126 protein-coding genes and 2 pseudogenes (2 of these 128 only partly in view) are annotated in these 108,592 nt (G+C 68.9%); 34 read left to right on the plus strand and 94 right to left on the minus strand.

Annotated features, from left to right (window positions below; translation table 11 throughout):
• Window positions 1-959, plus strand: the 3' portion of a protein-coding gene (locus ACFVDO_RS15730; RefSeq protein WP_378859200.1) for an AMP-binding protein. It extends 619 nt beyond the left edge of the window; only the last 959 of its 1,578 coding nucleotides appear in the window; its start codon lies beyond the left edge, outside the window; its stop codon occupies window positions 957-959.
• Window positions 960-1,022: 63 nt separating this feature from the next.
• Here the strand turns inward: ACFVDO_RS15730 and rplQ are convergent, their stop codons facing one another.
• The 51 genes and pseudogenes from rplQ to ACFVDO_RS15985 all read right to left on the minus strand — a co-directional run bounded on the left by rplQ (window position 1,023) and on the right by ACFVDO_RS15985 (window position 38,576).
• Window positions 1,023-1,532, minus strand: a complete 510-nt coding sequence (gene rplQ, locus ACFVDO_RS15735; RefSeq protein WP_378860119.1) for a 50S ribosomal protein L17 — start codon at window positions 1,530-1,532, stop codon at window positions 1,023-1,025.
• Window positions 1,533-1,561: 29 nt separating this feature from the next.
• Window positions 1,562-2,551 carry a DNA-directed RNA polymerase subunit alpha gene (locus ACFVDO_RS15740; RefSeq protein ID WP_378860120.1) on the minus strand — a complete coding sequence of 330 codons (990 nt, stop codon included), beginning with the start codon at window positions 2,549-2,551 and terminating at the stop codon, window positions 1,562-1,564.
• 122 nt (window positions 2,552-2,673) lie between these two features.
• Window positions 2,674-3,072 carry a 30S ribosomal protein S11 gene (rpsK, locus tag ACFVDO_RS15745; RefSeq protein ID WP_071644012.1) on the minus strand — a complete coding sequence of 133 codons (399 nt, stop codon included), beginning with the start codon at window positions 3,070-3,072 and terminating at the stop codon, window positions 2,674-2,676.
• 27 nt (window positions 3,073-3,099) lie between these two features.
• Window positions 3,100-3,474, minus strand: a complete 375-nt coding sequence (rpsM, locus tag ACFVDO_RS15750) for a 30S ribosomal protein S13 (protein WP_194582671.1) — start codon at window positions 3,472-3,474, stop codon at window positions 3,100-3,102.
• Window positions 3,475-3,647: 173 nt separating this feature from the next.
• A complete protein-coding gene (gene rpmJ, locus ACFVDO_RS15755; protein WP_071644008.1) occupies window positions 3,648-3,764 on the minus strand; it encodes a 50S ribosomal protein L36 in 117 nt (38 codons plus the stop codon).
• Between the two features lie 65 nt (window positions 3,765-3,829).
• Window positions 3,830-4,051 (minus strand): translation initiation factor IF-1, encoded by a 222-nt coding sequence (infA, locus tag ACFVDO_RS15760; RefSeq protein ID WP_017201569.1) that lies wholly within the window; start codon window positions 4,049-4,051, stop codon window positions 3,830-3,832.
• A 173-nt stretch (window positions 4,052-4,224) separates the two neighbouring features.
• Complete coding sequence (locus ACFVDO_RS15765; protein ID WP_378860121.1) at window positions 4,225-5,619, minus strand: choice-of-anchor A family protein; 1,395 nt, start codon at window positions 5,617-5,619, stop codon at window positions 4,225-4,227.
• Window positions 5,620-5,773: 154 nt separating this feature from the next.
• Window positions 5,774-6,442, minus strand: a complete 669-nt coding sequence (locus ACFVDO_RS15770; RefSeq protein ID WP_378856444.1) for a DsbA family protein — start codon at window positions 6,440-6,442, stop codon at window positions 5,774-5,776.
• A 181-nt stretch (window positions 6,443-6,623) separates the two neighbouring features.
• Window positions 6,624-7,577, minus strand: a complete 954-nt coding sequence (locus ACFVDO_RS15775) for a hypothetical protein (protein WP_378856446.1) — start codon at window positions 7,575-7,577, stop codon at window positions 6,624-6,626.
• 486 nt (window positions 7,578-8,063) lie between these two features.
• Entirely contained in the window at window positions 8,064-8,891 is an 828-nt protein-coding gene (map, locus tag ACFVDO_RS15780; RefSeq protein WP_378856448.1) for a type I methionyl aminopeptidase, read from the minus strand.
• A gap of 1 nt (window position 8,892) precedes the next feature.
• The gene (locus tag ACFVDO_RS15785; RefSeq protein ID WP_378856450.1) at window positions 8,893-9,501 is read right to left on the minus strand and encodes an adenylate kinase; all 609 of its coding nucleotides are present in this window, start codon (window positions 9,499-9,501) and stop codon (window positions 8,893-8,895) included.
• Window positions 9,498-10,820: a preprotein translocase subunit SecY gene (gene secY / locus ACFVDO_RS15790; protein WP_378856452.1), complete on the minus strand. Its 1,323-nt coding sequence runs from the start codon at window positions 10,818-10,820 to the stop codon at window positions 9,498-9,500. The genes ACFVDO_RS15785 and secY overlap by 4 nt, the downstream gene beginning before the upstream one ends.
• A gap of 114 nt (window positions 10,821-10,934) precedes the next feature.
• Window positions 10,935-11,489 carry a 50S ribosomal protein L15 gene (rplO, locus tag ACFVDO_RS15795; RefSeq protein ID WP_378856454.1) on the minus strand — a complete coding sequence of 185 codons (555 nt, stop codon included), beginning with the start codon at window positions 11,487-11,489 and terminating at the stop codon, window positions 10,935-10,937.
• Window positions 11,489-11,674 (minus strand): 50S ribosomal protein L30, encoded by a 186-nt coding sequence (gene rpmD, locus ACFVDO_RS15800; protein WP_157310497.1) that lies wholly within the window; start codon window positions 11,672-11,674, stop codon window positions 11,489-11,491. The genes rplO and rpmD overlap by 1 nt, the downstream gene beginning before the upstream one ends.
• Window positions 11,674-12,366: a 30S ribosomal protein S5 gene (gene rpsE / locus ACFVDO_RS15805; protein WP_116241755.1), complete on the minus strand. Its 693-nt coding sequence runs from the start codon at window positions 12,364-12,366 to the stop codon at window positions 11,674-11,676. The genes rpmD and rpsE overlap by 1 nt, the downstream gene beginning before the upstream one ends.
• Window positions 12,363-12,722: a 50S ribosomal protein L18 gene (gene rplR / locus ACFVDO_RS15810; RefSeq protein WP_378856456.1), complete on the minus strand. Its 360-nt coding sequence runs from the start codon at window positions 12,720-12,722 to the stop codon at window positions 12,363-12,365. Before rplR ends, rpsE begins: the two co-directional genes overlap by 4 nt.
• 2 nt (window positions 12,723-12,724) lie before the next feature.
• The gene (gene rplF, locus ACFVDO_RS15815) at window positions 12,725-13,261 is read right to left on the minus strand and encodes a 50S ribosomal protein L6 (protein ID WP_378856458.1); all 537 of its coding nucleotides are present in this window, start codon (window positions 13,259-13,261) and stop codon (window positions 12,725-12,727) included.
• Between the two features lie 6 nt (window positions 13,262-13,267).
• On the minus strand, window positions 13,268-13,666 hold the full coding sequence (gene rpsH, locus ACFVDO_RS15820; protein WP_378856460.1) for a 30S ribosomal protein S8: 399 nt from the start codon (window positions 13,664-13,666) through the stop codon (window positions 13,268-13,270).
• A gap of 132 nt (window positions 13,667-13,798) precedes the next feature.
• Window positions 13,799-14,389 carry a 50S ribosomal protein L5 gene (gene rplE, locus ACFVDO_RS15825; protein WP_378856462.1) on the minus strand — a complete coding sequence of 197 codons (591 nt, stop codon included), beginning with the start codon at window positions 14,387-14,389 and terminating at the stop codon, window positions 13,799-13,801.
• The gene (gene rplX, locus ACFVDO_RS15830) at window positions 14,389-14,748 is read right to left on the minus strand and encodes a 50S ribosomal protein L24 (protein ID WP_116241750.1); all 360 of its coding nucleotides are present in this window, start codon (window positions 14,746-14,748) and stop codon (window positions 14,389-14,391) included. Before rplX ends, rplE begins: the two co-directional genes overlap by 1 nt.
• 2 nt (window positions 14,749-14,750) lie before the next feature.
• Window positions 14,751-15,119 carry a 50S ribosomal protein L14 gene (gene rplN / locus ACFVDO_RS15835; RefSeq protein WP_116241749.1) on the minus strand — a complete coding sequence of 123 codons (369 nt, stop codon included), beginning with the start codon at window positions 15,117-15,119 and terminating at the stop codon, window positions 14,751-14,753.
• The gene (gene rpsQ / locus ACFVDO_RS15840; RefSeq protein WP_378856464.1) at window positions 15,116-15,415 is read right to left on the minus strand and encodes a 30S ribosomal protein S17; all 300 of its coding nucleotides are present in this window, start codon (window positions 15,413-15,415) and stop codon (window positions 15,116-15,118) included. The genes rplN and rpsQ overlap by 4 nt, the downstream gene beginning before the upstream one ends.
• Window positions 15,415-15,729 (minus strand): 50S ribosomal protein L29, encoded by a 315-nt coding sequence (gene rpmC / locus ACFVDO_RS15845; RefSeq protein ID WP_378856466.1) that lies wholly within the window; start codon window positions 15,727-15,729, stop codon window positions 15,415-15,417. The genes rpsQ and rpmC overlap by 1 nt, the downstream gene beginning before the upstream one ends.
• Window positions 15,729-16,148 (minus strand): 50S ribosomal protein L16, encoded by a 420-nt coding sequence (gene rplP, locus ACFVDO_RS15850; RefSeq protein ID WP_157310494.1) that lies wholly within the window; start codon window positions 16,146-16,148, stop codon window positions 15,729-15,731. Before rplP ends, rpmC begins: the two co-directional genes overlap by 1 nt.
• Window positions 16,148-16,912, minus strand: coding sequence for a 30S ribosomal protein S3 (gene rpsC / locus ACFVDO_RS15855; protein WP_116241745.1), 765 nt, complete (start codon window positions 16,910-16,912; stop codon window positions 16,148-16,150). The genes rplP and rpsC overlap by 1 nt, the downstream gene beginning before the upstream one ends.
• Window positions 16,912-17,310: a 50S ribosomal protein L22 gene (gene rplV, locus ACFVDO_RS15860; RefSeq protein ID WP_116241744.1), complete on the minus strand. Its 399-nt coding sequence runs from the start codon at window positions 17,308-17,310 to the stop codon at window positions 16,912-16,914. Before rplV ends, rpsC begins: the two co-directional genes overlap by 1 nt.
• A 34-nt stretch (window positions 17,311-17,344) precedes the next feature.
• The gene (gene rpsS, locus ACFVDO_RS15865; protein ID WP_116241743.1) at window positions 17,345-17,626 is read right to left on the minus strand and encodes a 30S ribosomal protein S19; all 282 of its coding nucleotides are present in this window, start codon (window positions 17,624-17,626) and stop codon (window positions 17,345-17,347) included.
• A 12-nt stretch (window positions 17,627-17,638) separates the two neighbouring features.
• Window positions 17,639-18,478 carry a 50S ribosomal protein L2 gene (gene rplB, locus ACFVDO_RS15870; RefSeq protein WP_378856468.1) on the minus strand — a complete coding sequence of 280 codons (840 nt, stop codon included), beginning with the start codon at window positions 18,476-18,478 and terminating at the stop codon, window positions 17,639-17,641.
• A gap of 20 nt (window positions 18,479-18,498) precedes the next feature.
• Window positions 18,499-18,822, minus strand: coding sequence for a 50S ribosomal protein L23 (rplW, locus tag ACFVDO_RS15875; protein WP_378856470.1), 324 nt, complete (start codon window positions 18,820-18,822; stop codon window positions 18,499-18,501).
• Window positions 18,819-19,481 (minus strand): 50S ribosomal protein L4, encoded by a 663-nt coding sequence (gene rplD / locus ACFVDO_RS15880; protein ID WP_378856472.1) that lies wholly within the window; start codon window positions 19,479-19,481, stop codon window positions 18,819-18,821. The genes rplW and rplD overlap by 4 nt, the downstream gene beginning before the upstream one ends.
• 2 nt (window positions 19,482-19,483) lie before the next feature.
• A complete protein-coding gene (gene rplC, locus ACFVDO_RS15885; protein WP_378856474.1) occupies window positions 19,484-20,143 on the minus strand; it encodes a 50S ribosomal protein L3 in 660 nt (219 codons plus the stop codon).
• Between the two features lie 8 nt (window positions 20,144-20,151).
• Window positions 20,152-20,460: a 30S ribosomal protein S10 gene (gene rpsJ, locus ACFVDO_RS15890; RefSeq protein WP_018171443.1), complete on the minus strand. Its 309-nt coding sequence runs from the start codon at window positions 20,458-20,460 to the stop codon at window positions 20,152-20,154.
• 385 nt (window positions 20,461-20,845) lie between these two features.
• Window positions 20,846-21,346 carry a hypothetical protein gene (locus ACFVDO_RS15895; RefSeq protein ID WP_378856476.1) on the minus strand — a complete coding sequence of 167 codons (501 nt, stop codon included), beginning with the start codon at window positions 21,344-21,346 and terminating at the stop codon, window positions 20,846-20,848.
• A gap of 64 nt (window positions 21,347-21,410) precedes the next feature.
• Window positions 21,411-21,704, minus strand: a complete 294-nt coding sequence (locus ACFVDO_RS15900; RefSeq protein ID WP_378856478.1) for a hypothetical protein — start codon at window positions 21,702-21,704, stop codon at window positions 21,411-21,413.
• Window positions 21,705-21,852: 148 nt separating this feature from the next.
• Complete coding sequence (gene tuf / locus ACFVDO_RS15905) at window positions 21,853-23,046, minus strand: elongation factor Tu (RefSeq protein ID WP_332837053.1); 1,194 nt, start codon at window positions 23,044-23,046, stop codon at window positions 21,853-21,855.
• 152 nt (window positions 23,047-23,198) lie between these two features.
• Window positions 23,199-25,313 carry an elongation factor G gene (gene fusA, locus ACFVDO_RS15910; RefSeq protein ID WP_378856480.1) on the minus strand — a complete coding sequence of 705 codons (2,115 nt, stop codon included), beginning with the start codon at window positions 25,311-25,313 and terminating at the stop codon, window positions 23,199-23,201.
• 87 nt (window positions 25,314-25,400) lie between these two features.
• Entirely contained in the window at window positions 25,401-25,871 is a 471-nt protein-coding gene (gene rpsG, locus ACFVDO_RS15915) for a 30S ribosomal protein S7 (RefSeq protein ID WP_116241736.1), read from the minus strand.
• Between the two features lie 5 nt (window positions 25,872-25,876).
• On the minus strand, window positions 25,877-26,245 hold the full coding sequence (gene rpsL / locus ACFVDO_RS15920; RefSeq protein ID WP_116241735.1) for a 30S ribosomal protein S12: 369 nt from the start codon (window positions 26,243-26,245) through the stop codon (window positions 25,877-25,879).
• A 218-nt stretch (window positions 26,246-26,463) separates the two neighbouring features.
• Window positions 26,464-30,354: an SCO7613 C-terminal domain-containing membrane protein gene (locus tag ACFVDO_RS15925; protein ID WP_378856482.1), complete on the minus strand. Its 3,891-nt coding sequence runs from the start codon at window positions 30,352-30,354 to the stop codon at window positions 26,464-26,466.
• Window positions 30,354-30,566, minus strand: a complete 213-nt coding sequence (locus tag ACFVDO_RS15930; RefSeq protein ID WP_378856484.1) for a helix-turn-helix domain-containing protein — start codon at window positions 30,564-30,566, stop codon at window positions 30,354-30,356. The genes ACFVDO_RS15925 and ACFVDO_RS15930 overlap by 1 nt, the downstream gene beginning before the upstream one ends.
• Entirely contained in the window at window positions 30,566-31,042 is a 477-nt protein-coding gene (locus tag ACFVDO_RS15935; protein WP_378856486.1) for a DUF2975 domain-containing protein, read from the minus strand. The genes ACFVDO_RS15930 and ACFVDO_RS15935 overlap by 1 nt, the downstream gene beginning before the upstream one ends.
• Window positions 31,043-31,129: 87 nt before the next feature.
• A complete protein-coding gene (locus ACFVDO_RS15940) occupies window positions 31,130-31,777 on the minus strand; it encodes a spermidine/putrescine ABC transporter substrate-binding protein (RefSeq protein ID WP_378856488.1) in 648 nt (215 codons plus the stop codon).
• Between the two features lie 59 nt (window positions 31,778-31,836).
• Window positions 31,837-32,268: a DUF6121 family protein gene (locus tag ACFVDO_RS15945; RefSeq protein WP_378856490.1), complete on the minus strand. Its 432-nt coding sequence runs from the start codon at window positions 32,266-32,268 to the stop codon at window positions 31,837-31,839.
• Between the two features lie 65 nt (window positions 32,269-32,333).
• A complete protein-coding gene (locus ACFVDO_RS15950; protein WP_378856492.1) occupies window positions 32,334-33,341 on the minus strand; it encodes an ABC transporter in 1,008 nt (335 codons plus the stop codon).
• Between the two features lie 77 nt (window positions 33,342-33,418).
• Window positions 33,419-33,574, minus strand: coding sequence for a hypothetical protein (locus ACFVDO_RS15955; protein ID WP_378856494.1), 156 nt, complete (start codon window positions 33,572-33,574; stop codon window positions 33,419-33,421).
• Window positions 33,575-33,690: 116 nt separating this feature from the next.
• A complete protein-coding gene (locus ACFVDO_RS15960) occupies window positions 33,691-34,113 on the minus strand; it encodes a hypothetical protein (RefSeq protein WP_378856786.1) in 423 nt (140 codons plus the stop codon).
• 25 nt (window positions 34,114-34,138) lie between these two features.
• A pseudogene (locus ACFVDO_RS15965) lies at window positions 34,139-34,303 on the minus strand (HAAS signaling domain-containing protein); the annotation flags it as partial.
• Complete coding sequence (locus ACFVDO_RS15970) at window positions 34,300-34,632, minus strand: PadR family transcriptional regulator (protein WP_378856496.1); 333 nt, start codon at window positions 34,630-34,632, stop codon at window positions 34,300-34,302. The pseudogene ACFVDO_RS15965 and the gene ACFVDO_RS15970, both read right to left, overlap by 4 nt.
• A gap of 140 nt (window positions 34,633-34,772) precedes the next feature.
• Entirely contained in the window at window positions 34,773-35,654 is an 882-nt protein-coding gene (locus ACFVDO_RS15975; protein ID WP_378856498.1) for a sugar ABC transporter permease, read from the minus strand.
• A gap of 1 nt (window position 35,655) precedes the next feature.
• Window positions 35,656-37,275, minus strand: coding sequence for a maltose ABC transporter permease MalF (gene malF / locus ACFVDO_RS15980; protein ID WP_378856501.1), 1,620 nt, complete (start codon window positions 37,273-37,275; stop codon window positions 35,656-35,658).
• Window positions 37,276-37,343: 68 nt separating this feature from the next.
• Entirely contained in the window at window positions 37,344-38,576 is a 1,233-nt protein-coding gene (locus ACFVDO_RS15985; protein ID WP_378856503.1) for an extracellular solute-binding protein, read from the minus strand.
• 189 nt (window positions 38,577-38,765) lie between these two features.
• On the opposite strand from ACFVDO_RS15985, the gene ACFVDO_RS15990 reads away from it, so the two are divergent.
• Window positions 38,766-39,254: a YajQ family cyclic di-GMP-binding protein gene (locus tag ACFVDO_RS15990; RefSeq protein WP_378856505.1), complete on the plus strand. Its 489-nt coding sequence runs from the start codon at window positions 38,766-38,768 to the stop codon at window positions 39,252-39,254.
• 377 nt (window positions 39,255-39,631) lie between these two features.
• On the opposite strand, the gene ACFVDO_RS15995 is transcribed toward ACFVDO_RS15990, so the two are convergent.
• From ACFVDO_RS15995 to ACFVDO_RS16005, 3 genes are all read right to left on the minus strand, one after another.
• Entirely contained in the window at window positions 39,632-40,057 is a 426-nt protein-coding gene (locus tag ACFVDO_RS15995) for a hypothetical protein (RefSeq protein WP_378856507.1), read from the minus strand.
• 129 nt (window positions 40,058-40,186) lie between these two features.
• Complete coding sequence (locus ACFVDO_RS16000; RefSeq protein ID WP_378856509.1) at window positions 40,187-41,455, minus strand: hypothetical protein; 1,269 nt, start codon at window positions 41,453-41,455, stop codon at window positions 40,187-40,189.
• A 143-nt stretch (window positions 41,456-41,598) separates the two neighbouring features.
• Window positions 41,599-41,760, minus strand: coding sequence for a hypothetical protein (locus ACFVDO_RS16005; RefSeq protein ID WP_378856511.1), 162 nt, complete (start codon window positions 41,758-41,760; stop codon window positions 41,599-41,601).
• A 124-nt stretch (window positions 41,761-41,884) separates the two neighbouring features.
• Between ACFVDO_RS16005 and ACFVDO_RS16010 the strand changes: the two genes are divergently transcribed.
• Entirely contained in the window at window positions 41,885-42,157 is a 273-nt protein-coding gene (locus ACFVDO_RS16010) for a hypothetical protein (RefSeq protein ID WP_378856513.1), read from the plus strand.
• A gap of 3 nt (window positions 42,158-42,160) precedes the next feature.
• Here ACFVDO_RS16010 and ACFVDO_RS16015 read toward each other — a convergent pair whose 3' ends face one another.
• From ACFVDO_RS16015 to ACFVDO_RS16030, 4 genes are all read right to left on the minus strand, one after another.
• Window positions 42,161-43,204: an alpha/beta hydrolase gene (locus ACFVDO_RS16015; RefSeq protein WP_378856515.1), complete on the minus strand. Its 1,044-nt coding sequence runs from the start codon at window positions 43,202-43,204 to the stop codon at window positions 42,161-42,163.
• Between the two features lie 118 nt (window positions 43,205-43,322).
• Window positions 43,323-44,693 carry an FAD-dependent oxidoreductase gene (locus tag ACFVDO_RS16020; protein ID WP_378856517.1) on the minus strand — a complete coding sequence of 457 codons (1,371 nt, stop codon included), beginning with the start codon at window positions 44,691-44,693 and terminating at the stop codon, window positions 43,323-43,325.
• Between the two features lie 48 nt (window positions 44,694-44,741).
• Window positions 44,742-45,794, minus strand: coding sequence for a polyprenyl synthetase family protein (locus ACFVDO_RS16025; protein WP_378856519.1), 1,053 nt, complete (start codon window positions 45,792-45,794; stop codon window positions 44,742-44,744).
• A gap of 20 nt (window positions 45,795-45,814) precedes the next feature.
• On the minus strand, window positions 45,815-46,534 hold the full coding sequence (locus ACFVDO_RS16030) for a class I SAM-dependent methyltransferase (RefSeq protein WP_378856521.1): 720 nt from the start codon (window positions 46,532-46,534) through the stop codon (window positions 45,815-45,817).
• 39 nt (window positions 46,535-46,573) lie between these two features.
• On the opposite strand from ACFVDO_RS16030, the gene ACFVDO_RS16035 reads away from it, so the two are divergent.
• Together ACFVDO_RS16035 and ACFVDO_RS16040 are read left to right on the plus strand one after the other, a co-directional pair.
• Window positions 46,574-47,140, plus strand: coding sequence for a DUF402 domain-containing protein (locus ACFVDO_RS16035; protein ID WP_378856523.1), 567 nt, complete (start codon window positions 46,574-46,576; stop codon window positions 47,138-47,140).
• 96 nt (window positions 47,141-47,236) lie between these two features.
• Window positions 47,237-48,514 (plus strand): isochorismate synthase MenF, encoded by a 1,278-nt coding sequence (locus ACFVDO_RS16040; RefSeq protein ID WP_378856525.1) that lies wholly within the window; start codon window positions 47,237-47,239, stop codon window positions 48,512-48,514.
• Between the two features lie 108 nt (window positions 48,515-48,622).
• Here ACFVDO_RS16040 and ACFVDO_RS16045 read toward each other — a convergent pair whose 3' ends face one another.
• The 4 genes from ACFVDO_RS16045 to ACFVDO_RS16060 form a co-directional block, all read right to left on the minus strand.
• The gene (locus ACFVDO_RS16045; RefSeq protein WP_378856527.1) at window positions 48,623-49,477 is read right to left on the minus strand and encodes a polyphosphate kinase 2 family protein; all 855 of its coding nucleotides are present in this window, start codon (window positions 49,475-49,477) and stop codon (window positions 48,623-48,625) included.
• Window positions 49,478-49,671: 194 nt separating this feature from the next.
• Entirely contained in the window at window positions 49,672-50,139 is a 468-nt protein-coding gene (locus ACFVDO_RS16050; protein WP_378856529.1) for a hemerythrin domain-containing protein, read from the minus strand.
• A 10-nt stretch (window positions 50,140-50,149) separates the two neighbouring features.
• Window positions 50,150-51,991 carry a thiamine pyrophosphate-binding protein gene (locus tag ACFVDO_RS16055; protein ID WP_378856531.1) on the minus strand — a complete coding sequence of 614 codons (1,842 nt, stop codon included), beginning with the start codon at window positions 51,989-51,991 and terminating at the stop codon, window positions 50,150-50,152.
• Window positions 51,988-52,329: a PLD nuclease N-terminal domain-containing protein gene (locus ACFVDO_RS16060; RefSeq protein ID WP_378856533.1), complete on the minus strand. Its 342-nt coding sequence runs from the start codon at window positions 52,327-52,329 to the stop codon at window positions 51,988-51,990. The genes ACFVDO_RS16055 and ACFVDO_RS16060 overlap by 4 nt, the downstream gene beginning before the upstream one ends.
• Window positions 52,330-52,395: 66 nt before the next feature.
• Here ACFVDO_RS16060 and ACFVDO_RS16065 point away from each other — a divergent pair, with 66 nt between their 5' ends.
• Complete coding sequence (locus ACFVDO_RS16065; protein WP_378856535.1) at window positions 52,396-52,692, plus strand: DUF4229 domain-containing protein; 297 nt, start codon at window positions 52,396-52,398, stop codon at window positions 52,690-52,692.
• Window positions 52,693-52,737: 45 nt separating this feature from the next.
• On the opposite strand, the gene ACFVDO_RS16070 is transcribed toward ACFVDO_RS16065, so the two are convergent.
• From ACFVDO_RS16070 to ACFVDO_RS16080, 3 genes are read right to left on the minus strand one after another with little or no spacing between them, the layout of a single operon-like run.
• Window positions 52,738-53,382 (minus strand): dihydrofolate reductase family protein, encoded by a 645-nt coding sequence (locus ACFVDO_RS16070; protein WP_378856537.1) that lies wholly within the window; start codon window positions 53,380-53,382, stop codon window positions 52,738-52,740.
• A gap of 11 nt (window positions 53,383-53,393) precedes the next feature.
• The gene (locus ACFVDO_RS16075; protein WP_378856539.1) at window positions 53,394-53,687 is read right to left on the minus strand and encodes a DUF4287 domain-containing protein; all 294 of its coding nucleotides are present in this window, start codon (window positions 53,685-53,687) and stop codon (window positions 53,394-53,396) included.
• Between the two features lie 11 nt (window positions 53,688-53,698).
• Window positions 53,699-54,052 (minus strand): cupin domain-containing protein, encoded by a 354-nt coding sequence (locus tag ACFVDO_RS16080; RefSeq protein ID WP_378856541.1) that lies wholly within the window; start codon window positions 54,050-54,052, stop codon window positions 53,699-53,701.
• Window positions 54,053-54,120: 68 nt separating this feature from the next.
• Here ACFVDO_RS16080 and ACFVDO_RS16085 point away from each other — a divergent pair, with 68 nt between their 5' ends.
• A complete protein-coding gene (locus ACFVDO_RS16085; protein WP_378856543.1) occupies window positions 54,121-55,146 on the plus strand; it encodes a DUF5937 family protein in 1,026 nt (341 codons plus the stop codon).
• Between the two features lie 4 nt (window positions 55,147-55,150).
• Here the strand turns inward: ACFVDO_RS16085 and ACFVDO_RS16090 are convergent, their stop codons facing one another.
• The 3 genes from ACFVDO_RS16090 to ACFVDO_RS16100 form a co-directional block, all read right to left on the minus strand.
• Window positions 55,151-55,957 (minus strand): hypothetical protein, encoded by an 807-nt coding sequence (locus tag ACFVDO_RS16090; RefSeq protein ID WP_378856545.1) that lies wholly within the window; start codon window positions 55,955-55,957, stop codon window positions 55,151-55,153.
• Window positions 55,957-56,913, minus strand: coding sequence for a 1,4-dihydroxy-2-naphthoate polyprenyltransferase (locus ACFVDO_RS16095; protein WP_378856547.1), 957 nt, complete (start codon window positions 56,911-56,913; stop codon window positions 55,957-55,959). Before ACFVDO_RS16095 ends, ACFVDO_RS16090 begins: the two co-directional genes overlap by 1 nt.
• 79 nt (window positions 56,914-56,992) lie before the next feature.
• Window positions 56,993-57,757, minus strand: coding sequence for a histidine phosphatase family protein (locus ACFVDO_RS16100; RefSeq protein WP_378856549.1), 765 nt, complete (start codon window positions 57,755-57,757; stop codon window positions 56,993-56,995).
• Between the two features lie 125 nt (window positions 57,758-57,882).
• On the opposite strand from ACFVDO_RS16100, the gene ACFVDO_RS16105 reads away from it, so the two are divergent.
• Window positions 57,883-58,623 (plus strand): YggS family pyridoxal phosphate-dependent enzyme, encoded by a 741-nt coding sequence (locus ACFVDO_RS16105; RefSeq protein WP_378856551.1) that lies wholly within the window; start codon window positions 57,883-57,885, stop codon window positions 58,621-58,623.
• Between the two features lie 111 nt (window positions 58,624-58,734).
• Here the strand turns inward: ACFVDO_RS16105 and ACFVDO_RS16110 are convergent, their stop codons facing one another.
• Window positions 58,735-59,187 carry an Lrp/AsnC family transcriptional regulator gene (locus ACFVDO_RS16110; RefSeq protein ID WP_378856553.1) on the minus strand — a complete coding sequence of 151 codons (453 nt, stop codon included), beginning with the start codon at window positions 59,185-59,187 and terminating at the stop codon, window positions 58,735-58,737.
• A gap of 71 nt (window positions 59,188-59,258) precedes the next feature.
• Here ACFVDO_RS16110 and ACFVDO_RS16115 point away from each other — a divergent pair, with 71 nt between their 5' ends.
• The gene (locus tag ACFVDO_RS16115; protein WP_378856555.1) at window positions 59,259-60,725 is read left to right on the plus strand and encodes a DUF6421 family protein; all 1,467 of its coding nucleotides are present in this window, start codon (window positions 59,259-59,261) and stop codon (window positions 60,723-60,725) included.
• Window positions 60,726-60,832: 107 nt separating this feature from the next.
• Entirely contained in the window at window positions 60,833-61,486 is a 654-nt protein-coding gene (locus ACFVDO_RS16120) for an SDR family NAD(P)-dependent oxidoreductase (protein ID WP_378856557.1), read from the plus strand.
• Here ACFVDO_RS16120 and ACFVDO_RS16125 read toward each other — a convergent pair.
• Window positions 61,449-62,090, minus strand: a complete 642-nt coding sequence (locus ACFVDO_RS16125) for a TMEM175 family protein (RefSeq protein ID WP_378856559.1) — start codon at window positions 62,088-62,090, stop codon at window positions 61,449-61,451. The two genes, ACFVDO_RS16120 and ACFVDO_RS16125, sit on opposite strands and share 38 nt — an antisense overlap.
• 188 nt (window positions 62,091-62,278) lie before the next feature.
• On the opposite strand from ACFVDO_RS16125, the gene ACFVDO_RS16130 reads away from it, so the two are divergent.
• Window positions 62,279-62,716 carry a hypothetical protein gene (locus ACFVDO_RS16130; RefSeq protein WP_378856561.1) on the plus strand — a complete coding sequence of 146 codons (438 nt, stop codon included), beginning with the start codon at window positions 62,279-62,281 and terminating at the stop codon, window positions 62,714-62,716.
• A gap of 27 nt (window positions 62,717-62,743) precedes the next feature.
• Window positions 62,744-64,300 carry an SLC13 family permease gene (locus ACFVDO_RS16135; protein ID WP_378856563.1) on the plus strand — a complete coding sequence of 519 codons (1,557 nt, stop codon included), beginning with the start codon at window positions 62,744-62,746 and terminating at the stop codon, window positions 64,298-64,300.
• Window positions 64,301-64,367: 67 nt separating this feature from the next.
• Here ACFVDO_RS16135 and ACFVDO_RS16140 read toward each other — a convergent pair whose 3' ends face one another.
• On the minus strand, window positions 64,368-65,792 hold the full coding sequence (locus ACFVDO_RS16140; RefSeq protein WP_378856565.1) for an MFS transporter: 1,425 nt from the start codon (window positions 65,790-65,792) through the stop codon (window positions 64,368-64,370).
• Between the two features lie 105 nt (window positions 65,793-65,897).
• On the opposite strand from ACFVDO_RS16140, the gene ACFVDO_RS16145 reads away from it, so the two are divergent.
• A complete protein-coding gene (locus ACFVDO_RS16145) occupies window positions 65,898-68,435 on the plus strand; it encodes a cellulase family glycosylhydrolase (protein ID WP_378856567.1) in 2,538 nt (845 codons plus the stop codon).
• Window positions 68,436-68,451: 16 nt separating this feature from the next.
• Complete coding sequence (locus ACFVDO_RS16150) at window positions 68,452-69,519, plus strand: threonine aldolase family protein (RefSeq protein WP_378856569.1); 1,068 nt, start codon at window positions 68,452-68,454, stop codon at window positions 69,517-69,519.
• A 96-nt stretch (window positions 69,520-69,615) separates the two neighbouring features.
• Here ACFVDO_RS16150 and ACFVDO_RS16155 read toward each other — a convergent pair whose 3' ends face one another.
• Window positions 69,616-70,197: a TetR/AcrR family transcriptional regulator gene (locus tag ACFVDO_RS16155; protein WP_378856571.1), complete on the minus strand. Its 582-nt coding sequence runs from the start codon at window positions 70,195-70,197 to the stop codon at window positions 69,616-69,618.
• Window positions 70,198-70,278: 81 nt separating this feature from the next.
• Here ACFVDO_RS16155 and ACFVDO_RS16160 point away from each other — a divergent pair, with 81 nt between their 5' ends.
• The gene (locus ACFVDO_RS16160) at window positions 70,279-70,839 is read left to right on the plus strand and encodes a hypothetical protein (RefSeq protein WP_378856573.1); all 561 of its coding nucleotides are present in this window, start codon (window positions 70,279-70,281) and stop codon (window positions 70,837-70,839) included.
• A 130-nt stretch (window positions 70,840-70,969) separates the two neighbouring features.
• Window positions 70,970-71,740: an SDR family NAD(P)-dependent oxidoreductase gene (locus ACFVDO_RS16165; protein ID WP_378856575.1), complete on the plus strand. Its 771-nt coding sequence runs from the start codon at window positions 70,970-70,972 to the stop codon at window positions 71,738-71,740.
• Between the two features lie 15 nt (window positions 71,741-71,755).
• Here ACFVDO_RS16165 and ACFVDO_RS16170 read toward each other — a convergent pair whose 3' ends face one another.
• On the minus strand, window positions 71,756-73,663 hold the full coding sequence (locus ACFVDO_RS16170; protein WP_378856577.1) for a M3 family metallopeptidase: 1,908 nt from the start codon (window positions 73,661-73,663) through the stop codon (window positions 71,756-71,758).
• Window positions 73,664-73,695: 32 nt separating this feature from the next.
• Entirely contained in the window at window positions 73,696-74,283 is a 588-nt protein-coding gene (locus tag ACFVDO_RS16175; protein WP_378856579.1) for an NUDIX hydrolase family protein, read from the minus strand.
• Between the two features lie 71 nt (window positions 74,284-74,354).
• Between ACFVDO_RS16175 and ACFVDO_RS16180 the strand changes: the two genes are divergently transcribed.
• The gene (locus ACFVDO_RS16180; protein WP_378856581.1) at window positions 74,355-75,029 is read left to right on the plus strand and encodes an alpha/beta hydrolase; all 675 of its coding nucleotides are present in this window, start codon (window positions 74,355-74,357) and stop codon (window positions 75,027-75,029) included.
• Here the strand turns inward: ACFVDO_RS16180 and ACFVDO_RS16185 are convergent.
• On the minus strand, window positions 74,996-75,244 hold the full coding sequence (locus ACFVDO_RS16185) for a hypothetical protein (RefSeq protein ID WP_378856583.1): 249 nt from the start codon (window positions 75,242-75,244) through the stop codon (window positions 74,996-74,998). The two genes, ACFVDO_RS16180 and ACFVDO_RS16185, sit on opposite strands and share 34 nt — an antisense overlap.
• A 237-nt stretch (window positions 75,245-75,481) precedes the next feature.
• On the opposite strand from ACFVDO_RS16185, the gene ACFVDO_RS16190 reads away from it, so the two are divergent.
• A complete protein-coding gene (locus ACFVDO_RS16190) occupies window positions 75,482-77,110 on the plus strand; it encodes an ABC-F family ATP-binding cassette domain-containing protein (RefSeq protein ID WP_378856585.1) in 1,629 nt (542 codons plus the stop codon).
• Window positions 77,111-77,141: 31 nt separating this feature from the next.
• Window positions 77,142-77,324, plus strand: a complete 183-nt coding sequence (locus ACFVDO_RS16195; protein ID WP_378856587.1) for a PspC domain-containing protein — start codon at window positions 77,142-77,144, stop codon at window positions 77,322-77,324.
• A 3-nt stretch (window positions 77,325-77,327) separates the two neighbouring features.
• On the opposite strand, the gene ACFVDO_RS16200 is transcribed toward ACFVDO_RS16195, so the two are convergent.
• Complete coding sequence (locus ACFVDO_RS16200) at window positions 77,328-77,732, minus strand: DUF6157 family protein (RefSeq protein WP_378856589.1); 405 nt, start codon at window positions 77,730-77,732, stop codon at window positions 77,328-77,330.
• Between the two features lie 37 nt (window positions 77,733-77,769).
• Window positions 77,770-78,381, minus strand: a complete 612-nt coding sequence (locus ACFVDO_RS16205; protein WP_378856591.1) for a hypothetical protein — start codon at window positions 78,379-78,381, stop codon at window positions 77,770-77,772.
• Between the two features lie 52 nt (window positions 78,382-78,433).
• Here ACFVDO_RS16205 and ACFVDO_RS16210 point away from each other — a divergent pair, with 52 nt between their 5' ends.
• A complete protein-coding gene (locus ACFVDO_RS16210; RefSeq protein ID WP_378856593.1) occupies window positions 78,434-83,035 on the plus strand; it encodes an ATP-dependent helicase in 4,602 nt (1,533 codons plus the stop codon).
• Window positions 83,036-83,041: 6 nt separating this feature from the next.
• Window positions 83,042-83,590, plus strand: a complete 549-nt coding sequence (locus ACFVDO_RS16215) for an AAA family ATPase (RefSeq protein WP_378856595.1) — start codon at window positions 83,042-83,044, stop codon at window positions 83,588-83,590.
• Window positions 83,591-83,609: 19 nt separating this feature from the next.
• Here the strand turns inward: ACFVDO_RS16215 and ACFVDO_RS16220 are convergent, their stop codons facing one another.
• Window positions 83,610-84,071 (minus strand): HIT family protein, encoded by a 462-nt coding sequence (locus tag ACFVDO_RS16220; protein WP_378856597.1) that lies wholly within the window; start codon window positions 84,069-84,071, stop codon window positions 83,610-83,612.
• A gap of 97 nt (window positions 84,072-84,168) precedes the next feature.
• On the opposite strand from ACFVDO_RS16220, the gene ACFVDO_RS16225 reads away from it, so the two are divergent.
• The 5 genes and pseudogenes from ACFVDO_RS16225 (at window position 84,169) to ACFVDO_RS16245 (ending at window position 87,746) form a co-directional block, all read left to right on the plus strand.
• The gene (locus ACFVDO_RS16225) at window positions 84,169-84,351 is read left to right on the plus strand and encodes a hypothetical protein (protein WP_378856599.1); all 183 of its coding nucleotides are present in this window, start codon (window positions 84,169-84,171) and stop codon (window positions 84,349-84,351) included.
• Window positions 84,352-84,562: 211 nt separating this feature from the next.
• Window positions 84,563-85,728: pseudogene (gene tyrS / locus ACFVDO_RS16230) on the plus strand (tyrosine--tRNA ligase).
• A gap of 33 nt (window positions 85,729-85,761) precedes the next feature.
• Window positions 85,762-86,505, plus strand: a complete 744-nt coding sequence (locus tag ACFVDO_RS16235) for an EI24 domain-containing protein (protein WP_378856601.1) — start codon at window positions 85,762-85,764, stop codon at window positions 86,503-86,505.
• Window positions 86,498-87,271, plus strand: coding sequence for a DNA-formamidopyrimidine glycosylase family protein (locus ACFVDO_RS16240; protein ID WP_378856603.1), 774 nt, complete (start codon window positions 86,498-86,500; stop codon window positions 87,269-87,271). The genes ACFVDO_RS16235 and ACFVDO_RS16240 overlap by 8 nt, the downstream gene beginning before the upstream one ends.
• A 67-nt stretch (window positions 87,272-87,338) precedes the next feature.
• On the plus strand, window positions 87,339-87,746 hold the full coding sequence (locus tag ACFVDO_RS16245; protein WP_378856605.1) for a DapH/DapD/GlmU-related protein: 408 nt from the start codon (window positions 87,339-87,341) through the stop codon (window positions 87,744-87,746).
• Window positions 87,747-87,793: 47 nt separating this feature from the next.
• Here ACFVDO_RS16245 and ACFVDO_RS16250 read toward each other — a convergent pair whose 3' ends face one another.
• From ACFVDO_RS16250 to ACFVDO_RS16260, 3 genes are all read right to left on the minus strand, one after another.
• Window positions 87,794-88,450, minus strand: a complete 657-nt coding sequence (locus tag ACFVDO_RS16250; protein ID WP_378856607.1) for a LuxR C-terminal-related transcriptional regulator — start codon at window positions 88,448-88,450, stop codon at window positions 87,794-87,796.
• Window positions 88,447-88,593, minus strand: coding sequence for a hypothetical protein (locus ACFVDO_RS16255; protein WP_378856609.1), 147 nt, complete (start codon window positions 88,591-88,593; stop codon window positions 88,447-88,449). The genes ACFVDO_RS16250 and ACFVDO_RS16255 overlap by 4 nt, the downstream gene beginning before the upstream one ends.
• Window positions 88,594-88,687: 94 nt before the next feature.
• A complete protein-coding gene (locus ACFVDO_RS16260; RefSeq protein WP_378856611.1) occupies window positions 88,688-89,881 on the minus strand; it encodes a PspC domain-containing protein in 1,194 nt (397 codons plus the stop codon).
• Between the two features lie 114 nt (window positions 89,882-89,995).
• Between ACFVDO_RS16260 and ACFVDO_RS16265 the strand changes: the two genes are divergently transcribed.
• The 4 genes from ACFVDO_RS16265 (at window position 89,996) to ACFVDO_RS16280 (ending at window position 93,522) form a co-directional block, all read left to right on the plus strand.
• The gene (locus ACFVDO_RS16265) at window positions 89,996-91,573 is read left to right on the plus strand and encodes a PspC domain-containing protein (protein WP_378856613.1); all 1,578 of its coding nucleotides are present in this window, start codon (window positions 89,996-89,998) and stop codon (window positions 91,571-91,573) included.
• Window positions 91,570-91,905, plus strand: coding sequence for a hypothetical protein (locus tag ACFVDO_RS16270; protein WP_378856615.1), 336 nt, complete (start codon window positions 91,570-91,572; stop codon window positions 91,903-91,905). The genes ACFVDO_RS16265 and ACFVDO_RS16270 overlap by 4 nt, the downstream gene beginning before the upstream one ends.
• 47 nt (window positions 91,906-91,952) lie before the next feature.
• A complete protein-coding gene (locus tag ACFVDO_RS16275) occupies window positions 91,953-92,627 on the plus strand; it encodes a helix-turn-helix transcriptional regulator (RefSeq protein ID WP_378856617.1) in 675 nt (224 codons plus the stop codon).
• A 154-nt stretch (window positions 92,628-92,781) separates the two neighbouring features.
• On the plus strand, window positions 92,782-93,522 hold the full coding sequence (locus tag ACFVDO_RS16280; RefSeq protein ID WP_378856619.1) for a LysR substrate-binding domain-containing protein: 741 nt from the start codon (window positions 92,782-92,784) through the stop codon (window positions 93,520-93,522).
• Window positions 93,523-93,617: 95 nt separating this feature from the next.
• On the opposite strand, the gene ACFVDO_RS16285 is transcribed toward ACFVDO_RS16280, so the two are convergent.
• The gene (locus ACFVDO_RS16285; RefSeq protein ID WP_378856621.1) at window positions 93,618-93,929 is read right to left on the minus strand and encodes a hypothetical protein; all 312 of its coding nucleotides are present in this window, start codon (window positions 93,927-93,929) and stop codon (window positions 93,618-93,620) included.
• Window positions 93,930-94,075: 146 nt separating this feature from the next.
• A complete protein-coding gene (locus tag ACFVDO_RS16290) occupies window positions 94,076-96,610 on the minus strand; it encodes an ATP-dependent Clp protease ATP-binding subunit (protein WP_378856623.1) in 2,535 nt (844 codons plus the stop codon).
• A 99-nt stretch (window positions 96,611-96,709) separates the two neighbouring features.
• Here ACFVDO_RS16290 and ACFVDO_RS16295 point away from each other — a divergent pair, with 99 nt between their 5' ends.
• Window positions 96,710-97,426 (plus strand): GMP synthase, encoded by a 717-nt coding sequence (locus ACFVDO_RS16295; protein ID WP_378856625.1) that lies wholly within the window; start codon window positions 96,710-96,712, stop codon window positions 97,424-97,426.
• A 127-nt stretch (window positions 97,427-97,553) separates the two neighbouring features.
• Here ACFVDO_RS16295 and ACFVDO_RS16300 read toward each other — a convergent pair whose 3' ends face one another.
• On the minus strand, window positions 97,554-98,000 hold the full coding sequence (locus tag ACFVDO_RS16300) for a glutaminase (RefSeq protein ID WP_378856627.1): 447 nt from the start codon (window positions 97,998-98,000) through the stop codon (window positions 97,554-97,556).
• Entirely contained in the window at window positions 97,997-99,196 is a 1,200-nt protein-coding gene (locus ACFVDO_RS16305) for a cation:proton antiporter (RefSeq protein WP_378856629.1), read from the minus strand. Before ACFVDO_RS16305 ends, ACFVDO_RS16300 begins: the two co-directional genes overlap by 4 nt.
• 69 nt (window positions 99,197-99,265) lie before the next feature.
• Between ACFVDO_RS16305 and purU the strand changes: the two genes are divergently transcribed.
• Window positions 99,266-100,117, plus strand: a complete 852-nt coding sequence (purU, locus tag ACFVDO_RS16310; RefSeq protein ID WP_378856631.1) for a formyltetrahydrofolate deformylase — start codon at window positions 99,266-99,268, stop codon at window positions 100,115-100,117.
• 70 nt (window positions 100,118-100,187) lie between these two features.
• On the opposite strand, the gene ACFVDO_RS16315 is transcribed toward purU, so the two are convergent.
• From ACFVDO_RS16315 to ACFVDO_RS16325, 3 genes are all read right to left on the minus strand, one after another.
• Window positions 100,188-100,391, minus strand: a complete 204-nt coding sequence (locus tag ACFVDO_RS16315; protein ID WP_378856633.1) for a hypothetical protein — start codon at window positions 100,389-100,391, stop codon at window positions 100,188-100,190.
• Window positions 100,392-100,539: 148 nt separating this feature from the next.
• Complete coding sequence (locus tag ACFVDO_RS16320) at window positions 100,540-100,890, minus strand: hypothetical protein (protein WP_378856635.1); 351 nt, start codon at window positions 100,888-100,890, stop codon at window positions 100,540-100,542.
• A 149-nt stretch (window positions 100,891-101,039) separates the two neighbouring features.
• Window positions 101,040-101,696, minus strand: coding sequence for a response regulator (locus tag ACFVDO_RS16325; protein ID WP_378856637.1), 657 nt, complete (start codon window positions 101,694-101,696; stop codon window positions 101,040-101,042).
• Window positions 101,697-101,787: 91 nt separating this feature from the next.
• On the opposite strand from ACFVDO_RS16325, the gene ACFVDO_RS16330 reads away from it, so the two are divergent.
• Window positions 101,788-102,951 (plus strand): sensor histidine kinase, encoded by a 1,164-nt coding sequence (locus ACFVDO_RS16330; RefSeq protein WP_378856639.1) that lies wholly within the window; start codon window positions 101,788-101,790, stop codon window positions 102,949-102,951.
• A gap of 29 nt (window positions 102,952-102,980) precedes the next feature.
• Here ACFVDO_RS16330 and ACFVDO_RS16335 read toward each other — a convergent pair whose 3' ends face one another.
• Window positions 102,981-104,021 carry an NAD(P)H-dependent flavin oxidoreductase gene (locus ACFVDO_RS16335; RefSeq protein WP_378856642.1) on the minus strand — a complete coding sequence of 347 codons (1,041 nt, stop codon included), beginning with the start codon at window positions 104,019-104,021 and terminating at the stop codon, window positions 102,981-102,983.
• A gap of 156 nt (window positions 104,022-104,177) precedes the next feature.
• Between ACFVDO_RS16335 and ACFVDO_RS16340 the strand changes: the two genes are divergently transcribed.
• Entirely contained in the window at window positions 104,178-104,627 is a 450-nt protein-coding gene (locus tag ACFVDO_RS16340; protein WP_378856644.1) for an FHA domain-containing protein, read from the plus strand.
• A 9-nt stretch (window positions 104,628-104,636) separates the two neighbouring features.
• Here the strand turns inward: ACFVDO_RS16340 and ACFVDO_RS16345 are convergent, their stop codons facing one another.
• The 5 genes from ACFVDO_RS16345 to ACFVDO_RS16365 all read right to left on the minus strand — a co-directional run.
• Window positions 104,637-104,840 carry a hypothetical protein gene (locus ACFVDO_RS16345; RefSeq protein WP_378856646.1) on the minus strand — a complete coding sequence of 68 codons (204 nt, stop codon included), beginning with the start codon at window positions 104,838-104,840 and terminating at the stop codon, window positions 104,637-104,639.
• Window positions 104,841-104,909: 69 nt separating this feature from the next.
• Window positions 104,910-105,995: an alcohol dehydrogenase catalytic domain-containing protein gene (locus tag ACFVDO_RS16350; protein ID WP_378856648.1), complete on the minus strand. Its 1,086-nt coding sequence runs from the start codon at window positions 105,993-105,995 to the stop codon at window positions 104,910-104,912.
• Between the two features lie 132 nt (window positions 105,996-106,127).
• On the minus strand, window positions 106,128-106,832 hold the full coding sequence (locus tag ACFVDO_RS16355; protein WP_378856650.1) for a phosphonatase-like hydrolase: 705 nt from the start codon (window positions 106,830-106,832) through the stop codon (window positions 106,128-106,130).
• Window positions 106,829-107,974 carry a TIGR03364 family FAD-dependent oxidoreductase gene (locus ACFVDO_RS16360; RefSeq protein ID WP_378856652.1) on the minus strand — a complete coding sequence of 382 codons (1,146 nt, stop codon included), beginning with the start codon at window positions 107,972-107,974 and terminating at the stop codon, window positions 106,829-106,831. Before ACFVDO_RS16360 ends, ACFVDO_RS16355 begins: the two co-directional genes overlap by 4 nt.
• Window positions 107,971-108,592, minus strand: the end of a protein-coding gene (locus ACFVDO_RS16365) for a PhnE/PtxC family ABC transporter permease (RefSeq protein ID WP_378856654.1). The gene runs 1,112 nt beyond the window's last position; only the last 622 of its 1,734 coding nucleotides appear in the window; the start codon falls outside the window, past its right edge; the stop codon is at window positions 107,971-107,973. Before ACFVDO_RS16365 ends, ACFVDO_RS16360 begins: the two co-directional genes overlap by 4 nt.

Raw genomic sequence — 108,592 nt, forward strand, 5'->3', positions numbered from 1 at the left:
CCGTCACCGACATCGGCGTGAACGACCGGCTGCTCGCCGTGCTGCCGTTCTTCCACATCTACGGCATGACCGTGCTGCTGGACTTCGCGCTCAAGCAGCGCGCGGGCCTCGTGACGATGCCGAAGTTCGACCTGCTCGAGTTCCTGCGCATCATCCAGGAGCACCGTACGACCTGGGTGTTCGTCGCTCCCCCGATCGCGGTCGCCCTGGCCAAGCATCCGGTGGTGGACCAGTACGACCTCTCCGCGGTGAAGGTCGTCTTCTCGGGCGCGGCCCCGCTGGACGGCGCCCTCGCCGGAGCGGTCGCGACCCGCCTGGGATGCGTCGTGGTCCAGGGCTACGGCATGACCGAGACGAGCCCCGCGGCGAACATCATCCCGGTCGACCGCACCGACATCGACCGCTCGATGATCGGCCCCCTGGTGCCCAACACCGAGGCACGCCTGGTCGATCCCGAGACCGGGACCGACGTCGAGCCCCCGGCCGAGGGCGCGAGCGAACCGGGCGAGCTGTGGCTGCGCGGCCCGCAAATCATGGCAGGGTACCTGAACCGCCCTGATGCCACCGCCGAGATGCTGGATGCCGACGGCTGGCTGCACACCGGAGACGTCGCCACGGTCACCGCCGACGGCATCTTCCGCATCGTCGACCGTCTGAAGGAACTCATCAAGTACAAGGGGTACCAGGTGGCGCCCGCCGTGCTCGAGGCGCTGCTGCTGGAGCATCCCCAGATCGCGGATGCCGCGGTGATCGGCGCGAACGACGCCGACGGCCAGGAGGTGCCGAAGGCGTTCGTCGTGCTGCAGCAGGACGCCGAGCTGAGTGCGGAGGACGTGATGGCGTTCGTCGCCGGCCGCGTCGCCCCGCACGAGAAGGTGCGCATGGTGGAGTTCATCGACGTCATTCCGAAGTCCTCGGCCGGCAAGATCCTGCGCAAGGACCTGCGCGCCCGGGTCTGACGCCGAACACGAAGAAGCCCGCCGTCCCCGAGGGGACGGCGGGCTTCTTGCGTCAGACGAGTCTTACTCGGCCTTCTCCTCGGCGGGAGCCTCGGCAGCGGCCTCCTCGGCCGGAGCCTCGACGGTCTCCTCGACGACCTCCTCAGCAGGAGCCTCCACGACCTTCTCAGCCTTGGGGGCAGCCTTCTTGGCGGCCTTCTTCTTCGGGGCGACGGGCTCGAGGACGAGCTCGATCACGGCCATGGGCGCGTTGTCGCCCTTGCGGTTGCCGATCTTCGTGATGCGGGTGTAGCCGCCCTCACGGTCGGCGACCAGCGGCGCGATCTCGGTGAACAGCGCGTGCGCGGCGTCCTTGTTGCTGCGCAGCACGGTCATCGCACGACGGCGGGCGTGCAGGTCGCCGCGCTTGGCCAGCGTGACGAGGCGCTCGGCCAGCGGACGCAGGCGCTTGGCCTTGGTCTCGGTGGTCGTGATCGAGCGGTGCTCGAACAGCTGTGCAGCCAGGTTCGCGAGAAGCAGGCGCTCGTGAGCGGGGCCGCCTCCGAGGCGGGGACCCTTGGTGGGCTTAGGCATATTGGTTTACTCCAGGGAAAAAGGGGGGATCAGAAGGACTCGTCTTCGGAGCCGCCGTAGAAGTGGGCGCCGTCGAAACCGGGCACCGAGTCCTTCAGCGACAGACCGAGCGAGATGAGCTTGTCGCGCACCTCGTCGACCGACTTCTGCCCGAAGTTGCGGATGTTCATCAGCTGGGTCTCGGAGAGAGCGACCAGCTCCGCGACGGTGTTGATGCCCTCACGCTTGAGGCAGTTGTAGGAACGGACCGACAGGTCGAGGTCCTCGATCGGCATGGACAGCTCGCTGGAGAGCACTGCCTCCACCGGCGCCGGGCCGATCTCGATGCCCTCGGCCTCGACGTTCAGCTCGCGAGCGAGGCCGAACAGCTCGGTCAGGGTCTTCGCGGCCGAGGCGACGGCGTCGCGCGGGCTGATCGCGGACTTGGTCTCGACATCAAGCACGAGCTTGTCGAAGTCGGTGCGCTCACCGGCACGGGTGGCGTCGACGCGGTAGCTCACCTTCAGGACCGGCGAGTAGATCGAGTCGACCGGGATCTGACCGGCCTCTGCGTACTCGTTGCGGTTCTGCGAGGCGGAGACGTAGCCACGACCGCGCTCGATCGTCAGCTCCAGCTCGAACTTCGCGGTGTCGTTCAGGGTCGCGATCACCAGGTCGGGGTTGTGCACCTCGACTCCGGCAGGAGCGGAGATGTCCGCAGCGGTGACCTCGCCGGCGCCGGTCTTGCGCAGGTAGGCGGTGATCGGCTCGTCGCGCTCGGAGGAGACGACCAGCTGCTTGATGTTGAGGATGATCTCGGTGACATCCTCCTTCACGCCCGGGATGGTGCTGAACTCGTGCAGCACGCCGTCGATGCGGATCGTGGTGACCGCGGCGCCGGGGATCGACGAGAGGAGGCTGCGACGCAGCGCGTTGCCGATGGTGTAGCCGAAACCGGGCTCGAGCGGCTCGATCACGAAGCGGCTGCGGTTGTCGGCGAGCTTTTCCTCGTTCAGGGTGGGACGCTGTGCGATGAGCACTATGTGTTCCTTTCGATCACATGCCCGCTATATGACATGTGTTGGGTGAGGTGTTGAGTTGTCGAGAGTCGGCGGAAGGGATGCCGGCCCCGACGGTTCGGTTCCGGCATCCCTGTCCGAGATCAGACGCGGCGGCGCTTCGGCGGGCGGCAGCCGTTGTGCGCCTGCGGGGTGACGTCCTGGATGGACCCCACCTCGAGGCCGGCGGCCTGCAGCGAGCGGATCGCGGTCTCGCGGCCGGAGCCCGGACCCTTCACGAAGACGTCGACCTTCTTCACACCGTGCTCGGCGGCCTGACGGGCGGCCGACTCGGCGGCCATGCCGGCCGCGTACGGGGTGGACTTGCGCGAGCCCTTGAAGCCCACGCCACCCGACGATGCCCAGCTGATGACAGCGCCGGACGGGTCGGTGATCGAGACGATGGTGTTGTTGAACGTCGACTTGATGTGGGCCTGGCCCAGCGCGATGTTCTTCTTCTCCTTGCGGCGCGGCTTGCGCGCGGCGGCCTTAGGTGCAGCCATGAAAGTGTTCTCCTATTCCCTGGCCGCTTAGCGGGCCTTCTTCTTACCGGCGACGGTGCGCTTCGGGCCCTTGCGGGTACGGGCGTTGGTCTTGGTGCGCTGACCGCGGACCGGGAGGCCACGACGGTGGCGGATGCCCTCGTAGGAGCCGATCTCGACCTTGCGGCGGATGTCTGCGGCAACCTCGCGGCGAAGGTCACCCTCCACCTTGTAGTTGCCCTCGATGTGGTCGCGGAGTGCGACGAGCTGGTCGTCGGAGAGGTCCTTGACGCGGATCGACTCGTCGATCTCGGTGGCCTTGAGGATCTCGACCGAACGGGTACGGCCGATGCCGTAGATGTACGTGAGGGCGATCACCACGCGCTTGTCGCGCGGGATGTCGACGCCGGCAAGACGTGCCATGCGGTAACTCCTGGAGTGTTGTGGAGGTGTGGAGCAGAATCCTTTCCCGGGCCTCCTACCCGGGGTGTCCCCCGCTTTCGCGGGATCCGACCTGCCTGTTCAGATATTGAGTTGTATCCCCGTCTCGTGTCGCGGCTCCTGAGCGAGGAGCGCCGCAACGAGACGAAGGACGCTCAGCCCTGGCGCTGCTTGTGACGCGGGTTCGACTTGCAGATCACCATGACGCGACCGTGACGACGGATCACGCGGCAGTGGTCGCAGATGGGCTTGACGCTGGGGTTGACCTTCATGTTTCTTCCTGTTCGCTGTCCTCACCGGGCAGGCGTGACCGCCTGGGGTGTTACTTCTCGACCGATCAGCGGTAGCGGTAGACGATGCGGCCGCGGGTCAGGTCGTAGGGCGAGAGCTCCACGACCACGCGGTCCTCGGGGATGATGCGGATGTAGTTCTGCCGCATCTTGCCGGAGATCGTTGCAAGGACCTTGTGTCCGTTGCTCAATTCAACGCGGAACATCGCGTTGGGGAGAGCCTCGGAGATCACGCCCTCGATTTCGATGACACCGTCTTTCTTAGCCATAGCCTCGCTGACGCTTCTGCAGATCGGTCGATCTGCGGTGGATGGTTGGGTGGTGCCGGGACACGCCGGAACAAGGCGCAAGGCACCAAAGATCTATGATAGTCCGCTCAGGAGCATCCGGCAAATGCGGAACCGCCCCGCGCCTGAGGCGCGGGGCGGCATACTCGTCAGGGTCATTCCGCAGAGCTGCGCCGGCGGCGTGCAGCTGTGATGATCAGCACGCCTCCGCCCGCGAGCAGAGCGGCCCCTGCGCCGATCATCCAGGGCCGCAGGACCCCGCCGGTCTGCGCGAGCTCGCCGTTCTGTGCGGCCGCCTGCGGCGCCGCATCCTGATCCTGCTGCTCCGGTGCTGCGGGCCGCTCCGAGTCCGCCGGCTGCTCGGGCGCTGCCGGCTCGTCGGTGCCACCGGGCACCTCGGCGGGAGTCTCCGGGGTGATCCCCGTGCCGGGACCCGCAGGCTGCTCGGGGTGAGCCGGCTCCACGGGCGTGGTCGGTTTCGGCGTGCACGAGAAGAGCTCGTTCTGGAACGGGTAGTTGTGGATCTCGTTGCCCTCCCCGTCCATCGTGATCGAGCCGTTCACGTAGACCCGGCCGTTCAGGCTGGCGGAGAAGGACAGCGCAGAGCCGGACGTCGGGATCAGGATCGACCCCAGCACCTGCGAGGAGCCGCCGATGTGCACGTCGGAGGCATCGGCGAAGTTCCACAGCGTTCGCGAGGAGACCTTGCCGAACCCGTTCGTCCCGCCGGTGGGATCGTCGACGCGCACGGATCCGTCGGCGAAGTGATTCGGCGACCAGTTCACGATGCCGCCGGTGACGTTGACGACCACCGTCGCCCCCTCGGCGATGCCGGTGAAGAGGATCTCGGAGGCACCGGACAGTGCGGAGGCGTCGATGCGGAAGATCTCCTGCCCGGCTCCCGTTCCCGCGAACGTGGCCTGCGCGCCGGACTTGGTCACCGTGCCGGTCGAGGCGAGAGCCGCGTAGGTGGCGGAGGTCTGCGAGATGACAGCGCCGAAGTGCGCGTATTCGGCCGTGGTGTCAGCGCCGAGACCGGCCTTGAACGAACCGCCGTCCGTGTCATAGCGGCCGGAGTCGTAGTCGGGACGCGCCTCGCCGCCGACCCGGACGGCGCCGCCGCCCGCGAAGCCGCTCGTGGGCGCACCCACGATGAGGCGGCTCAGGCCGTCGCCCAGTGACAGGTCACCGCCCACGGCCAGCATGACCGAACCCGGCTCAGGGGTGACACCCGAACCGACGCCCACCGTGCCGATGTTGAACACGCCGGCCACCCGCTCGAAGCGCGCGTCGCCACGCACGACCAGGAGCCCCTCGGACTCGGCGCTGCTGCCCGTCGCGACGAAGTCCTCGCCGGCGTACACGGCGATGTTGCCGTCTGCGATACTCGGGTTGCTGTTCCCCGGGCTGGGGATCTCGTCTTCTGCACAGAGCAGCGCACCTGCGGCCTGCGCTGGCACGAACGCACCGAACGCACCCAGAATCCCGGCCGCGAACACCGCTGCCGTCCCCACTCCGGCGCGCAGCGCGCGCACACTCCCAGCCGTCATCCATGGCCTCCCAGCTCATGCGTACGTGTCCAACCCCCAGAGTTTGTTATATGCACTAACAAACAGGTCCTCGGTCACTCTGGCACAGGCCGGGAGGAAATGCGAAACGCGGGTGCGGAGCCGAAGCTCCGCACCCGCGTTTCCGTGAAATCGATCAGCCGACCAGGTCGGTGAGCTTCTTGAAGTCCTTGTCGTCCTGCAGGTTGAGCTCCTTGCCGTTGAGCTTCACCGTCGGAGTTCCCTTGATGCCGTTCTCCGACGCCTGCGAGGCGCCGAACTTCTTGTACGTCTCGTCCATGATGCAGGACTCGACCTTGTCCGCCCCAGCCTCCTTCGCGATCGACGCGATCTGCTCGTTCGTCAGACCGGGAGTGTTCTCCTGGGGCTGGGCCGCGAAGAGCGCCTTGGAGAACGCGAGGTACTTGTCGGGCTGCGTGGATGCGACGCACACCGCGGCGCCCGCCGAACGCGACGAGTACTCGGTGCCCTGTGAGAACCGGTCGAGGATGGCGATCGGGTGGTACGTGAGGGTGATCTTGCCGTCGTCCGCAGCCTTCTCGAGCGCGGGGCCGAAGCTCTCCTCGAAGCTCTTGCAGGCGGGGCACTGGAAGTCCACGAACACGTCGACCTTCTCCTTGCCGTCGCCGAACGAGATGCCGCCGGTCTTGGCGTCGAACGACGAATTGCTGGTGGGCGCCGTGCCGGGGCCGGTGGCCTGGTTGTTCAAGAACACCACGAATCCGCCGAGGGCGACGAGCACCACCACGACGGCGATGGACACTCCGATGGCGAACCAGTTGGTCTTGCGCTGCGCGTTGGCCATTGCTTTCCGTTCTGTCTGCAGGGGGCGTCCGCACGCCCGCATCCCCGCAATTGTCCCATCAGATCACTATGCGCTCCATGTGAACGCATAGAGCCCGCCGCCACGCGGTGTGCCTCCCTCGCCGCCGAGATCCCCGCGAGACCCCGAGTTCCGCGCGAGACCCATGTCCGGCACAGGGGTCTCACGCAGCTTTCGGGGTTTCGCGGGGCACTCGCGGCACCTCTCGCGGGCTCGAGCGCAGTGTGGCCAGCATCGCAGGCTGTGGCGGGTGCAACTGGGGCACTCCGGCATCCATCAACGCCGCGCACAACGGCTTCACCTTCATCGCCTCGCCGAGATCCCAGCGAGCGAATGGATGCCCGTTGCGGCGGAGCCTGTCCTCGCGACGCTTCTCATCGGCAAGCTTCTGGGCGGCCCGCGCCGGATCACCCAGCGCATACTTCTGCCATCCGTCGGATTCGCCTATGACTCTGCCCGAGCGGAAGTGGAAGTCGGCACGATCCTCGTACCCCTCGTAGTGGAACTCGCGCTGCAGTTCGGGCTCTTCGAACCCGCTCCACAGGATCACAGCGCGACTGATGCTCTCACCCGGCGACTCGGCCAGGCCGTCGGCATGAGCGCAGACCCAACGGGCACGTGCGAGGCCGCGCTTGTTCGGCTGTGCGTCGAGCAGGTCGCAGACATCGTCGATCGAGACCGTACCGCCCTGCGCCGGCGAAATCGCACTGTCGGCAAGGCTGAGAGCCTTCGCGATCGGCAGTACCCGGCACAGATCGGCTACCGTGTCCGACTCCGAAGTGACCAGCGCGCCTCCGACACGTTCGACGCTTCGCGCGACCTCGCTGGTATGCACCCAGACATCACCAACATGGCGCGCCTTCTCATAGCCATCCCCGAGCACATGGATGTCACGCGTCTCACCGAACAGCGGAAAGCCGTGGAGCGCCGCAGCGCTCTCGAGGCAGAGCACGGCATCGGGGTGCGCACGCACGAAGGCGTGCACCCGCACTGCGTATCGCTTCCACGGCTGCAGCTTCTCGTAGGCAGCACGATCGACGTACACGCCACGACGGATTCGGCGCCACGTCTTCGGAAGGAGGCGGACACCAAGCATCCGCGCGTCCTGAGCGGTCATCAGGGGCAGCGGCGAGACGAGGTCGGCGCGTTCAGAGAGAAGGAGCGACATGCCGGCATCCTGACGCCTCCACCGGCCGATCAGTCGCCGCGTTCCGCTCATCCGCCCTCGACGTGCACAACCAGGTGCGGCCCCCTCGCTGTGGAGGACGAGAGCCACGTAGTCGAGTCCCCGAGTTCCGCACGAGACCCAGGTTGCAGACGTGGGTCTCACGCAGAACTCAAGGTCTCGGATTGATGTTGTGCGGAACTCGACGGCTCACCGCAGCGCCAGGACCCGCTCAGCCTGACCGAGCAGCACGCCGCGCGCACAGCGCGGAGCGCGGCCGGATGACGAAACCCCGAGCCGTGCGTGAGACCCCTGTTCCAGACGCGGGTCTCACGCGGTGCTCGGGGTCTCACGCGAAAGTCGCGCGGGACTCGAGGTCTCGCGGGAGGGACCTGCGGTGGAGAGCGCGCCGGCGGAGATCGCGCCGACGGGAACGCGCTACGGGATCGGGACGGGCGTCACGCCGAAGGGAGCGAGGCCCGCGGCACCGCCGTCGGCGGCGGTGAGCACCCAGATGCCGGCCTCGTGGCGGGCGATGCTGTGCTCCCAGTGCGAGCCGTCCGACCCGTCGACGGTCGTGACCGTCCAGTCATCGTCCTCGACGAACGTCGCCTCTCCCCCGGCGGTGACCATCGGCTCGATGGCCAGCACGAGACCCGGACGGATCTCGGCACCGGCATCCGGCGTGCGGTAGTTGAAGACGCTCGGCGCCTCGTGCATCTTGCGGCCGATGCCGTGCCCGACGTACTCGCGCAGGATGCCGTACTCGCCCTGCGCCTCGATGTACGTCTGGATGGCGTCGCCGAGCTGGCCGATGTGCGTGGCTGTCGCCATGGCGGCGATCCCCGCCCACATCGACCCCTCGGTCACCCGGGACAGCTCCTCACGGCGCGCGACGAGCTCGGGCTGAGCGGCGTCCGGCACGACGATCGTGATCGCGCTGTCGCCGTTCCAGCCCTGGTACTGCGCACCGCAGTCGATCGACACGATGTCGCCGGGCTGCAGCACCCGCTCACCGGGGATGCCATGCACGACCTGGTCGCCTACCGAGATGCAGGTCGTGTGGTGGTAGCCCCGGACGAGCTTGAAGTTCGACTCGGCACCGCGCCCGGTGATCACACGGGATGCCGCGGCATCCAGCTCGCCGGTCGTGATGCCGGGGCGCACCAGGGTGCGCACCTCGTCGAGGGCCGCGGCCGTGATCAGGCCGGGCTCGACCATCGACCGCAGCTGCGCGGGCGACTTGTAGATCGAGCGTCGGAACACGTCAGACCAGCACGCGCAGGCCGCGGGCGTCCAGCGCTGCGACGATGCGCTCGGCGATGTCGTCGAGCGAGCCGACGCCGTCGATGCGATCGACGATGCCGCGCGCCTCGTACACCGAGATGATCGGAGCCGTCTCGTGCTCGTAGATGTCCAGGCGGTGCGCGATGGCCTCGTCGGTGTCGTCGGAGCGGCCCTGCTCGGTCGCGCGCAGGCGCAGACGGGTCAGGCTCTCCTCGCGCGGCACGTCCAACAGGATGACAGCGTCGAGCGCCTGGCCGTGCTCCTGCAGGAACTCGTCCAGGTGCTCGACCTGATGCGTGTTGCGCGGGTAGCCGTCGAGGAGGAAGCCCTTCGCGGCATCCTCCTGCGACAGGCGGTCGCGCACGATCTCGCTGGTCAGCTCGTCGGGCACCAGGTCGCCGGCATCGAGGATGGCGGTGACCTTCTGCCCCAGCTCGGTGCCGGCCTTGATGTTCGCGCGGAAGATGTCGCCGGTGGAGACCACAGGGATCCCGTATGCGGCGGCGATGCGCACGCCCTGCGTGCCCTTGCCGGAGCCCTGCGGGCCCACGATCAGAAGGCGAGCGGTGGACTGTGCGGATGCCGTCATCGGAGGAGCCCTTCGTAATGGCGCTGCTGCAGCTGCGCGTCGATCTGCTTCACGGTCTCGAGCCCGACACCCACGATGATGAGGATCGAGGCGCCGCCGAACGGGAAGTTCTGGTTGGCCTGCACGGTCGACAGTGCGATCAGCGGGATCAGCGCGATCAGACCGATGTAGATCGAGCCGGGGAACGTGATGCGCGTCAGCACGTAGTCGAGGTACTCGGCGGTCGGCCGGCCGGCACGGATGCCGGGGATGAAGCCGCCGTACTTCTTCATGTTGTCCGCGACCTCGACCGGGTTGAACGTGATCGCCACGTAGAAGTACGTGAAGCCGATGATCAGCAGGAAGTAGACCAGCATGTACAGCGGGCTGTCGCCGGTGGTGAAGTTCTGCGAGATCCAGGTGACCCACGCCGGCGGCGCGCTGCCGTCGGTGGGGGTATTGAACTGCGCGATCAGCATCGGGATGTACAGCAGCGACGAGGCGAAGATGATCGGGATCACACCCGCCATGTTCACCTTCAGCGGGATGTACGTGTTCGTGCCGCCGTAGGTGCGGCGTCCGACCATGCGCTTCGCGTACTGCACCGGGATGCGGCGCTGCGACTGCTCGACGAACACCACGAGGGCCATCACGATGATTCCGACGATGAGGACCATGAGGAAGACCTCGAAGCCCTTCGCCTCCCAGATCGCCCACATGGCGGCGGGGAAGGTGGCGGCGATCGACGTGAAGATCAGCAGGGACATGCCATTGCCGATGCCGCGCTCGGTGACGAGCTCGGCGAACCACATGATGAGGCCGGTTCCGGCCGTCAGGGCGAAGATCATGAGCAGCTGCGCCCACCACACGTCATTGGTGAGGAACGCCTGGCAGGACGGATCACTCGCGGACCCGAACAGCTGACCGCTGCGCGCGACGGTGACCAGCGTGGTCGACTGCAGCAGCGCGAGCGCGATGGTCAGGTAGCGGGTGTACTGCGTGAGCTTCGCCTGACCCGCCTGACCCTCCTTGTGTAGCGACTCGAAGTGCGGGATGACGACGCGCAGCAGCTGCACGATGATCGTCGCGGTGATGTACGGCATGACGCCGAGCGCGAAGATCGACAGCTTGAGCAGGGCGCCGCCGGAGAACAGGTTGACGAGCCCCAGGAGACCCTCGGTGCCGGCACTGGCAGCGAGACAGGTCTCCACGTTGGGGAAGTCCACGAACGGAGCGGGAACGTTGGAACCCAGGCGGTAGAGGGCGATGATCGCCAGGGTGAAGCCGATCTTCCGCCGCAGGTCGGGCGTGCGGATGATCCGCGCGATAGCGCTGAACAAGAGTTTTCCTCCTGAGTGGGGATGCCGGCCTAGATCTCGCGGCCGAAAGTCCAGGGTAACGCACAGGAGGGGCCGGAGAATCTCCGACCCCTCCTGGTGCTGGTCACCAGCCGGTCACTTGATGGAACCGCCGGCGGCGACGATCTTCTGCTCGGCGCTGCCCGAGACCTTGTCGACCGAGACCGTGAGCTTGACGGAGATCTCTCCGTCGCCCAGGACCTTGACCTTCTCGTTCTTGCGAACGGCACCCTTGGCGACCAGGTCGCTGACGGTGACGTCGCCACCGGTCGGGTACAGCTCGGCGAGCTTGTTCAGGTTCACGACCTGGTACTCGACGCGGAACGGGTTCTTGAAGCCACGCAGCTTCGGGGTGCGCATGTGCAGCGGCATCTGCCCACCCTCGAATCCGACGCGAACGGTGTTGCGAGCCTTGGTGCCCTTGGTACCGCGACCCGCGGTCTTGCCCTTGGAGCCCTCACCGCGACCGACACGGGTCTTCGCGGTGTTGGCGCCGGGGACCGGACGCAGGTGGTGGACCTTCAGAACGCCGGGACGCGACGCCGGAGCATCCTTCGTCTCAGCCTTCTTCGCGGGCGCCTTCTTGGCGGCAGTCTTGGGAGCGGCCTTCTTGGGGGCCTTCTCCTCGACTGCTTCGTTCTTCTCAGCCATTAGTCGATCTCCTCAACCTTGACGAGGTGAGCGACGGTCCGGACGTAGCCGCGCGTCTGCGCGTCATCGGGACGGACGACCGAGTCGCCGATCTTCTTGAGACCGAGCGAACGCAGCGTGTCGCGCTGGTTCTGCTTCTCGCTCACCTTGGACTTGACCTGGGTCACCTTCAGACGAGCGGCCATCAGGCACCCACCTTCTGTGCGGCGGCGGCCGCAGCGGCCTTCGCCTCGTTGCGGATGATGATCTCCGGCACGACGGCGTCGTAGTCGAGGCCACGACGTGCGGCCACGGCGCGGGGCTCCTCGAGAGCCTTCAGCGCGGTCACGGTCGCGTGCACGATGTTGATCGTGTTCGACGAACCGAGCGACTTCGACAGGACGTCGTGGATGCCGGCGCACTCGAGCACGGCGCGGACCGGACCACCGGCGATGACACCGGTACCGGCAGCGGCCGGACGCAGCAGCACCACACCGGCGGCGGACTCGCCCTGCACCGGGTGCGGGATGGTCGAGCCGACGCGCGGGACGCGGAAGAAGTTGCGCTTGGCCTCTTCGACACCCTTCGAGATCGCCAGGGGGACCTCGCGGGCCTTGCCGTAGCCGACGCCCACCAGACCGTTGCCGTCACCGACGACCACGAGAGCGGTGAAGCTGAAGCGACGACCACCCTTCACGACCTTCGAGACGCGGTTGATGGTGACGACGCGCTCCAGGAACTGGTTGTCGCCACGGTCGCGCGAGTTGCGGTCGCGACCCTGGTTGCGGTCACCGCGGCCACCGCGACGGTTGTCGCGCTGCTCGCGAGCCGGCTCAGTCGCCTGAGCCTCGGCAGCGGGCTGCTGCTCGGTCACTTCGTTCTCCTTGTTGTCACTCACAGTGCCAGCCCTCCTTCGCGGGCGCCGTCGGCGATCGCCGCGACGCGACCCGCGTAGCGGTTGCCACCACGGTCGAAGACGACCTCGGAGACGCCGACGGCCTTCGCACGCTCGGCGACGAGCTCGCCGACCTTGCGGGCCTTGGCGGTCTTGTCACCGTCGAAGGTGCGCAGGTCGGTCTCGAGAGTCGATGCGGATGCCACGGTGTGGCCCTTGCTGTCATCCACGATCTGCACGAAGACGTGACGAGCGGAGCGGGTGACGACCAGGCGCGGACGCGCCTCGGTGCCGACGACCTTCTTGCGAAGACGGGCGTGACGACGCGCGCGGGCGTCGGACTTTGACTTCAGAGCCATGGTTACTTACCACTCTTTCCGGCCTTGCGACGCACGATCTCGCCGGCGTAGCGGACACCCTTGCCCTTGTACGGCTCGGGCTTGCGGATCTTGCGGATGTTCGCAGCCGCCTCACCGACGGCCTGCTTGTCGATTCCGCTGACGGTCACCTTGTTGGTGCCCTCCACCACGAAGGAGATGCCCTCCGGCGGGTCCACCAGCACGGGGTGCGAGAAGCCGAGGGCGAACTCGATCGAGCTGCCCTTCTGCTGCACGCGGTAACCGGTGCCGACGACCTCGAGGCCCTTGGTGTAGCCCTGGGTGACGCCGATGATGTTGTTGTTGATGAGCGTGCGGGTCAGGCCGTGAAGCGACCGCGACGCGCGCTCGTCGTCGGGACGGGAGACCAGAACCTGGTTCTCCTCGACCGCGACCTCGATGGGGCTGGCCACCTGCAGGGTGAGCTCACCCTTGGGGCCCTTCACCGCGACCTCACGACCGGCGACCGAAACGGTCACGCCCGCGGGGATCTCGATGGGAAGTCGTCCAATACGCGACATTTCAGGTCACCACACGTAGGCGAGAACTTCTCCGCCCACGCCCTTCTTCTCAGCCTGACGGTCCGTGAGGAGACCGGAGGACGTGGACAGGATGGCGACGCCGAGGCCACCGAGGACCTTGGGAAGCTCCGTGGACTTGGCGTACACGCGCAGGCCGGGCTTCGACACGCGCTTGATGCCGGCGATGGAGCGCTCACGGTTGGGACCGTACTTGAGCGACATGGTGAGGGTCTTGCCCACGCGGGCGTCGGTCACCTCGAAGCCGGCGATGTAGCCCTCCTTCTGGAGGATCTCGGCGATGTGCGTCTTCAGCTTGCTCGACGGAAGCGACACGCTGTCGTGGTGCGCCGAGTTCGCGTTGCGCAGACGGGTCAGCATGTCTGCGACCGGGTCTGTCATTGTCATTGTGATTTTCCTTCGTTCATTGAGGTTCCGGCTGCCGTTACACGACAGACGGCCTGCGATGAGCACGCAATCTTCAATTGTACGTGCAATCGGGTGGGCCCGATGACCAGGTCATCGAGCCCACCCGAGGACTCACGCCGCGGCGTCGGCGGCCTTGAACGGGAAGCCGAGGTGGCGCAGCAGCGCACGACCCTCGTCATCCGTCTTGGCCGACGTCACCACGGTGATGTCGAATCCGCGGACGCGGTCGATCTTGTCCTGATCGATCTCGTGGAACACGCTCTGCTCCGTGAGACCGAAGGTGTAGTTGCCGTTGCCGTCGAACTGCTGGCCCGACAGACCGCGGAAGTCGCGGATGCGGGGCAGTGCGAGGTTCACCAGGCGGTCCAGGAACTCCCAGGCGCGGTCACCGCGGAGGGTGACGTGCGCGCCGATGGCCTGGCCCTCGCGCAGCTTGAACTGCGCGATCGACTTGCGTGCCTTGGTGACGATCGGCTTCTGACCGGTGATCTTGGTGAGGTCGTCGACCGCACCATCGATCACCTTGGAGTCACGAGCCGCCTCGCCGACGCCGGTGTTGACGACAACCTTGACCAGTCCGGGGATCTGCATGACGTTGACGTAGCCGAACTCGTCCTGCAGGGCCTTCTTGATCTCGGTGTTGTACTTCTGCTTGAGGCGGGGCTGGATCTTGCCAGCCTCCACGGCAGTGGTGTCGCTCATCAGATGTCCTTACCCGACTTCTTCGCGTAGCGCACGCGGACCGTGCGCTTCACGCCGTCCTTCGTCTGCTCCTCGACGCGGTGACCGACGCGGGTCGGCTTCTTGGTCGAGGGGTCGACGAGTGCGACGTTGGAAATGTGGATGGGCGCCTCGACGGTCTCGATGCCACCGGTCTTGGTGCCACGCTGCGTCTGGCCGACACGCGTGTGCTTGGTGACGTAATTCACGCCCTCCACGACCACGCGGTTCTGCTCGACGAGGACCTCGAGGACCTTGCCCTGCTTGCCGCGGTCGCCGCCCTTGTCCTGCTTGCGGCCGGTGATGACCTCGACGAGGTCGCCCTTCTTGATGTTCGCCATGATCAGATGACCTCCGGGGCGAGCGAGACGATCTTCATGAACTTCTTGTCACGAAGCTCACGACCGACCGGTCCGAAGATGCGGGTGCCGCGGGGCTCCCCGTCAGCCTTCAGGATCACGGCGGCGTTCTCGTCGAACTTGATGTACGAGCCGTCTGCACGACGCGTCTGCTTCTTGGTGCGGACGATGACGGCCTTGACCACATCGCCCTTCTTGACGTTGCCGCCCGGGATCGCGTCCTTGACGGTCGCGACGATCGTGTCACCGAGACCGGCGTAACGGCGGCGCGAGCCACCGAGAACGCGGATGGTGAGCAGCTCCTTCGCGCCGGTGTTGTCGGCGACCTTGAGGCGGGACTCCTGCTGGATCACTTGGCCTTCTCCAGAATCTCCACCAGACGCCAGCGCTTGGTGGCGCTCAGCGGCCGGGTCTCGTTGATGAGGACGAGGTCGCCGATGCCGGCGGTGTTGTTCTCGTCGTGCGCCTTGACCTTCGAGGTGCGGCGGATGACCTTGCCGTACAGCGGGTGCTTCACGCGGTCCTCGACCTCGACGACGATGGTCTTGTCCATCTTGTCGCTGACGACGTAGCCGCGGCGCGCCTTGCGGTAGCCACGAACCTCGGCCTCGACGGCCGGGGCGGCTTCAGCAGCCTTCTTCTCAGCCATTACTCGGCCTCCTCCTTCGGCGCCTCAGCCTCTGCGGCCTTCTTCGCCTTCGCCTTGGACGCCTTCTTCTCCGGCGCCGCAACGGGAGCCGGCGTCGCACGGATGCCGAGCTCGCGCTCACGGATGACGGTGTAGAGGCGCGCGATGTCGCGCTTCACGGTGCGGATGCGGCCGTGGCTCTCCAGCTGGCCGGTGGCCGACTGGAAACGGAGGTTGAACAGCTCCTCCTTGGCCTTGCGCAGCTCCTCGACGAGGCGCTGGTCTTCGAACGTGTCGAGCTCTGCCGGAGCGAGCTCCTTGGTGCCGATCGCCATTACGCGTCGCCCTCCTCGCGCTTGATGATGCGTGCCTTGAGAGGCAGCTTGTGGATTGCTCGGGTGAGGGCCTCGCGTGCGAGCTCCTCATTCACGCCCGCGACCTCGAAGAGGACGCGACCCGGCTTGACGTTGGCGACCCACCACTCGGGGGAACCCTTACCGGAACCCATGCGGGTCTCAGCAGGCTTCTTGGTGAGCGGACGGTCGGGGTAGATGTTGATCCACACCTTTCCACCACGCTTGATGTGACGGGTCATCGCGATACGAGCTGCCTCGATCTGACGGTTGGTCACGTAAGCGGGGGTGAGAGCCTGGATACCGAACTCGCCGAAGGAGACCTTCGTTCCGCCGGTGGCCTGGCCCGTGCGCTTCGGGTGGTGCTGCTTGCGGTACTTGACCTTACGAGGGATAAGCATCAGGCAGACGCTCCTTCTGCGACGGGAGCCTCGTTGCGACGGTCACCGCGGTCGCCACGGGGGCCACGACGGTCGCCACGCTCGCGCGAAGGCTTCTGGTTGGCCTGCTCACGAGCAAGCTCCTTGTTGGTGAGGTCGCCCTTGTAGATCCAGACCTTCACGCCGATGCGGCCGAAGGTGGTCTTGGCCTCGTAGAAGCCGTAGTCGATGTTCGCGCGCAGCGTGTGCAGCGGCACACGACCCTCGCGGTAGAACTCGGAGCGGCTCATCTCCGCGCCGCCGAGGCGGCCGGAGACCTGGATGCGGATGCCCTTGGCGCCGGCGCGCTGAGCGCCCTGCAGACCCTTGCGCATCGCGCGACGGAACGCCACGCGAGCCGAGAGCTGCTCGGCGATGCCCTGGGCGACCAGCTGAGCGTCGGCCTCGGGGTTCTTGACCTCGAGGATGTTCAGCTGGATCTGCTTGCCGGTGAGCTTCTCGAGGTCGGCGCGGATGCGCTCGGCCTCGGCGCCGCGGCGGCCGATGACGATACCCGGACGAGCGGTGTGGATGTCCACACGCACGCGGTCACGGGTGCGCTCGATCTCGATGCCGGACACGCCGGCACGGTCGAGCTGCGTCTGCAGCAGCTTGCGGATCTTGATGTCCTCGGCGACGTAGTCAGCGTAACGCTGGCCCGGCTTCGTCGAATCCGAGAACCAACGCGACACGTGGTCGGTCGTGATGCCGAGGCGGAAGCCGTACGGGTTGACCTTCTGGCCCATTACTTGCTCGCCTTCTTCGTCTCGGCGGCCGGAGCCGCCTCAGCGACCTCGGGGGTCGCCAGCACGACCGTGATGTGGCTCGTGCGCTTCTTGATCTGGAAAGCACGACCCTGGGCGCGGGGCTGGAAACGCTTGAGCGTCGTGCCCTCGTCGACGTACGCGTTCTTCACGTACAGGTCCTGCTCGTCGAGGTACTCGCCGTCACGATCAGCCTTCACCTGCGCGTTGGCCATGGCCGACGCGACAAGCTTGTAGATCGGCTCGCTGGCGCTCTGCGGAGCGAACTTCAGGATGGCCAGGGCCTCCTGAGCCTGCTTGCCCTTGATGAGCGCGACGACACGACGAGCCTTCTGAGGGGTCACGCGGATGTGTCGCACGCGTGCGATGGACTCCACCATTTCTCTCTCCTCTGTCTCTCAGACAGTCGCCGCGTCAGCGGCGACGGCCCTTCTTGTCGTCCTTCTCGTGGCCGCGGAAGGTGCGGGTGGGCGCGAACTCGCCCAGCTTGTGGCCGACCATGGTCTCGGTCACGAACACGGGGATGTGCTTGCGACCGTCGTGGACGGCGATGGTGTGTCCCAGCATGGCGGGGATGATCATCGACCGGCGCGACCAGGTCTTGATGACGTTCTTCGTACCGGCTTCGTTCTGACCGATCACCTTGCGAAGCAGGTGCTCGTCGACGAAGGGGCCCTTCTTCAGACTGCGTGGCATCTTCCTCTACTCCTACTTGCGCTTCTTGCCAGCGGTACGGCGACGCACGATGTACTTGTCGCTTTCCTTGTTGGCGTGACGGGTGCGGCCCTCGGCCTGGCCCCACGGGGAGACGGGGTGACGTCCACCGGAGGTCTTGCCCTCACCACCACCGTGCGGGTGGTCGACCGGGTTCATGGCGACACCGCGGACGGTCGGGCGGATGCCCTTCCAGCGGTTGCGGCCGGCCTTGCCCCAGTTGATGTTCGACTGCTCGGCGTTGCCGACCTCGCCGATCGTCGCACGGCAGCGCGCGTCGACGTTGCGGATCTCGCCCGAGGGCAGACGCAGCTGAGCGTAGGGGCCGTCCTTCGCGACCAGACGCACGGAGGCGCCGGCCGAACGGGCCATCTTCGCACCGCCGCCGGGACGCAGCTCGATCGCGTGGATCACGGTACCGGTGGGGATGTTCTTCAGCGGCAGGTTGTTGCCCGGCTTGATGTCGGCCGAGGGACCCGACTCGACGATGTCGCCCTGCTTCAGCTTGTTCGGCGCGATGATGTAGCGCTTCTCGCCGTCGAAGTAGTGCAGCAGCGCGATGCGCGCGGTGCGGTTGGGGTCGTACTCGATGTGAGCGACCTTGGCGTCGATGCCGTCCTTGTCATTGCGACGGAAGTCGATGACGCGATACTGACGCTTGTGGCCACCACCGATGTGGCGGGTGGTGATGCGGCCCTGGTTGTTACGGCCACCGGTCTTGCTCAGCGGACGCAGCAGCGACTTCTCCGGCGTCGATCGGGTGATCTCGGCGAAGTCGGCCACAGACGAACCGCGGCGACCGGGGGTCGTGGGCTTGTACTTGCGAATAGCCATTATTAGTCCTTATCCCCCGGTCAGCCGACTGCCGTGAAGATGTCGATGGTGCCGGACTTCAGCGTGACGATGGCGCGCTTGGTGTCCTTGCGCTTGCCGGTGCCGAAGCGGGTGCGGCGGGCCTTGCCGACGCGGTTGAGAGTGTTCACGCCAGCGACCTTGACGCCGAAGATCTTCTCGATGGCGAGCTTGATCTCGGTCTTCGAGGCGCGGGTGTCCACGTAGAACGTGTACTTGCCCTCGTCGATCAGGCCGTAGCTCTTCTCGGAGACCACCGGGCCCAGGATGATGTCGCGCGGGTCCTTGTTGAAGGCCGCGGAGAGGGCGGATGCCTGCTCGGTCATGCCGAGACCTCCTCGGTTGCGCCGGTCTTCGAGGCGATGAAGCCCTCCAGAGCGGCCTGGGTGAAGACGATGTCGTCGGCGACGAGCACGTCGTAGGCGTTCAGCTGGTCGAACGTCAGCACGTGCACCTCGGAGAGGTTGCGCACGCTGAGCAGCGTCAGGTCGTCGCCGCGCTCGGTGACGATCAGGACGTTCTTCGACGGCGAGACCTGCGCGATCAGCGCGGCCGCGGCCTTGGTCGAGGGCGTGCCCTCGATGCCGAAGTTCTCGACGGCGTGCAGACGCTCACCGCGGAAGCGGTCGCTCAGCGCACCCAGCAGGGCGGCGGCGATCATCTTCTTGGGGGTGCGCTGCGAGTAGTCGCGCGGCTTCGGGCCGTGCACGATGCCACCACCGGTCATGTGCGGCGCGCGGATCGAACCCTGACGGGCGTTACCCGTGCCCTTCTGCTTGAAGGGCTTGCGGCCGGCACCGGAGACCTCACCGCGACGCTTGGTCGAGTGGGTGCCCTGGCGAGCCGCCGCGAGCTGCGCGACGACGACCTGGTGGATGAGCGGGATGTTCGTCTTGACGTCGAACAGGTCGGCGGGCAGCTCGATCGAGCCGGCCTTCTTGCCGTCTGCCTTCAGGACGTCGAGCGCGAGAGTCGAGTCAGCCATGTTCAGGCACCCTTCACTGCGTTGCGGACGTAGACGATGCGGCCGCGAGCACCGGGGACGGCGCCCTTGACGAGCATGAGTCCCTTCTCGGCGTCGATGGCGTGCACCTTCAGGTTGAGGACGGTGACGCGCTCGCCACCCATGCGACCGGCCATGCGCATGCCCTTGAACACGCGGCTCGGGGTTGCCGAGGCGCCGATCGAACCGGGCTTGCGGTGGTTGCGGTGCGAACCATGCGAGGCGGAGACGCCCTTGAAGTTGTGGCGCTTCATGACACCGGCGAAGCCCTTGCCCTTGCTCGTGCCGACGACGTCGACGAGCTGGCCGGCCTCGAAGGTGCCGTCAACCGTGAGCTCCTGACCGAGTGAGTAGTCAGCAGCATCCGCGGTGCGGATCTCGGTGACGTGGCGGCGCGGCGTGACGCCGGCTGCCTCGAAGTGCTTCGCGAGCGGCTGGGTGACCTTGCGGGGGTCGATCTGGCCGTAGGCGATCTGAACGGCGTTGTAGCCGTCCTTCTCGGGCGTGCGGACCTGCGTGACGACGTTCGGTGCGATCTCGATCACGGTGACGGGAACGAGCTTGCCGTTCTCATCCCAGACCTGAGTCATGCCGAGCTTGGTGCCGAGCAGGGCCTTGGAAACCTTGTTGTTGATGTCAACCATGTCGAACCTCAGAGCTTGATCTCGATGTTGACATCGGCCGGCAGGTCGAGACGCATCAGCGAGTCGACGGCCTTGGGCGTCGGGTCGATGATGTCGATCAGACGCTTGTGGGTGCGCATCTCGAAGTGCTCGCGGCTGTCCTTGTACTTGTGCGGCGAACGGATCACAGCGATCACGTTCTTCTCCGTCGGAAGGGGCACGGGGCCCACGACGGTCGCGCCCGCACGGGTCACGGTGTCGACGATCTTGCGTGCCGACGAGTCGATCACCTCGTGGTCATACGACTTCAGGCGAATGCGGATCTTCTGTCCCGCCATTTGTCTGCTCACTCTCTTTAAGGCGTCTTACCACTCCGGGCCGGGTGACCCGGGGGCATTGGACGCACGTCGGCGCTGTTGCGCCTGGCGCTTGCGCACCCTGTTCTCTTTTCACACGGAAGACGCCGGCACCCTGGTGCCCGCGTCTTCGAGTAGGAGATGCACTTCGTCTCGGGCTTCGCCCTCGCTCAGTACAAGTTCTGCTGCCCGCGGCCTAGATCCCTGCACGCCGAATCGCGAAGATCGGATGCCGTCTATGCACTGCCTGGCAGTGATCCCGCGCAGAGCGCAGGAATGTGGAACCTGTCTATTCTGCCATGCCGGATTCGACTACTGCAAACCCGGGCGTGTCGCGCGTCGTTCCGCGGTTCTCAGCCGTGCCCGCTCAGGCTTTGATCGCCGTGAACGTGAACGGCTGCGCAGTGATCACGAACCCGTCGCAGCCGGGGACCGAGACGCTGACCGTCCCGGTCACGTCCCGCTCATTGCCGTCGCCGTTGTTGAAACTCACCGCGAAGTCCATGAAGGTCGCGTCCGCATCGCCGGTCACCGTGAGAATGCCGGTCGCCGGATCATATGAGGAGACGCAGTTGTGCGAATCGGTCGTGGTCTTCACGTCGTCCGGGTTGTCGAACGCCACGATCACGACCGCTCCGTTCACCGAGACCGGATCGCCGCAGTGGGCGAGCGTGACAGTGTCCTTGTACTGCCACGCACCCGTCTCCTTCTCGAGGGACTGCGTGAGCGCGTAGCCCTCGCAGTCGACGCATCCGCTGGCCGCGTGAGCAGGCACCGCCACCGCCGCGGCGACCACCGGCACTGACCAGGCCGCACCTTTGAGCACGTTGCGCCGGCGGATGCCTCGTCCGTCGCCGTCCTGTGCCATGCTCCGAGTCTATCGAGGACGCACGGAACGGCGGGATGCCGCAGCATCCCGCCGTTCCGGAAGATCACTCGTTGCCGACGGCCTTGTCGAGGTTGCCTCGCACCTCGTCCACCTTGCCGGCCTGGTCCTCGGGAAGGATCTTCTTCGCGAGACCCGCGAGGGTGTCGAGCACGTTGTCGCTGACGCCCTCCGCCTGCTCGCTCTTCAGAGCCTGGTCGACCTTGTCCTTGTTCTCCTCGTAGAACGTCTTGGCCTTGGCGAGCGCGTCGTCCGCTGCCCCGCCGAGCTTGTCCGCGTTCTGCTCGAAGAACTCCTTCACCTTGTTCACCGCATCGGCGGCCTGGTTCTCGTCTGCCATGTCGGGCTCCCCTCCGGGTCGGTTCGCCGGCGGACGCCGGCAAGGCCATTCTGCCTGCGGCATCCCCTCAGCGGAAGAGCGCGACCTCACCCGGACATGACAAAGGGGCCGGACCCGCAGGTCCGACCCCTCCGATCTCAGAGAGAGATTACTTCACGATCTTCGTGACCGTGCCGGCGCCGACGGTGCGGCCACCCTCACGGATCGCGAAGCCGAGGCCCTCCTCCATGGCGATCGGCTGGATCAGCTCGACCGACATGTCGGTGGTGTCACCGGGCATGACCATCTCGGTGCCCTCGGGCAGCGAGATGACGCCGGTGACGTCGGTGGTGCGGAAGTAGAACTGCGGGCGGTAGTTCGTGTAGAAGGGGTTGTGGCGGCCACCCTCGTTCTTGTTGAGGATGTACGCGGTGCCCTCGAACTCCGTGTGCGGGGTGATCGAACCCGGCTTCACGACGACCTGGCCGCGCTCGACGTCCTCGCGCTTGGTGCCGCGGAGGAGCAGACCGCAGTTCTCGCCGGCCCAGGCCTCGTCGAGCTGCTTGTGGAACATCTCGATACCGGTGACCGTGGTCTTCTGCGTCGGGCGCAGGCCCACGATCTCGACCTCGGAGTTGATCGCCAGGGTGCCACGCTCGGCGCGGCCGGTGACGACGGTGCCACGACCGGTGATCGTGAAGACGTCCTCGATCGGCATCAGGAACGGCTTGTCGCGGTCACGCACCGGGTCCGGAACGTGCTCGTCGACGGCGTTCATCAGCTCGACGATCGACTCGACCCACTTCTCGTCGCCCTCGAGAGCCTTCAGGCCCGAGACGCGGACGACAGGAGCGTTGTCGCCGTCGAAGTCGTTCTTGGAGAGCTCCTCGCGGACCTCCATCTCGACGAGCTCGAGGATCTCCTCGTCGTCGACCATGTCGGACTTGTTCAGCGCGACCAGCAGGTAGGGGACGCCGACCTGCTTGGCGAGCAGGATGTGCTCCTTGGTCTGCGCCATCATGCCGTCGGTGGCGGCGACCACGAGGATCGCGCCGTCCATCTGAGCGGCACCGGTGATCATGTTCTTGATGTAGTCGGCGTGACCCGGGGCGTCGACGTGAGCGTAGTGACGCTTGGGGGTCTCGTACTCGACGTGCGAGATGTTGATCGTGATACCGCGCTGACGCTCCTCCGGAGCGGAGTCGATGGTCGAGAAGTCACGAACGACGTTGACGTCGGACGGGTACTTGTCGGCGAGCACCTTCGAGATCGCAGCAGTGAGCGTGGTCTTGCCGTGGTCGACGTGACCGATCGTTCCGATGTTGACGTGCGGCTTGGTCCGCTCGAACTTGGCCTTGGCCACTTGGTCCTCCTCAGGACGTTCGTGTAGAGATCGCCGGGCACTGGATTGTGACCGGCTCCCTACAGATTTCGGTTTCTCAGTTTAGTAGAGACGCAATGTGAAGTTGTGGAGAGTCCGGGATGCCGCCGCGAAGCGGCATCCCGGACAAGGGCTTACTCGCCCTTGGTCTTCTGGACGATCTCGTCCGCCACGGCGCGGGGCACCTCGGCGTAGGAGTCGAACTCCATCGAGTAGACCGCACGGCCCGAGGTCTTCGAGCGCAGGTCGCCGATGTAGCCGAACATCTCGGACAGCGGCACCGACGCGCGGATGACCTTGACGCCCTGGGCGTCCTCCATGGACTGGATCTGGCCACGACGCGAGTTCAGGTCGCCGATGACGTCGCCCATGTACTCCTCCGGAGTACGGACCTCGACGGCCATCAGCGGCTCGAGCAGCACCGGGTTCGCGCGCTTGATGGCCTCCTTGAAGCCCATCGAGCCCGCGATCTTGAACGCCATCTCCGAGGAGTCGACGTCGTGCGAGGCACCGTCGAGCAGGATCGCCTTGACGCCCACCATCGGGTAGCCCGCCAGCGCACCGGTCGCCATGGCGTCCTGGAAGCCCTGGTTCGTCGGCTCGATGTACTCGCGCGGGATGCGGCCACCGGTGACCTTGTTCTCGAACTCGTACGTCTTGTCGGCCGTGACCTCAAGAGGCTCGATCGTGAACTGGATCTTCGCGAACTGACCCGATCCACCGGTCTGCTTCTTGTGGGTGTAGTCGTGCTTCTCGACGGCCTTCTTGATCGTCTCGCGGTACGCCACCTGCGGCTTGCCGACGTTCGCCTCGACCTTGAACTCGCGCTTCATGCGGTCCACGAGGATGTCGAGGTGCAGCTCGCCCATGCCCTTGATGGTCGTCTGACCGGTCTCGGGGTTGAGCTCGGTGCGGAAGGTCGGGTCCTCCTCAGCGAGCTTCTGGATGGCGACACCCAGCTTCTCCTGGTCGGCCTTGGTCTTCGGCTCGATGGCGACCTCGATCACCGGCTCCGGGAACGTCATCGACTCGAGGACGACCGGCTGCGCGATGTCGGCCAGGGTGTCACCGGTGGTGGTGTCCTTCAGGCCGATGACGGCGTAGATGTTGCCGGCGGTCAGCTTGTCGACCGGGTTCTCCTTGTTGGCGTGCATCTGGAAGATCTTCCCGATGCGCTCCTTCTTGCCCTTGGTCGAGTTGATGACCTGCGAGCCCGACTCGAGCTCACCCGAGTACACGCGGACGTAGGTCAGACGACCGAAGAACGGGTGCACGGCGACCTTGAAGGCCAGCGCCGCGAAGGGGTCCTTCGCGTCGGGGTGGCGGATGATGATCTTCTCTTCGTCCTTCGGGTCGTGCGCCTCGATGGCGGGCACGTCCAGCGGGGACGGCAGGAAGTCGACGACCGCGTCCAGCATCGGCTGCACACCGCGGTTCTTGAACGCCGAGCCGCACAGCACCGGGTAGATCTCGTCGGCGACCACGAGCTTGCGGATCGCGCCCTTGATCTCGGCGATGGTCAGCTCCTCGCCGCCGAAGAACTTCTCCAGAAGCTCCTCGTCGGTCTCGGCGACGGTCTCCAGCAGCTGCTGGCGGTACTCCTCGGCCTTGGCCTGGAGGTCGGCGGGGATCTCCTGGATCTCGTAGGAGGCACCCATCGTCACATCACCCTTGGCGTCGCCCGGCCAGACCAGGGCGCGCATCTCGATGAGGTCGACGACGCCGACGAAGTCGTTCTCAGCACCGATCGGCAGCTGCAGCACGAGCGGCTTGGCGCCAAGGCGGCTGATGATGGTGTCGACGGTGTAGTAGAAGTCCGCACCGAGCTTGTCCATCTTGTTGACGAAGCAGATGCGCGGAACGCCGTACTTGTCGGCCTGACGCCACACGGTCTCGGACTGGGGCTCGACGCCCTCCTTGCCGTCGAAGACGGCGACGGCACCGTCGAGCACGCGGAGCGAGCGCTCCACCTCGACGGTGAAGTCGACGTGACCCGGGGTGTCGATGATGTTGATCTGGTTCTTGTTCCAGAAGCTGGTCACGGCGGCAGACGTGATCGTGATGCCGCGCTCCTTCTCCTGCTCCATCCAGTCGGTCGTCGACGCGCCGTCGTGGGTCTCGCCCAGCTTGTGGTTGACACCCGTGTAGAACAGGATGCGCTCGGTCGTCGTGGTCTTGCCGGCATCGATGTGCGCCATGATGCCGATGTTGCGGACCTTGCTCAGGTCGGTGAGCACTTCTTGTGCCACAGGAGTGTCCTTATCTGTCTAGCAGTGGTACTGCGAAGAATGGATGCCGGTCCCCGGCGGATGGCCGGGGACCGGCGAAGCCGCCTGTTACCAGCGGTAGTGCGCGAAGGCGCGGTTCGACTCGGCCATCTTGTGGGTGTCCTCGCGGCGCTTGACCGCGGCACCGAGGCCGTTCGAGGCGTCGAGGATCTCGTTCTGCAGACGCTCGGTCATCGTCTTCTCGCGACGACCCTTCGCGTAGCTGACGAGCCAGCGCAGCGCGAGGGTGTTCGCGCGGTGCGGCTTGACCTCGACCGGAACCTGGTAGGTCGAGCCGCCGACGCGGCGGCTGCGGACCTCGAGGGTGGGGCGCACGTTGTCGAGCGCCTTCTTGAGCGTTGCGACCGCGTCCTCACCGTTCTTGGCGTGGACGCCCTCGAGCGCGCCGTACACGATCGACTCGGCGAGCGACTTCTTGCCGTCGACGAGGATCTTGTTCACGAGCGAGGTGACGATCGGAGCGCCGTAGACCGGGTCGTTGACGACGGGGCGCTTGGGGGCGGGACCCTTACGAGGCATCTAACTCAACCCTTCTTCGCGCCGTAGCGGGAACGAGCCTGCTTACGGTTCTTGACTGCCTGGGTGTCGAGCGCACCACGGACGATCTTGTAGCGGACACCGGGGAGGTCCTTCACACGACCGCCGCGGACGAGCACCAGCGAGTGCTCCTGAAGGTTGTGGCCCTCACCGGGGATGTAGGCCGTGACCTCGGTGCCGTTGCGCAGCTTCACACGGGCGACCTTGCGCATCGCCGAGTTCGGCTTCTTCGGGGTGGTGGTGTACACACGGGTGCACACGCCGGCCTGCTGCGGGTTCGACTTCAGAGCGGGCGCCTTGGTCTTGTTGACCTTCGGCGAACGTCCCTTGCGAACCAACTGCTGAATGGTTGGCACGTTCTCTCCTAATAGTGCTGCACGGTGACAGCATGATGGGTTTCACATCATGACCCACCGGCGTGACGGAACCGCCGCGCTTTTGGTGTGATGGGTATGCCGTGGGGGCGGATCGGCGAATGCCGACGCCCTGGCGTGAGCGCACAGCAGTGCGCACACTCGACCAAGTGTAATCCGGCGTAACGTCCCCGGTCAAATGATCGCGGAGGCCACGCCGATCAGCGCAGATCGCGCATCCTGGCGACCACTCCCCGGCCCGTGCCCTCGCGCCGTTCGCCGGCCACGGCGATGATCAGCAGCACCGCGCCGATCGTGGCCAGGGTGATCCACCACGGCATGGATTCTATGCCGCGGCCGAGCTGCACGGCGAAGACGAACACGTTCTCGACGGGAAGCACGATGAGCCCGAGGATGAACGGGGCCGACAGTCGGCGCGCGGCGCCGATCAGGATCGCCGCCAGGGCGAGCACCATCACCAGGATCGCCCGCCAGGTGAGCGGGTCGGTGAACGTCGAGACGATGGATGCCGACCACAGGACGATCAGGCCAGGGGCGAGCAGCGGCCACGAGCCCTGCCAGCCGCGCGGCCAGTCGACGAGGCGGGCATCCGCGCCCGGCGCACCGCGCAGACCGTGCGCGCCCGCGGCGAGCAGGAACGCGCCGAGCGGCAGCGAGAACCACTCCACGCGGAGATCGCGCGGACTCCATGCGACGACTGCGGTGACGAAGGCGATGCCGAACAGGAACCAGACCGGCGGCAGCATCCCGCCACGATCGGACGCCGCGAAGACCATCAGCGCGAGCACTGCCACCATCAGCGCCCACATCGCCCAGATCACCGACCAGTCCCGCTCGATCGCCGGCCACACGCCGACCATGAACGCCAGCGCGGTCGGCGCGTAGAGCCACCTGGACGCCGTGAATCGCGTGAGCGCGGGTCCGGACGCCGCATCCCGCAGCATCCGCGCGGCGATGACGATTCCGAGTGCTGCCAACGCGCTGAGGCCCGCGCACGCCAGCAGCACGCCGATCGCCGAGGGCTCCGCCGGCGCGGCATCCCGTCCCGTTCCCCAGCGCACGGCCTGGATCGTGCCTGCGAGCATGGCGACCACGGCGACGCCGAGCGCGGGTGCGCGCAGGACGCGCAGCCGGCGCAGGCGCGGAGCGCCGCTGCGGGCGACCAGCGCGGTCGCAGCGAGCAGCACCCAGCCGGCGGCGAGCAGGCCGGACGACCGCCAGGGGACGTCGTCCGAGGCGGCCGCGCCCGCGACGAGCATGTCGAGGGGCACGACCGCCACGGCCATCCCCGCGGCGAACAGCCCGACGGCCGGGCGTCCGCGCATCGTGAGGAGGATGCCCACCGCTGCGGCGCCGAGCGCGGGCGGCAGCAGGTACGCCTCGGGCAGCTCCACCCCGGCCAGCGCCCACGCCGACCACAGGGCTCCGGTGAACGCCGCGGCCGAGACCCACCATCCGTACCTGCGCCCGGCGACGACGGCCGCGAGAGCGGCGCCCAGGCCCAGCACGATCAGCACCAGGCACGCAGTGCCCAGCCCGGCAGCCTCGCGCGAGAGCGCGAGGAACACGGCGATCCCGCCGGTCAGCAGCGCGGATGCCTCGATCGCGATGCGCGCCGCGTCGGCGGTCTGCTCGTCGCGACCGCGCGCGACGAGCAGATCGGCGACGAGCGGACCGGATGCCAGTGCGACGGCGACCAGCACGGCGATGATCGGCAGCGCCACCGGCGACCCGCTCTGCACGAGCAGCTGGGCGCACAGGCACACGACGACCACGGCGAGCGTCGGCACCAGCAGCCCGGCGGCGACGATCCGCACCGGCTCGGTGAGGCCGGGCCTTCGGGTCAGCAGCAGCACGAGGGCGAGCGCGAACATGGTCCCGGTCGACAGCGCCGTCCAGCCGCTGCGCTCGATGAGCACCTGCACGACCCCGATCGCGAAGGGCGCCGTCGCAACGCCGAGCACGGCGTACCAGTTGCGAGCGCCGATCCTCGTCAGGAATGTCGCGACGATCGCTCCGAGCAGGCCGACGGATGTCGTCAGTGAGAACTGCACGATACCCGTGATCCCGGCCAGCGACAGCGCCGTGGCCACCAGCGCGAGTGCGTAGCCGTACCCCGCTCCGACGTGCAGGAACCGCACCTCCGCGGGGAGCGAGCGGGCGATCACCGCGAGAGCGATCAGGATCGCGGCTCCGGCCGGGGGCACCAGCGTCCTGTCCTGCCACGACAGCAGCACGGCGACGAGCAGCGCGACGTGCACGGCCACGATGAGCAGTACGCGCACGGCTTCCGAGCGGCGGCCGGGCCCGGTGAGCAGCGCGGCGCCGACCACCGCGGCCGCGACGACCACCACGCCGACACTCCAGGCCAGAGGGAGCGCCCCGGAACAGGCGAGCGTGAACACGGCACCGGTCGCATACAGCACGGCGACGATATGCGCGGGGAGGCGCAGTCGCTCCGTCCCGCGCTCGGGGCGCGCGCAGCTGGCGAAGGCGACGAAGCCCAGGGCGACGACGGCGAGGCCGATCACGGCCGGCAGCGTGCCCGCGCCGAGCACCGGTTCCGCGTCGAGGAACGGGTTCACTTCTGCGGGCGGCTGACCGCTCATGTCCTGCAGCAGCGACCGTCCGATGAAGAGTCCGGTGACCACCGCGGGAAGGCTCGTGACTCCGAGCGCGAGTGCGGCGCCGCCGGCCAGAGAGGAGCGCGAGGTGCGACTCGGCAGCGGCACCAGCGCGGTGAGGAGAAGCACGATCGCCGCGCCGGCCGGGACGACTGCGACGATCCACTCGCCTCGCTCATACGGGCTGAGCTCGGTGAGCAGGCTTCCGGCGAGAGCGGCCCCCGCTGCTGCGGCCAGAGCACCGCCGAGCAGACTCCAGAACTGTGCCAGAGTCTGCCTCGCGGCCAGCACGCCGTGCAGCGCGAGCACGGCGAGCACCAGCGCGGCGGCGAAGCCGGACCCGCCGCCGAAGACGATGCGCGCGATCGCGAGCAGGGTCACGATCAGCTGCAGCGTCGTGAGCGACGCCGCTTCGAAGGCGAGCGGGCGTCGCGGCTCGGCCTCCGGTTCGCCCTCGGATGCCGGGACTGCCGCATCCGGCGCCTCGACCTGCTTCGCCGGGAAGCGTGCCGCGAAGCGCGGCAGCAGAGCACACAGCCCCGTCGCCGCGAAGCCCGAGACGGCGATCAGAAGCGCGGCGGCCAGAGCATCGCTCGCGGCGAAGCCGAGCATGACCGGCACGACGGCGAGGCCGAGCAGCGAGGCCCACAACCAGATCCGGATGCGAGCGCGCAGCGCCGCCGCGAGCATCAGACCGCCGGCGACGGCGGTCGCGATCGCACCGGAGATCCACGCTCCGGCGTCGGTGTGCGCGATGCCGGTCACGGCCTGCACGTCGAGCCCGACGAACACGAGCCCGAGGCCGCCGACAGCCTCCGCAGAGGACTGCAGCGTGCGGCGCGCGAGCAGCCAGGCGCCGCCGAGGAACACCAGGGTGACCAGCCCGATGATCAGGCTGCGCACCGTGCGATCCGCAAGGTCAGGGTTGAAGAAGGTGAACACGATCGCAGCGATCGCGAAGAGCCCGGCGCCGGCGGTGGCGAGCACCGACTGCAGGCTGGCACCGGGGCTCACTGCGGGCGACTCGCCCGCCAGCATCTGCGGGATCTGCGGCATCTGCGGGGCTGGCGGCGCCGCGGGTGGCGCCTGTCCTGCGACGGCGACCGGCGCCGCCGCGGTGGCCGTCGGGGGCGCGGCCGCGGAGTCCGACTCGGACACCGCCAGCGAGGCGGCCCCGACCGGTCCTGCACCGGGCTGCATCAGCCGGGCAGGCGTCCGAATCGCTGAACGCCTGCTGGTGAGCAGCACGCGGCGCTGCAGGTTCGCGCGGTTTCGAAGCACACGAGCGGCTTCCACGGACGCCGCCCAGAGGTCGGCTCCGGCCTGCCCGGTGAGGTCGACCGCGCAGTTCGGACAGACGCCGTCGATCAGCTGCGCGCTCGCGCAGACCGGGCAGTTGTTCACATCGAGCAGGTGCGCTGCGGCCTGCTCGCTCCAGTCGATGCCGCGTTCACTCGTGGCGCTCATCACTCCCCCTCCGGCACCCAGCGCAGGATGTCGCCCGGCTGGCAGTCCAGCACGCGGCAGATCGCGTCGAGGGTGGTGAACCGCACGGCCTTGGCCCGTCCGTTCTTCAGCACGGCGACGTTGGCAGGCGTGATGCCGATGGCGTCGGCGAAGTCCTGCACACTCATCTTGCGGCGGGCGAGCATGACGTCGATGTCGATCGCGATGGGCATCAGACCACCTCGGACAGATCCTGCTCGAGCTGCAGCGCCTTGTGCAGCAGTCCGCGCATGACACGCACCAGAAGGGCCAGCGCAATGCTGACCGTGACGCCGAGCAGCGCGAGGATCGTGAGGCCGGGGTTCGCCGCGCGCGCGGCGAACACCACGACGTAGCTGACCGCGACCAGCACAGCGGATGCCAGCATCGTGGCGCCGATGACGTCGACGTAGCGGAACGCGTCGGAGCTGAAGATGCGGTCGGACCGCACCAGGCCGAGCAGCTGGAACACGCACACCAGGACGACCTCGATCAGCGCGAGGAAGAGCACGGCGCCGATGATGCCCGGGATCTCGAGGAAAGCCACCTCGGGGTTGCGCTCCGCGGTACTGGCAGCGACCCCGGGAATCATGAAGACCTGCGCCACGAGCAGCAGCGCGAGCATGACGACGATCATCGCCTTGAGGGCGAGAGTGGCACGAGGCTGCATGACGTTCCTATCGACAGACGACGTATATCTATCGAAAAACGATAGCTGCAGCGATGGTGCCAGCGCAATCGCCCGGCGATGTGGCGGTCAGAGGGTGTCGGGGTCGAACGGCGAGTCCAGCGCCTCGCTCAGCTCGGCCAGCATCGCCTCGATCTGCGGCTCGACGTACTGCGAGATGGCCGCCTGCACCGCGAGCCGGTGCCGCAGAAGGATGCCGCAGATCTCGCGCCCGACCATGTTCGCGTACTCGTCGGCCAGCGAGACCTCCTGCCGCAGCGCAGCCTTCGCCTCCTCGCTCAGCGGCGGCAGCGGAGGAAGATCGGCGGCGGCGTCATCCGCCATCCCTGCGACGGTGAACAGGAACGGGGCGCCGGGCACGGGATCGGGATCCAGCGGCATCCCGTCGTACTCCGGCTCGAGGTCCTCCCCCGGACGATAACTGCGGGACCTGTTGCGGTCGGCCTGCTGGTCGAGCTCACGCTGCAGCATCGGCAGGTTGCGGGCGGTGTACTCGGCGACCGAGCGATCGACGATCGTCTTGATGCGCGTGGACAGCCCGTGCTGCACACCGTGCGGCACGTTGCCGCCGATCCCAACGGCGGAGAGCACGGGCGACCCGAGGCAGCGGCGGCACGGCGCGACGCGACCGCGGTGGGTGGCCGGCTCCCAGCGCGGCACCCAGCGCAACCAGGCCTCGACGGCCTGGTCCACCTGCGTCTCCAGCGAGCGCTCCACGGGACAAGCGTAAGCGGAGGATGCCGGACGGGCACGGAACCGCGCGGAATCAGGTCCGCTCAGCCCTCTTCGTCCTCCCAGGGCCAGTGCGGCCTCTGTGAACGGGTGCGGCGCAGGGCGACACCGATCCAGGCCGCCACCAGAGCCGCGAGCGCCACCACCAGGGATGCCCCGCCGACGACCAGCTGCATGACGGCAGCCGTCGCCGCCGCCACTCCTGCACCACCCGACAGAGCCGCCACCCAGACGCCCGCCAGGTGGGTGAGTGCGGTCGCCAGCCCGACCAGGACGGATGCCGGGTACGCCGGTCTCCGCTGACGCAGCGACGGTGCCAGGATCGCGACGAACACGATGATGGCCACGACCATGCCGACGACGCCAGGGTACTGGCCCAGATCGGGAACGCTGAGGATGTCGGAATCGGTGAAGTAGCTCAGCATCCCGAGCCCGAGGATGCCGAGCCCGAAGAACAGGACGGTGGCGAGGACCATCGCCAGGACGGCCGAGACCCCCGCGGCCTGTGGCTCGCGGGGGTCTGACGGTGTCGTGGACGTGGTTACCTCGACAGGCTCGGGCCGGCCTCGAGGGTGCGCTCGTACTCGCGCTGCGCCTCGATGTTCAGCTCGGTCTTGCGTGCGCCCGCGCGCGCGGCCCACGCACCGAACCAGATCGTCAGCTCGCGGCCGATGATGAAGGCGGCGATCGCCAGCGGGGCGAACAGCTGCTCCTGCACCAGGTCGACGCCCTGCTGCGCGGAGAGCATCCAGAACGGCGCCTCGAAGAGCTGGCCGAGCAGGTGGCCGGCCCACGCGGCGACGCCGACCAGCAGGCCCCAGATCACCCAGTGGCCCCAGCGGCCGCGGTTGATGATCGCGCCGAGCAGCCAGAAGGCGATGAAGAAGACCACGACGGGAGTCCAGAACCCCCAGGTGGTCAGCGGTGCGAGTGCCTTGTCGCCGATGTTCTCACCGGTGACCTTGCCGCCTGCGGCGCCGATTGCGAGCGTCACGCCCAGCAGCAGGACCGCGAAGCAGAGCGTGGCGAGCAGGCCGATCGCGCCGGCCGTGCCGCGGTTGCCCAGCGGGCGGGGCGGCTCCGGCGCCTGCACGAAGATCGGCTGCGGCTGGGGCGGCGGCGCGTCGACCACCGGCTCGGCGGGCACGACCTGCGTCTCGGCGGCGGCTGCGGCTGCAGCGGCCGCCGAGGCACCGTATGCGGCGGTGGCGACGTCGTCGGTCGAGGAGTACGCGATCGCCGTCGGGGGCTCGTGGTCGTCGGCGACATCCGACGCGTCTGCGGCGGCGGCCGAGCTGAAGGTGCCGGGGAACGACTTCTCCGCCTCTTCGAAGGCGGCGGCATCGGGGTCGATGGCCGCGACGTCCGCAGCGGTCTCGTCGGCGGTCGCCGCGTCCTCCGCGGCTGCGGTAGCGGCATCCAGCGCGTCGCCCCTCGGCTCCGCGCCTGCGGCAGCGGCCTCGGCGTCTGCGAGTCCGGCCTTGGCGCTGTCCACGACGTCGTCGACGTCGCCGGGCTTCTCGGGCTGGGGAACCTCGGGGTCGCTCATGGTGCCGCCTCTCATCGATGGGTTCGGTGCGAGATTAGCGCGCGCGGAACGCTGACCCTGGCAGGCGTGCCGCTGTGTCAGGGCATCGAGTTGCGCAGCCCGTCGCCGATCAGCTGCACCAGAGCCGGGCCGGCCGGCTGCGCGAGCCACAGCAGCACGGCGACCACGCACGCGCAGAAGAAGCCGGCGATCCAGGCGATCGCCCGATTCCGCCCTCCCACCCGAGCGCTCATGCCGCCACCGTACGCCTGCCCCCGCCGCATTCGCGCCCTCGACACGCCCGCCGGCACCCCTCCTCCATCGCGTCACGGAGCGAGGACGCCGAAAGGTCCGGCGGCGACCGACGGAGTCAGGATGCCACCGGCACGCTGCGCCCGCGCAGGCGCCAGAGCAGCCAGAGACCGGATGCCGGGACCAGGACGAACACCAGGATGAAGGTCAGGTGCCAGGCGCTGACGCCCATCGGCGTCGGCATCAACGGGTTCACGGGCTCCTCCCCAGAGCTCTCGACCGCGGCGACGGGGAGCGCGGTCGCCAGCGTGAACCCGATCAACATGACCGGCACCACGGCGAGGGCGACGATCTTCTCCCAAGTGCGCCACAGCCCGGACATCAGCACGAGCACTGCGCCGACGAACCAGCCGGCGAGCGGGATCACGAAGCCGCCGAACGACAGCACGAGCGCCGCGACGATCGAGAAGCCCTTCGTCGCCGTCACCGGAGGCTTGACCGGAGTCGCCGTGGACAGGACTGCGAGAGGGCTCCGCGCCACCGGCATCCAACGCCTCGCGCGCGATCGTCTCGGGATCGCCGAGCTGCGCGATGCGCGCGGTCGCAGCATCCTCGTCGAGACCGGCGAGCTCCTCCGCGATGCCGGCACGGATGTCCGAGGCGATCCCGTGCGGCACGTCGCGCAGCGCTGCGTCGAGCCTGGCGAGGTAGTCGGCGGTGCCTGTGGTCATGGTCGGTCCTCCCCGATGAGACCCGTCACGGTGCTCGCGAAGGGCATCCAGTGCGTGCGGAACTGTGCGAGCTGCGCAGTGCCGGCATCCGTGAGCCGGTAGTACTTGCGCATAGGGCCGGACTCGCCGGGCATCTCGAACGTCGACACCCAGCCGTTGTCGCGCAGACGCGCGAGCAGCGGATAGAGGGTGCCGATGCTCGCGATGAGCCCGGACTCGGTCAGCGCCTCGGACAGCTGCCAGCCGTACATCGGCTCGCGCGCGAGCAGACCGAGCACGCAGTACTCGACGACGCCCTTGCGCATCTGCGCACCGATGTCGACTGTCATGCGTCACAAGCTAGCATGCAACGCAAGACACCGCGTTCTCCCTCGTGAGAAACGCCTCAGCGCATGAGACCGACCTGCGGGAGGTGTGTCTCACGCGCTGAGGCGTTTGTCGACGGGGGCAGGGACTGGTGCCGGGGCGGTCAGCCCTTCGTGGCGCCGGCTGTCAGGCCTCCGACGATGTACTTCTGCAGGAAGAGGAACAGCACCATCACGGGGACCGCGGCCATCACGGCGCCGGCGGAGAAGGCCGACCAGTCCGCATAGCGCGGGTTCGACACCAGCTTGGTCAGGCCCACCACCAGCGTCTGCTTGTCGGGGTCGATCAGCATGACGCTCGCGATCACGTACTCGTTCACCGTACCGATGAACGACAGCAGCGCGACCACGGCGAGGATCGGCGCCACCAGCGGCAGGATCATCGTGAAGAAGATGCGCGCGTGGCCGGCGCCGTCGATGCGGGCCGCCTCGTCGAGCTCCATCGGCAGCGTGTTGAAGAACCCGTACATCAGGTAGGTGTTCACGCCGAGCGCGCCGCCGAGGTAGACCAGGATCAGGCCGGTGTGCGTGTTCAGCCCGATCGCCGGGAACCAGTCCCCGATCGTCGACATCAGCAGGAAGATCGCGACCACGGCGAGCAGCTGCGGGAACATCTGCACCACGACGATGGTCACCAGGCCCACGCGGCGGCCGCTGAACCGCATGCGCGAGAAGGCATATGCCGCGAGCGCCCCGAGGAACACCGTCACGAACCCGGTGACCGTGGCGATCACCAGCGTGTTCCAGAACCACAGCGGGTACGGGTTCTTCGGGTCGGTGAGGATGCGCACGTAGCTGTCGAAGCCGATCGCCGAGAACAGCTGGTTCGAGCCCGTCAGCGTGCCCTTCGGGTTCAGCGAGGCCGACACCACGTACAGCAGCGGGAAGATCGCGAAGGCGCTCACCACGATGGCGACCACGTGCCGCCATCCGGTGTCGGAGAACCACTTGCCGAACGAGCGGCGGGAAGAGACTGCGGTGCTCATGTCAGTTCAGCTCCTCGAGGGCCTTGGTCTTGCGGAAGCTCACGATCGAGATCACCGCGACGACGATGAAGATCAGGATGGTGAACGCGGAGGCCAGGCCGTAGTCGCGGGTCTGCCCGGTGAACGCCACCTTGTAGACCATCGAGATCAGGATGTCGGTGTGCCCGACCGGGATCGACACGTCGTCGAAGCGCGGACCACCGCCGGTGAGCATGTAGATCAGGTTGAAGTTGTTGAAGTTGAAGGCGAACGACGAGATCAGCAGCGGCGCCACCGTCACCAGCAGCAGTGGCAGCTTGATCCGCCGGAAGATCTGCCACGGGTTCGCGCCGTCCATCGCCGCGGCCTCGTTCACGTCGTCCGGGATGCCCTGCAGAGCGCCCATGCAGACCAGGAACATGTACGGGAAGCCCAGCCACAGGTTCACGATCAGCACCGACACCTTCGCGAGCGTCGGGTCGGTGAGCCATGGAATGGACGCCCCGCCGAAGATCACCTGGTTGATGAAGCCGAAGCTCTCGTTCATCATGCCCGCCCACACCAGCGCGGACAGGAACGCCGGGAAGGCGTAGGGCAGGATCAGCAGGATGCGGTAGCCGTTGCGGAACCGCATCCGGGTGTTGTTGAACACCAGCGCCAGCAGGAGCCCCAGGAAGAACGTGGAAGCCACGGAGATGAGGGCGAACACGAACGTCCAGATGGTCACCGAGATCAGTGGGCCTCGGATCGAAGCATCCGTGATGGCTCGGACGAAGTTGTCGAAGCCGACCGTGATCTGCCAGCCCGGCATCAGCTGGTCGCCGTTCTCGGCCGTGAACGCGCCGACACCGGTGTCGCTGTAGACCGCACCGGTGCGGGTGTCGGTCATGGTGTCCGCATCCGCGTCGTAGACGAGGGTGGAGACGTAGAGATAGCCGTTCTGCCCGTCGGGGGTGCGGATCGCCCCGTCGTTGGGATCGTCGCTGAACGGCACCGAGAGCTTCTCGATCTCGCTCGAGCGCTGGATGACCTGCGCGAAGGACAGCGTGGTCCAGCCGTCGACCGCGACGGCTTTGCCGCCCTCGACGGTCGCGTCCGGAGCATCCTGCAGCGGCTGCTCGTCGGTGCCGACGCTCGCCTCGCCGTCCTCGGGGTCGGTGACCAGCAGGCCCAGCGTGCCGAGCCGCTCGACGACGGTGACGGGGAACGTGGGTGAGTCCTCGACGCGCTCCTGTGCGGAGGCCATCAGCGACGAGATCGCCTGATCCTTGCTGCCGTTGTGCCCGGTGCCGTAGTTGGTGAAGCCGATGTAGCCCGTGTACAGGAGTGTGAACACCTGGAACAGGATGAGGAAGATCACGCCCGGCGTGAGGTACTTCGCCGCGATGCGCTTGCGGCTGAAGTAGATCCAGTTGACCAGCACCGCAACGACGACCACGACGCCGAGCACCACCCATTCCCGGTGCGAGACCAGGACGAATGCCGCATAGAGCGCGATCGCGTCGACGATCGCCAGTAGCAGGATCTTCAGCAGCATCCAGCGGACGCTGCCGGATGCCGCTTCGGCGATCCGCGCGGCCTGGCGCTGCTTCTTCGTGGGGGGCGCCTGCGGCGCCTCCTGCTCAGTCGTGGTCTGGCTCATCCCTCACCCCGTCGTGCACAGCTGCCGGGGCGGAGCGGATGCCCCGCCCCGGCAGAGGTGGACTCGAATTACTTGATCGCGGCCGTCACGTCGTCGACGAGCTTCTGCCACGTCGTCTTCGGGTCGGCGCCGTTGATGATGGCGGCCTCGGCGATGCCCCAGTACTGCCACACGGAGCCCATAGCGGGGATCGCGGGCATCGGCACGGCGTCCGCACCGACCTTCTGGAAGCCCGCGATGATCGGGTCGGATGCCGCGGTGTCGGCTGCAGCGGTCAGTGCGGGCAGGATGTTGCCGGCCTTGAACAGCTCGAGCTGCACGTCCTCGGTGCCGATGTAGTTGACGAGGAAGTCGTTCGCGGCGACCTTGTTCTTCGACTCGGCGCTGACGAAGAAGCCCTTCACGCCGGCGAACGGCGAGGCGACCTCGGAGGTCGGGCTGGGGATCTGGTCGATCGCCAGGTTGATGCCTGCGTCCTTCGCGGCGCCGACGTTCCACGGACCGGTCAGCCAGAAGGCGGCCTTGCCGTCGATGAACTGCTGCTTGGCGATCTCACCGTCGATGTCGGTGTTCAGCGTTCCGGCCTTGCCCTGGGCGGACAGCCAGTTCGCGAACTCGAAGCCGCCGGCGCTGCCGAGCTGCAGATCGGTGGGGTCGTAGGAGCCCTTGTCGTCGGTGCCGAAGACCGGGGCGCCGAAGGCGGTCTGGAACGGGTACAGGTGGTAGGGGTTGCCCTCCTTGCCCTGCTCGACGACGAACGGCTGGGCGAGACCGGCGGCCTTGCCCTTGGCGATCATGTCGTCGAAGCTGGTCGCCGGCTCCTTGATGAGGTCGGCGTTGCGGAGCACGGCGATGTTCTCGACCGCGTAGGGGAGCATGTAGGTGGTGCCCTCGTAGGTCGACGCCTGGAGCGCGACCGGGAGGTAGTCCTTCGAGGAGTCGCCCAGCTCGATCGGCGCGACGACACCGTTCGTGGAGAGTTCGCCGAGCCAGTCGTGCGCACCCATGGTGATGTCCGGGCCCTTGCCGGTCGGCACCTGCTGGATGAAGTCGTCCTTGATGGTGTCGACGTCCTTGCCGACGATGTCGACCTCGACGCCGGTCTTCTTCTCGTAGGCCTTGGCGGCGCCGGTGAGGGCGTCGACGCGCTCGGCGTCGACCCAGACCGTGAGCTTGCCGCTCTTCGCTTCCGCGTCCGAGCCCTTGTCGTCTGTGGAACCGCTGCTGCAGCCGGCGAGCGCCAGCGAGGTCAGAACGGTGATCGCGCCGAAGGCCGCGATGCTCCTCTTGTTCACCTTCATTGGTGGTGTGCCTCTCTCGATGCGTGGCCTGCAAAACTGCAAGCGCTTACAGTATGCATGGAAGGAGACGCTCCGCGCAATGCTCGGATGCGGTGATACAGAGCTGTGACCTTACAGTCGCCAGGTTCCTCTTCGTGGAAGCGCTTCCAGATCGGGTGCTGCAGAGCAGCACTCGTTACACTTGGCGGCATGGCTGACTCTTCATTCGACATCGTCTCCAAGGTGGATCACCAGGAGGCCGAAAACGCCGTGAACCAGGCCCGCAAGGAGATCGAGCAGCGCTACGACTTCAAGGGCACCGACGCCTCTGTCGCGTGGAGCGGCGAGCAGATCCTGATCAAGGCGAACTCCGAGGAGCGCGCCAAGGCCGTCCTCGACGTGCTGCAGTCCAAGCTCATCAAGCGCGGCATCTCGCTGAAGAGCCTCGACTCCGGCGAGCCCTTCGCCAGCGGCAAGGAGTACCGCATCGCCTCGTCGCTCAAGGACGGCATCTCGAGCGAGAACGCGAAGAAGATCGGCAAGATCATCCGCGACGAGGGCCCCAAGGGTGTGAAGAGCCAGATCCAGGGCGACGAGCTGCGCGTGCAGTCCAAGAGCCGCGACGACCTGCAGGCGGTCATCGCACTGCTCAAGGGCAGCGACCTCGACATCGACCTGCAGTTCATCAACTACCGATAGAGCTACCCGCTGGCCAGGGGTTTTCCTGTTTCAGTCCGCACAGAGTCCGCAGGAGCGGCGATTTCGGCCATGAACGACGCCGTCGCCCCCCTCGTGCGGTCCTCTGCGAACGGCCACAGGTGCGCGTAGACATTCAGCGTGATCGACGGCTGCGCATGCCCGAGCGCGCGCTGTACAGGAACTGTGGCGGGCTCGCCGCGACGAAGCGACCCTGCTTCCGGCGACCCGCTCCACGGGCAACGACCGATTCTGCCGCCGCCCGATCACCCCGCTCATCTGGCCACCAGCGCCATAAATAGCGCCCCCGCTTCTCTTCCGAGAAGCGGGGCGTTTCGTCGTCGTTGAACAGGCTCCGGTTCCGCGCCTGAGGTGGTGGGCTACGAGCGTGGAGCGAAGATGAACCCCGGGATGTCCGTCACATCGGCAGCCGCTCCGACGAGCGCCGGGTGGTAGACCGTTGGCGTCATGCACACCGAGATGCTCCTGGCAGCGATCGTAGATGCCGCGCACACGCCCGCTGACGCGTTCTCAGTCAGCACCTGGTTGACGCTTGCAGTGGTGCCTGAAGAAGCCCGATTCCGGACGATCGTTGCCGCCTGGACGTAGTTCCCGCTGCGCACAACGCAGGTCTGCGCGCTGAGCCTCGGACCACTCGTCGTCGTGCCGCAGTGCCAGTTGCTCGGGATCGTGAACGAGCCTCCCTTCGGAGCCCAGCTGCCCGTAGCCGCGCTCGCGGGCTGGGCGATGAACAGTGCGGCGATCATCAGCCCGATGGCAGCGATCGCGGTGTAACCCTTTTTCATGGACCCTCCTTGGTCGTGAACCCGACTGTGGATTCAAGTCCAGATCGTAGCGTGAGGATGTCGATCGTCCGCCCCGCCCCCTTCAGAGGGCGGGGCGGATCTTGGCTTGCCTGGACTGCAGAGCGGATCTTAGAAGTGCGCTCCTGGTGCCCACTTCTTCAGGCCGGTGAACTGCGAGCAGAAGTAGCTCGTTCCACCGTAAGCGCTGACAGTACCTGCGACGGTGACTCCGCCGTTGCCGTCGGCGTAGTAGCACGGCCCTCCGGAGTCCCCGCCCCTGAAGCCGTTTGTGTCGTATGCCGAGCCGGCGTTGCTGTCGTGGCGCATCAGGGTCAGGTGACCAGTGGTCACGACCTGTGTGCCGTCATTGATATTGGCCGTGACATTAGTGAGGCGCACAAAGTAGCGGCAGATCTGGCCGGTTGTTGAGCCTGACGTACATAGCTGACTTCCTGCTGACCGCGTCCCCCAGTTGATGCCTGAGATAGGGAGCCACGACGACGAGGAGAGGGAACCACTGAATACTCGATTCGCATACGTTGAGCTCCGCAGCAGCTTCCAGTCGCCATATATGTCAGCGTTCGCGGACCACGTGGTGGTGTGCATCGTCCCGGCGCTGGCCCCGTTGCCGGGGTGGACAAAACTCGTTCCGGGGCAGTGGCCGGCCGTGACCGCCATTCGTGAGCCGTTGATTGTCACCGGAACGCCGAGCGAGCAGCGCATCCCAGCGGACGTGATGGCCGTGCTCATGTTCCACGGAGCGACGTCATCCCAACGTGTGGTTGCCGTCTGGGGTCGGTCGCTCGACACGACCGTTCGAATCGGGATGGATGCCTCGCCCGAAGCCTTGCGGGCCTCCACGCCGAGGTCCTTGTCGGCACGGAGCTTGGACTCAGCAGCCTTGGAAGCGACCTGAACATAGACGCCGCTGTTAAAAATGTCTGGCGCGAACGCTGTAACGCCGGTGTCCTCGGACACCGTCGACGACAGTTGCGAAATCGTCTTCTGGGCTGTGGCGAGTGAGATCGTGCTCTTTTGAACGTAGATCTCCTCGCCCTTCGCGAGGAGCTTCTTCGCGCCACGAACCGCCTTGTCGATGGCCTTGTCTGTTCCGGTGGTGAACAGCACAAGACCGCTGTAGTCGCTGCAGAAGCTGCTCCCGAGAACGGTCTCTGGATATTTCTCGTCCAGTTGAGAAATCAGGACGTCTGCAGCGTTCAGCTCGTCGCTCGCCTGTCCGGAAAAGACGGGGAGACCGTCCTCTCCGTATTGCAGACATGACGCTTGGGATGCCGCTGCCGCAGGCGACCCGACTCCGCTGGATGCCTGGACGCCGCCGAGGACAGAACCCCCGACGAGGATCAGAGCACTCAGGGCACCAATTGCTTGTCTCTTCACAAACTCCCCCTCCATTGCGATAGTGCCGCCACCGTAGCAGCGCCCTGGTTCCGCCGTCCATATTCCGATAAGAAGCACCTCGAGGCCCCGCGCAGAAGCCCCAGTCCTCCTGCTGAGGCCTGGGGCTTAGCAGGCTGCAGTCGCTACTTGCCGAACCCGCCCCGCAGCTTGTCAATCGACTCGTCAACGTAGCGATCTGTCGCCTTCGCGACTGCCTCGTCGATCAGCCGCTGCTCTTCCTCTGGCGTCGCGCCCTCCGGAATCATGACTTTCGGCTCCACTTGCTTCTCAGAACCATGGGCCATTCTGTGCTCCTCCCTTTCCCGACCCCACGCTCCTGCGCGCGGGGGCCTTTCAGCGTAGGGGCGTACTTCGACGTTCGTTGAAGCATCTCTGGTGCTTTCGCGCGTGCGCCGGTAGCGTCCGGCCATGGACGAGTCACCCATTCCCCGCGTCGGCCGCGGTCTTCGTGTCGGCGCCTGGCTCCTCGCGCTGGTGGTCGGCGCGGGTGCCGGCCTCGGCTTCGGGTTCGTGTTTCAGGATGCCTGGGCGGGAGTCATCATCGGCGTGGCATCCGCCGTGCTGATCGTGCTGGCCATCGTGCTCGGTGCGCGCCGCTCCGGCACCGGCACGATCGAGGGCGCCCCACCGTGGACCGGCGATGCCGGCGTGCGGAACGGGCAGAGCACCGGTTCGCGCTGAGTCTCAGATCCCGGTGCTCGCGGCTGCCCAGCCGCTGACCCAGTGCGCGAGGCGCGCGTAGGCCTCTTCCCGAGCTCCATGGCGCGAGAGGAACACGTCGTGGAGCGCACCGTCGATGCGCTCCACCGTCACCGACGGTCCGAGCTTCAGCGCCGCCCTGGCGATGTCGTCGACCACGAGCACTGTGTCGGCGCGGGTCAGGTCCTCGGACCAGACCCTCGGCAGAGCAGTACGCGCCGAGAGCAGCACGCACACCGGTGCGTCGATGTGCAGCCCCGCAGCGACCTTCGCGTGCCCCGCGAGGATGGCGTTCAGCCATCCCGCATGCACAGCCATGGTCTGCTCGGGTCGCCAGTCCAGGTTCACCTCGACCGGATCATCCGGATCAGCCACCTCGTTCTGCGCCCGGGTGTAGAAGCCGAAGTCGACCTGCGGCGCACGATCCAGCGGTCGCCAGCGTGCCTGCAGATCGACGAGAGGCGTGATCGTCTCACGGGCCAGTCTCGGCGCCTGGAACTCGAGCCACGGGCTGTTCAGCACCACGGCCTGCGCGACACCGGGGTGGCGATCCGCCCACAGACTGAGGATCAGCCCGCCGGTGGAATGCCCGAGCAGCACGAGCCGACGATCCGCGGCATCCGCTCGGATGACGTCGAGAGCCGCGCCGATGTCCTCGTCGTAGGTCGTCAGGTCGGTGATGTACCCCGGTGTCTGGCCAGGCCGCAGGCTGCGGCCGTACTTGCGCAGGTCGAGGGCGAAGAAGCGCGCGCCGCGCCCGGTCCAGAACCGGGCCAGCCGCTTCTGGAAGAAGTAGTCCGACCAGCCGTGCACATACAGCACGTCGACGTCGGCCAGCGGGAGCGCCGGCTCCGGCGCAGGACGGATGCCGCGCAGCCGCTGCCAGAACGTCGGCTCGGGCGCCGGCCGCGGCGCATCCGGAAGCGCGCGCACCAGCGTCGCGACGACCTCGCCCTCGTCATCATGACCGAGTGGCAGGGGCTGCGCGGCGAACTCGTCGCCCAACACATCCGGAGTCCAGTCCCCCATGCGCTCACCTTATCCGTGCACGCCGGACGCCTCTCCGTGAGAAACCACTTCCGGCCTGAGAAACCCGCTGGCGCATGGTTTCTCAGGCCGGTGATGGTTTCTCGCGGCGGGACGGACCTCAGTCGCGCGAGACTCGCACCATCTCGTCCCGGGGGACGACCTTGATGCGGGCGCGGCCCTCGGGCTCGCCGAGGGCGATCTCGTGGGCGTCGAGGCGGTGCCAGCCGTCCAGGTCGGTCCACAGCACGCCGCGCTCCTGCAGCAGCGCCGGGATCGCGTCCTCGCCCGGGACCTCGGGCTGCCACCACGACCCCTGGTCGTTGATGAGATGCCGCACGGTCTCCATCGCGTCGGACTTGGTGTGCCCGATCAGACCGACCGGACCGCGCTTGATCCAGCCGGTGGCGTAGATACCGGGCACGCGCTGGTTGGACTTGTTCTCCAGCACCTGACCCTCGCGGTTCGGGATGACGCCGTGCTTCTTGTCGAAGGGAACCTCCGGCAGCGGCGACCCGAAATAGCCGATCGCGCGGTACAGCGCCTGCATCGGCACCTCGCGCATCTCGCCGGTGCCCACCGCCCCCCCCGCGCCGTCCGACTTGGTGCGCTCGTAGACCAGCGCCGCGACGCGGCCCTCGTCGTCCTTGCGCACCTCGACAGGCCTGGCCCAGAAGTGCAGGTGCAGCCGGCGCGATGCCGTGCCGCCCGCGTTGTTCACCGAGTCGAGCTTGCGCCAGGACTGCAGGATGCGGTCGATCACCATGACCTGCTTGTTGCTGGCGACGGCGTCCTTCGAGGCCTCGTCGTAGTCGAAGTCCTCGTCGTAGACGACCATGTCGACATCGCGCAGCTCACCCAGTTCACGCAGCTCGAGCGGCGTGAACTTCACCTGCGCCGGCCCACGGCGGCCGAACACGTGCACGTCGGTGACGGCGCTGTCCTTCATGCCCTCGTAGACGTTGCGCGGCACCTCGGTGACCAGCAGGTCCTCGGCGTGCTTGGCGAGCATGCGAGACACGTCGAGAGCGACGTTGCCGTTGCCGATCACACCGACGGATGCGGCATCCAGCGGCCACTCCCGCGGAACGTCGGGGTGCCCGTCGAACCAGCTCACGTAATCGGCGGCGCCGTACGAGCCGAGGGCGTCGATGCCGGGGATGTCGAGCGAGGTGTCGCGCACGGCGCCGGTGGCGAAGATCACCGCGTTGTAGTGCCGCTTCAGGTCGTCGAGCGTGATGTCCTCACCGAAGCGCACGTTGCCGAACAGACGGATGTCGCCGCGGTCGAGCACATCGCGCAGGGCGTTGATGATCCCCTTGATGCGCGGGTGGTCGGGGGCGACACCGTAGCGCACCAGGCCGTACGGCGCCGGGAGCTGCTCGAACAGGTCGATCGACACGTCGAACTTGCGCTCCGCCTTCAGCAGGAGGTCGGCGGCGTAGATGCCTGCCGGGCCTGCGCCGACGATAGCCAGCCTGAGCTTGGTCATGAGGATCCTTCCGTGAGGTCGGTTCAGAGTCGAAGGGCCGGATGCCGCTCAGCGCGAGCGTTCCTCGAGGCTCTCCGCGAATCGGGTGAGTGCGTCCCGGACGGACCCCTTCGGCAGCACGCCGAGGGAGGCGATCGCCTCCTTCGTCCAGGAGTGCGCGAGCTCTCTCGTGCGCTGCGTGGCCGAATGGTCGCGGAGCTCGGCGAGCGGGCCGTCCAGCAGCGCGGCATCCTCGCCCTCGGCGATGCGGGCGACGCCCTCGTCGATGCGGTGCGCGAGATCGCCGGAGTCCTCCTGCTGCAGCAGGAGGAGCGGCATGGTCGGCACGCCGGCGCGCAGATCGGTGCCAGGCACCTTGCCGGTGTCGGCGGGGTTCGCGGACAGGTCGATCACGTCGTCGAGCAGCTGGAACGCGACGCCGATCTTCTCGCCGAAGACGCGCATCGGCTCTTCGTACTCGGCCGGGGCGTTCGAGAAGACCACGCCGCCCTGCGTGGCTGCGGCGATCAGCGAACCGGTCTTGTCGGAGAGCACCTGGATGTAGAACTCGATCGGGTCGTCGCCCGGCTGCGGGCCCACGGTCTCATGCAGCTGCCCGAGCACGAGCCGCTCGAAGGTGTCGGCCTGCAGCCGGATCGCGCGGTCGCCGTGGTGCGACATGAGCTGGCTGGCGCGGGAGAACAGGATGTCGCCGGTGAGGATGGCGACGTTGTTGCCCCACACCTCGTGCGCGGACGGAACACCGCGGCGCTTGTCCGCGCCGTCCATGACGTCGTCGTGGTACAGCGAGCCGAGGTGGGTGAGCTCCAGCGCCTTGGCGATGTCGATCACGGCCGGGATGTTGCCGTCGCCGAGCTGCGCGGTCAGCACCGTGAGGATCGGCCTGATGCGCTTGCCGCCCGCTTCGTACAGATAGCGGCTCGCCGCGTCGGCGACCGAGTCGGTGGCCTTGAGGTCTTCGGCGAGGCCGGACTCGACGAGCTCGAGGCCCGCCTCGACCTCACGCGACAGACGGCGCGCTGAAGGCCCGAGGAACAGGCGGTCGCTGAAGCCCAGCAGGCTCGCAAGGCGCGTGCCCGGGGCGTCGGGGCTCGAAGTCACGCAGACCAGCCTACCTGCGATCAGGCGACCGGCTTGCGAGCCCGGTGCAGCGCCACGATGCCGAAGGAGAGGTTGCGCCAGGCGACATCGATCCAGCCCGCCTCGCGCAGCCAGGCGGCGAGGGTCTTCTGGTCGGGCCACTCCTGGATCGACTCGTTCAGGTAGTCGTAGGCCTCGCCGTTGGTGCCGGCCACCCGGGCGACGCGGGGCAGCACCTGCGAGTTGTAGAAGCCGAAGAACGCGCGGAAGAGCGGGGACGGCGGCGTGGAGAACTCGTTGATCACCAGGCGCCCACCGGGCTTGGTCACCCGGAACAGCTCAGCGATCGCCTTCTTCGGGTCCTGCACGTTGCGCAGGCTGTACGACATGGTCACCGCATCGAACTCGGCATCGCCGAAGGGCAGGTCGGTGGCGTTCGCCTCGACGAAGCTGAGGTTCGGCAGGTCACCGTGCCGGCGCTCGCCCTCGGCCAGCATCCCTGGCGAGAAGTCGGCCGCGACGACGTCGGCGCCGCTCGCGGCGAGCGACGCCGAGGAGGATGCCGTGCCCGCACCGAGGTCGAGGATCCGCTCGCCCTTGCGGGGCGCGACGGCCCTCGTGGTCGCTGCGCGCCAGAGCGCGTCGTTGCCGACGGTCATCACCGTGTTGGTGCGGTCGTAGCCGGCGGCGACCTGGTCGAACATCCCGCTGACGCGGGCCGGGTCCTTGCCGAGGTCGGCGCGGTTGGGCTCTGCGGTCATCCCTCGATACTACTTTCCTGTCCCAATAGACTCGGCCGGGTGAGTGCGCAGCGTCCTGAACCCGGCCAGACGATGATCTTCCAGTGGCGCAAGTGGGACGGCTCACCGCACTGGGCCGGCGAGGGCGTGTACCTCGGCACCGACCGGTGGGGCGACTGGATCGGGCAGCCGGTCGGCTGGACCAGCTCCCGCCCCGGCAGGTCGTTCGTGGCCGAGAGCCCGAACGTCACGCTCGTGCCGGCGGATGCCGCCGACTACGCGCTCACCGTGCACCGCGGACATCCCCGCGGGATGCGCATCTACATCGACCTCGCCTGGGACGTGCGATGGTCGGACGACGACCCGCTGCTCGCCACCGCGATCGACATGGACCTCGACGTCGTGCGGCACCTCGACGAGCGCGGCACCCGCACGGTGGATCAGGACGAGTGGGAGGAGCACAGCGCGCAGTTCGGCTACCCCGCCGACATCATGGACCGCCTCGAGTCCCGCGCCGCCGAGCTCGAGACACAGGTGCGCGCGCAGGAGCCGCCGTTCGACGACGCCACGGCGGATGCCTGGCTCGACCGGCTGGTGGCCCTGGGGCTGGACCGGCCGCTGCCCTGACCTCCGCTGTCGAATCGCGCAACTGGCAGCTTTCCGGCGTGACAGCGGCAAGTCGAGCGATTCGAAAGGGTGTGGGGACGGAAATAGACTGATCGCGTGACTACCCGACTGGTCGTGGAGACCCGTGAGATCGACCCGGTCGAGGATCTGCTGGTGTACGCGGACCCCGACAGGCCCGTCGCCTGGCTGCGGCGCGGCGAGGGCATGGTCGCCGCCGGCGACCGGCATCAGGTCGTGATCCGCGTACCCGCGGGGGCGGGTTCGAGCCGCGCCGCGCTGATCGCCGACGCATGGCGCGACCTCGCGTCCGCCGCGGAGATCGACGACGAGGTGAATCTGCCCGGCACAGGCCTGGTCGGCTTCAGCACCCTCACCTTCGACGAGGACTCGGCACGCGATGCCGTGCTGATCGTGCCCGAGACGATCATCGGCCGTCGCGACGGCCGCGGCTGGATCACCCGCATCCGCGGTGTGGAAGACGCCGCGCCGATCGAGGTCGCGCCGCGCGAATACGGCCCGCACTGGGCGGGCACCCTCGGCCCCGGCGCGCAGACGCCGGAGAGCTATCAGGACTCCGTGCGCCGCGCCGTCGCCGAGATCACCGCGGGCGACTACGAGAAGGTCGTGCTGGCCCGCGACCTCACCGGCACCGTTCCCGTGGGCTCCGATCTGCGCCGACTCGTTCGCGCTCTCGCGACCGGCTACCCCGACACCTGGACCTACTCCGTGGACAGGTTCATCGGCGCCTGCCCCGAGACGCTCGTCACCGTGCAGGGCGGCACCGTCACCGCACGGGTGCTCGCGGGCACGATCGGCCGCGGCGCCGACGCGGACGCCGACACCGCGGCATCCGCCTATCTCGCCTCGAGCACGAAAGACCTCGACGAGCACGAGTACGCGGTGCAGAGTCTGGTCGCCTCGCTGCGCCCGCACGTGCGAGCCCTCGCCGCCGCCGAGGAGCCGTTCATCCTGAAGCTGCCCAACCTGTTCCACCTCGCGACCGACGTCGAGGCGGAGCTGTCGAACGGTGCCTCCGCTCTCGACCTGGTCGGGGTGCTGCATCCGACCGCCGCGGTCGGCGGCACGCCGACTGATGTCGCCATGCAGGCGATCCGGCGTCTGGAGCCCTTCGACCGCGGCCGCTACGCCGGCCCGGTGGGTTGGGTGGATGCCGCGGGCAACGGCGAGTGGGCGGTCGCGCTGCGCTGCGCGCAGTTCGGCAGCGGCGAGATCCCGCACCGGCACTCGACCTACGCCGACACGATCCCCGTCACCGCATACGCGGGCGCGGGCATCGTCGCGGGCAGTGATCCCGAGACCGAGCTGCTCGAGACCAGGGTGAAGTTCCGCCCGGTCGTCGACGCGCTGGCCTGATCAGCTCTCCGCGAGGCGGTCTTTCTCGACCTCTCACGGATGGAGAACGCCGCCCCGCAGACGCGCACAGCGGCGAATTCCATCCGCGGCTCGACGCGCTGGGTTGAGTCAGCTCGCAGCGAGGCGCTTCTTCTCCGTCGGCACATCGAAGTCGGCCGCGGGCCACTGCGGGTCGATGTCCTCGAGCGCCGCGATGAGCAGCTCCTGCACGGCCAGCCGCGCATACCACTTGTGGTTCGCGGGAACGACGTGCCACGGGACATCCGCCGTCGAGGTGCGGTCGAAGACGGTCTGGTACGCATCCATGTAGTCGCCCCAGAGCATCCGCTCGTCGACGTCGCCGGGGTTGTACTTCCAGTGCTTGTCCGGACGGTCGAGCCGCTCCATCAGCCGGGCCTTCTGCTCGTCGGGCGAGATGTGCAGCATGACCTTCACGATGCGGGTCCCGGATGCCGCCACCTGCCGCTCGAACTCGCGGATCGCGCCGTACCGGCGCTCGATCTCGGTGCCGGGGGCGAGGGAGCGCACCCGCCCGATCAGCACGTCCTCGTAGTGCGAACGGTCGAAGACGCCGATGAACCCGCGCTGCGGCAGCCGCTTCTCCACGCGCCAGAGGAAGTCGTGCGCGCGCTCCTCCGCTGTGGGCGCCTTGAACGCGGCGAGCTCGACGCCCTGCGGATCGACGCCGCCGACCACATGCCGAACGATGCCGCCCTTCCCGGCGGAGTCCATGGCCTGGAGCACCAGCAGCACAGCATCCGTGTCGCTGCCGACCCTGCTGGCGGCGAAGAGCCGCTCCTGCAGATCGCCGAGAGACTCGCGACGTTTCTCGAGCTCCTTCTCGCCGTGCGACTTCCCATGCGGGAAGCCCGGCGTCGAGTCCGGATCGACGTCCGCGAGGCGGAACCCCTCTCCCACCCGCAGGATCTCAGTCGGGTGCTCGTGCCACAGCTGCTTCGCCATGGGAACATCCTGCCGTACGCGACGCCTCCGCTGCGCTCCGGTCTCACTCGTTGCGCGTGCCGGTTCGTTCACACCCACAACCGTTGGGACCGGAACCGGGGAAGGCGCGCGCCGGAGGTCTCCGGTCTCGCTCGTTGCGGGTGCCGGCCGGAACGAACCCGCAACCGTTGGAACCGGAACTGGGGAAAGGCGTGTCAGAGCGTGCCGAGCGCGTCGTGCGGCGCGGCATCCTCGGCGAGGGTCTCCAGCACCGTGAGCAGCTGCCGCTCCTCGTACCGGAAGTGGCTCTCCATGATCGCGCCGAGACCGTCCAGGTGACGGGACAGGTCGGCCGGCGCGGCACCCGAGTCGACGGCCGACTGCAGGCCGCCGATCAGGTGCGCCATCATCGAGTGGTCCTGCTCGAGTTTGCGCAGCACCGGCGCCAGGTCGGGATGCTCCCGCTCGATCGCGGGGAACAGCGATCGGTCCTCGCCCCGGTGGTGCGCGTCGAGCGCGCTGCAGAATCCGCGGCAGAACAGCAGCAGGTCGCGGGTCGACGGTGCCGCCTGCTCACCCGCGGCGAGCGCCTCGCCCGTCACCTGCAGCGCCTCGCGCAGGCGGGCATGCACTCGGCGGAGCTCGTCACTCCAGGCGGAGAATCGCGCGGTGTCCTGATCCATCCGGACGAGCCTAGCGGTCGAGCGGCACCTCGATGAGCTGCGGACCGGTCACCGGCGAGGTGAGCGCCTGGTCGAGGGCCGAGCGGGTGGACACCCGCTGGTACTCCCACCCGTAGGCCGCCGCGAGGTCGGCGAAGCGCGCCGCGTGCGGCGTGTAGAACGCGCGGTCCAGATCGTCCTGAGGGGCGGATGCCGCGACCTCGAGCCCGTCGAAGATCGTGCCGCCGCCATCGTTGCCGATCACGACCTGGATGCGTGGCGCCGTCTCTCCGGCGGGCAGCAGCAGGGCCCCGACGTCGTGCAGCGCGGCGAGGTCGCCGAGCAGCACGCGGGTCACGCCCGGTGCACCGCCGTCCTGACTGGCGAGGGCGATGCCGATCGCCGTGGCGATGGTGCCGTCGATGCCGGCCAGCCCGCGGTTGGCGTGCACCGGCACCTTCTTGCCGCCGAGGATCTGGTCGGCCACGCGCACCAGCCGCGAGGATCCGAAGACGAGGCGGTCGTGCGGCCAGGTCGCCCGCCACACGGCGTCGGCGAGCAGCGCGCGATCGACAGGACGGCGCACGGCGTCGAGCTCGGCCCTCACGGCACCGAGCCGTGCGGCGTGGTCGTCTGAGTACAGACCTTCCTGATCGGGGGCGGCCTCGGAGAGGTCAACGGCCGCCGCCTGCGACACGGTCGTCCAGGCGCCCAGCCACTGCCGGTCGGTCGCGCCTGGCTCCACGGCCACCGTGGACGCCGCAGTCGTGCGCCCGTTGAGATCGAGGGGCTCTCCCCCACGGTGCACCGCGACGACGTCGACGTCGTCGCGCGCGAGCAGCGCGGTCACCTCACGGCTGAGGGTCGGATGCCCGAGGACGACGGCCCGCTCGACGCGACCGCCGAGGCTCTCGTCGCGGAGCAGCCCGCGGTAGTCGTGCACGACCAGTCGCCCGTAGCGCGCCCCGCTGACGATCTCGGCGATCAGCGGCCAGCCGCCGGCATACGCGATCTCCTCCGCGTCGGCGCCCGCGTCGGCACCGGCGATGACGACGGTGCGCGGACCGCGCGAGAGCATGAGGGTCTCGGATGCCGGGAGCTGCGGTGCGGGTCCGGGATCGGCGGTCACCTCGATGGCCGCGGAGAGCGGCTCGCGGGCCGGGAGGTTCAGGTGCACAGGGCCGGCGACGCCGAGGATGCCGGTGCCGGTGAGGCCCATCGCCGCTTCGACGGCCTGGGTGCCGATACCGTGCCAGGCGCTCCCCAGCCCCGATGCTCCCGAACGAGGAGTGAGGAGACCAGACGTGGGGCGTCCTTCGTCTCGCTCCGCTCGCTCAGGAGCCGGAAAAGGAGACCGCTCAGAACCCGGAAGAGAAGACCGCTCAGAACCCGGAAGAGGAGACCGCTCAGAACCCGGAAGAGAAGACCGCTCAGAACCCGTGAGGGGCTCCGGCACCGGAGCATCCACCGCCCAGCGCACGAACGGTCCGAAGATGCCGGGCTGCACGGTGGCCTGGTTGGCGCCCACCCCGCGCAGCTCGGGCGGACGGTCGGCGGTGAGCAGCAGCAGCGGGACGCCGGAGTGGAAGGCCTCCATCGTCGCGGGCAGCAGGTTGCCCGCCGCGGTTCCCGAGGTGCAGACCACGGCGACCGGCACGCGCGTCTCCCTGGCGATGCCGAGGGCGGTGAACCCGGCGACGCGCTCGTCGATCCGGACGTGCACGCGCAGCAGCCCGGCGCGGTCGAGAGCGGTCGCTGCCAACGCGAGAGCCTGCGAGCGGGAACCGGGCGAGAGCACCAGATCGCGCACGCCGTGCGCGATCAGCTCGGCGAGTAGATCGGCCGCAGCCTCGCTCGCGGGGGAGGTCGTCACGACCGAGGGTCCGGGTGGTCGCCGTCGTCGTCGAGCCGGGCGAGCTCCTCCTCCAGCTCGCGGATGCGAGCGTCCTGCTCCTTGCGGTTGATGCCCCGCAGGAACTCGGAGTCGTCGTCGGGGGCGTAGGGGCGGGTGTCAGAGCGGTCGCCCTTGCGGCGACGCCCGAGCGCGAACCAGAGGATGCCGCCGATCACCGGGATCAGGACCACGATCGCGACCCAGGCCCCCTTCGACACACCACGGTGCCGCGTCGCCGGCTGAACGGTGCAGTCGACGATGCTGAACACCCAGAACACGACGGCGAGGAAGCCGCCGACGATGAGAACCCGCGCCATGTCTCCAGTGTAGGCGCGGATTGCGGCGCCCAGCCCAGTCCTAAGCGCCCCGCCTAAGCTGTTCAGGTGAAGAAGCTGCCGCCCCTCCTCGTGTACACCGTGCTGCGTCTGCTGGCGTTCCTGGTGCCGCTGGCGATCCTGTACTTCTTCTTCCCGATCTTCCAGGAGTTCTGGTGGCTGGCGGCCCTGTTCGCCGCGCTCATCGGCATGAGCATCTCGCTGCTGTTCCTGCGCACGCCGCTGTCGGCCACCTCGCGCGACATCTACGAGCGGCGCGCGGCGCGCAATCCCGCCAGGCCGACCGACGAGGACATCGAGGACGACGCAACTCCCGAGGCACCGGAGAAGCCCTCCGAGAGTTGACGAAGAAGGAGCGGATGCCGAGTCCACGGCATCCGCTCCTCTCGATCAGCGTCTGCGGAACGTGACGTGAATGACGCCGCTCTCGGCGACCTCGCTGGTCACCTCGCAGCTCTCCTCCAGCCCGCGCAGGTCCTGCCAGAGGCTCGCGCCGCGGCCGAGCAGGATCGGCACGATTCCGACGTGCAGCCTGTCGACGAGCCCCGCGGCCAAGAACTGCCGGACGGTCTCGACGCCGCCGCCGATCCGCACGTCCTTGCCTGCGGCAGCCTCGGTGGCCCGCCGCAGAGCCTCCTCGGGTGTGGCCTGGAGGAAGTGGAACTCGGTGCCGTTGTCGAAGGAGATCGGAGGGCGCGGGGTGTGCGTGAGCACGAGGACGGGCGCCCGGAACGGCGGCTCCTCTCCCCACCAGCCGCGCCAGTCCGGATCCTCGCCGTGGTCGTGCAGGCCGAACATGCCCGCACCCATGATCTCGGCGCCGATGCCCTCGAAGTAGGCGGCGGCGTACTTCTCATCGACGCCGGTGGTACCCGCTCCCGAGGTGTCGCCGAACACGCGCTCCTGCATGGTGCGGGTCGCGGTGTATGCCGCGACCAGGCGACCCCAGTCGTCGCCGAAGGGGTTCTCCGGTGTCTGATCCGTCGTGGTCGCGTAGCCGTCCAGCGAGATGTTCAGATCGACGCGTACGCTCATCGATGCTCCTCTCAGGCGTTCGCCGGGTTGCTGGCTGCGCCGTCCAACCAGAGCGTGTCGGAGGCATCCGCATGCGGGCCGTCGCTGCCGACGTGCTTGGCGCTGATCTGCGGGCCCTTGGTGATCACGTGCACGAGCGCCATCCCGTAGCCGCGGGACAGGTCGTAGTCGGTCTTCAGCCACTCCAGGATCGGGGTGGCCTTGGTGCCGGGGCCGAAGCCCTTGTCGGTCGCCAGTTCGATGAACTGGCGCGGGGTGAGACCGGTCTTGGTCTCGATGTTGTCGAGGTATGCCTGGAAGGACAAAGGTTCTCCTGTCAGAGGTCGGTCTGGATGATGACGGCGGAGGCGTGGATGCCGATGAGACGCATCGTGCCAGTGCCGGTGTTGGTGAACTTGTGCGGCACGTAGGCCGGCCCGGTGACCGTGTCACCGGCGGTGGCGACGATCTGCTCGTCGCCGACGACGAATGTGACGTCACCCTCGAGCACGACCCACGTCTCGGGGTACGGGTGCCAGTGCAGCGAGGCACCCTGGCCCGGCTGGTTGTCGATGTAGAAGTACGAGATGCCTGCCCCGTGGTCGCTGCCCGGGAACCGGCGGCTGTTCCCCGTGCCCAGGCGGATCTCATCCGGCGCGACGAGCGTGGGAACGGCGAGTGTCTCGACCATGATGTGCTCCTTTCCGTGCGGTGCTCTCACTCTTCCGCCCCCCGACCGCGAGCCCCTAGAGTTTCGATGTGGATCGAAACACCCGCCCGCGCGAAGGGGTCGAGAGCTCTGACCACCGGGTGGACTTCCGGCTGAGCCCCGGTGACATCCAGGCCGTGCGGTTCGGTGTCTCACCCGGGCACGAGTTCGCGCATGCGGTGCGCGCGCTGCTGCGTCCCGCGGAGCATCCGCTGCAGTGGGGATGGCTGAAGCAGGTGCGCGAGTCCGTTCCCCGCGAACCGTTCAGCCTGCTCGCGCAGGTGATCGGCGCCGACGGGTACATGCCGGACTTCCTCACCACGGACGCTCGCTGGGACCTGACGCCGGCGGAAGAGCTCGCCGCGCTGCGAGTCGCGCCCGTGCCCGGCATCCTCGTCGACCTGGCCAAGATGATCCAGCGATCCTCCGGCGAGCGGCAGCAGGCGCTCCGCCGCATGCGGGCCGAGCCTGAGCGCGCCCGCGCCCTGATCGCAGACGCCTGGGAGCAGGTGTGGGATGCTGCGGTCGCCCCGGTCTGGCCCCAGCTGGAGCGGATGCTGCGCGCAGACATCGCCGTGCGCGCTCGGACCGTCACCGCCGACGGCCTCGCCGCCATGGCCGGCGGACTGCACCGCACAGTGCGCTGGAGCGACGGCTCGGTGCGAGTGCAGCTGCGCAGGCACAGCGAGGACGTCGACTGCCGTGGCAGCGGACTCGTGCTGGTGCCGTCCGTGATGTCGTCCTGGGGATGCATGGTCATCACGGAGCCCCCGGCGCAGCCCACGCTGTTCTACCCCGCCCGCGGCGTCACCTCCGGCTGGGCGCGGGACTCCGCCGACCTCGCACAGGCGCTCGGCGCCCTGGTCGGGCCGGTGCGCGCGGACATCCTGCTGCAGGCGCATATCGCGCGCACGACCTCGCAGGTCGCCGCGGATGCCGGGATCGCCGTGTCCACCGCATCCCATCATCTGACGGTGCTGCGCGATGCCGGCCTGCTCACGAGCTCCCGCGAGGGGAACCGGATGCTGCACCTGCGCACAGCGCTCGGCGAAGCGCTCGTCGGTGCTGGGCTCTGAGCCGTCAGCGCTCGGGCGGGAATCTCTGGACGACGAGCGCGATGTCGTCGTGCGGCTTGGCGAAGGTCCACGTGTCTCGGGCGTCCTCGGCGGTGCGGATCTCGCCCGCGATCTCGGCCAGCCGACCCGCAGAAGCCAGCTCGGCGAAGCGCTCGAGCGTGTGCGCGCCGACCAGCTGGAATCCCCGGGTGCCCCCGTCGGACGACGCCACGATCGCGGCGAGCTCCGCGATCGGCGTGCGCCCGGTGAGGGCCCGCCGCGCGGCGTCCGGATCGGTCTGCGCGCACCAGAACCCGCCCTCGACGTTGCGCCTCTCGTCGAGCGCGCGGAACCGGGCCGCGGCGATGTCGGCGAGCGCGTGCGCGCCGTCGCCGAGCATCTCGGCGGCGCGGCGATCGACCGCCGCGTTGATGCGATCGTCGGTGATCTCCGTCGCGGTGCCGTCACGGTGCGCGAGCACGATCGAGGCGTCGCAGAGCACGAGATGCTCCACGTCGTCGCCGTCGACTCGCCAGGCCGCGACCGTGGCGCTCGGTGAGCCGTCGTGCAGATCGCAGGTGCCGCGGTGCGCGGCGGTGACCTCTTCGATCGCTGCGCCCAGCGCCTCGGTCATGGCCACCGAGCGGTGCTCCAACCGCACGCGGAAGGCCTCCGCCAGCATCCGGGCGTACCAGGCGACCGAATGCCCGCAGCCGCGCCGCATGCTCTTCGGGAGCCCGGCCCCGTCTACGACGACGGCGATGCCCTCGCCCAGTGCGCAGGCGTCCTCGCTCTCGCGGCCGGGCTCGGCGGGTAGAGCGAAGAGCTCCATCAGCCGACCAGAGCCCAGTAGATCAGGCCCGCCCAGGCGAGAGAGGAGAGCGAGGTGAGGCTCAGGGCGATGATGAGCTCGCGGGCCTGCCGGTAGGTCCACACGATGAGGATGGCGGGCAGCACGGCCAGCAGCACCAGCAGCGAGATCCACGCGATCGGGTACAGCAGCGCGTAGAGCACCGAGAACGCGAACGGGATGAGGACGAAGAGCGTGTAGATCACCCGGGTCGCCGTCTTGCCGATCAGCACGGTGAGTGTGCGCTTACCCACCTCGCGATCCTGGTCGATGTCGCGCAGGTTGTTGGCCAGCAGCACGGCGCAGGCGAACAGTCCGGCGCCGACCGCGCCGATCCAGGCCTCGAGGGGCAGCGCGAAGACCTGCACCCACGTGGTGCCGAGCGTGGCGACCAGGCCGAAGAACACGAAGACGAACAGCTCGCCCATCGCGTTGTAGCCGTAGGGGCGCTTACCCCCGGTGTAGAACCAGGCGGCGATGATGCTGACGGCGCCGACCGCCAGCATCCACCACTGCTGCGTGCGGATGACGATCGCGAGGCCGACCAGCGCGGCGAGCGCGAAGAACACCAGCGCGACCAGAAGCACGCGCTTCGCCGGCACCCGGCCCGAGGCGGTGAGCCGCGCCGGCCCCACCCGATGGGCGTCGGTGCCGCGGATGCCGTCGCTGTAGTCGTTCGCGAAGTTCACGCCGATCTGCAGCAGCACGGCGACGGCGAGGCAGGCCAGAGCGATCACCCAGTGGAACAGGTGGTCCACGGTCTGTGCGGCGCCGGTTCCGATCACGACCGGCGCTACGGCCAGCGGCAGCGTGCGCAGCCTGGCCGCGCCGATCCAGTCGCCGACGCGGACGGGGCCCTGCTCGATCACCGGGCGCTTGGCCGGGTTTCCGCTGGTGCCGCTCTTCTTCTTGATCTTGCTGCTCTTGCCGGATGCCACGTCCGGAATCCTACTGGCCGTGTCGATGACTGCGATCCGAGCGGATACCCGGGGCAGCGGCATCCGCTCGGATCACGGATCACTCGGCGTAGCTGGTGTCGCCGACCTTCTCGACGGTCCACGCACCCTGCGCGTAGGTGAGCGTGCTGACCGCACCGTTCTCGAGGCCGGCCGCGGGCGTCTGGGCGCCGAGCGACTCGAGCAGGCACATGATCGACATGCCGCTCGACACGGCGAGGATGCTGCCGCCGTGCCGCATCGGCAGCCGGCGGTCGGTGACCGCGGCCGTGAGTGCGGCGTTCATGCGATCCGCGACCTGCTGCCAGGTCTCCGTCGTCGCCGCGGGAATCGGGTTGGTGGCGACGAACGCGTCGATGATGTCGGCGAGGGCGTCGCCCTTCACCGCGGCCATCAGCTTCGGGTAGGCGGTGGACTGCTTCTCGCCCTCCCACCCGCCGTACGCGACCTCGCGCAGCCCTGCGACGCGGGTCGCGGTGAGCGACGAGCGGGCCGCGGAGAGGATGCCTGAGGCCGTGTCGAAGTGGCGTGTCATGTCGGCGGAGTACGCGGCGTCGAACCCGCCGATCTCGGCGGCGAGATTGTGACCGACCTTCCGTGCGACATCCACGCCGGCCTCGGTGAGCGGAGAATCGGCCCAGCCCTGGATGCGACCGGCGCGGTTCATCCAGGTCTGGCCGTGCCGCACGAGGTGGACGGTGACCGTGCGGTTCGGCTGCGGGGCCGTCGCAGCGCCTGCCGAAGCCCCTGTGCCGGTGACGACGGCGCCGGTGAGGGCCGCGGCGCCGAGCGAGATGAGGGCGGTGCGGCGGGACATGTCGGGCATGGTATCTCCTTCGATACAGCGGGGATCAGAAAAAACAAAACAATGTTCGGGATTCAAATGCTATCGGTGTTCGGTATTGGAGCGGAAGTCCCTGCCCTGATCCCCGCGACGGGTACCCTCGAAGGGTGACCGATCAGCCCGCGCGCCCCCTCTACCCGCAGGCGACCTCCGTGGCGGAGTTCGCGCAGAACCTCGCCGAGGTGCGGGCGAACATCGCCGCCGCCGCGGAGCGGTCGGGGCGCGACGCCTCCGGCATCCGCCTGCTGGCCGTGAGCAAGACCGTCCCCGAGGAGCGCCTGCGCCTGGCGATCGAGGCGGGCGCGACCGACCTTGGCGAGAACAAGGTGCAGGAGGCGAAGCGCAAGGCCGAGAACCTCGCCGACCTCGACCTGCGCTGGTCCGTGATCGGGCACCTGCAGACCAACAAGGCCAAGGACGTCGTGGCCTTCGCCGACGAGTTCCAGGCGCTCGACAGCATCCGTCTCGCGGATGCGCTGGACAAGCGCCTGCAGGCTGCGGGGCGATCGCTCGACGTCTTCGTGCAGGTGAACACCTCGGCCGAGGAGCAGAAGTCCGGCATCGAGCCGGAGGACGCCCTCGCATTCCTCGAGGAGTTGAAGCACCGCGACAGCCTGCGCGTGCAGGGGCTGATGACCCTGGCCCTGTTCACCGACGAGACCGAGCGCGTGCGCGAGTGCTTCCGGATCCTGCGCGGCGTGCGCGACCGTGCGCGGGAGCGCGACCTGGTCGGCCCCGGCGAGCTGTCCATGGGCATGTCCGGCGACTACCAGGCTGCGATCGAGGAGGGTTCGACCGTTGTGCGCGTCGGCCAGCGGCTCTTCGGCGCACGGGCCTACCCGGCCTGACCCCTCACGCTCCGACCATCCGGGCCGGCATCTCTGCCGCTCCGGTCGCGATGGATGCGGGTGTTTCCGCGTACGACCCGCAACGAGTGAGACGGGAGCTGAGGAGAAGCGTCAGTCCCTCGCGGGGACGATGGGCCTGTTCTCGTAGAAGGTCTGCAGCACCACGGTCGTGCGGGTGCTGACGTTCGCCGCGAGCCGGATGTCGCGGACCAACTGCTCGAGCGCGCGCGGTGACGGCACCCGCACGAAGAGCATGTAGGCGGCGTCGCCGGCGATCGAGTGGCACGCCTCGATGGCGTCGAGGTGCTCGAGCAGCTCCGGCGAGTTGTCGGGCTGCGCCGGGTCGAGCGGCGTGATCTCGATGAACGCCGACAGCGGCTTTCCGACCTGCTCGGGGTCGAGCAGCGCGCGATAGCCGGTGATCACGCCACGGGACTCCAGGCGCTTCAGCCGCGCCTGCACCGCCGAGGTGGAGAGTCCCACGGTCTCAGAGAGCTGCGCCAGGGTGACCCGGCCGTCCGCGGAGACCTCGGCAACGATCGAACGGTCGACGGCATCATCCATACGTGGAATAATAGCGGTAGATACCGGCTCATGCCGGAAAATTTCCGCCTCATCGACGATCGGAGGTCCCGATGTCCACTCTCACTCCCACCACTCACGCCATCATCGGCGATAAGGCCGAGCGCCGCCCTGAGCGAGCGAAGCGAGCCGAAGGGGTCGTCGAGGATGCCACCACAGCTGAGACCAGCGCCGCCTGGCTGCAGCTGAAGGACGCCGCGATCGCGATGCGCGCGCTGCAGATCAAGGACGGCTCTATCCCCGAGGCGGCCGATCGCGAGAAGGCCAAGGAGCTCGTCGGCGCCATCACCGCCGGCATCCGCGCCCTCTCCCCCGCCTTCCCGCACGACGCCGAGTACCTCGCGGCATCCGTGAAGGACTTCGACCGCTGGGCGGACGAGGACTTCGGCGTGCCGGACTTCCTGGACTCCCTGGTGGCCTTCCAGCCCCAGCAGCACCGCGTGGACGGCATCCGCCACCTCGTGATCTTCCCGATGTACACGCAGAACGGCTCGAGCGACCGTCTCGTCGAGGCGCTCATCGTCGAGACGATCTGGCCGGAGTTCATCGCCGACCTCGAGGCGGGCGACTACGGCAACAAGCTGTTCGTCTCGCTGCGCCTGGTCGACTTCACGCCCGGCTACGACACCAACTCGGCCGTGCTGTTCCCCGAGACCGTCGCGATGCGCGAGATCCCCTCGTTCACCTGGGGCGCGATCTTCCAGGACCGCGAGGCCGCCCGCTACCGCCGCGTCGTGCGCGCGGCGACCGCGATCACGAACCTCGACCTGCCCGAGCGCGCCGCCGCGATGCTCGACGACCAGGCTCGCACCGAGAAGACGTTCGTGATGTGGGACATCATCCACGACCGCACGCACATGCGCGGTGACCTGCCGTTCGACCCGTTCATGATCAAGCAGCGGATGCCGTTCTTCCTGTACTCCCTCGAGGAGATGCGCTGCGACATGACCGCGTTCCGCGAGGCGGTGAAGATCGAGCGCTCGCTCGACGCCCGCATCGAGGCAGGCGAGCAGCTGACTCCGAGCGAGCTCGAGATGCACGACTACGCGGGACTCGTGCAGTACGCGGTGATCTTCGACCGAATCTTCCGGTTCGCAATCACCGGCACCCGGGTGCGCAACTACGACGCCGTCGGCGGCCAGCTGCTGTTCGCCTGGCTGCACCAGCACGGCGTGCTGCACTGGACCGACACCGCTCTCGCGTTCGACTGGGAGAACGTGCCGGACGCGGTGGTCGCGCTCGGCGATGCGATCGACGACCTGTACTGGCACTCGATCGACCGCCCCAAGGTCGCGCACTGGCTGGCCGCGTACGACCTGGTCCGCGGCACGCTGACCCCGCACCCGGCGTCGCAGTGGGCCCGCGGGCTGTCCGACGAGATCCTCGCCGGCGCACCCAAGGGCTACACCGACGCGGTGATGGACGACGAGTTCCCGCTGTCGATGTTCTTCGAGACCCTCGACAAGAAGATGAAGCCGGTCATCGAGTCCACCGTGGGCATCCGCGGCACCGACGACTGAGACTCTTCACTTCCGCTCCGGTCTCACTGACTGCGGGTGCCGGTTCGGTCGGACCCGCATCCATGGAGACCGGAGCACCGGGAGTGCGGATGTGGGAAGGTGACTGCATGAGTGTGTCGGGGAAGACTGTTCTGCTGGCGGGGGCGACCAGCGCGTCCGGGCTCGCGCTCGCGAGCGCTCTGACCGACGCGGGTGCCCACGTCGTCACAACGGGCCGCTCGGCCGACCGGCTCGCGCCGCTGTCGGATGCCGGGGCGCAGACCGAGATCGCCGATGCGACCTCGCTCGAGGAGATGACCGCGCTGGCCGCACGTCTCGGTCCCGTCGACGGTGTGATCCCGCTTGTGGGCGGCTGGCGCGGCAGCGGCGGTCTCGCCGGGCAGAGCGATGACGACCTCGCGGCGCTGCTGCCGGCCTTCGCCGCTGTGCGTGCCACCAGCCGCGCCTTCGACGCGGCGCTTCGGGCATCTGATGCCGGTCGTTTCGCGATCGTGTCTTCCACGGCCGTCGCCCGCCCGTTGGCCGGCGGGGCGAACTATGCGAGCGTCAAGGCCGCGAGCGAGACCTGGGCGCGGTCGGTCGCGCAGGGGTTCGCGAAGGCCGCACGGGATGCCGGGGCGCCGCTGCGCGCGGCATCCGTCGTGTTCCGCGCCAAGGGTGCGCTGGAGCCGGGCCTGCTGGTATCCGCCGTTCTCGGCCTGTGGGACTCCCCCGCCGAGGAACTCAACGATCGGATCGTCGACCTCGGCCCAGCCGCCTGACCAGGCGGATCGCTGGCGCGGTGAGTGCCATCAGGAACATCGCCAGATAGCCGATCGCGGGCACGGTGATCGCGACTGTCAGCGCGATCGCGAAGAGGACCACGACGACGATCTCCGAGACGATCCCGGCGCGCAGGTTCTCTCCGGAGATGTCGTGCAGCTCCGGATGCCGCAGCAGGTACATCCTGGTGATCATCAGCACCAGCGACGCGGCGATGAGCGTGCCGACGTAGAGCGACTTCTGCGCGGCGTCGTCGGGCATCGACCCGATCATCGCGGTGGGCACCGGCAACCAGACGATCGTGAACATCCAGGCGATCGTGATCCAGATCAGTGTGGGCGATGTGCGTTCGACCCGATCGTAGATGCGATGGTGCGTCACCCAGAACGACGCGATCAGCACGAAGCTCATCGCGAAGCTGATCAGCTGCCCGGTGTCCTCCTGCAGGTACTCGAGCACCGTGACGCCCTCACGTCCGAGGTCGATCACGCCCTCCATGAGCGGCAGGATCAGCAGCGTCATCGCGATTGCGACGACCCCGTCGGTGAAGGCCTTCAACCTATCGGCGGGCAGCAGCGTACGCGGGGTGTCGGTCTCGGTCACCCGGGAATGCTCTCGCGTCGTGGAAGTACCGTCAAGCGCGCCACGCGACCGGCGGCGTCTGCTCGCAGGCGCCACTCGGCGAGTGAAATGATCGATCCATGCACAGCGAGAATCGGAGCAGCTCCGATGCACATGAAACCGACGCCACCCGTCGCGCCCGCGCTGAACGCTTGAAGGAGCGCATCTACGTGGTGTTCGTCGCACTCGCGGTGGTGATCGCACTGCTCGCGCATCCGCCCGCCCCCGGCAACGCCCTCTTCACTCTGCTGGTCACCACGCTCGGAACGCTGCTCGCGGTGTTCGTCGCCGACGTGCTCGCCCACGCCGTGTCCTCGAACCGGATGATGACCAGACACGAATTGCGGCACGCCCTGTTCGTGAGCTTCGGTGCTTTCACCGCCGTGACGATCCCCGTGCTCGCGTTGCTGATCGCGCTGGCCGGCTGGTGGACGATGGAGGTGGCTCTGCGAGTGTCTGCCGTGGGACTCGTGGCCTCTCTCGTCCTGATCGGCTATCTCGCGGTACGGCGGATTCCTTTGACCTGGTGGCAGCGCGCACTCGCGCTGGCCGGCGAGGCAGCGATCGGCATCGTGGTCGTCGCCCTGCAGTCCCTCGCCCACGGCTGAGCGAATCACCCCGACGAGAGGACTCCCGTGGACCCCATCCTCGTGACCGTGCTGACCCTGATCGTCGCGGTCGTGCTGTTCATCACGAACCTCGTGCCTCCGCCGGTGACGGCGGTGCTCGTCACGTTGACGCTGTTCCTCACCGGCACGTTGACGTTCGAGCAGAGCGTGGCAGGGTTCGGTGATCCGATCATCATCTATCTCGCGTGCCTGTTCATAGTGAGCGAGTCGTTGGATGCCACCAGCGTGACTGCCTGGGCCGGCCAGGTGCTGGTTCGGCGGATCGGAGATGACCGAGTGAAGGTGCTCGGGGCGCTGATGCTCCTGTGCGCAGCCTTCACGGCGCTGATCAGCGTCGACGGCGCGGTCGCCGCGCTCGTGCCGGTCGCGGTGATGCTGTCGACCCGCATCGCGCAACCTCCGTCCAAAGTGATGATCCCACTCGCCTTCGCGGCGCACTCCGCGTCGATGCTCACGCTGCTGGGGTCTCCGATCAACGTGATCGTCTCGGAGATGGCCGAAAGCGCCGGCGCGCGTCCGTTCGGGTTCTTCGAATTCGGGTTGGTCGGGTTGCCGCTGGTCGCCGGCACGATCGCGATCGTACTGACGTTCGGCCAGAGGCTGCTCCCCGAACGGGTGCCTGAGAACGCGCCGAAGGACCTCAGCCGCTACGCCGAGCGCGTCGCGGACGACTATGCCGTCCCCTCGGCGGAGACAGCCCTTTCCTACGAGGAGGGTGTGGCCGAAGCCATCATCACCCCGCACTCGACGCTGATCGGCGAAACGGTGTTCCCCGGTATGCAGACCGACCAGGGGCGCCTCACCGTCGTCGGCGTGACGCGCGATGGACGCTCGCTGCCTTCAGCAAGCCTGCGCCCCGGCGATGCCGTGCTCCTGCGCGGGTCGTGGGATGTCCTGGACACCCGGTCGAGCCTGCCGGGCATCGCCGTGGTCGAGATGCCGGAGCAGATCCGCCGGCAGTCCGTGGTGCTCGGGGCACGCTCGTATGCCGCGGTCGGTGTGCTCGCCGCGATGTGCGCACTACTGGCGACCGGTGTCTTTCCTCCGTCGATCGTCGTGCTCATCGCAGCCGCCGTGCTCGTCGCATCGCGGGTGCTCACAGTCGGTCAGGCGCAGCGCTCGGTGCAACTGACCACTCTCGTCGTCGTGGCCGGGATGATCCCGCTTTCCACTGCCATCCAGACCTCTGGCACCGCGGATCTGATCGCGAACTGGCTGGTGTCGGCGTTCGGCGGCGGCTCACCGCAGCTGCTGCTGCTCGGCATCGTGCTGGTCGTCGTGGTTCTCGGGCAGTTTCTGAGCAACCTCGCCACGGTGCTGATCGTCGCGCCGATCGCGTTGTCCGTGGCCGAATCGGCTCAGATCTCTCCGTTGCCGCTGTTGATGGGGATCGCCGTGGCCGCCGCTGCGGCCTTCACCACACCGATCGCCAACACCGCGAACCTGATGATCCAGGGGCCGGGCAACTACCGCTTCGGTGACTACTGGCGAATCGGGCTGCCGATGGTGGTCTTCTTCGTGGCCGTGGCGACGTTGCTGGTACCGGTGATCTGGGCGTTCTGAGCGAAGACGCCGTCACCGGGGAATGCTCTCGCGTCGTGGAAGCACCGTCAAGGACGGCGCCCGCGGCTCAGTCGCTCGCCGTCCCGGGTTCGGGACGCCCGGCGGGAGCTGACGGATCGACCAGACCACCGCGGGCGGTCAGCGGAGTGGCGTCGGATGCCGACTCCCCGACATCCGCACCCGACGCGGGCGGTTCGCCGTCCTCGTTCTCGTACGAAGCGCTGAGCCGGCGGTAGGCGCGGGTCGTGAACGCGAACAGGGCGAGCGCGATCGTTGCGAGCCCGGCGAAGAAGAAGATCAGTGCGATGCCGCGCGCCCGACCGTCGCCGACCAGCCAGCCCCAGGTCTGCTGCCCCTGCGCCGACTCGACGAACGGGATGATCGCGTATTGCGCGATCGGTGCGATGAGGAACGCCGTGATCGGCGCGGCGGACGCCTCCATCGCCGAGGCGAAGCCGAAAACCCGACCCTGCCGCTCGAAGGGCACGACCTTCTGGATCACGGTCTGCTCGGCGGCCTCGACAGCGGGGATCAGCGCCATGTAGACCCAGATGCCGAACACGTACAGCGGCCACCAGTCCCGGATGGTGAAGACGGCGCCGAGCGCTCCCATACCGATGACGAGCACCAGCATGGTGCGGATCGGGTTGCGCCCCAGGCCCTTGGCGGCGACGATGGCGCCGCCGACCAGGAAGCCGGTGGATGCCACGGCGAGCGCGATGCCCCACAGCTGCACCGACATCAGCTCGAGCCCGTAGGGGTCCATCAGCGCCATGTAGACGCCGCCGATGAGGTTGTTGAACATCGAGAAGAACAGCAGAACGAACAGGCCGGGCACGGCGCGGATCGAGCGGATGCTGCCGCGCACGTCCATCGCCGAAGGGGCGTCCGGATCGATGGTCGGCTTCTCCTCCGGGATGCGCACGAACAGGATGTGCACGAGCGAGACCACGGTCAGGCCGACCGCGATCACGAGCGTGCCGCCCATGCCGAGGAAACCCACGGCGAGGCCGCTGAACACGCTCGTGACGAGGAAGGCAAGCCCCTGCACGGTGCCCACCATGCCGTTCGCGTTGGCGTGCCGCTCGACCGGCACCAGCAGCGTGACGGTGGTGGACAGCGCGATGTTGCGCATCTGCTCGACCACGGCGCCGAACAGGATGAAGCCGCAGAACACCCAGAACCAGGGGCCGCCGAAGTCGATCAGCGCGCTCTCGGGCTGCCACAGGTAGACGACACCGGCTGCGAGGAAGGCGACGGCGGTGACGGCGCTCGAGAAGACGAACACCGCGCGCTTGCGGTGCCGGTCGACGAAGGTGCCGAACACGATCGAGAAGACCGCGATCAGCAGCATGTAGGCGCCGCCGACGATGCCGGTCGCCATGACGTTCCTGGTCTCGAGGTACACCCAGAAGGTCAGCGCGAACCACAGGAAGCTGGTGGTGACGTTGGCCACCATCGTGTTCACCAGCACCTGCAGGAAAGTGCGCATGGGTCGAGGGTAGGCGGGAGCACGGACATCAGGCCTCGAACCGTACACAATTTGGTATTCAGTCCTAGGATCGGTGGGAGTCGATGCCACACGAAGGAGTGCCGCATGCGGATCCGCCGCCCCCTGGTCGCCGTCCTGACCGCCGCCGTACTGATCGCGCTGCAAGCCATCGCCGATCCGACCGGGCTGCTCGCTCTGGTGGGCTGGCCCGGCGGCACGCCGCGAGTGGACCTCTGGTGGCCGATCGCCAGATACGTCGTCTTCGTACCGGTGATGCTCGGGATGCTGTGGTGGGGCGCCGTCCGCACCGGCGGACGCTTCTGGACGATGACCGCCGTCGGAACCCTCTCCGTGCTGATCGCGCAGGCTGCGACCGTGCTGGCCATGACCCTGGATCCGCTGCTGGCCGGTTGGGCGGCGGGCTACGTGACGGCCAAGGCTGTGCCGGCTGCCCTGATCATCGCGGCCGTCACCCGGCTCGCCGGCGGGCGTCCGGTAAAGGGCGGGCGCCAGAGCAGCTCCGCTCGCAATCGTCGCGGGTCCTCGCCGGCGCAACCCGCATCCGGTGAGACCGGAGCATCACGCGCACCCGCATCCGGTGAGACCGGAGCATCGGGGGCGTCGGCTGTCCCGGTGTGGCCCGCGGCGATCACGGTCGCCGCCCTAGCGCCCGTGCTGGGCGGCTCATGGTGGACGGGTGGGGCGTACGCCCCACTGCTTCCGGCGCCGCGGGTCGAGCACGGCGTCGTGCTGCTGACTGCGGGGGTCGCGCTGCTCGCGATCGCCGCCTGGCTCGGCATCCGCTGGTGCCGGCGGCGTGTGCCGGGGTTCCTGGGCACATGGGCGGGCGCGATGGTCGGAGGCGGGCTGTTCGGGCTCGTCCTCGCCCTGCTCGCGCTGATCGTCGACAACGGGTTCACCGGAGAGCTCGCCCCGCTGCTGAACGCGTACATCTTCATCGCCGACGGGATGTCGTTCGGCGCGGCCGTGGGATGGATCGCCGCAGTCGTCGCCCTGCTCGCGGATCGTGTCCGCACACGTCCCATCGCCGGCGCAGACGAGAGCGCTGCGCGCCGATCGGATGTCGCGGATACTCCGCGCGACGCGCACATCTCTGCGGGAAGCGCACGTCGCACAAGCGCCCGCCCCGTGTCCGTGGTCGCGGGTGCAGCGGTGCTCGCCGTCGCGGTGACCGCCGGCACGATGCTGCATCCGCCCGTTCAGCGCGCCGAGGCCGACGACGTGCCCGCCGGCTTCCTGCGCGTCGAGGACGGGCGCATCGCCGACGGCGAGGGCAATCAGGTGCTGCTGCGGGGCGTGAACGTCAATCAGCTGGTCGACTTCTATCAGGCGCGCCCCGAGGTCCCAGCCACCCGTCCGCTCACCGAGCAGGACTACGCCGACATGGCCGCGCTCGGCTTCGACGTCGTGCGGCTGAACATCTCGTGGTCCGCGCTGGAACCGAAGCAGGGCAGCCTCGACCCGACATATCTCGGCAAGATCGAGGAGGCCGTGGGGTGGGGCAAGGCGCACGGCATCCGCACGGTGCTGGACATGCACCAGGACGGATGGTCGAACGCGCCGACTCAGCCCGGCGACGTGTGCCGCCCCGGCATCGACCCGATGTGGGGCTATGACGGGGCTCCGGCCTGGGCGACGCAGTTCGACGGCACCCCTCGGTGCTCGTTCACCGGCCGCGACATCTCCCCCGCCGGCGACCGCGCCTTCGAGCACTTCTGGTTCGACACCGACGGCATCCAGTCCGCGCTGGTGCGAACCTGGGGCGAACTGGCCGGCGTGTTCGCCGACGAGCCGGCCGTAGCCGGCTTCGATCTGCTGAACGAACCCGGGTTCGGCGAGACCGCGCCGGTGACCACCTCGGCGCAGCTCGGCCGGTTCTGGTCGCGCGCGATCGACGCGATCCGCGAGGCCGGCGCACCGCAGATCGTCTTCGTCGAGCCCAGCATCCTGTGGTCGGGTCTCGGCATCGACAGCGGTCCGGCCCTCGGGTTCACGGCGGACGCGAACGTGGTCTTCTCGCCGCATCTGTACGCCGAGTCGATCACGATGGACCACTCCCTCGGCCTGCCCACGATCATCGGCATCGAGCGCCAGTTCGAGGCCGCGCAGCGGGTCGCCGACGAGCACGACATGATCCTCTGGTCCGGCGAGTACGGCTACTGGGGCGACGACGCATCCATCCGCGAGCGGATGACCCGGTACGCGGCCGAGGAGGACCGGAGGATGCTGGGCAGCGCGTACTGGGTCTGGAAGCAGTCCTGCGGCGACCCGCAGAACGGCATCGGACCGCTCGGCCTTGCCCTGGTGCCGGAGGACTGCAAGACCGGCGAGAACGCACCGGGCAACGAGGACCTGCTGCGACTGCTCAGTCGCGCCTACCCGCAGTCGGCCCCGGGGCGGATCACGTCGCTCGCATCCGCCGAGACCGGCGCAGACGGCCGGCTCGCGCTGTCCGGCACGACGCCCGAGCACGGATGCGGGCTGCGCGTATGGGTCCCCGGCACCGCGGAGCCGGAGGTCACGAAGTCGACCGGCCTCACGGACATCGCCTCCGAGCAGGTCGACGGTGGATGGATGCTGACCGGCTGCGCCTCGGGCGAGTACGCGATGCGCATCCGCTGAGAAGTAGGCTTGTCCGGTGAGCGTTCTGCATGACACCGCCGTGCGCGGCTTCGCATCCGACAACTACTCCGGCATCCACCCCGAGGTGCTCCAGGCGATCGCGGAGGCCAATGCCGGCCACCAGATCGCCTATGGCGAGGATCAGTACACCGAGCACCTGCAGGAGGTCTTCCGCGGCCACTTCGGTGACGGCGTGCAGGCCTTCCCGGTGTTCAACGGCACGGGGGCCAACGTCACGGGGCTGCAGTCGATGCTGCCGCGCTGGGGCGCGGTGATCGCGGCCTCCACCGCGCACATCAACGTCGACGAGGCCGGCGCGCCCGAGAAGGTCGGCGGCTTCAAGCTGCTGACCGTCCCCACCGACGACGGCAAGCTCACCCCCGAGCTGGTCGACCGGGAGGCCTGGGGCTGGGGCGACGAGCACCGCGCGCAGCCGCTGGTCGTGTCGATCACGCAGTCCACCGAGTTGGGCACGCTGTACACCGCCGATGAGATCCGCGCCCTGGCCGACCACGCGCACGGCCACGGCATGAAGCTGCACATGGACGGCGCCCGCATCTCGAATGCGGCGGCCGCCCTCGACCTGCCGCTGCGGGCCTTCACCCGCGACGCCGGCGTCGACGTGCTGAGCTTCGGCGGCACCAAGAACGGCGCGATGCTGGGCGAGGCCGTCGTGGTGCTGAACCCCGAGGCATCCGACGGGCTGATCTTCGGCCGCAAGTTCAACATGCAGCTGGCGTCGAAGATGCGGTTCGTCTCGGCGCAGCTGATCGCCCTGCTCGAGGGCGACCTGTGGCTGCGCAACGCGCGGCACTCGAACGCGATGGCGCGGCGCCTGCGTTCCGAGGTCGAGGCGGGCCTCGCCGACGGCACCGTGCGCGGCGTCTCGTTCTCGCAGCCCACGCAGTCGAACGGCGTCTTCGCCGTGCTGCCCGAGGGCGTCGCGGACGAGCTGCGCAAGAGCTTCCGCTTCTACGACTGGGATGCCGCCAAGCGCGAGGTGCGCTGGATGTGCAGCTTCGACACTCAGGAGTCCGACGTCGACGCCTTCGTCGCGGAGCTGGCACGCCTGACGACGGCCTGAGCCGAGAACTCCATGCCGAGAGACCCCGGCCTGCGCACACGCGCGGACCGGGGTCTCTCGGCGTGAGAGGCGCCTCGGCCATCCGATGCTCGACGGTCAGCGTGCGGCGTAGGCGCCGAGCACCGTTGCGGTGATCGTGTCGGCCGCGTCCTCCGCACGGAGCCGCCCGGCCTCGACCTCGACCGAGGCGCCCTGCATGATCATGCGGAGCACGCCGACCAGCCAGTCCTCGGGCAGATCGGTGCGGAACACGCCCTCGCTGCGCCCGCGACGCACCAGTGCCAGGACCCGCGCCGCCGGAGCCTCGTGCAGCCGGCGCAGCTCGTCGTCGTCGAGCACATCGAGGGCAGCCGTGGCGACGGCTCCGATGCGGCCGATCTGCTGCCAGCTCGCAGCGATGAGCCGCCCGAGCGCGCGGCCGGGGTCGCCGGACGTGTCGACTGCCGAGAGCACCTCGTCCCCCTCCGCGATCGCTCGCTCCACGACCGCGCGCAGCAGCTCCGGTCGTGAGGAGAAGTGCGCGTAGACGGTGACGCGGCCGACACCGGCCGCCGCGGCGACATCCGCCATCCGGGCATCCGGAGCAGTGGAGAAGACACGGATCGCGGCGTCGACGATCGCCGTGATGTTGCGCTGCGCGTCCGCGCGGCGGGCACGCGGCGGGGTCTCGACCGTCATCTCAACTCCTCTTGTCGTACACCAGTGTACGAGTTATTCTCCTTGTAACCCGAACACCCGTGTACAGGAAAGGAGGCGGCCATGAGCACCACGGTGGTGGAGCCGCGCCGCGGCCGGGCCGTCCTCGGCATCGCCCTCCCCGTCGCCGCCGGAGTGATCGCGGCCTTCGCCATCGGATCGCAGACCGGCGTCGCCCCGGTGATCATGGTGTGCGCGGCGATCTACCTGTTCGCCGCCGCGATCGGACGCCGGTGGGCGTCGTGGGCGGGCTTCGGCATCTCATTCCTCGTTCTCGCACCCGGGTTCGTCCTCGGCGACCCGTGGATCCCGATCATCTCCCTCGGCGCGATCCAGATCGTGCTCGTGATCGTCGGCCTGGTGCGCGGCGCCTGGCGAACCAGGGTCAACCTCCTCCAGCTGGCGGGCGCTGTGCTGTTCAGCGCGCTCGCCGTCGCCGCGGCGGCCGGAGCCGCGCCGTGGGCCGGCATCGTCACGGTCGTCGCCCTGCTCGCGCACGGCGCGTGGGACCTCTGGCATCATCACCTCGATGCCGTCGTGATGCGCTCCTACGCGCTGTTCTGCGCGGCCCTCGACATCGTGCTGGCCGTCGTCGTCGCCGTCGCCATGATCGCCGGCGCCTGACGCACATGCCCTACCGTCCGAGCCGCGGAGGACGGATGCTGGAACAGCACGCCACCAGCACGAGAGAGGTCACGATGAACCACGACGTGATCGTCGCCCAGAGCGGCTTCGACGAGGCGGAGCCGCGCTCATGAACGCGCCGGCCGTCTACCCGGACCTCGACGGCAGGGTCGCGGTGGTCACAGGCGGCTCCCGCGGCATCGGCGCGGCGACCGCGCTGGCGCTCGGCGCGAACGGCGTGCGGGTCGCGGTCGTGGGCCGTGATCAGGAGGCACTGGACCGCACGGTCGCGGAACTCTCCGCGCAGGGATCCACGGCCCTCGGCGTGCTCGCCGACTGCACCGTCGAGGCCGACCTCGCCCGGCTCGCCGGCACGGTGGCCGAGCGCCTCGGCCCGCCCGACATCCTCGCCGCCTTCGCCGGAGGGAACGGCATGCCCGTGCCCACGGCGCAGGAGAACGGGGTGCACTGGCGCGAGGTGCTCGACTCCGACCTCACCTCGGTGTTCCTCACGATCTCGGCGTTCCTACCAGGGATGCTGGAGTGCGGCGGTGGCACGATCATCACGATGTCCTCGTCGGCAGGGCGCCAGGCCGCGAAGTCCTCCGCCGCCTACGCCGCCGCGAAGGCCGGCGTCGTCGCCCTGACCCGGCACCTGGCCGGCGAGTACGGTCCGCAGGGGATCCGGATCAACAGCATCGCCCCGGCATCCGTCGAGAACGACCGGATGCGCGCCTGGACCACCGAGGAGCAGCGTCAGGAGATGGGCGCGACCTTCCCGCTCGGGCGCATCGGCCGCCCCGATGACGTCGCCGCCACGGCCCTGTTCCTCGCCTCGGAGGCCTCCGGATGGATCACGGGCGTGACGGTCGACGTCACGGGAGGAAAGGTCATGCTCTGAGACCCGTCCGGCGGCTCAGCGACCGGAGAGGTGCTCGCGGTACGCCTCGACGTTGAACGGACGCCCCAGGAACGACTCGACCAGGTCGGCCGCATCCCTGCTGCCGCCGGGCTCGAGAATCTCGCGACGGTAGCGCGCGGCCGACTCGGGGTCGAGCAGACCGGTGAATCCGGTCAGGAGGTCGCGGGCGATCACGAGGCTCCACTGGTACGTGTAGTAGCAGGAGCCGTAACCGGTCAGATGGCCGAACGCGGCATAGTGATGCGTGCCGGGGAGCCTCGTCACGGGGGTCGACACTTCGTACCAGTGATCGGTCGCCGCGGCGAGATCGGCCGGGCGATCGACGTGCAGGTGATACGACACGTTCGCGTGTCCCAGTTGCGTGCGCACGAGCAGAGCGCGGCCGAAGGCATCGGCTTCGCGCATCCTCTCGACCAGCTCGGCCGGGATCGGCTCAGCCTCGTCGTTCACCGCGAAGGCCTGCAGCACCTCGGCATCCCACACCCACTCCTCAAGCATCTGGCTGGGAGCCTCGACGAAGTCCCACTCGGTGGCGACACCCGAGAAGGCGACCCATTCCTGGTCGCCGCCGAGGATCTCGTGCACGAGGTGCCCGAACTCGTGGAAGAAGGTCTGCACCTGGCGGTGCTCCATCAGCCCGGTCGGGAAGTTGCACACGAGACCCGCCTCCGGCAGCACCCGCCCGCGCAGACCGGGTGCGAGCCCGAAGCAGGCCGCGTGGTTGAACTTGCCCTCACGAGGGTGCAGGTCGAGGTGGATGCGGCCGATCCTGGCGCCATCGCGCAGCACGTCGTAGGAGCGCACGTCCTCGTGCCAGGTCGGCACGTCGACCGGTTCGTAGACGATGTCGAACAGGCGTCCGGTGGTGGCGAGCAGACCGCTCAGCACGCGGTCGAAGGCGAGGTACGAGCGCACCTCCTGCGAGTCGACGGCGAAGCGCTCGGCGTGCATCCGGGTCAGCAGGTACAGCTGGTCGGCGGCAGTCACGGCCTCGGCATCCGGCTCCTCCTCGCGCAGGCGCGCGAGGAGGAAGTCGTACTCCCGAGCGGATGCCGCGGCCGACGCCTCGTCCACCTCGTCGAGGAAGGCCGCGACGCGGGCACTGGAGCCTGCCATCCGATCCTCGGTCTCGTAGTCGGACCAATTGCCGTAGCCGAGCAGGTCGGCGCGCTGCTGGCGCACCTCGAGCAGTTCGGCGAGCACGGCGTCGTTCTCGGGCCAGGCCAGGTCGGCGCGGGCCGCTGTCAGTGCCATGCGGGTCGCGCGGTCGGAGGCGTAGTTGCTGACCGGCATCACGTCGGTCGCGTCGGTGGACAGCGCGACGAGCCCGTCGTCGCCCACCGGATGCTGCGCCACGAAGTCCTCCGGCAGCCCTGCGAGCCCCTCCGGTGCCACGCGGATCTCGCGACGCCCCTCACGGATGTTGCGCGAGAAGGCCAGGCTGAGATCGCTGTCGCGCGCGGCCAGCTCCAGTGCCCTCTCGCGGGTCGCCTCGTCGCGGTCGGCGCCGCCGCGGCGGAAGTCGCGCAGCAGGTGCTCGCGCACACGCGCGGCATCCGCGTCGAGCCCTTCGTGGTCTGTGGCGGCGAAGATCGCGGCGAGCTCGGCATCCGCCATCAGTTCCGCGCTCTTCGCCTCGCCCGCGGCGACACGGGCCTCGGCGGCCTCGCGCACCTCACGCTCGGGGTGCACCTCGCTGAGCACCTCTGCCTCGGCGCGCACCCGGTGCACCTCGAGCCTGATGTCGTTCCAGATCGCCAGCGTCTCGAGCGTCGTGCGCGGGGCGCCGTCCTTGAGGACGCCGACGAGCTCGTCGGCGCGCGCGAGCCTGTCGTCGGATCGGGTGCTCGCGAAGGCGAGCCAGTCGGCGGACGTGGTCGGGAAGGCGATGGGTTCGGTCACCCGAACGAGCCTAGACCCGGTGTCGACGCCGCTCAGCGGAGCAGACCGAGGTGCGCGAGCGCCTGACGGATGAGGGTGCCGCGGCCGCCCTCCATCTCCGCCCAGACCGCGTCGGACGCAGCCTCCTCCGGCGTGAACCAGGTCACCTCGAGGGCGTCCTGCCGGGGTTCGCAGGTGCCGGTCACCGGCACGACGAAGGCCAGCGAGACGGCATGCTGGCGGTCGTCGCTGTAGGCGCTGACCCCGGGGATCGGGAAGTACTCCGCGACCGTGAACGGGTCGGGCGAGGGCGGCAGCAGCGGGAAGGCCATCGGACCGAGATCGTTCTCGATGTGCCGGAACAGGGCGTCACGGATGGTCTCGCCGTAGCGCACGCGACCGGAGACGACCGTGCGCGTGATCTCGCCGAGCGGCGTGGAGCGCAGCAGCACGCCGAGGGAGGTGACCTGCCCCGAGCCGTCGGTGCGCACAGGCACGGCCTCGACGTAGAGCATCGGCAGCCGGCGTCGTGCCTCTGCGAGTTCGATCTCGGTCAGCCAGCCCGGATTGGAATCGGACTGAGGCGCGCCGTCGAAACCGAAGTCGCCATCGGGGTCGGGATCGGGTGTGCGCACCGCCATGAGACCTTTCTACCAGCAGGGGCACACGAACGCGGGAGGTCCGCGTCGGCGCCCGCTGGCAGGATGGCTGCATGACCCTCAGGATCGACGCCGACGCCACGCTCTGGTCGACCGCGGACCGCGCCCGGCTGCCGCTGCTCGTGCTGCTGCACGGCTACGGCGCCGACGAGCACGACCTCTTCGGCTTGGTGCCGTACCTTCCCGAGGGCATAGCCGTCGGGGCGGTCGCCGCTCCGCTGACCCCGCCGTGGCCGATGCCGGGCCGCTCGTGGTACCCGATCGACGATCTGCAGGGCAGGGATGCGACGCACGTCACGACGGCCGCCGAGGCGCTGCTGCGCTGGCTCGACGAGGAGGCGGCGGATGCCGCATCCGTCGCCCTTCTGGGCTTCTCGCAGGGCGCCGCGGTGTCGCTGCAGGCGCTGCGCCTGGACCCGTCGCGGTTCGACGCGGTCGTCGCCCTGAGCGGCTACGCCGCGCCGGGTGCACTGCCGAACGATCCCTTGTTGCACGAGGAGCGCCCGAAGGTCTTCTGGGGCCGGGGCACGCACGACGACGTCATCCCCCAGCATCTGATCGACCACACGGCGCAGTGGCTGCCCGATCACTCCGAGCTGTCCGGCCGGGTCTATCAGGGCCTCACGCACTCCATCTCGGAAGCCGAGCTGAACGATGTGGGCGTGTTCCTCACGACCTGGCGGGATGCCGCGGGTCAGGCCGAAGGGTCCGAGTCCGGGGCATCCTGAGCATCGTCGTGAGGCGGCCTCGGCCGCCTCTTCCGGAACGCTCCGGTGAACGCGACCATCAGCGCGATCGTGATCGCGACCGCGACGCCCACAGTCACACCCATGTTGTGCGTGGACGACCAGAGCGCCGCGGCGACACCGAGCCCGATCACGATGCTGCCCGCGAAGCCCATCCGGGCGCGCATCTCGTGAGAGCTCGGCTGCCGCTGTTCCATGACTTCAACAGTACGCGGATGTCGCGACACGCCCGGGTTGCGCGATCGATCCGCGACCGGTAACCTCGACGAGTCCTGTCCGCCGTGTCTGGAAGTCCTTTGATCTGAATCGTCGTCTCCGCGTCCTTGTCCACGCGCTGATCTGACGATCCTTCCTGCCCTCAGGCATTCTGTTCCCTCGAGTCCTCTCGGGAACAACCGTTGTTCAGCGCACCCGCACACTCTCGGGAGCCGCTCATGTCAACCCCCACAATCACCTCATCGGTCGTCCTCGACCGACTCACCTTCGCCTGGCCGGACGGTTCGGTCGCCCTCGACTCGGTCTCCGGTGCCTTCGGCTCCGGCCGCACCGGTCTGGTCGGCCGCAACGGATCGGGCAAGTCCACTCTGCTGCGCCTGATCGCAGGCGAGCTGACCCCCACATCGGGTTCTCTCTCGATCACGGGCGACGTCGCGTACCTGCCGCAGCAGCTCACGCTCGACACGGATGCCAGGGTCGCGGCGCTCCTCGGAGTGCAGGATGCCCTCGATGCCGTGCGCGCGATCACGGCCGGTGACGTCGACCCCGCGCACTTCGACGCGGTCGGCGACGACTGGGATGTCGAGGCGCGCGCACAGGTCGCGCTCGCCGACGCCGGGCTCGACCCGTCGTTCCTCGACCGCACGGTCGGAGAGCTGTCCGGCGGCGAGGCCGTGCTGGTCGCCGTCGCCGGCATCCGTCTGCGGCGGGCGCCCATCACACTGCTCGACGAGCCCACCAACAACCTCGACCGTGACGCGCGTGCGCGCCTTGGCGAGATGGTGCGCAGCTGGCGGGGCACCCTGATCGTGGTCAGCCACGACATCACTCTGCTGGAGCTGATGGACGACACCGCCGAGCTGTACGGCAGCGCGCTGAGCGTTTTCGGCGGTCCGTACTCGGAATGGCGCGCCTGGCTGGACGCCGAGCAGGATGCCGCACGGCAGGCCGAGAAGGATGCCAAGCAGGCGTTCAAGAAGGAGAAGCGGCAGCGCATCGAGGCCGAGGCGAAGCTGGCCACCCGCGCGCGGATGGCCAACAAGGCCGAAGTCGAGAAGAGGGTGCCGAAGATCGTCGCGCACGGTCGCCGGATGGAGGCCGAGGTGTCGGCCGGCAGGCTGCGCACCGAGGTCGCCGGAAAGGAGCAGGATGCTCGCGAGGCGCTGGACGCCGCCGGGCACCGCGTCCGTGACGACGCCTCGATGAAGATCGACCTGCCGGATCCGGATGTCTCGAACGCGCGGCGCATCGCCACGCTCGGTGACTCATCGCACGCCTGGGTGATCCAGGGTCCGGAGCGCGTCGCGCTGATCGGACGCAACGGCGTGGGCAAGACCACGCTGCTGCGCAAGCTCGTGCCGGCGCAGGAGCAGGATGCCGCGGCATCCGACTTCGTGCTGAACCCGGATCTCACGGCGCTCGCGCACACCGACCGGATCGGCTACCTGTCACAGCGGGTGGACGGCCTGGACGATGCGGCATCCGTGGTGGAGAACGTTGCGAAGGCCGCACCGCACGTGCCGGAGAAGGAGCTGCGCAACCGGCTGGCCCGGTTCCTGATCCGCGGGGCGGCGACGGACCGGCCGGTGGGTGCGCTGTCCGGCGGCGAGCGCTTCCGCGTCGCACTGGCGACGCTGCTGCTGGCCGATCCGGCACCGCACCTGGTGATCCTCGACGAGCCGACGAACAACCTCGACCTCGACACGGTCGGCCAGCTCGTCGACGCCCTTCGGGCCTACCGCGGGGCGGTGCTCGTCGTGAGCCACGACGACGTGTTCCTCGGACGGCTCGGGCTGGACCTCACTCTGGAGCTCGACTCCGAGGGGCAGCTGACCGAGGTCGGGTGACATCCGGGCGCCTGGCGGGGAGGATGGGAGCATGACTGCTCTCGCCCGTCCCCGCCAGGATCGCTGGATCGCTGGAGTGTGTGCGGCCGTCGCGCATCGCTTCGGCCTCACGCCGACCACCGTGCGCGTGCTGACCGTGCTGCTCGTCCTGCTCGCAGGCCTGTCGATCTGGGCCTACATCCTGCTCTGGATCGTGATCCCGAACGAGGAGTGAGCCTCAGGCGCGCTTCGAGCGCATCGCTCTCGTGTGCCCGATCGTCGGATCGGCGGCGAGGCGCGCGTACTCCTCCGACTCGCGCGGCACGAGCGTCACGCGGCCCTCGGCGTCGCTGAGGATGCCCCAGCCGTAGCGCTTGCCCAGCGGCGATGACCGCAGGCAGGCCTGTCCCTTCGAGAAGAAGGCCTCGCGCGCCTGGGTCGTGTCGTCGACGCCCTGGCGCAGCGCCTGGGTCTGGAAGACGACGTCATCGGAAGTGCGGCCGTAGGGCTCCTCAGCGATCAGCCGATAGTGCAGCGCGGCGATGGTCTGCTTGTCGGCCGGCGGCTCCTGCGCGGCGTCCGCCGCGCAGTCCTCGGCGACCTCGATGAACGTCGAGACGTAGTTCGTGGTGTGGTCGGCCATGACCCCAGCTTGCACCAGGCCACCGACAAGAGGCCGTTCAGAGCCGCGCGATCCAGGGATGTCCCGGAAGCGTGCGCTCGAGCGCCTCCTGCAGCCAGTCGCGGCGCCGCGCGTCGAGGAAGGGCAGCGTCGTCACGAAGTCGGCTTCGTCCTTCGGGCGCAGACCCTTCGCCTTGTGCAGGAGCTGAATCTCGGGCTGCAGGTACAGGATGCCGTCACGCTCCCAGACGGCCTCGCTCATCGGCATGCGCACCGACTCGTCGCGCTTGTAGCGCCATTCCTCGGCTGTGCCGGGGCCGAGCAGGATGTCGTACTCCCACGGGTCGGCAGCGCTGCGGCGCGCCCAGACCTGGCCGCAGCCCTCCATGAGGTCGTCGGGGTCATCGGAGGTCACCGGCTTGAGCGCGCCGGAAGATGCTCCCCACAGGTCGAGCAGGCCCGCGACGTGCGCGCGCAGCAGCGGCAGGTCGGCACGCAGGATGCCTGGGTCGATGTCGTCGTGCTCGCGGACGATACCGGAGAAGGCCTGCAGCGCCCAGCCGCCGGCGATCCACCACACCCCGGGGTATCCGGCGAAGAGGGCGCGGACGTCTTCGGGCGTGCGCGGTTCCCACGCTCCGTACAGGCGGGTGAACTCGGCGTCGTCCATGCATCCGACGCTACCGGGCCCGGATGTCCGGGGCCTGCTTCATGATGGAGGGATGAGCGACGTGCTCGATCGGTTCACCCCCGCCACCCAGGACTGGTTCCGGGGCGCCTTCGATGCGCCCACGCCCGCGCAGGCGGGAGCGTGGGATGCGATCTCGGCGGGCAGGCACGCCCTCGTCGTCGCCCCGACGGGATCGGGCAAGACGCTGTCGGCGTTCCTGTGGGCGATCGACAGTGTCTTCAGAGAGCGCGCGACGGCGAATGCCGCGGACGAGGGACTGCCGCGCACCCGCATCCTCTACATCTCGCCGCTGAAGGCGCTCGGCGTCGACGTGGAGCGCAACCTGCGCTCGCCCCTGGTCGGCATCGGACAGTCCGCCCGGCGACTGGGCACGGCGGTGCCCGAGATCACGGTGGGTGTGCGCTCCGGCGACACCACGTCGAGCGATCGGCGCAGGCTGGTCAGCGATCCGCCCGACATCCTCATCACCACGCCCGAGTCGCTCTACCTCATGTTGACCAGCCGCGCCGGCGAGACCCTGCGCGGCGTGCACACCGTGATCATCGACGAGGTGCACGCGGTCGCCGCGACCAAGCGCGGTGCGCATCTCGCGGTGAGCCTGGAACGGCTCGACGCCCTGCGCTCGGCGGGCGGTGCGCAGGCACCGGCGCAGCGCATCGGGCTGTCCGCGACCGTGCGGCCGATCGACGAGGTCGCCCGCTTCCTCGGCGGCTCGGCGCCGGTCGAGATCGTCGCCCCGCGTGCGACGAAGACCTTCGAGCTCGGCGTGGTCGTGCCGATCGACGACATGCGCAATCCTCCCCCGCCGCCGGGTGCTGCTGCAGCCACCGACGAGCCGGCCGAGTACACCGAGGTGACCGGATCGGTGTGGCCGCATGTCGAGGAGGCGATCGTCGACCGGGTGCTGCAGAACAACTCCACGATCGTGTTCGCCAACTCGCGGCGCCTCGCCGAGCGGCTCACCGGGCGGTTGAACGAGATCTACTCCGAGCGCATCGGCGTCCCTCTGCCCGAGCCGGCGGCAGCGCCCGCCGCCATGATGGCGCAGGCGGGGTCGACCGCGGGCGCCGATCCGGTGCTCGCGAAGGCGCACCACGGCTCGGTGTCGAAGGAGCAGCGAGCCCTGGTGGAGGACGAGCTGAAGTCGGGCGTGCTGCGCTGTGTGGTGGCCACGAGCAGCCTCGAGCTCGGCATCGACATGGGTGCGGTAGACCTGGTGATCCAGGTCGAGGCGCCGCCGTCCGCGGCATCCGGTCTGCAGCGCGTGGGGCGTGCAGGCCACCAGGTCGGCGAGATCAGCCGCGCCGACCTGTTCCCCAAGCACCGCGGCGATGTGCTGCACACCGCGATCGTCACCGAGCGGATGCTGGCGGGCAAGATCGAGGCGATCGCCGTGCCGCGCAACCCGCTCGACATCCTCGCCCAGCAGACCGTCGCCGCCTGCGCACTCGATCCGCTGGATGTGGAGGACTGGTTCGAGACGGTGCGGCGCAGCGCGCCGTTCGCCTCGCTCCCCCGCTCGGCCTACGAGGCGACACTCGATCTGCTCGCCGGCAAGTACCCCTCCGATGAGTTCGCCGAGCTGCGTCCGCGACTGGTGTGGGATCGTGATGCCGGAACGCTGACCGGCCGCCCGGGTGCGCAGCGCATCGCGGTGACCAGTGGCGGTACGATTCCCGACCGCGGCCTGTTCGGGGTGTTCGTCGCCGGCGAGACCACCGGCGCCCGCGTGGGCGAGCTCGATGAGGAGATGGTCTACGAGTCCCGCGTCGGCGATGTGTTCACGCTCGGCACCACGAGTTGGCGCATCGCCGAGATCACCCACGACCGGGTGAACGTCACCCCCGCATTCGGGCAACCGGGCAAGGTGCCGTTCTGGCACGGCGACGGCATCGGACGTCCCTTCGAGCTCGGCGAGGCCCTCGGGGCGTTCTCGCGTGAGGTGTCCACCGCCGAGCCGGGCAAGGCGCAGCAGCGGCTCATCGACGCGGGGCTCGACGAGCGGGCACGAGACAACCTTCTGGGGTATCTGAACGAGCAGCGCGAGGCGACCGGTACGCTGCCGACCGACCGCACCCTGACTGTGGAGCGCGGTCACGACGAGGTCGGCGACTGGCGCATCATCCTGCACTCACCGTTCGGCATGAAGGTGCATGCCCCATGGGCGCTGGCGATCAGCGCGCGAGTGCGCGAGCGCCTGGGAGTCGACGGAACGGCCGTCGCGAGCGACGACGGCATCATCGTGCGCGTGCCGGATGCCGACGCCGAGCCGCCTGGTGCCGAGCTGTTCGTCTTCGAGCCGGACGAGCTCGAGCAGATCGTCACCGCGGAGGTCGGCGGATCAGCGCTGTTCGCCTCACGGTTCAGGGAATGTGCGGCGCGAGCGCTGCTCATGCCACGGATGAACCCGAACAAGCGCACGCCGCTGTGGCAGCAGCGTCAGCGGTCGGCGCAACTGCTCGAGGTCGCACGGCGGCATCCGACCTTCCCCGTCATCCTCGAGACCCTACGCGAGGTGCTGCAGGACGTCTACGACCTGCCCTCGCTCCGGCGTCTGGCAACAGATATCGCGGAGCGCCGCGTGCGGCTGGTCGAGACCGAGCCCGCGCAGCCCTCCCCGTACGCCCGTGACCTGCTGTTCGGGTACGTCGGCGCGTTCATGTACGAGGGCGACTCGCCGCTCGCCGAGCGCCGCGCCGCCGCACTGTCCGTCGACCCCGCGCTTCTCGGAGAGCTGCTCGGCACCGTCGAGATGCGCGAGCTGCTCGATCCTGACGTGCTCGCCCAGTTCGAGCTCGAGGTGCAGCGGCTCGATCCGTCGCGGCGCGCACGCGGGATCGAGGGCGTCGCGGATCTGCTGCGCATGCTCGGGCCGATGGAAGCTGCGGAGGTCGCCGTCCGGCTGCAGGCGAGCGAGGATCCGGACGCCGCGGCATCCGACGCCGAGGCATCCGCCCACCTGGCATCCCTCGTCTCCGCACACCGCGCGATCGAGGTGACGATCGCGGGCGCCCGCCGGTTCGCCGCGATCGAGGATGCCGGGCGCCTGCGTGACGGTCTGGGCACCGCGCTGCCCGTCGGCATCCCCGTCGCCTTCCTCGAGCCGGTCGCCGATCCTCTCGGCGATCTCGTGTCGCGTCACGCCCGCACGCACGGGCCGTTCACGACGGAGGCGGTCGCGACGCGCTTCGGGCTGGGCAGCGCCGTCGCCCGGCACACGCTGCAGCGGCTGGAGTCGGCAGGGCGGCTGAACAGCGGCTACTTCCTGCCCGCGACCAGCGGCTCGTCCGCCGACGAGAAGGAGTGGTGCGACGCCGAGGTGCTGCGCCGCCTGCGGATGCGGTCTCTCGCCGCGATCCGCGGATCCGTCGAGCCCGTCCCTGCCGAGGCGTACGCCCGATTCCTGCCGGACTGGCAGCACCTGACCCGTCCGCTCGAGGGCGTCGACGGTGTGCTCTCGGTGGTCGAGCAGTTCGCCGGAGTACCGATTCCCGCGAGCGCGTGGGAGTCTCTGGTGCTGCCGAGCCGGGTGCGCGACTACACGCCCGCGCTGCTCGACGAGCTCACTGCGGCGGGCGAGGTGGTCTGGGCAGGGCACGGGTCGCTCCCCGGCCGGGACGGCTGGGTGTCGCTGCATCCGGTGGATCTCGCTCCGTTCACCCTGCCCCTTCCCGAGGAACCGCCCGCGTCAGGCGCCCTCGAGGAGAAGCTGCTGGACGCCCTGCGGCTCAGCGGCGCCCAGTTCGCGGGTGCGCTGAGGGCGATGACGGACGCCGAGAACGAGCAGTCGGTGCTCGACGCGCTCTGGGCGCTGACCTGGCAGGGACACATCACCAACGACACCTTCGCACCGGTGCGCGCGCTGATCGCCGGTGGGTCGCAGGCGCACAAGACCACGCGGCGCGCACCGCGCACCCGCACCTATCGCGGCGTCTCGCTCGCCCGCCCGGCGAGCGCTCGCCCCACGACGATCGGCGGCCGCTGGTCGGTGCTTCCCGAGACGGACCCGGATGCCGCGCGCCGCGCGACCGTCACCGCCGGCCTGCTGCTCGATCGGTACGGCGTCGTCACCCGCGGCGCGGTGCAGGCCGAGGGCGTACCAGGCGGCTTCGCCCAGGCCTACCGGGTGCTCGCCGGGTTCGAAGAGGCGGGGCACGCCCGCCGTGGCTACGTCATCGAGCGTCTCGGAGCCGCGCAGTTCGCGGCATCTACGACGGTCGACCGGTTGCGCACGTTCGCGGGCCTGGCCGATCCGCCGCCCCGCAGCGCGGTCACGCTCGCCGCGACCGACCCGGCCAACCCGTACGGCGCGGCGCTGCCCTGGCCGCGCATCGACGAGGTCTCGCACCGCCCTGGCCGCAAGGCCGGTGGCCTGGTCGTGATCGTCGACGGTGCGCTGGTGCTGTATCTGGAGCGCGGCGGCCGCACGGTGCTCGCCTTCACCGACGATGAGGAGACCCTGCGCGCCGCGGTGTCCGACCTCGCGACGACCTCGCGACTGCGCCGCCTCGAGACCCTGACGATCGAGAAGATCAACGGCGAGGGTGTGTACGGCACCGCCATCGCCCGTGTCCTGCAGGAGGCCGGCTTCGTGGTCACCCCGCGTGGATACGCACTGCGAAAGGCGGTCTGATCAGACATGGCTGAGGGCGGAACCTGCATCTTCGTGAACGGTCTCCCCGGCTCGGGCAAATCGACGTACGCACGAAGGTTCGTGGAGTCCCGCCGCGGCTGGCTCAACCTCGACGTCGACCTGCTGCGCGGCCTGTTGGGCACCGCATCGATCGACTTCGTGCAGGCCGGCGCCGAGGTGCAGCCGCTCGCTCTGGCGCTGCTGCGCGAGCAGATCGGGCGCGGCGGGAACGTGATCTTCCCTCAGCTGTTCTTCACTCCGGAGGAGGCGGCTCCGTTCGAGGAGGCCGTCGTCGCGAGCGGAGGACGCGTCGTGCGCACCCTCCTGCACGAGGGCACCGAGGAGTGCTGGCGCCGGGTCGAGGAACGGGCTCACGGCTCGGCGTCCGGCTCCATCGATCGCGGCATCCTGGCTCTGCTCGCAGAAGCGGGCGGGGCCGTCGAAATCGAGCGGATGCAGCGGCAGCTGTCGGCCTGGTCCGAAAGACCCGATGCTCCCCGGATCATCCACGCGTCGACCCCGCACGAGGAGCTCGCGCTGCTCGCCGCCGGCTGACGAGATCAGCGATCCGCCGTCAACCCGCGCTCCACGCGCCTCGAAGAGACTGAGCCCGCTCACGCAGCGCCGCATCCGACAGCAGCACCGGCCCGTCCGCGATGTCCACGTTGCGCAGCGGATCGTCGCCCTCGTGCTGCGGCAGCAGATGACAGTGCAGGTGCGGCATCCGGTGCCCCATCACGAGGTAGTCGATCTTGCGCGGGTCGAGCACTGCGCCGATCACGCGCCCGGCACGCTGCACGTCGGACCAGAACGCGGCGAGCGCGCCGGCGTCGAGATCGGCGAGATCGGTGACATGCTCGCGCAGGATCACGAGGCAGTAGCCGGGATGGGCCTGGTTGCGCGCCAGTCGCAGATGCGTGGTCGACGTCGACGCGATCAGCACACTGTGCGGGTTCTCGTCGAGATCCGCGTCCGCGCACATGCCGCACGTCGCGGGATCAGCCAGCGCCGCCTGCTCCGCTTCGGACCACCACACCCGGCCATCGTACGACCCGGTCACAGCAACCCCATAAGCATGTATGGCTCCAGCGCTCCCGCGCGTGCCTACGATGAGCACGAGAGTAGGGGTCGCCATGGGGCACACGGTGTTCGTCGTGATCTACTTCGTCGTGATGGCAGGACTGATCATCACGGTGGACGTGCTGTTCCTGCGCGAGCAGTTCTGGTGGCGGCTCGGCACGAACATCGTCATCGTCGCGGTCTTCGCGCTCGTCTACCTGTTCCTGCTGAAGGACGCCTTCCGCGGGGGCGCGTGATACGGTGCTCGACATGACGGCGCGTCTGTATTCGTATCGCCCGGCTCTGGCCAGAGCCGGCGGTCTGTAGCGCCCCGCACACACTGGCCAGAGCTCGAGGCAAGGACTTCCGTCCTTGCCTTTCGCGTATCCGCGAGAGGCTCTGGCCCGGCCATCCTCTCGACCCGATGAGAGGACCACGATGACCGGAGCAGAGGACATCCTGCGACCGATGCGGCGCACGATCGACACGATCGTCGACGAGGACGCGCTGCGTGCCCGGCTCGACGGCGGCGCGCAGTTGCGGATCAAGTACGGCGTCGACCTGACCGCGCCCGACCTGCACCTCGGCCATGCGGTCAACCTGTGGCTGATGCGCCACCTGCAGGAGCACGGGCACCGGGTGGTGTTCCTCCTCGGCGACGTCACAACCCGCGTCGGCGACCCGACAGGCAAGAGCGAGACGCGTCCGGTGCTGTCCGACGCGCAGATGCACGGGCGTTCCTCGCACAGGTCTCGCTCGTGCTGGACACCTCGCCGGAGGTGTTCGAGGTGCGGCGCAACTCGGAGTGGTTCGATCGGATGCCGGTGGCCGAGCTGCTGAGCCTGTTCAGCATGACCACGCACGCACAGCTGATGGCCCGCGACATGTTCCGCGATCGGCTCGCGCAGGGCCGCGAGATCGCCCTGCACGAGCTGACCTACCCGGTGCTGCAGGGCTACGACAGCTTCGCGATGGAGAGCGACCTGACGATCGTCGGCTCCGACCAGCTGTTCAACGAGATGATGGGCCGCCAGTACCAGCAGCGTCTCGGCGCGCGCCCGCAATCGCTCATCACGACGGTGATCACGCCCGGGCTGGACGGCGGGCCGAAGCAGTCGAAGTCGCTCGGCAATTACATCGCGCTGACCGACACGGCCGGCGACAAGTTCGGCAAGGCGATGAGCCTGCCTGACGACTTGACGGGCGTGTGGGCGAGCGCGTACACGACTCTCGACGATCAACGGGTCGCGGAGCTGGCATCCGCCTCCGCCGGCGGCGGCCGGGAGGCGCGCGATGCGAAGCTCGCGATGGCCGAGTCGCTCGTCGCCCGCTACCACGGCGCGGAGGCCGCCGCGCGGGAGCGAGGGTCGTTCCTCGCCGTCTTCTCGCACGGCGCGACGCCCGAGGTCGCAGATGCGGTGCACCTGACCCGCCCGATCATCACGGCCCTCGCGCTGCTCGAGCATGCCCGCCCCGAGCTGAGCGGCTCCGCCCGCCGGCGCCTCCTCGCGCAGGGCGCCGTGCGGCTCGACGGCATGGTCATCACCGATCCCGACCTCTCCCTGGCGGTCCGGACCGGCAGCACCCTGCGCACAGGAAGACGGCACTGGGCCCGGCTGGAGGTCGCCGCCTGAGCACCGTCCGGTCCCGCCGCATACCCTGGTGACATGATCCGCGAGTTCGCCGCCGGGTTCGGCACGCTGCTGCGCGGCTTCGGCATGTGGCGCACCCACCCGAAGCTGCTCGCGCTCGGCCTCATCCCTGCCGCCCTCGCGTTCCTCGTGCTCGCCGCGCTGCTCATCCCGTTCGGGCTCTCGCTCGGCGGCATCACCTCGTGGATGACGCCGTTCGCCGACGGCTGGGATGCCGGGTGGCAGATCGCTCTGCGCACCGCGCTCGGCATCGTGCTGTTCGTCGCCGCGGCGATCCTCGCCGGGCTCGTCTTCACCGCCCTGGCGCTCACGATCGGCGACCCGTTCTACCAGCGCATCTGGCGCGGCATCGAGCAGTCGCTGGGCGGCGAGGAACCCACCGGCGAGACAGGATTCTGGACCACCGTCGGCGAGGGCGTGCGCCTTGTCGCGCTCGGCATCCTGGTCGCCCTGCTGACGCTCGTGATCGGACTCATCCCCGTCGTCGGCGGCGTGATCGCCTCGATCACGGGTGTCGTGCTGTCGGGTCGCCTGCTCGCGCGCGAGCTCACCGCCCGCGCCTTCGACGCCCGCGGCCTCGACGCCGCGACCCGATCGCGCCTGCTCGGCGCGAGCCGCGCCCGCGTGCTCGGGTTCGGCGTCGCCACTCAGCTCTGCTTCATGATCCCGCTCGGCGCGATCATCACGATGCCCGCCGCGGTCGCGGGGTCCACCATGCTCGCGCGAGCGCTCACCGACCGGCAGACGACGGATGCCTGAGGGCGACTCCGTCTACCAGGCGGCGCACCGCCTGGACGCCGCCCTGCGCGGGCAGCAGGTCAGCCGGTTCGACCTGCGCGTTCCGCAGGCGGCGACCGTCGACCTGACCGGTCGGACCGTTCACGACGTCGTGCCACGTGGCAAGCACATCCTGATGCGCATCGGCGAGTTCACCGTACATTCCCATCTGCGCATGGACGGCACCTGGTTCGTCTACCGACCGGGTGAGAAGTGGCGCCATCCGGCCTTCACAGTGCGCGCGATCGTGGCCACCGCGACCGCCGAGGCGGTCGGCGTCGACATCCACGACATCGAGGTCGTACCCACCCGCGACGAGCAGCTGATCGTGGGGCACCTCGGCCCCGATCCGCTCTCCGACGGGTGGGATCCCGCTGAGGCGGCCCGTCGGGTGCAGGCCGACGAGCGCAGCATCCATGTCGCCCTGCTCGATCAGCGCAACGTGGCCGGCTTCGGCAACGAGTATGCGGCGGAACTGCTGTTCCTGCGCGGAATCCTGCCTGACACACCGGCGTCCGCCGTCGATGCCGCAGCGCTGATCGACCTCGGCGCGCGCACCATCCGCATGAACCGCGACCGCCCGGTTCGCAGCTTCACCGGCGTCGCGCGTCGTGGCCAGGACACCTGGGTGTACGGCCGCGCCGGGCGCCCCTGCCGACGCTGCGGAACCACCATCCTCACCGGCGCGCAGGGCGCGGATCCGACCCGGGAACGCGTGACGTTCTGGTGCCCGAGCTGCCAGAGGTGAGTGCGGGAATATATCCACCGCGCCCATGGTTGTTGCTATATCCGGCAGTGTCCGGACGGGAGGAATCGTGGGCAAGAACTACATCGATATCGAGGACGACCAGGGCGCGACGCTGCGGTACCGCAAGCACGCGAACGGTCGTGGCCTCGTCGCGCACGGCGCGAAGGTGCACCCCAAGGCTCTGATCGAGTCCGGCGCCTATATCGAACCCCGTGCGCGAGTGGGCGCCGGCGCGCACATCTCGCGCAGCGCATGGGTCGAGCCGGATGCGGTGATCGGTGAGAACGTCTTCATCGATGCACACGCCCACATCGGACAGGGTGCGGTGATCGGGGACGGTGCACACATCGGCGTCCGCACCGAGATCGGGGCAGGCGCACGCATCGCCCGCGGAGCCAGGATCGGCGACGACGAGACAGTCGCCGCAGGCATGATGGTCGCCACCGACTACAAGGGACTGTGGTTGGCAGCCTGAGCCGTTTCGTCTCGCTCGTTCCTCGGCTCGGGGGGGGCGAGCGGGAGTCAGAGCAGCCGTCGCTCCGACGCCCATGCGGTGAGTTCGTGCCGCGACGACAGCTGAAGCTTGCGCAGCACCGCTGAGACGTGCGTCTCGACCGTCTTGATCGAGATGAACAATTCGGACGCGACCTCTTTGTAGGCGTATCCGCGGGCGATCAGACGCATGACCTCCTGCTCGCGGGCAGACAGCCGATCGAGCTCGTCGTCGACCGCTGCCGTCTCGCCCGCCACAGCGCCGAAGGCATCGAGCACGAAACCGGCGAGGCGCGGTGAGAACACGGCATCCCCTCCCGCGACGGCGTGCACCGCGCTGCTCACCTCGGCTCCGGAGGAGCCCTTGGTGATGTAACCACGGGCGCCCGCGCGGATCACGCGCACGACATCCTCCGCGGCATCCGACACGCTCAGCGCGAGGAACCTCGTCGGCACCCCCGCACAGCCGCGGATCACCGATTCGCCGCCGGAGGCGTCGTCGCCGGGGCCGCCGGGCAGGTGCACGTCCAGCAGCACGACGTCGGGCACCGTCTCACGGATCACTGCGATCGCCGACGGGACGTCGGCGGCGTCGCCGACCACGTCGACCGACGCATCCAGATCGGCGCGCAGGCCGGAGCGGAAGATCGAGTGGTCGTCGACGATCACGACCCGGACGCCGGTCATGACGCCTCCTCGTTCTCGAGGTACGGATGCAGGCAGGCACGGACGCCTGCAGGCACGATCCGCGGTGTGTCCGCCTGCATGCGGAGGTTCTCCCTGCGTCCGTACCGGAAGTCCGCGATCACGGCTGTCCCCCGGTCTGCCACGGATGCAGGCAACTTGGCACGCCTCCAGGCAGAACCTTCGGCATGTCCGCCTGCATGCGCTCGATCTGCCTGCATCCGTACGCGGGCGAGCCGATCATGACTGCACCCCCGTGAACTTCAGGTGCACTTCGGTCCCCTGCTCGCTGCTGCGCACGGTGGCACTGCCGCCGGCCCGCCGCATCCGCCCGATGATCGATTCCCGCACGCCGAGGCGGTCGCTGGGCACGCCGTCGAGCTCGAATCCGGCACCGCGGTCACGGATGAAGACGTCGACGCCCGACGCGGAGCCCTCGATGTACACCGACACCTCGCCGCCTGCGTGCCTGGCGGCGTTCAGCATGGCCTCACGGGCGGCAGCGGCGACCTCGCCGCTGGCCCGCTCGGCCGAGAGCCCGGCCGAGACCACGTCGATGCGCACCGGGTAGTCGAGCTCGAGTGCGCCGGCGTAGTCGCGCAGATCGGTGGGCAGATCACTGTCGGCCGGTGAGTCGCCGTCGTACAGCCAGGCACGAAGCTCGCGCTCCTGGGCTCTGGCGAGGCGGGCCGCCTCGCTCGAGGGGCCGGCGCGGTTCTGGATCAGCGCGAGGGTCTGCAGCACCGAGTCGTGCAGGTGGGCGGCCATCTCGCTGCGCTGCTCCTCACGGATGCGGCGGATGCGCTCGCCGGACAGCTCGCGCCAGCGCCGGTACAGCGTGGACGACAGCACCACGGCGATCGCCAGCAGTGGGAGCAGCAGCACGAGGGACATCACACCGCGCAGGGCGAGGATGAGGAAGAGGATCACCATCATCGCCACGGCGATCGCGCGGATCATGATCGAGTGCCGCGGCCCGCGAGCGGGGTCCGCCTGATCGACCAGCGCCGACCAGATGCCGGCGGCCACGCCGAGCACGAGGCATGCGGGCAGGGCGAGCACGGTGAGCCCGTTGTCACCGACGACGGCCCCGTACACCCACGGATACCAACCATCGACGAGGAAGACGAACAGCGCGGCGCCGGCGAGCGCGAGCAGCACCCAGGCGATCGGCACCTGGCGCGAAGGCGCCTTCTCCCCCGCCTGCCATGGCATCAGCACCCAGCACCACACATACAGGAGCACGCCGACACCGCCGAGCAGCCCCAGCACCACGAACAGAGATCTGATCGCCCACACCGGCGCGCCGAGGTGCCGCGCGAGCCCTGCGCTGACGCCGGAGACCACGCACTCGCGATCGCGCTCCAGCGGCGGGCGCGGCGGCGGCGCCACCCGAGGAGGGCGCGGCAGGATGCCGGGGACGGAAGAGTGCATGCCGCAATCCAATCACCCGAGCGGCCCCGCAGCCCTGCCCCGGCGCGAAGATCAGGGTTGGGTCAGGGGTTCACCCCATGGCGGGCCGGAACCCCGGGCGGACAGGATCGAACCATGACGATCCCGACCGCCCCGCCATCCGCCACCCCGCCGCCTCCGGCGCCGCACGGCTCCGATCGATTCTTCCTGTGGGTGGCCGGTCTCGGGCTCGCGCGCTCCGACGGATGGGTCGGCGGAGTGTGCGCCGGCATCGCCGCGCGGCTGCGGATCGACCCGCTGATCGTGCGCGGCATCCTGCTGGTCGCGGCGCTGTTCGGTCTGCCGCTGGCCTTCCTGTACGCCGCGACCTGGGCACTGCTGCCCGACGCCGAGGGAAGGATCCACCTGCGGGACCTGCTGCACGGCCGGTTCGAGGCCGCGCAGCTCGGCATCCTCGCGCTCGTGGTCCTCGCGTTCGTGCCGGTCGCGAACCCGTTCTGGTGGCTGTACGGCGACGGGGTGCTGACGGGTACGCTCTTCGCGCCCTACGGCCTCCTGTTCGGCGCCGGTCCGGTCTCCGTGCTCCTCATCCTCATCGGGCTGGCGGCCGCGGCCGTTCTGCTCGTCCTCATCGTGCGTGCCGCGCGCCGCACCCCGGGTGCCCTGGCACCGGATCCGCGAACGGCTTCTGCGGATCCGGCCGGCCCCGACACATCCGCGACGGTCGGCGACTCGGGAATCGCCGACCTCGCGGACGGGCGAGGGCAGGATGCCTCGCTGATCGCCGAACCGGCGATCGCGGCATCCGCCCTCGCCGATCCTCCCGCGCCCCCTGCCGTGCCTGCGGATGCCGGTGATCTGGATGCCTGGCGTGCGCAGCACGCCGCATGGCAGGAGCAGGAGAAGGCCTGGCGCCGTCAGCAGCAGGACGCCGACCGGGCCGCGCGGGAGCAGGCCCGCCGTGAGCGGCAGGCGGTGGCAGCGCAGTTCGCCGCCGAGGCGTCCGAGCGCCGACGCGCGAAGCGGGCGTCGAACCCCCGCGTCAGTGGGGCGTACCTCGCTGCAGTCACCGGACTGGCGCTCGTGACCGGTGCGGTGGTCGCGCTGCTGGCCGACAACAGCGCAGCCGTGGCGCTCGCCCTGTGCACCGCCGCGCTGATCCTCGCACTCGGCATGGTGATCGCCGGTGTCTCGCGACGCCGAAGCGGGCTGCTCGCCTTCCTCACCGTGATCACGCTCGTCGGCGGGTCCGTCGCCGGAGGCTTCACCACCATCGGCGATGTGGTGATGGGCGACAGCGGAATGAGCAATGGCGAGGCGTCGACCGTACGACAGCCCTTCGGGTCGATGTCGATCTGGCTCATGCCCCTCGACGGCGGCGAGAGCAACCCGGTCACCCTGTACAAGAGCGACGGTTACACCACGATCGAGGTGTCCATGGGCGTGACGCTGCAGCTGGATGCGACCGTGCAGGACGCCACGGTGCATTGGATGACCATGACGGTCGGCAAGGACGGCGGATACGAGATGACGGACAGCGGCGTCTGGACCGGCATGCAACGGGCCGACGGCACGCGGCTGGTCCAGCGCACGAGGGCCTCCGGGACCGATCCCGAGCACCCCGATGCACCGAGCACCCTCGCGCCGGTGCGGCTGCAGCAGCAGTCCGGCGACATCAGCATCACGTTCTACGAGCAGGAGAAGGCCGAATGAGCACGGCAGACGACAACACCGAGGTCCTGAGCGAGAGTCTGTTCGCCGAGACGGATGCCGCGTCCCCTGTCTCCGAGTTGCCGGTCGCGGCGCCTGCCGCACCGCGCACGCGCTGGGCGGCGATCGTGTGGGGCCTGTTCTTCGCTGGCCTCGCGTTCGCCGGCATCTGGCTGCTGAGCGATTCGCAGCGACGCGACGGAGTCACAGACTGGCTCGCCGGTCTCGCCCCTGCAACGATCGTGGCCGTCTCGCTCCTCGCTGTCGGCGTGCTGGTGCTCGTCGCCGGGCTCGCCGGGCTGCTCCGTCGGCTGCAGCGCCGGGTGTCGCACTGATTCCCGGTCCGCGAGCTTCTAAATACAACGGAAGCTACACTTAGACCATGGACGTCAGCGCAGAAGCAGGACGGATCGGAACTCTCGCCGACCCCACGCGGCAGGCGCTGTACGAGTACGTCGCCGCGCAGCCCGAGTCCGTCGGGCGTGAAGCGGCGGCATCCGCTCTCGATCTGCCGCCGCACGTCGCACGGTTCCAGCTCGACCGCCTCGTCGAGGCGGGACTGCTCGAGGTGGAGTTCCGCCGGCTCAGCGGACGCACCGGCCCCGGAGCCGGACGCCCCTCGAAGCTCTACCGGCGGGCGGCCGGAACGGTCGCGGTCTCGCTGCCGGAGCGCCGGTACGACCTCGTCGGGCACCTCCTCGCCGGGGCGATCGAGCGCACCGCCGACGGCACGGCCCTGCCGGTCGCACTCGACGCCGTCGCGAAGGAGGAGGGGCGGATGCTGGGCGAGTCGGCGCCCACGGCCGAAGGCGACGAACTCGACCGCACCGCCGCTGCCCTGGCCACACAGGGATACGAGCCGCGCCTCACGGAGGACGGCCTGATCCTCGCCAACTGCCCCTTCGACTCGCTCGCCCGAGAGCACACCGGACTCGTCTGCGGCATGAACCACGCCTACGTCGAGGGCGTCGTCGACGGGCTCGGCTGCGACCACGTCTGCGCGCACCTGGACCCCGCCGAGGGCCGCTGCTGCGTGACGGTGCGCCGCGCGGACTGAGCGGCGCCGCGCGCTCGCGCCGCGGTTCCCGTCGCGATCCCGCACGGTGACACGGACGCCGACTGGGCTCGATCGCGACCGGAACGATCCGCGGACCTGAGCGAGCGGTTCATAGGATGCGGTGTGGTCGGCGCGCGAACGGTAGCGTGAATGCGTGGCGAAGAAGAGCGGGCGACCCGCCCCGGGCAAGCGGCCGAGCGGCGGACGCGGCAAGCCCACGGGCAAGGCTCCGACGGGCAAGAAGGCCGCGCCGGCGAAGCGCCCGAAGCCCAAGAAGGTCGCTCCGCGCGAGGTGGTCGCCGAGACCCCGCGCGCGTTCCGCCTCGGCGCCATCCCCGGGGCGACACCGGGCAAGTGGATCGACGCCTGGAAGACCCGGATGCCGCACGTCGACCTCGAACTCGTTCCGATCGAGGTCGCCGGTCAGCGAGCCGCGCTGACCGACCTCGACGCCGCCCTGGTGCGTCTGCCGATCGACCGGCCGGACGACCTGCATGTGATCCGGCTCTACGACGAGCTGCCCGTCGTCGTGGCATCCGCCGAATCGCACCTCATGGCGGCTGAGACGCTCACCGCCGCCGATCTCGACGGCGAAGTCCTCGTCACTCCGCTCGATGACGTGCTCGGCCCGCTCGACCTGCCGACCGTCGCGCCCCGCTTCGCTCCGGTCGCCACCACCGAGGACGCCGTCGCGACCGTCGCGACCGGCACCGGCGTGGTCGTGATGCCGATGTCGCTCGCGCGCATGCATCACCGTAAGGACGCCAACTACCGGGTGCTCGAGGGCGGCCCGACTTCGGCCGTCGCGCTGGCCTGGCTGCGCGATCGCACCACGCCCGACGTCGAGGCCTTCGTCGGCATCGTGCGCGGCCGCACCGCGAACTCCTCGCGCTGACCCTGCAGCGCCCTTCGTCTCGCTTCGCGGATCCTGAGCGAGCGCAGCGAGCGCCGTGCTGAGCGAGCGCAGCGAGACGAAGTGACGATGGGCACTCAGGACCCGGGAAGCGAGCGCAGCGCCGCGTTGATCTGCTCCGCCGTCGGGGCGCCGCGCAGCCCGGCATCCGTCGGGTAGACCCGGCAGGCGAGGCGGCCGGTCCTGCCCTCGGAGGGGAACAGGTCCTCGCCGTCGACGAGGATCGTCGGCGAGCCGGCGAACGCCGCAGCTGCGGCGTCCTCCGGTGTGCGCAGCAGCCGCGTCGCTACGGTCACGTCGAGGCCGAGGGATGCCGCGGCCTCGTGCACCCCCGCGACGGCGATCTCCGTCGACGGGCATCCGTCGATGTGCAGCACCTCGATGTCCATACGGACATTCTCCCTGCGGATACGTCCTTCGTCACTTCGTCTCGCTGCGCTCGCTCAGCACGGCGCTCGCGGAGCGGATCCTGAGCGAGCGGAGCGAGACGAAGGGCGCTCAGGAATCGGGCGAGCGAAGCGAGACGAAGGGTGACTCAACGACCGGCGGCGACGGGTGCCTTCGCGCGCACAGCGAGCTCTCCACCCGCGGCATCCACGACGACGTGCCCGCCGTCGGCCAGGTCGCCTGCGACGAACAGATCGGCGATGCGATCGTCGACCTCACGCTGGATCAGCCGGCGCAGCGGCCGCGCGCCGTATTCCGGCTCGTAACCGTGCTCGCCGAGCCAGGCGACCGCGGCATCCGTGACCTCGAGGGTGACCTCACGCAGCGACAGCCGGTCGGCAGTCGCGCCGAGCACCAGCCGCACGATCTGCGAGATCTCCGCGAGCGACAGCTTCTGGAAGATCACGATCTCGTCGATGCGGTTCAGGAACTCCGGGCGCATCGCCTCGCGAAGCTTGCCCATCACGCGCGCCTTCAGGTCCTCCTGCGAGGAGAACCCGGATTCGTCCCGGGATGCCACGAACCCGAGCGCTCCCGACCGCGAGGCCAGGAACTCCGAGCCGATGTTCGACGTCATCACGACCACCGTGTTGCGGAAGTCGACCGTGTGGCCCTGCCCGTCGGTGAGGCGTCCGTCGTCGAGCACCTGCAGCAGCAGGTTGAACACGTCGGGGTGCGCCTTCTCGATCTCGTCGAACAGCACGATCGAGTACGGGTTGCGCCGCACGCGCTCGGTGAGCTGTCCTGCCTCGTCGTAGCCGACGTATCCCGGAGGGGCGCCGACCAGGCGCGACACGGTGTGCCGCTCGCCGAACTCGCTCATGTCGAAGCGGATCACCGCGTCCTCGTCGTCGAACAGCCGTGCAGCGAGGGCCTTGGCCAGCTCGGTCTTGCCGACGCCGGTCGGGCCGAGGAACAGGAACGATCCGACCGGGCGGCGGGCGTCGCCCATGCCGGTGCGGTTGCGGCGCACGGCGCGTGCCACGGCGGCGACGGCGTCGTGCTGACCGATCACGCGGGCGTGCAGATCCGTCTCCAGATCGTGCAGACGCTCGCGCTCGCCCTCGGTCAGGCGGCTGACCGGGATGCCGGTGGCACGCGAGATCACGGCCGCGATCTCGGGCTCGTCCACGATCGTGCTCCCGACGACGGTCGTCGACGCGGCCTCGATCTTCTCCTGCACCTCGGCGATCTCATCGCGCACGCGCGATGCCTCCTCGTAGTGCTCCGCCTCGACGGCGGCGTTCTTCTGCGCCTCAAGGTCGGCCAGCTGCGCCATCAGGTCGCTGACGTCGACGGGCACGCCGAGCCGCAGGCGCAGCCGCGCACCGGCCTGATCGATCAGGTCGATCGCCTTGTCGGGCAGCACGCGATCGGTCAGATACCGGTCGCTCAGCTGCACGGCGGCACGGATGGCGGCATCCGTATAGCTGACGCGGTGGTGCTCCTCGTAGGCGGGCTTGAGGCCCTCGAGGATGCGGACGGCGTCGGCCACCGACGGCTCGCCGACCTTCACCGGCTGGAACCGGCGCTCCAGCGCCGGGTCCTTCTCGATGCGACGGTACTCGTCGAGCGTCGTCGCGCCGATCATGTGCAGGTCACCGCGCGCCAGACGCGGCTTGAGGATGTTGCCGGCGTCCATGCCGCCGGACTCGCCGGACCCTCCGGCGCCGACCACGGTGTGCACCTCGTCGATGAACACGATCATCTCGCCCTTGTGAGCGGCGATCTCGTCCATCGTCTTGGTGAGGCGCTCTTCGAAGTCGCCACGGTACCGGGTTCCGGCGAGCATTCCGGGCAGGTCCAGCGCCACCACTCGGCGGCCGGAGAGCTGCTCGGGCACCTCGCCCGAGGCGATCGCGCGGGCCAGGCCCTCCACGATCGCCGTCTTGCCGACACCGGCCTCGCCGATCAGCACGGGGTTGTTCTTCGTGCGGCGGCTGAGGATCTCGATGGTCTGCTCGATCTCGTCGGCACGGCCGATCACCGGGTCCAGTTCGCCCGCGCGGGCACGCGCGGTGAGGTCGAGGCCGTACTGGTCGAGCATCGGCGTCTCCGATGACGGATCGTCGGATGCCGCGCCTTCGGGAGCGCCCGCCGGTGCGGTCACGCCCTCGCGCAGTCCCTGCGTCAGGGCCTCTGCGGTGACGCCGGCCTGCGCGAGGATCTGGCCTGCGGGCACGTCCTGGCCGAGCACCAGAGCGAAGAAGAGATGTTCGGGGTCGATGTAGGTCGAACCCGAGGAACGGGCGACCTGGTAGGCGTGGAAGAGGGCGCGCGAGGCGCTCGGGGTGAGCGTCGCCGCGTCCACATCGCCTGTGTCACGGGGTTCGGGCAGCCGGGCGTCGACGGCGACGACGATCGTCGCCGGGTCCACGCCGACGTGTCGCACAGCACTCGCGACGGCCTCGTCATCGACGATCACGCGCAGGATGTGCAGGGCGTCGAGTTCGATCTGTCCGCGCTCGATCGCGAAGCGGCCCGCACGCTGCAGAATCTGCTGCGTGCGTGCGGTGAGAAAGCGACCGAGATCGATCGATCGCGACTGGCGGGCCTGCTCCCCGGCGAGGTAGCGGGCGAGGAAGTCGTCGAACGATCCCGCGCCGTTGATGTCGTTGGGCATCGTGTCCTCCTGAAGTCTGAATGAAGTTGAGTGCACTTCTATCAACTTCAACACCAGGCTGATGCCGGTATTCCCGCATCCCGCAACTAAACTCGGCTCGTGACCTCACTCCTCTACGTCTGCGTGCGCCCGGAGCAGGGCGCGGCAGCGGCCGAGCACCTGTCATTCCGGCGCGGGCTCGGTGTGGAGGTCCTGGACCGGCATGACCTGATCGGACATCCGCTGGACGGAATCGACTGGCGGGCGTACGACGGCATCGTCATCGGCGGATCACCGTTCAACGTCGGCGACGAGGAGAAGTCGCCGGAGCAACTGCGCGTCGAGGCCGACCTCGAGGAGATCGCGCGTGCCGCGATGGAAGGAGGCCCAGCGGCGATGTTCACCTGCTACGGCATCGGCGTCGTCACCCGGATGCTGGGCGGCACGGTCGGCACCGCGACCCCGGAGTTCACCCGCGAGACGACCATCCGCATCACGGCTGCCGGCGCGCACGATCCGGTCTTCGGACCCAGCGCGCCGCAGATGGATGTGCTCACCGCGCATAAGGAGGGCTCCTCGGAGCCGCCGCCCGGAGCGGTGCTGCTCGCGACCAACGACGACTGCCCGGTGCAGGCCTACCGCGTCGGCGACCGGCTGTACGCGACGCAGTTCCACCCCGAGCCGACCCCGCAGGACTTCGCGCACCGGATGGACTTCTACCGCAGCACCGGCTACTTCGACCCCGACGAGTTCGATCGTGTCGAGGCCGAGATCCTCGCCACCGCGCCGACCGGCACGGACCTGCTCCGGCGGTTCGTGGAGTTCGTCGCGCGCTGAGACGACGCCCTTCGTCTCGCTCGTCCCTCGCTCGCTCAGGGTCCGAGGCGGTTCCAGCTCCCCGGCTCCCGAGCGAGACCCGGGGACTCCCCCGGCTCCTGAGCGAGCGAAGCGAGACGAAGGACGTTTAGCGTCCCGGATACCGCAGCTCGATCTGCTCGTTCAGGTAGGCCTCGAGCGGCATGATCCCGCCTGCGCTCCAGCGCACCATCGGCACCCCGTCGACGGTCAGCAGCGGACCTGACTCCACCGCGTCAGCATCCAGCTCGGCCCAGCCGACGTGCACGACCTCCCCCTCGCCGAAGTCGCCGCGGCGCGCCTGCGCGCGACGATCGGCACGTGCCCGCGCGGACTCCGCGGCGTACCCGCGGCGCACCTCTTCGGCGGCCCGCAGCACCTCGCCGGTCGCGAGCACGCCGTCGCGGGTGAGAAGCAGCACGCCGAGGTGCCATGCCGCCCCCACCCGCACGATGCGCGGCGCCCGCCACCGGGAGACCTTCGCCACCCCGAGCCCCTGCATCGGGGCATCGGCAAGGCGCTCCCTGATCGCAGCGAGCAGTGCGGCTGTCGTCACAATTCTCCCTGCAACGACTTCGCCTGCACGGCCGCGCGCTCACCCCGGATCGTCATGCCGATCAGCGGGTACAGCAGCACCGACAGCATGCCGGCGCCGACCAGGGCGGCAGCGATGTCGGACTGCAGCATCCCGTTGTCCACGCCGATCCCGGTCACCGCGACGATGATCGGCAGGCCGGTCGCGGCCAGCAGTGCCAGAGCCGAGCGGTCGCGGCGGCTCATCCCCTCGGTCGCCGAGAACTGCGCGGCCAGGCCGCGGATCACCAGGAGCGCGATGAGCAGCAGCGGGACGAGCGCCATCGCCAGAGGCGAGGCGAGCAGCGCCTTCAGGTCGAACGTCACCCCGGTGTAGATGAAGAAGATCGGCACCAGGAAGCCGAATGCGATGCCCTCGAGCTTGCTCTCGACCTGTTCGGCGTCCTCCTTGGATGCGCTGGACATCACGATCCGCCACACGGCACCCGCCACGAATGCGCCGAGCAGCATGTCCAGGTCGAGGACCACGCTGAGCGCGACGAGCGACGCGACGAGCAGCAGCACGAAACGAATGCCGAACTGCGCGGAGGTGTGCAGCGTCGCATTGACGAACGCATGGAAGCGGCCGTGCGGGATGCGACGAGCCGCGTACACGGCGAGCAGCGCGAGCACCACGAACACCAGCAGGATGACGGTCGCGAGCGGTGCGGAGCGCACACTGAGGAAGATCGAGATCGCGATCAGCGGCAGGAACTCCCCGACCGTTCCGATCGCGGTGACCGCCTTGCCGAACGGAGAGCCCAGCTCACCGGCATCCCGCAGGATCGGCATCAGTGTGCCGAGCGCGGTCGAGCTGAGCGCGATCGCGACGACGATCATGCCGTCACCGGGCGCGATCAGGAAGCCGACCCCGATCCCGAGAACGATGCTGAACAGCCAGCCCATAGACGCCCTGGTCAGCGATCTGCGTCCGATGCCCGCGAAGTCGATCTCGGTGCCGGCGAGGAAGAAGAGCATCGCGAGTCCGAACTCGCTGAGCGCGTGCAGGATCTCGGTCGGGTGCACCCAGCCGAGCAGTGCCGGTCCGACGAGGATGCCGAGGATGAGCTCGAAGACGACCACCGGGATCCGGAGAACGGGGCCGATCAGTCGTGCGAGCAGCGGGGCCATGACGGCCAGCAGCGGGATCAGGACAAGTCCGAGGGCACTCTCTTCCACCCGCTCAGCGTAGTGCGCGCCGGACGTCATGATTAGCGGGCTGCGACGAGGGCGCGGCAGAATCTATGCATGGCCCAGCCCGACACCGCCCGCCTTCTCATCGCCTGCGACGATCAGCCCGGAATCGTCGCCGCCGTGGCCGGCGCCCTCGCCGAGCACGGCGCGAACATCATCTCGCTCGACCAGCACTCGACGGATGCCGCGGGCGGACGCTTCTTCCAGCGCACGGTGATCCACCTGGAGGGTCTGGCCGCGAAGCGGCCTGCGCTCGAGGCATCCATCGCCGCGGTCGCGGAGCGCTTCGACATGGAGTGGTCGCTGCACGACGCCTCGCGGCGCAAGCGGGTCGCGATCTTCGTGTCGAAGTACGACCACTGCCTGCTGGAGCTGCTCTGGCGCACGCAGCGCGGCGAGCTCGACATCGACGTGACCATGGTCGTGTCCAACCACCCCGACCTGGCCGACTCGGTGCGGGCGTTCGGCGTGCCGTTCGTGCACATCCCCGCCGACGACAAGGCCGTCATGGAGCAGCGGCAGCTGGATCTGCTGCGCGGCAACGTCGATCTGGTGGTGCTGGCGCGCTACATGCAGATCCTCACCGACTCGTTCATCGAGTCGCTCGGCGCACCGGTGATCAACATCCATCACTCGTTCCTGCCCGCCTTCATCGGGGCGAACCCGTACGCGCGGGCGAAGGAGCGCGGCGTGAAGCTCATCGGCGCGACCGCGCATTACGCCACGGCCGACCTCGACGAGGGTCCGATCATCGAGCAGGACGTCACGCGGGTGACGCACGCCGAGTCGGCCGCCGAGCTGCAGCGCCGCGGTGCCGATGTGGAGCGCTTCGTGCTGGCGCGCGCCGTGAAGTGGCACGCCGAGGATCGTGTGATCGTGCACGGGAAGTCGACCGTCATCCTCTAGGCGGGATGCTCACGGAGATGGATGCGGGGAGAGGGCTACCCGAAAGCCCCCTCCCCGCCTTGCCCCCCAGTCAGTCCTGGCGATCTCTCAGCCGTGCTCGCCGCACTGCAGCGGCGAGCACGAGGGTGAGGACCACGAACACGACGGTCGTGGCTGTCCCTGACGTGGACAGTGCCACTCCGCGTGCTGAGCCGAGGTCGAGCATGAAGCTCGCAACCACCAGTCCCACGCCGACGCCCGTCCCACAGACGCAGAGCACGAGGGCGCCGTTCATTGCGCGACTGCTGATCGCCAATGGGCCCCTCCGATCTCTTCAGGCTCGTAGGAGACGAGCACTGACAGCGGTGTCCATCCTTCCAAGCGGCCCGGCAGCTGGACATGGACGAACGTCTAGACGTTGTTCGACGTCCGTCCTGCTCTGCTCAGGTCTCCGTCCTGGCGACTTCCGCCTCCTTCAGCCCGGCGTACCGAGCGCGAAGGTGCTTCTCTCCGATGAAGCTGTATCCGAATGCAGTCATGAAGGGGATCTGCTCCTTGCCGAGGACGGCCCGCCAGGTGAGTGCGCTGTACGTGGCCATCGCGATGACGAACAGGACGAGGCAGGAATACGACAGCAGAAGATTTCCCGGGTCTGCGAATGCGAGTGCATACGCGAGTATCAATATGAGCACTGTGCTCGCGCACGCGGGCACCGGACGCACCCTCGGAGTGCGAGCGCTTCCGGCGAGAACTCCCATGCAGACGGCGCTTATCAGACTGGCGACGGCCAACATTCTGATCTCCCTTACTTCATCCAGACTGTCGCGAGGCTTCACGTCATCTGTGCAATCGGAGACAAGGATGCGGGCGGGCGCACTTCGGCGCATTGACCAAACGCCCAGAATCCATCTGACCTTTGTCCAGGCCGCGTGGGTGCGGAGCCTCAGGTGAAGCTGACCTGGCCGGAGCGCGCCGCGCGGATCAGCACCTGAACGCGATCGCGGACGCCCCACTTGGTCATGACGTTGCCGAGGTGCGCCTTCACCGTCCCTTCGGAGACGTGCATCTCCGCTGCGATCTCCGAGTTGGACAGCCCCACGGCGAGCAGTCGCACGACCTCCGCTTCCCGCCCGGAGAGCACCTCGTAGTCCTGCAGCGGCTCGACGACCGGCGTGGTCGCGTCACGGATCGAGCCGATGAGACTCGTCGTGACACGGGGCGAGAGCACTCCGTTGCCGGCGATGACGTCATGGACGGCGGCGACGATGTCTTCGGGGGCGGTGTCCTTGACGAGATAGCCCGATGCGCCTGCCCGGAGCATCGGCATGACCGATTCGATCGTCCCGAATGTCGTGATCGCGAGGACCTTCGTGCTGGGGGACTGCTCGATGATCCCCGCGGTCGCAGCCACGCCATCGATGCCGGGCATCTGCACGTCGACGAGAGCGACGTCGGGCCGGAGTTGACGAGCGGCCGCGATCGCGTGGCGGCCGTCGGGGGCCTGGTCGACGACTTCGATGCCCGCGGAGGTGAGGAAGACAGCGAGTGCTCCACGGACCAGAGGATCGTCGTCGACGATGAGCGCCGTGGTCGAGGTCATGCATCGAGACTACGCGGCCGTCGATTCGCCGAGCATCAAGGCGCCATCGTCCCGACAATGAGTGCGAAACCGCCCAGCCATAATGAGGGGCATGTCAGTCGAGCAGCCACCCGTGCATCAGCAGCGCAACGTGCTCCGGATGTGGTCGTCGACACCGTTCGGGAGGGCCGAGCGGCTGACGCTGCTCGGCATCGTCGCCGCCGGTGTGACCATCAGCCTGGTCTTCGTCGTCGTCGCAACGCCGGAAGACCTCGCCTCGTCCGTCTTCCAACTGGTCCTGACCGCGGCGTTCGCGCTGTTCGTCTGGTCGCCGCTCTTCGCGGCCGTCGGGCTGCTGGCCCTCACGTGTGCATCCTTCGCGGTCGACAACGAGTCCGCGGCGCTGGTGGCATTGGCCGTCGCCGCCGGCTGCGTGGTGAGGACCGGCACACGGCCGCTGCTGGTTCTGTTCATCGGAGGGTTCCTGCTCTCCAGCGCCGCTGCCGCCACCTACGCCGTTCCTGCGCTCACTCTGGCGAACTTCGCAGCGACGCTCCTTGTCGCCGCAGTCTCCGGTGCCGTCGGTTACCTGCTCACCCTCGCCACCGCCAGAGAGCAGCGCCTGCAGGACAGACTCCACGCAAAGGAGCAGGCCGAGATCGATGCGACGTTGGCAGAGCGCCAGCGGATCGCCGACGAGCTGCACGACGTGATCGCCCACGACCTCACAGTCATCGCCATGTACTCCCGCGTCCTGGACCAGCCCATCGATGAGGAGATGAGGGCACAGTCGCAGCAGACCATCCGCGACGCAGCCCACAAGGCCCTCGGCGATCTGCGCCGGGTCGTCGAGCAGACCGGTGGTCCAGCTCTGCTCGCCGAGCCCGCACGGGAGAGCCTGGTGGACGCTCTGGAGAACGCCCGTGCAGAGCTGCACGGCGTCGGTGACGCGCTGAACGTCGATGGGGACCCGGCTGATCCCCGCATCCCGCGCGTGATCGATGCGGCGCTCGCCCGGATCATGAGGGAGTCGATCACCAATGTGCTCAAGCACGGCGGCCGCGGCGCCGTCGACGTGGCGATCAGCATCCAGCAGGATGCGGTCACGATGTCCGTACGCAGTCCGATGACGACCAGGGCGCGACGAGCCGAAATCCCCTCCGGCGGGTACGGGATCGTTCGCATGACCGCTCGCGCCAGCCAGCTCGGCGGCGAGCTCACCGCGGGTCGGGTCGGCGACGCCTGGGCCGTCGCCGCGCGCTTCCCGCTGGGTTAGGACACTCGACCGCCCACCTGGACATCGCGTCAGGCCGGCACGCCCTCCAGCAGTTCCGCGAACACATCGGATGCCGCGGTGCCGCGCGCGAGCGGCGCGGACTGCCCGAGCCACAGCGACTGGAGTTCGCCCAGGCCGCGCTCACCCGCGACCGCTCGGAAGCGCCCGGTGAGCCAGTTCTGTGCGGGGAACGGACCGATGGCACCGGATGCCTCGATCTCGCGGACCACTCGGTTCGCGGCGCCGCGGGACAGCCGCCCGCTCATCGCGCGCGTGAGCACGCTCTCGTCCGCCGCGGTGCTGCGGATCGCGGCGCGATGCGCGTCGTTGGCCGCGGACTCCGTGGTGACGAGGAACGAGGTGCCGACCTGCACGCCGTCGGCGCCCAGGGCGAAGGCCGCGGCGACTCCACGGCGATCGGCGATGCCGCCGGCCGCGATCACCGGCACCGACACGGCATCCGCCACCTGCGGCAGCAGCGAGAACAGCCCGACCAGCGACTGCTCGGCCGGCTTCAGGAACGACACCCGGTGGCCGGCTGCCTCGGCCCCGGTGGCCACGACCGCGTCGACGCCAACCTGCTCGAGGGCGATCGCCTCGGCGACGGTGGTCGCGGTGCCGATCACCCGGATGCCCCGCCGATGCGCCTCCTCGACGAGCTCGCCCGACGGCACCCCGAAGACCACGCTGAGCGCTGCGGGCGCGGCATCCCAGATCGCGTCCAGCTGCTCATCGAGCGGCGGCAGATACCGGTCGGGCTGCGCCGGCGCGTCCATGCCCACTTCGGCATAGAAGGGCGCCAGCGCCTGCGCATAGCCGTCGTGCTCAGGACCAGGGGCGGCCTCGTCGCCCGTCGGCAGCCAGATGTTCAGCGCGAACGGCGCATCCGTGGCCTCCCGCAACGCGGCGGCCGTGCGCGCGATCCGCTCGCCGTCGTACCCGTACAGTCCGTACGACCCGAGCCCGCCGGCCTCGCTGACCGCCGCAGTCAGGGCGACCGATGACAGCCCGCCGAACGGGGCCAGAACGATCGGATGCCGGATGCCGAGCATCGTGCACAAGTCATTCATACTCCCGAGGCTACGCCGCCCGCTCGCCGTGTTTCGCGGAACCGGAGCCGAGCCCCGGGGACCGGCGTAGCATCGAATGTGAACCCGTCGGCGGCTGCGCCCCCGTGACGGGAGCGGGTCTCAGGGGCCGCCGACGGCGAGCCCGAGGAGGTCGCCATGTTCACCGAGACGCAGAGCACGCACCCACCACAGCCGACGACGACTCACGCGCAGTGGGGCGCGGGCGAACCGCACCTGCTCATCGTGAATGAGGACGATCGGCGCGTGTTCCCCATCGAGACCGACCTCATCACGATCGGTTCGGACGCCGGGAACCACATCGTGCTGGATGGGATCAAGCCCGTGCACGCGAGCATTCGTCACGCAGACGGCGACGAGTACTTCCTGACGATGCACGGCCCTGGCGACATGAACGCACGCCCGATCGAGGGCGCGGACGACCGCACCGAGGTGCTGCGCACCGGGGCGCGGTTCACGATGGGCCCCTGGCGGATCGTGTTCATGCGCGCCGAGTTCGCCGACCACGGCCGCCCCTATGGAGGGCGCGAGGGCGGCGAGGGCACGCATCAGCACCGGCAACCGGATCGCCCGGACTACCACCACTGATCGGTGCGGTCAGTCGACCTCTTCTCGCTGCGTGCGGATGAAGTCGTGGTCGCTCGCGGTCAGATGACAGTCCTCTGCGACGGGCTGCCCGGTGATCTCGGCGATCTCATCGAGCACGTGCGCCGGCAGCGGACCGTCGCCGATGTCGTCGAGCAGGTCCTTCGTCGCAGCGTGCAGGTGCGGCCACCACGTGTGGATCTCCGGATCGGACATGGTCGCCTCCTTTCCTGATTCCAGTGTGACACCGCGGTGCCGCCCCGGCACCGGCATCTGCGACAGGTGTCAGCGCACGGCGACCCCGATGCGCAGCGGTGCGCCGGGCACCCCCGCCGCGGCGATCGCCTCGTCCAGCGAGGTGAGCGGATGCACCGTGCCGACGGCGCCCGCGAACGGGTATGCGCGCCCCGCACCGCTGAGGAATGCAACCGCCTCGGCCAGCTCCGCACCGGAGTAGTTGTGCACGCCGGCGACGGTGATCAGCCTGCGCACGATGCTCTCCGCATCCAGCGGCACCGGCGGTGCCGGGAACACGCTGCCGACCAGCACGACCACTCCCCCGACGTCGACCTCGTCCAGGGCGGTCCGCACCGCGTGCCCGGAGCACTCGATGACGATGTCCGGAGCGTCGTCGAAGCCGCTCGCGCCGAACTCCTCGGCGAGTGCCTGGCGACGGGCATCCGGATCGCGCACATCGACGACGGCGCCGTGCTCTGCAGCGATCGCCGCGACCGAGATGCCGACCAGCCCCGCACCGTGCACGCGCACGCGCACGCCGTCGAGAGGCCGGATCGCGCGCGCTCGTGCGACCGCAGCCCAGGCGGTCGCCGTGGCGCAGGATGCCGGGGCGGCCACGGCCGCCGCAAGCTGCTCCGGCACGCGCACGATCGTCGTGCCTGCACCGAGCTGCACATGGCTGGCGAACCCGCCGGTCAGCTCCCGGTGCGGGGCGATGCGCTCGTGCCCGTACTTCAGCAGTGAGCGGCACTTCTGCGGGAAGCCGGCAGTGCAGCGGTCGCACTCCCCGCACGAGGCCGTGACCGACCACACCACGCGGTCGCCCACGCTCAGGTCCGCACCTTCGGCGTCGCGCACCCCGCCGTCGCCGACGGCGACGACCCGCCCCACGCTCTCGTGCCCGAGCACGAGCGGCACCGCCGCCGAGCGCCGGCCCTGCACGGTGTGCACATCGGAGCCGCACACCGTGGACAGCTCGACGGCGACGAGCACGTCATGTTCGCCGAGCGCGACGCCGGGTACGGCGACGGCCTCATGCGGCAGCCCTTCGCCGAGGAACGCCATCGCCACGGCGGGCGGGCGCAGCACCACGTCGCGGTGCACACCGGGAGGCCGGGTCAGAGTCGCCCGCATGTCAGTGCCCTCCCCTGCCGCGACCGACGAGAGCACCGCTTGCCGCCGACCGCGCCACGTATCGACGTCGACAGCCGGTGCATTCGTCGGCAAGTGGTGCACTCGCGGGCAGCACGACCTTCCCGCGCCCCATCACACGACGGCCGCGAGCGGCAGCAGGCCCTGCGCGGCGAGCGCGGGCTGCAGGTCGACGACGGATGCCAGCACAGCATCCGCTCCGGCATCCGTCAGCGCGACGCGGTCGTGCGCGCCGGTCAGCACGCCGGCGACGAACCCGGCGCCGGCGCTGCGGCCGGAGCGCACGTCGCTCGCGGTGTCGCCGGCGACGGCGACGGCGCGCACGTCGGATGCCCCCGCACGGAGCAGCGCGGTGAGCACCAGGTCGGGTGCGGGGCGCCCGCGCCCGGCATCCGACGGCGACAGCGCGATGTCGACGAGATCCGCCCAGCCGAGGGCGGCGATGATCGCGTCACGGGTCACCGGGGCGAAGCCGGTGGTGAGCGCGACCTGCAGGCCGGCGTCCTTCAGCGACTCGATCGCCGCCCGCGCGCCAGGGATCTCGGTGGCGCCCTGCTCGGCGATGATCTCCTCGTAGGCGCCCTCGAAGGCCGCCGTGGCTCGCTCCGCCGCGGCACGATCTCCGCCGGACAGGTGCGTGAACACGTCGATCTTGGACTGCCCCATGGTCTCGCGCACGTAGTCGAGCGCGTCGTCCCAGGGCATGCGGTCGGCGACGCCGGTGCGCTCAGCGGCGCGCTGGAACGACTGCTCCACCACACCGTCGTCGAGCACCGTGGTGCCGGCCATGTCGAAGACGACGAGTTCGATGGGGATCATGCGAGTGCCTCCTGGGCGGTGATGAGGGCGGACGACGATGCCCACCCGAGGGTCTCTGAGAGGGCGGTCTCGGCGAGGCCGAGTCCGCAGGTCATTCCGATGCCGGTGGTCGCGGCGAGCGCGAGCACGCCGTCGTCCACCTCCTCGCGGAGGAACTCGGCGGGGCCGGACGCGTACACGCCCTGCCAGCGCTCCAGCACCCGGAAGCTGTCCACGGCGAACAGCGCCCGCGCCTCGTCGAGGAACGCATCGAAGGCGGCCTCCGGCTGGAACGGCCCCGGCTGCACGTCCTTCACGTGCGAGTCGCCGACCAGCAGCGAGCCGTCGGGCAGCTGCGTGTACATCTGGTTCAGGTCGAGCGCGGCGAGATCGGGGCGCTCGGTGTGCAGGCGGTCGCGCACCGTCGCAGTCTCGGACAGGCCTGCGAAGCGTCCGTACCGCACCAGCGACCAGCCGGTCAGCAGCGGAGCGGTGAGCGGGGCCGGCAGGTCGGCGGCGACGCGCATCATGTCGAGCGCGCAGCGCTGGATGCCGGCATCCGCGGCGACTCCGGGCAGCAGCTGATCGAGGTCGTGGTTCACGGCGACGACCAGCTGCCCCGCGTCGATCGGACCGCGGGTGGTGTGCACGCGGCCGGTCTCGACCGCGGTGACCGCGGCGCGGAACCGGAAGTCCACGCCGAGCTCCCCGAGGTGCCGGACGATCGCGTCCGCTGCCTCGCGCGGATTCGCCTGCAGGTCGGCCTCGATGTGTGCACCGCCGACGAGATCGCCTCGGCGGAGCGGTGCGCGGCGACGCAGCTCACCGGCATCCAGCATCCGGATGCCGCCGTCCTGAGCCGCCTGCGCGAGCACGGCGAGCTCGTCGTCGTGCCGGGCCGCGATCAGAGTGCCCGACTCGCGCAGCCAGAACCCGGCGTCCTGCGCCAGGCGCAGCCAGAGTTCCCGTGCGACATCCGCGTACCGGCGGGCCTCGCCGGTCTGCGCACCGATGCAGAGGTGCCCGAAGTTGCGGATGGTGGCGCCCACCGGGCGCTCGGTGCGGTCGACGACGATGACGCTGAGCCCCCGGCGCGCGGCCGCGTAGGCAGCGCCCAGCCCGACGATCCCCGATCCGACGACGACGACATCTGCGCGGCTCATCGGAACACCTTCCTCATCCACATCGCGATGCCCTCGACGATCAGCACGGTCACGAGGATCATCAGCACGATGCTCGTCACCAGCGGGTAGTTCGACCCCTGCCCGGCGTTCAGCAGGTAGTAGCCGATCCCGCCGCCGCCGACGATGCCGAGCAGCGTCGCCGCACGGATGTTCGTGTCGAGCAGGTAGAACGTGTGGCCGATCAGGGCGCGCGAGCCCTGCGGCAGGGTCGCAGCGGCGTAGCGCTGCATCCGGGTGGCGCCCGCGGCGGTTATCGCGCGCTCCGGGCCGCGAGGCACCTCCTCGAACGAATCGGCGATCAGCTTGCCGAGCAGGCCGATGCCGCCGAAGGCGAGGGCGATTGTGCCCGCCTGCGCTCCGAGGCCGGTGATCACGATCAGCACGATCGCGAGGATCAGTTCGGGGATGCCGCGGATGATGACCAGCAGCAGACGGAACCCGCCCCTGACCCCGGCGTTCGGGGCGACGTTGCGCGCCGCGAGCGAGCCGATGCCGAGCGAGAGCACGAAGGTGATCAGGCATGCGGCGAGCGCGATCTTCACGGTGTCGAGCATGGCGCCGGCGATCACCGGGAAGCCGTAGTTGCCGAAGTCCGGC

This window comes from Microbacterium sp. NPDC057741, from assembly GCF_042798735.1.
Classification (GTDB): Bacteria; Actinomycetota; Actinomycetes; order Actinomycetales; family Microbacteriaceae; genus Microbacterium.

Coding starts and splice junctions, on each gene's coding strand:
- rplQ (WP_378860119.1), bottom strand. CDS start 1,532: ATGCCTAAGCCCACCAAGGGTCCCCGCCTCGGAGGCGGCCCCGCTCAC.
- rpsK (WP_071644012.1), bottom strand. CDS start 3,072: ATGGCTGCACCTAAGGCCGCCGCGCGCAAGCCGCGCCGCAAGGAGAAG.
- rpsM (WP_194582671.1), bottom strand. CDS start 3,474: ATGGCACGTCTTGCCGGCGTCGACATCCCGCGCGACAAGCGCGTGGTG.
- rpmJ (WP_071644008.1), bottom strand. CDS start 3,764: ATGAAGGTCAACCCCAGCGTCAAGCCCATCTGCGACCACTGCCGCGTG.
- infA (WP_017201569.1), bottom strand. CDS start 4,051: ATGGCTAAGAAAGACGGTGTCATCGAAATCGAGGGCGTGATCTCCGAG.
- ACFVDO_RS15765 (WP_378860121.1), bottom strand. CDS start 5,619: ATGACGGCTGGGAGTGTGCGCGCGCTGCGCGCCGGAGTGGGGACGGCA.
- ACFVDO_RS15770 (WP_378856444.1), bottom strand. CDS start 6,442: ATGGCCAACGCGCAGCGCAAGACCAACTGGTTCGCCATCGGAGTGTCC.
- ACFVDO_RS15775 (WP_378856446.1), bottom strand. CDS start 7,577: ATGACCGCTCAGGACGCGCGGATGCTTGGTGTCCGCCTCCTTCCGAAG.
- ACFVDO_RS15785 (WP_378856450.1), bottom strand. CDS start 9,501: ATGACGGCATCCGCACAGTCCACCGCTCGCCTTCTGATCGTGGGCCCG.
- rplO (WP_378856454.1), bottom strand. CDS start 11,489: ATGGCTGAGAAGAACGAAGCAGTCGAGGAGAAGGCCCCCAAGAAGGCC.
- rpmD (WP_157310497.1), bottom strand. CDS start 11,674: ATGGCCGCTCGTCTGAAGGTGACCCAGGTCAAGTCCAAGGTGAGCGAG.
- rplR (WP_378856456.1), bottom strand. CDS start 12,722: ATGGCTCTGAAGTCAAAGTCCGACGCCCGCGCGCGTCGTCACGCCCGT.
- rplF (WP_378856458.1), bottom strand. CDS start 13,261: ATGTCGCGTATTGGACGACTTCCCATCGAGATCCCCGCGGGCGTGACC.
- rpsH (WP_378856460.1), bottom strand. CDS start 13,666: ATGACAATGACAGACCCGGTCGCAGACATGCTGACCCGTCTGCGCAAC.
- rplE (WP_378856462.1), bottom strand. CDS start 14,389: ATGAGCGACACCACTGCCGTGGAGGCTGGCAAGATCCAGCCCCGCCTC.
- rplX (WP_116241750.1), bottom strand. CDS start 14,748: ATGGCGAACATCAAGAAGGGCGACCTCGTCGAGGTCATCACCGGCCGC.
- rpsQ (WP_378856464.1), bottom strand. CDS start 15,415: ATGGCTGAGAAGAAGGCTGCTGAAGCCGCCCCGGCCGTCGAGGCCGAG.
- rpmC (WP_378856466.1), bottom strand. CDS start 15,729: ATGGCGATCGGCACCAAGGAGCTCGCTCCGGCAGAGCTCGACACGTTC.
- rplP (WP_157310494.1), bottom strand. CDS start 16,148: ATGCTTATCCCTCGTAAGGTCAAGTACCGCAAGCAGCACCACCCGAAG.
- rpsC (WP_116241745.1), bottom strand. CDS start 16,912: ATGGGCCAGAAGGTCAACCCGTACGGCTTCCGCCTCGGCATCACGACC.
- rplV (WP_116241744.1), bottom strand. CDS start 17,310: ATGGTGGAGTCCATCGCACGCGTGCGACACATCCGCGTGACCCCTCAG.
- rpsS (WP_116241743.1), bottom strand. CDS start 17,626: ATGCCACGCAGTCTGAAGAAGGGCCCCTTCGTCGACGAGCACCTGCTT.
- rplB (WP_378856468.1), bottom strand. CDS start 18,478: ATGGCTATTCGCAAGTACAAGCCCACGACCCCCGGTCGCCGCGGTTCG.
- rplW (WP_378856470.1), bottom strand. CDS start 18,822: ATGACCGAGCAGGCATCCGCCCTCTCCGCGGCCTTCAACAAGGACCCG.
- rplD (WP_378856472.1), bottom strand. CDS start 19,481: ATGGCTGACTCGACTCTCGCGCTCGACGTCCTGAAGGCAGACGGCAAG.
- rplC (WP_378856474.1), bottom strand. CDS start 20,143: ATGGTTGACATCAACAACAAGGTTTCCAAGGCCCTGCTCGGCACCAAG.
- rpsJ (WP_018171443.1), bottom strand. CDS start 20,460: ATGGCGGGACAGAAGATCCGCATTCGCCTGAAGTCGTATGACCACGAG.
- ACFVDO_RS15895 (WP_378856476.1), bottom strand. CDS start 21,346: ATGGCACAGGACGGCGACGGACGAGGCATCCGCCGGCGCAACGTGCTC.
- ACFVDO_RS15900 (WP_378856478.1), bottom strand. CDS start 21,704: ATGGCAGACGAGAACCAGGCCGCCGATGCGGTGAACAAGGTGAAGGAG.
- rpsG (WP_116241736.1), bottom strand. CDS start 25,871: ATGCCTCGTAAGGGTCCCGCCCCCAAGCGCCCCGTCGTCAACGACCCG.
- ACFVDO_RS15925 (WP_378856482.1), bottom strand. CDS start 30,354: ATGAGCGCCACGAGTGAACGCGGCATCGACTGGAGCGAGCAGGCCGCA.
- ACFVDO_RS15930 (WP_378856484.1), bottom strand. CDS start 30,566: ATGCCCATCGCGATCGACATCGACGTCATGCTCGCCCGCCGCAAGATG.
- ACFVDO_RS15935 (WP_378856486.1), bottom strand. CDS start 31,042: ATGCAGCCTCGTGCCACTCTCGCCCTCAAGGCGATGATCGTCGTCATG.
- ACFVDO_RS15945 (WP_378856490.1), bottom strand. CDS start 32,268: ATGGTCCTCGCCACCGTCCTGTTCTTCGGGCTCGGCATCCTCGGGCTC.
- ACFVDO_RS15950 (WP_378856492.1), bottom strand. CDS start 33,341: ATGAGCGACCCCGAGGTTCCCCAGCCCGAGAAGCCCGGCGACGTCGAC.
- ACFVDO_RS15955 (WP_378856494.1), bottom strand. CDS start 33,574: ATGAGCGCTCGGGTGGGAGGGCGGAATCGGGCGATCGCCTGGATCGCC.
- ACFVDO_RS15970 (WP_378856496.1), bottom strand. CDS start 34,632: ATGACAGTCGACATCGGTGCGCAGATGCGCAAGGGCGTCGTCGAGTAC.
- ACFVDO_RS15975 (WP_378856498.1), bottom strand. CDS start 35,654: ATGAGCACCGCAGTCTCTTCCCGCCGCTCGTTCGGCAAGTGGTTCTCC.
- malF (WP_378856501.1), bottom strand. CDS start 37,275: ATGAGCCAGACCACGACTGAGCAGGAGGCGCCGCAGGCGCCCCCCACG.
- ACFVDO_RS15985 (WP_378856503.1), bottom strand. CDS start 38,576: ATGAAGGTGAACAAGAGGAGCATCGCGGCCTTCGGCGCGATCACCGTT.
- ACFVDO_RS15990 (WP_378856505.1), top strand. CDS start 38,766: ATGGCTGACTCTTCATTCGACATCGTCTCCAAGGTGGATCACCAGGAG.
- ACFVDO_RS15995 (WP_378856507.1), bottom strand. CDS start 40,057: ATGAAAAAGGGTTACACCGCGATCGCTGCCATCGGGCTGATGATCGCC.
- ACFVDO_RS16005 (WP_378856511.1), bottom strand. CDS start 41,760: ATGGCCCATGGTTCTGAGAAGCAAGTGGAGCCGAAAGTCATGATTCCG.
- ACFVDO_RS16010 (WP_378856513.1), top strand. CDS start 41,885: ATGGACGAGTCACCCATTCCCCGCGTCGGCCGCGGTCTTCGTGTCGGC.
- ACFVDO_RS16015 (WP_378856515.1), bottom strand. CDS start 43,204: ATGGGGGACTGGACTCCGGATGTGTTGGGCGACGAGTTCGCCGCGCAG.
- ACFVDO_RS16020 (WP_378856517.1), bottom strand. CDS start 44,693: ATGACCAAGCTCAGGCTGGCTATCGTCGGCGCAGGCCCGGCAGGCATC.
- ACFVDO_RS16030 (WP_378856521.1), bottom strand. CDS start 46,534: ATGACCGCAGAGCCCAACCGCGCCGACCTCGGCAAGGACCCGGCCCGC.
- ACFVDO_RS16045 (WP_378856527.1), bottom strand. CDS start 49,477: ATGGCGAAGCAGCTGTGGCACGAGCACCCGACTGAGATCCTGCGGGTG.
- ACFVDO_RS16050 (WP_378856529.1), bottom strand. CDS start 50,139: ATGGATCAGGACACCGCGCGATTCTCCGCCTGGAGTGACGAGCTCCGC.
- ACFVDO_RS16060 (WP_378856533.1), bottom strand. CDS start 52,329: ATGGCGCGGGTTCTCATCGTCGGCGGCTTCCTCGCCGTCGTGTTCTGG.
- ACFVDO_RS16070 (WP_378856537.1), bottom strand. CDS start 53,382: ATGAGCGTACGCGTCGATCTGAACATCTCGCTGGACGGCTACGCGACC.
- ACFVDO_RS16080 (WP_378856541.1), bottom strand. CDS start 54,052: ATGGTCGAGACACTCGCCGTTCCCACGCTCGTCGCGCCGGATGAGATC.
- ACFVDO_RS16090 (WP_378856545.1), bottom strand. CDS start 55,957: ATGGAGCTCTTCGCTCTACCCGCCGAGCCCGGCCGCGAGAGCGAGGAC.
- ACFVDO_RS16100 (WP_378856549.1), bottom strand. CDS start 57,757: ATGCCCGACATGTCCCGCCGCACCGCCCTCATCTCGCTCGGCGCCGCG.
- ACFVDO_RS16110 (WP_378856553.1), bottom strand. CDS start 59,187: ATGGATGATGCCGTCGACCGTTCGATCGTTGCCGAGGTCTCCGCGGAC.
- ACFVDO_RS16115 (WP_378856555.1), top strand. CDS start 59,259: ATGTCCACTCTCACTCCCACCACTCACGCCATCATCGGCGATAAGGCC.
- ACFVDO_RS16120 (WP_378856557.1), top strand. CDS start 60,833: ATGAGTGTGTCGGGGAAGACTGTTCTGCTGGCGGGGGCGACCAGCGCG.
- ACFVDO_RS16140 (WP_378856565.1), bottom strand. CDS start 65,792: ATGCGCACTTTCCTGCAGGTGCTGGTGAACACGATGGTGGCCAACGTC.
- ACFVDO_RS16145 (WP_378856567.1), top strand. CDS start 65,898: ATGCGGATCCGCCGCCCCCTGGTCGCCGTCCTGACCGCCGCCGTACTG.
- ACFVDO_RS16155 (WP_378856571.1), bottom strand. CDS start 70,197: ATGACGGTCGAGACCCCGCCGCGTGCCCGCCGCGCGGACGCGCAGCGC.
- ACFVDO_RS16160 (WP_378856573.1), top strand. CDS start 70,279: ATGAGCACCACGGTGGTGGAGCCGCGCCGCGGCCGGGCCGTCCTCGGC.
- ACFVDO_RS16165 (WP_378856575.1), top strand. CDS start 70,970: ATGAACGCGCCGGCCGTCTACCCGGACCTCGACGGCAGGGTCGCGGTG.
- ACFVDO_RS16175 (WP_378856579.1), bottom strand. CDS start 74,283: ATGGCGGTGCGCACACCCGATCCCGACCCCGATGGCGACTTCGGTTTC.
- ACFVDO_RS16180 (WP_378856581.1), top strand. CDS start 74,355: ATGACCCTCAGGATCGACGCCGACGCCACGCTCTGGTCGACCGCGGAC.
- ACFVDO_RS16185 (WP_378856583.1), bottom strand. CDS start 75,244: ATGGAACAGCGGCAGCCGAGCTCTCACGAGATGCGCGCCCGGATGGGC.
- ACFVDO_RS16190 (WP_378856585.1), top strand. CDS start 75,482: ATGTCAACCCCCACAATCACCTCATCGGTCGTCCTCGACCGACTCACC.
- ACFVDO_RS16195 (WP_378856587.1), top strand. CDS start 77,142: ATGACTGCTCTCGCCCGTCCCCGCCAGGATCGCTGGATCGCTGGAGTG.
- ACFVDO_RS16200 (WP_378856589.1), bottom strand. CDS start 77,732: ATGGCCGACCACACCACGAACTACGTCTCGACGTTCATCGAGGTCGCC.
- ACFVDO_RS16205 (WP_378856591.1), bottom strand. CDS start 78,381: ATGGACGACGCCGAGTTCACCCGCCTGTACGGAGCGTGGGAACCGCGC.
- ACFVDO_RS16210 (WP_378856593.1), top strand. CDS start 78,434: ATGAGCGACGTGCTCGATCGGTTCACCCCCGCCACCCAGGACTGGTTC.
- ACFVDO_RS16215 (WP_378856595.1), top strand. CDS start 83,042: ATGGCTGAGGGCGGAACCTGCATCTTCGTGAACGGTCTCCCCGGCTCG.
- ACFVDO_RS16225 (WP_378856599.1), top strand. CDS start 84,169: ATGGGGCACACGGTGTTCGTCGTGATCTACTTCGTCGTGATGGCAGGA.
- ACFVDO_RS16235 (WP_378856601.1), top strand. CDS start 85,762: ATGATCCGCGAGTTCGCCGCCGGGTTCGGCACGCTGCTGCGCGGCTTC.
- ACFVDO_RS16240 (WP_378856603.1), top strand. CDS start 86,498: ATGCCTGAGGGCGACTCCGTCTACCAGGCGGCGCACCGCCTGGACGCC.
- ACFVDO_RS16250 (WP_378856607.1), bottom strand. CDS start 88,450: ATGACCGGCGTCCGGGTCGTGATCGTCGACGACCACTCGATCTTCCGC.
- ACFVDO_RS16260 (WP_378856611.1), bottom strand. CDS start 89,881: ATGCACTCTTCCGTCCCCGGCATCCTGCCGCGCCCTCCTCGGGTGGCG.
- ACFVDO_RS16265 (WP_378856613.1), top strand. CDS start 89,996: ATGACGATCCCGACCGCCCCGCCATCCGCCACCCCGCCGCCTCCGGCG.
- ACFVDO_RS16270 (WP_378856615.1), top strand. CDS start 91,570: ATGAGCACGGCAGACGACAACACCGAGGTCCTGAGCGAGAGTCTGTTC.
- ACFVDO_RS16275 (WP_378856617.1), top strand. CDS start 91,953: ATGGACGTCAGCGCAGAAGCAGGACGGATCGGAACTCTCGCCGACCCC.
- ACFVDO_RS16285 (WP_378856621.1), bottom strand. CDS start 93,929: ATGGACATCGAGGTGCTGCACATCGACGGATGCCCGTCGACGGAGATC.
- ACFVDO_RS16290 (WP_378856623.1), bottom strand. CDS start 96,610: ATGCCCAACGACATCAACGGCGCGGGATCGTTCGACGACTTCCTCGCC.
- purU (WP_378856631.1), top strand. CDS start 99,266: ATGGCCCAGCCCGACACCGCCCGCCTTCTCATCGCCTGCGACGATCAG.
- ACFVDO_RS16315 (WP_378856633.1), bottom strand. CDS start 100,391: ATGAACGGCGCCCTCGTGCTCTGCGTCTGTGGGACGGGCGTCGGCGTG.
- ACFVDO_RS16320 (WP_378856635.1), bottom strand. CDS start 100,890: ATGTTGGCCGTCGCCAGTCTGATAAGCGCCGTCTGCATGGGAGTTCTC.
- ACFVDO_RS16325 (WP_378856637.1), bottom strand. CDS start 101,696: ATGACCTCGACCACGGCGCTCATCGTCGACGACGATCCTCTGGTCCGT.
- ACFVDO_RS16330 (WP_378856639.1), top strand. CDS start 101,788: ATGTCAGTCGAGCAGCCACCCGTGCATCAGCAGCGCAACGTGCTCCGG.
- ACFVDO_RS16335 (WP_378856642.1), bottom strand. CDS start 104,021: ATGAATGACTTGTGCACGATGCTCGGCATCCGGCATCCGATCGTTCTG.
- ACFVDO_RS16340 (WP_378856644.1), top strand. CDS start 104,178: ATGTTCACCGAGACGCAGAGCACGCACCCACCACAGCCGACGACGACT.
- ACFVDO_RS16345 (WP_378856646.1), bottom strand. CDS start 104,840: ATGTCCGATCCGGAGATCCACACGTGGTGGCCGCACCTGCACGCTGCG.
- ACFVDO_RS16350 (WP_378856648.1), bottom strand. CDS start 105,995: ATGCGGGCGACTCTGACCCGGCCTCCCGGTGTGCACCGCGACGTGGTG.
- ACFVDO_RS16355 (WP_378856650.1), bottom strand. CDS start 106,832: ATGATCCCCATCGAACTCGTCGTCTTCGACATGGCCGGCACCACGGTG.
- ACFVDO_RS16360 (WP_378856652.1), bottom strand. CDS start 107,974: ATGAGCCGCGCAGATGTCGTCGTCGTCGGATCGGGGATCGTCGGGCTG.